This is a genomic window from Flavobacteriales bacterium (genome assembly GCA_016713875.1).
Taxonomy (GTDB): domain Bacteria; phylum Bacteroidota; class Bacteroidia; order Flavobacteriales_F; family PHOS-HE28; genus PHOS-HE28.
This window is the reverse complement of record JADJOI010000002.1, coordinates 115,344-230,686: the sequence shown is the minus strand read 5'-3', so window position 1 is coordinate 230,686 and position 115,343 is coordinate 115,344. Positions and strand designations below refer to the sequence as shown.

Sequence of the window (115,343 nt, the reverse complement as noted above, 5' to 3'; positions counted from 1 at the left end):
ACCGGAGGCAGCAGCCTGCAGGCCGTGCACGCCCTGCGCGACGCGGGCCTGGAGGTGAAGGGCATGGTGAGCATCTTCACCTACGGCTTCGACGTGGCCCGCGCGGCCTTCGAGGAGGCCCGCGTGAAGATGCACGCGCTCACCAACTACAACATCCTGCTGGACCAGGCCCTGCGCGAGGGCTACATCACCGAGAAGGACCTGGCCCCGCTGAACGCGTGGCGCAAGGACCCCGCGAACTGGAACGCCGCCGTGCAGGCCTGAGCCGGCGCGGCGGAACGTGCGGACGGAACGAACCTCATGGGCATGACACGCATCGAGAGCAAACAGGTGACGATCGGCCGCACGCCGGACGAGCTGTACACCTTCCTCCAGGACATGAACAACTTCCAGCAGCTGCTGCCCAAGGACCGCATCAGCGACTGGAAGAGCGACGGCCGGTCGTGCTCCTTCAAGGTGCAGGGCGCGGCCACCATCGGGCTCGAGCTCGCCGGTGGCGAGGCCCCGGGGCTGGTGCGCATGAAGGCCACCGACCGCAGCCCCTTCCCCTTCACGCTGGACGTGCACCTGCAGGCCGCCGACGGCGGCACGCGCGCCTGGCAGGTGTTCGAGGCGGACCTCAACCCCTTCATCAAGATGATGGTGGAGACCCCGCTGCGCAACCTGTTCGACCACATCGCCGACAAGATGGTGGCGCTGCACGGGTGAGGGCCCGCCGGCGACAGTGACCATGGCCTCCCGCCGCGACCGCTCCCGCTACAACGACGCGAAGCCGGCCAAGCTGGACCGCGCCACGCTGCGCAAGGCCCTGCGCCTGTTCCGCTACCTGCGGCCCCACCGCTGGACCTTCGCGGCCGGCCTGCTCTTCCTCATCGGCACCAGCGGCCTCAGCCTGGTGTTCCCGGGGTTGATGGGCAAGCTCATCGACTCCAGCAAGGGCGAGACCTCCTTCAGTGCGCCCCTGTTCGACCTCACCAACACCGACAGCATCTTCCTGCTGCTGCTGCTGGTCTTCGCCGTGCAGGCGGTGCTCGGCTTCTTCCGCATCTACCTCTTCGCGCACGTCACCGAGCACATGCTGGCCGACCTGCGGAGGGACACCTACGCCCACCTGCTGCGCCTGCCCATGGCCTTCTTCGCCAAGCGCCGTGTGGGCGAGCTCAACAGCCGCCTCAGCGCCGATGTGGCCCTGCTGCAGGACACCTTCACCACCACGCTGGCCGAGCTGCTGCGCCAGCTGATCATCATCGCCGCGGGCATCGTGCTCCTGGCCCGCCTGTCGCCCGAGCTCACCCTCACCATGCTCGCCTCGGTGCCCGTCGTCGTGCTGGTGGCCGTCCTCTTCGGCCGCTTCATCGGCCGCCTCAGCCGACAGGTGCAGGACCGCATCGCCGACACCAACGTGATCGTGGACGAGACGCTGCAGGGCATCCAGAGCGTGAAGGCCTTCGCCAACGAGGCGTGGGAGAGCATGCGCTACGGCCGCAGCGTGCTCAGCGCCCGCGCCCTGGCCATGCGCGGCGCCCGCTGGCGCGGGGCGCTCGTCTCCTTCATCATCCTGTGCATGTTCGGCGCCATCATCCTGGTGGTGTGGCGCGGCGTGAACCTGCAGCGCGAGGGCCTGCTCACCAACGGCGAGCTCGTCACCTTCATCATGTACAGCGTGTTCGTGGGCGCCAGCATCGGCGGCATCCCCGAGCATGTGAACACGGTGCTGAAGGCCATCGGCGCCACCGAGCGGCTGATGGACCTGCACGACGAGCCCGGCGAGCCGGTGAGCCTGGAGGCCCGCAAGGAGCGCATCGAGCTGCGCGGCCGCATCGCCTTCGAGGACGTGAGCTTCCACTACGCCACCCGCGCCGACGTGCCCGTGTTGCGCAACGTGTCGTTCGCCGCCGAGCCCGGCCAGCGCATCGCCCTGGTGGGCCCCAGCGGTGCCGGCAAGAGCACCGTGGCCGCGTTGGTGCTGCGCTTCTTCGACCCCGTGCAGGGCACGGTGCGCATCGACGACCGCGACGCGCGCGATTACCCGCTCACGGCCCTGCGCGACCGGATGGCCATCGTGCCGCAGGAGGTGCTGCTCTTCGGCGGCAGCATCCGCGAGAACATCGCCTACGGACGGCCCGACGCCACGGACGCCGAAGTGGAGGCCGCGGCCCGCCGCGCCAACGCGCACGACTTCATCGCCGCCTTCCCCGAGGGCTACGCCACCGTGGTGGGCGAACGCGGCATCCAGCTCAGCGGCGGCCAGCGACAGCGCATCGCCATCGCCCGCGCCGTGCTGAAGGACCCCGCCATCCTCATCCTCGACGAGGCCACCAGCGCGCTCGACAGCGAGAGCGAACGGCTGGTGCAGGAAGCGCTGGAGCAGCTCATGCGTGGCCGCACCAGCCTGGTCATCGCCCACCGCCTCAGCACCATCCGCGATGCCGACCGCATCCTGGTGCTCGACAAGGGCGTCATCGCCGAGAGCGGCACCCACGGCGAGCTGATCGCCGATGCCGACGGGCTATACCACAGCCTCAGCCGGCTGCAGATGGAAAGCTGAAAGAGGAAATAGGAAAGGGCCCCGCCTTCTCGTGGGCCTGTTCAAGCCTTCACATTTCGATCTCCACCACCTTCTTCGTGGCGAAGAACCCCTCGGCGAAGTGCTCGCTCAGCGCGTGCACGCGGTAGCGCTGCGTGATGGGCAGGAGCTCATCGGCCAGGTCCCCGCCCTTGAGGTAGTAGATGCGTCCCGCGCCCCGGGCCACCAGGTGCCTCGTGTCACCGATGAACTCGGGCAGGGTGGTGACCGCGCGGCTGACGATGACGTCGTAGCGCTGCCGGTGCTCGGTGCTGCGCACCTGTTCGGCCGTGCAGTTGGTGAGCCCCAGGCCCTCGATGATGCCCTTCACGGCGGTGATCTTCTTGCCGATGCCGTCGATGCCGTGGAAGACGCTGTCCGGGAAGAGCACCGCCAATGGGATCAGCGGAAAGCCACCGCCCGTGCCCACGTCCACGATGCGCGTGCCCTTCCTGAAGGCCACGACCTTGGCGATGCCGAGCGAATGCAGGATGTGCCGCTCGACCAGGTGCTCGAAGTCCTTCCGGGAGATCAGGTTCACCCGCGCGTTCCACTCGGCATAGAGCGGCCCCATGCGCTCGAAGCGCTCGCGCTGCCGGGCGGTGAGCTCGGGGAAGTACGTGGTGAGCAGGTCGATCATGTGCGCGCATCCCGCTGGGGCGGGACAGGTCGTGCACATGGCACTTAGATGGCCTCCTTGCTGTTGTTCAGCATGTTCATGAGGAACTCGCGGGCGCGGAAGAGCTGGGCCTTGACGGTGCCGAGCGGCAGGTCGAGCTCATCGGCGATCTCCTCGTAGCTGTACTCCTTGTAGTAGCGCAGTTCGATGAGGGTGCGGTAGCGGGGCTTGAGCTTGTCCACCACCTCGCGCATCACGGCGCTCTTCTGGTCGCGGATCACCACGTCGGCCGGGTCGGGGCCGTGGCTGCGGATCTCGATCGTCATCTCATCCCCGTCGTCGGTGCCGATGGGGTTGTCGATGGACAGGGTCTTCTTCTTCTGCTTGCGGATCCAGTCGATGCAGTTGTTCGACGCGATCTTGAACAGCCAGGTGCTGAAGGCGTAGTTGGGCGTGTACTGCTTGAGGCGGTTGAACGCCTTGCCGAACGCCTCGATCGTGAGGTCCTCCGCGTCGTCCTTGTTGTTGATCATCTTCAACAACATGAAGTAGATGGAGTCGCGGTAGCGGCTCATCAGTTCGGCGTAGGCCTTCTGGTCGCCCTTGTCCACGGCGCGGCGCACGAGCAGGTAGTCGTGGCGCGCCTTTTCGGAGAGGTTCTCGTTCACTTCCATCGGCGGGGCTTGATGACCAGGGTGCTGACGTAGATCAGCGGTTCCAAAACTAAGAACAGCCATTCCAGGGGGAGGGCGAAGGTGAGCAGCAGGGGGCCCGCGCCGAGCCGGTGCATGGCCAGCAGGGTGACGGGCAGGAAAGCGCCGACCTTGACGGCCAGGCCGAGGGCCGCCTGGGGCGCGGCGCCCAGGACGAAGAGGGCCGCGCAGGCCGCCCAGAACACGATGCGCGCCAGCGGCAGCAGGGTGAGCAGCACCTGGTGGCCGAAGCGGTAGTAGCGCGCCGTGGTGTAGTGGCGGCGCTTGCGGCGGATCCACGCGACGAGGCCCTCGGTGGCGCGCGTCACCATGAAGGTGCGCGGGTCGGCCACGGCCGTGGTGTTGCGCGCCCGGGCCACCTCGTTGATGAACAGGTCGTCGTCGCCGCTCATCAGGTGGTGGTGGCGCCGCGGCCCCTTGGCGTTGAAGAAGACCTCGTGCGTGTAGCCCAGGTTGCGGCCCACGCCCATGTACGGCAGGCCCGCCTTCGCGAAGGCGATGAACTGCACGGCCTTGGTGATGCCGTCGTAGCGCTCCAGCAGGTTGGTGAGGCCCGGCCGCACCTCGTACGGGCTGTGGCCGATGACGATGTGGCGCCGCTCGCTGAAGCCGCTGGCCATGCAGCTGATCCAGTCGGGGCCCACCGGACGGCAATCCGCGTCGGTGAGCAGGATGTGCGGGTGCTTGGCGGCACGCACGCCCACCCCCACGGCGATCTTCTTGCCGTAGCTGAACTTCTCATCGGCCTGGATGTTCACCACGCGCAGCCGGGGGAAGCGCGGCTTCATCCACTCGAGCACCTCGCCGGTGAGGTCCTGGCTGCGGTCGTTCACCACCACCACCTCGAACTCGCGGTGGTCCTGCTCCATCAGCTCGGGCACGAGCTTCTCCAGCGCCGGCGCCTCGTTGCGGGCGCAGATCACCACGCTCACCGGCAGCTCGCGGTCGGGCACCACCGCCTGGCGGCGGAAGGCGAGCCGGCCGAAGATGAACGCGTGGTAGCACAACAGCACGGCGAGCGCGCCGCCCATCGTGAACACGAGCGTCTGGACCATGGAGAGGATGGCAGCGAAACTACCGGGCCCCGCCGCACCCCTCCTGCCCTTCGCACCCCGGTTATGAACAGGCCTTCGGGGGCAACCCCGGCCCGCCCCGACCGCCCCATCTTTGCGCCGTGCAGTTCGAGCTCCTCCGCACCGATCCGGCCGGCCACGCCCGCGCCGGGGTGCTCCACACCGACCACGGCGCCATCCCCACCCCCGTCTTCATGCCGGTGGGCACCCTCGGCGCCGTCAAGGCCGTCCACCCCCGCGAGCTGCGCCAGGACCTGGACGCGCCGATCATGCTCAGCAACACCTACCACCTGTACCTGCGGCCCGGCACGGAGGTGATCGAGCATGCCGGCGGCCTGCACCGGTTCAACGGCTGGGACCGCCCCATCCTCACCGACAGCGGCGGCTTCCAGGTGCACAGCCTCAGCGACATCCGCAAGATCACCGAGGAGGGGGTGAAGTTCCAGAGCCACATCGACGGCAGCCGACACCTGTTCACCCCCGAGGGCGTGATGGACATCCAGCGCAGCATCGGCGCCGACATCTGCATGGCCTTCGACGAGTGCACCCCCTGGCCCTGCGACCTGAAGTACGCCACCGACAGCATGCACCGCACGCACCGCTGGCTGGCCCGCTGCATCGCCCGCTTCACCGGCACGGAACCGAAGTACGGGTACGAACAGGTGCTCTTCCCCATCGTGCAGGGCAGCACCTTCCCCGAGCTGCGCAAGCAGAGCGCCGAACACGTGGCCGAACAGGGCGCCCCCGGCAACGCCATCGGCGGCCTCAGCGTGGGCGAGCCCGAGGAGGAGATGTACGCCATGGCCGAACTGTGCTGCGGCATCCTGCCGGCCGACCGGCCGCGCTACCTCATGGGCGTGGGCACCCCGTGGAACCTGCTGAAGAACATGGCCCGCGGGGTGGACCTGTTCGACTGCGTGATGCCCACCCGCAACGGACGCAACGGCATGCTCTTCACCCGCCAGGGGGTGCTGCAGATCAAGAACCGGCAATGGGCCGACCACCATGACGCGCTGGACCCCGACGGGCACAGCTGGGTGGACACGGCCTACAGCCGCGCCTTCGTGCGCCACCTCTTCGCCAGCAACGAGATCCTCGGGCAGCAGATCGCCAGCCTGCACAACCTGGGCTTCTACATCACGTTGATGCGCGAGGCGCGGCAGCGCATCCTGGACGGTAGCTTCACCCCCTGGAAGAACGCCCTGCTGCCCGCCCTCAAGCAGCGCCTGTGATGGAGAACGCCCGCCCCCGGCCGACGCGCTGACCGACCGAAGGACCCCATGCTCCGCATCTTCGACCGCTACATCATCCGCCAGTTCCTGGGCACCTTCTTCTTCATCCTGGTGCTCATCATGGCCATCGCCGTGGTGTTCGACATCAGCGAGAAGACGGAGGACTTCGCCAAGATGAGCGCCGGCGTGGGCGAGATCGTGCGGGAGTACTACGTGAACTTCGTGATCTACTACGCCAACTTCTTCAGCGGCCTGCTCATCTTCCTGGCGGTGATCCTGTTCACCAGCCGCCTGGCCCACCGCAGCGAGGTCATCGCCGCCCTCAGCAGCGGCATCAGCTTCCCCCGCCTCATGTGGCCCTACTTCCTGTCGGCCACCTTCCTGATGCTGCTGGCCCTGGCCGCCAACCACCTCGTGCTGCCGGCGGCCAACAAGGAGCGCCTGGCCTTCGAGGAGGAACACATCCGCGTGGCCTTCCAGGTGAAGGGCAAGAACATCCACCGCGAGATCACCCCCGGCACCATCGCCTACGTGGAGAGCTTCAACGCCCAGAAGCGCACCGGCTACCGCTTCAGCCTGGAGCAGTGGACGGACGGCCGCCTCACCCGCAAGCTGATGAGCGAACGCGCCGTGTACGACAGCCTCACCGGCCGCTGGCGCGTGGAGGACTGGACCCTGCAGGACATCGACAGCACCGGCGGCCGCCTGCGCCAGGGCAGCGTGCTGGACACCCTGATCCCCCTGGTGCCCAAGGACCTCGGCCAGCGCAACGAGAACGCCATGAGCATGACCACCGCCGAGCTGGACCGCTTCGTGGCCGAAGAGCGCATGCGCGGCAGCGACACCACCGCCTTCTACCTCATCGAGAAGCACCAGCGCAGCTCCGCCCCCTTCGCCACCTACGTGTTCACCCTCATCGGCGTCAGCATCAGCAGCCGCAAGGTGCGCGGCGGCACCGGCGTGCACCTCGCCCTCGGCGTGCTGCTCGTGCTGCTCTACATCTTCAGCAGCAAGATCACCACCGTGGCCGCCACCAACGCCGGGCTCGACCCGCTGATCGCCGTGTGGCTGCCCAACCTGATCTTCGGCGCAGTGGGCGTGTGGTTGTACCGCACGGCGCCGAAGTAGGCGGTCTGCTGGAGGTTGAGGGCGGGGTATCAGGCTTCAGGCCGGCTGGTGGTGCGGCAGGCCGGAGGCCGCGGGCGGGGCGGTGGGTGTTGGGGGTTATGGCTTTTGGCTCTTGGTCCTTGGTCCTTGGCTGAACCGGTAGGTCCGAGCATATCATTCGTTCAGGCTGAAGTCCACCGTTACCATCGTTGCAACTGCGACCGGTGAGCCTTTGACCGTACCCGGCGACCACTTCGGCATAGCCTTTACCAATCGCAAAGCCTCCGCATCAAATCCTGGATAGCCTGAGGCCAGAACCTTGATGTTCGTTGGGTGTCCATCGCTTCCCACCACGAAACGGACCCTGACCTTCGCGACATGTCCCGCGTTCCTTTCCGTTTGTGGGTATGCTCGGCTGGCCAAATAGGCCTTCAATCCTGAACGGCCTCCGGGGAACTCCGGTGCGACATCCACTTCTTGCTCCGTGTAGACCCTGTACCCGGGCTCCACTTTGACAGTGGCCTGTGTGATCGGTCGGCTCTCGATCGGCGCGATCGTTCGCACGGGATCTTCAGGTGAAACTGGAGCTGAACGCACCACCGGCTGGATCCCGACCAGTTCGTCCATGAACGCGATGCGCCCTGTGGTCGGGTCGCCTTCCTCCTTTGAGATGGTCTTTCTGACCACCAAACGCCATCCTTCGCCGTCCTTGGGCAGTGCCTTGATGGGATATCCATCGATCAGTTCGGATGGGCAGTGGAAGGACCGCTTCATCATTCCGGAGGGACCTTCCACATTGAACCATGCGAAACAACGCCCGGTGCTGCAGTCATAGCTGGTGAACTGGCCGACCAACGTATCCAGTTGGGCCTCCAGGCTGTCGCGCAATGCCCGGAGTGCCTCAGCACGGGACTGGCGGGTGGACTCGATGGAACGTGCGTAGGCATCCAGGGCCACCGCAGTGGCTTGCCGACCCCAAGAAGCTCTGCGGCCATCGAAATGAATGCTGTCCGTGTGGTAGCTGATCGAGATCCGATCGCCCCCGGTCCTGTACACCAGGCTGTCGGGCAGTGCAATGGTCCGATGGTGCAACATGAACTCCGCCCTGAGCTTCCGGTTCGCCAGGTACAGTTCGTGCGTGACGTGGATCGCTCCATAGGGGTCCGCCGTGTACTGCGGTGCAGGCACGGTGAACGTGTCGACGGTATCCACCCCGCGATGATCCCTGAATCCGAATCTGCGGCCCTCGTACGTGTTGAACAGCGATCGGACCTGTTGATGTTCGACGCTGGTGAGCTCATGTCGCCTGCCCGCTTCGATCATCATGCCCGCCAGGGGGTGCAGCGCATAGAGGATGGCCAAAGCGGTCCCGAACACCCAGACCTGCGCGGTCGTCAGCGGGGTGGCCACACGTCCGGTGCGTTCGTTGACCGTGAGGACCAGCCCAGCGCAGACAAGGATGAACAGGAAGATGAGCAGGACGGCTTCACGCTCCAGATAGACCAGGGCCACGGACCGCTCATCCACCAATGCGATGAGGGCCATGAGGCCCCTGAGCAGAAGGATGGCCGAGACACCGACCCAGACCAGGGAGGCCGTGCGCAAGCCCTTGACCAGGCCGTAGGCCAGAAGACCCAGGGCTGGTAATGTGACGAGGTGGCCGTGCAATGGCAGGGCGAGCACCAGGTAGAACAGCAGGCCAAGCAAGGCGCCCTCCCACGTGAACAATCGGGGCTCCGCACCTGCTGCCTCCAAGGGTCGCTGCCCTGCACCGATGGCCACATGCTTCGTGTTGTTGGCGATGGCGAACAGCACCTCCATGGAATCGCCCAGCCAGCGGCTGAACAGGATGATGAGGAATCCGCCGATCGGTGCGGTGATCACCGGCCAGGTCCAGTCGAAGGAAAACAGACCGCTCAGGACATGGAGCAGGGGCACTGCATCGAGCAGGTCCCGTGCCGGCATGAGCACGGGATAGGCCATGAGCCCGAAGAAGCCGACGAGCAGGCCGGACGACTCGCCCATGATCCGGACGAGGTGTGCCACCACCGGACCCACCATATAGACCTTGTGGCCTTGCGTATCCCGCTCGATGTCTTCCTTGCGCATCCACCACAACCGGGCAAGGACCAAGGCGATGAACAGGATGGCCGCCGCCAGGAGGATCGCCGCGCGCACACCTTGCACCGCGATCACGTAGTGCTGTTCGAAGTACAGCCGCACCAGCCCGTACAGACCGACCGAGACCAGCGCCACGGCCCACACGATGCCAGCGATGGCCAGGAGCACGGCGATCACCGCATAGCCCGTGCGCCAGGGACGGCGAAAGAAGTCGCCGCCATCGATCAGGGCGATGATCCGGTCGGTGAGGCGTGTCGTCCAGGACCACATACGGAATGGTCATTGGGGAGCGACGTTCACGATGCGCCGCAGGGTGGTGGAGTACACCAGCTCCCTCCGCGTCTCCGGATCGCTCTGAAAGTGAAACCCGATCGCAGGTTTCTCGAAGAACACGGTCTCGAACTCGGCGATGGACAGGTCATAAAGCAGGTCGCGGCTCGCCCGGGATCCGGAAAGGCGCCAATCGTCCACGGAGATCGGGTTGGGCTGGAATGCACCAGGTGCCAGTGACATGCGCACCCGCAGCATCTCCATCTCCTCACCGGCATTCTTGCCGGCATCCAAAGCACCTTCCAAAGGGACCGGGTATAGCTCCTCCCGATACGTGGCCCCTGTGAGGGTGCTGATCCAGAGTTCATGTTTCAACCCTCCCATGGGGCTGTTGCGGGTCACCACCCTGAAGGTGTCCAGTGCGTTGGATGAGCTGAATACATGCAGCACGGTGTACACGTGCACTGCTCCGAAGTCCGCCGGGCGTTCCGTGATCACCTTGTAGGCCAGCGTCACTTCGTCCGCGGAGGGTGTCGTTGATCCAGCATTATGCGACGATGAACCTGGGTGATCGTGTTGGCCAAGCGGCGCACCAGCCCCATTGTTCTGTGCGCCTCCGCGCGTCAGGTCCCCTTGTTGCGGTACCACTACAGGTTGATCCGGCGGCATTGGTGGCAAGCTCCCTGTCTGCATGGTGCCGCGAATACCTGATGGCATTGTGGTGGATGCGTTCGCGAGGAACCATTGATCCAAACAGGAACGCTGTTCCGCAAGCGCCCTGCGTTCTTCCTCCATCCATACCACCTGCAAAGGACCGGACTTGGTCACCAGCGTCAACTCGTTCGGCATCTGTTCGCGTACGGTCCGCCATTCCTGGTCGGTCAGGTGCATGCCATACCACGTGTTGCCATCCGGGCGCACCTCCGCCTCCACAGGCCGTAGGTCGGAGGCGATCACCATCCGCCGCCCATCGCCCCAGGCCAAGGTAGCGCGCATAGGCTGGGGGGGCGCTTCTGACGCCGGAAGCAACCGTATCCAAAGCCAGCGCTTCCCATCGGCACGCCCTGCCCACTGCACATGGAGGGCGTTCGATCTGGTTTGTGGTGTCAAACCGACCTCTTCCGTTCGCACTTGGGTGACCGTGCCATCTGTCAGCTCCAGGACCACCGCACATCCTGCGTACTGCGCATCCGTCATCGCAGGCGCCTCGGACTTTGGGGTCGGCACCACCGGCGGCATCACCTTTTCCTGGGAAGGGTTAGTCGGTGTGGGAGGTGGGGGCGACCCTTTTGGCGCAACCGGGTTCGTTTGGCCCTGAGGCGGTGCATCCGCCACCGGGATCGCGGTCAGTTCATCGGTGGTTGCGATCGAGTCATGCTCATGTGGTTCGACCTCGTTCCTACCTGGGCTGATCTCGTCCGCAGAACGCGTGCGCTCCTCATATCGACGCTGTCGGATCTCGGTGGAGCTCAGCGGTATTGCCCCTCCCCAGTTCGATGCCGGTGCTCTGCGTACCAACCGGAAGCAAAGGCCGAACCCTATGGTATAAGACCTCCAGTCAGATGAGACCCAATAGGTACTTATCCGTCGACTTTGCTCTGTGCTGCGCGATCCGCGAATGAACAGGCCAAGGCCACCTTTGAATTCGTATCCGAGCTCGGCATGCCCTTCTAGCATCGGGTTATAGCTCCCGTAGAACAGATCACGACTACCGGACTGGAACACATCGCTACCTGAAACGGTCTCATCCATGCGATACTCATAGTTCTCGCCGTTCTCGGCGGTCAACCCAAGCGTCCATCGTGTGCGTTGGATGGCGTATACAGGATATCCGAGCGTTCCTCCGATCCGGACCACCAGCCCGCGGGTGACCCGGAGCTTCAACCCGACCGAGCCTTCGAGGTGGAACACATCGAGCTGCCTGCTGCCTTGGGTGCTATACCATGTCCCGTTGGAAGAGTAGAGCAGATCCTCGAAAGGGGGTGCGGCGGAACCGAACTGGAAGTCCCCGGATAATTGCGCATAGGTCAGCGCTCCGCTCCACACGAAGGACACACGTCTGCTCTTACGAAGTGCCACGTCCAGGAGGAGCCCTGTGCGTGCCAGACCACCCGTCAAGCCGATGGGCGTCTGCCAAAGCTGACCATACAGCAACTCCGCATCGTACTTCGAACGATCCAACTGCACTTCGCGATAACCTCCCTCAACGAAGTACCCGAAATACTGGGCGGTCACAGCTTGCGCACCCCAACCCATGGTGGTCGCTGCGAGTGTGCTCACGATCACATTCCGCATGGTACTCATCACGGATTGGTTACCAATTGCGTGATCCGCACGGAGACACTATCCACCCCGCGTTCTGGATAAGGGGCGTCAATCTGGTCTGCCGCGATGTAGCCGCCGAATCGACCATCCTGGCCTACATATCGTCCATAGGCGTCCTCATATACGAGCACGCCATCCGCATAGTATTCGACATGGAAGGTGACCATGAGAGCGAAGACCGGAGGCACCAGAGCTACCGCCTGAAGGCAACATCCGCTGTCATTCTCAATCCCGAACGCTTCCACCAGCCGGTTGAGCGTTGGGCCATCGTACCCGACCTGAACATGGCAGACACCCTCCCCGCAGATGTCATCGGAAACCGAGCTGAACGCCCTTCGATCCATGTTCATGCACGGCCCCTCCAACCACCCGGCGATCCGGGTCACCATATACGGAACCACAATGGCGGATGCGGAGTCGGACACCGTACCACGCCAGATGCGCGAGCCGGCATCCACGAACCGGCAGCAGCTCCCATCGGGCGAGTTCGCGTCCGGATCGTAGTTGTCGTACTCCATGTCCGTGCAGCCGTACTGGTCCAGCTGTTCATTCTTCTGGCAGGCACCCAGCGTCAGCAGTAAGACGGCGCCAATGGCCCAAGAACTCGCGCTCATTCGAGTGTTCCGCTTGCTCGCTGTGCGGATGTGGTCAAGCTGTTCCATCGGTTCAGGTTCATCGTGTTTCCAACACCCCCACCCGCTCCTGCAGCCGGGCGATCTCGTCCAGCGCTTTCCGGAGCTCGGTGCGCAAGCGCTCCAGCTCCCCCTCGCCGGGTTCATTCGCGGATATCGGGGTTCCGTCCGTGTTCTGTTCGTACACGAGCCGCTCTCCGCTGAGGCGCTCCACCAGCCGCACCACGCGCAACATGTCCACGTTGATGCGCCGGCCCACGCTGCGGTTCTCCGACCAGTAGGACCAGGCCATGGGCTCGGACCTTGGGGCAAGACTGAAATTATGCGGGGAGAACGAGGTGACGTTCCCGGCGCCATCCATAGCACGTAGCTCGTATGTGCCACCGTTCAGTGCTGCGAAGATTAATCCACCGTTCGGTATCGGCGCATTGGGCGCGATGCCTGCCTCGATCGCCAACACCTTGGTGCCACCGCCGAAGGCGCTGCAGCCCACACCCAGGTTGTCGTTGATGCGCACGAAGTCGGTGTCGAAGTCGCCGTAGATGAGCGGTGCCGTGCCGGGACCCATCTGGATGAACAGCTTGTCGGACACCTGCTGGCCGTATCCGGCACCGGTGCCGATCGCCACGTTGCCGGTGCCGGTGTAGTTGTCACCCAAGGCGCCTCCGCCGATGGCGATGTTGTTGCCTCCGGTCTGATGTTCTTCCATGGCGAACGCACCGATGGCGATGTTGCCGTCGCCCTGCACCATATCTCGCAAGGCGTCGGCGCCGATGGCTACATTCCCTTGGGAGCCATCCGCCAATGAGAGGGCCACCGCACCGATGGCCACGTTGTTCCAACCGTTGACCAACGAAGTCAGGGAAGATGCACCCACGGCTACGTTGTAGTAACCGATGGTGTTGGAAAACAAGGAACCTGACCCGAGCGCGGTATTGAAGTATCCTGTGGTGTTCATCTGCAGGCTGAATGCGCCTAACGCACTGTTTTCGAATCCGGACTGCACAGACCTGAGGGAACGGGAGCCCACCCCTGTGTTGTAGTACCCAGAAGTACAATCCACAAGAGACTGATAGCCGATGGCAGTGTTCCAAAGCCCGGTATTCGACGACGGTGTAGGCGAACCACGTAGCGCTTCGTAACCAACGGCCACATTCGAGTTCACGTAACTCGTAGTTTGGTCGTTCGCGAACCGCATCGCCAATGCACCTATGGCAGTAGCATTTGAACCAGCGACATTATTCTGAAGTGCCAGGACACCATGAGCCGTGTTCGAGATGCCGGTGACGTTATAGCGTAGAGCCTGTGCTCCGGCCGCGGTGTTATTGAAACCCCCATCGTTATGTGTTAGTGAAGAGCCGCCAACGGCGGTATTCTGGGTGCCTGTGTTGTTCATATATAGGGCACCGCTTCCGACCGCTGTATTGTTATATCCTGTTGTGTTGCTGTATAAGGAGGACATGCCAACAGCGGTATTTGAACTGCCGGAGGTGTTCTGCGCAAGTGACGAATGACCGATCGCAGTATTATACCAGCTGGTCGTACTTGTGGACATAGCCGATGCTCCAACCACTGTGTTGGCACTACCCGTGGTGTTCTGGATTCCGGCGTGGTAGCCGATAAGAACATTGCCGTTTCCTGATAGGTCATCATTCAAGCCCGCACCCTCACCGATGAACACGCTCTCACCTGTGTTCAGCGTCTCGATCTGTCCTTGTGTGGTGATCCGTACCCTGGGCTGACCATCCGTCCTGATCTCGAGCGGAGTCGCATCGGTCGTTCCGAGAAAATTCGTTCCCATTATCGTCCCCGCATTCCCCGTCAACCCCCACCCCGCACCGCCACCCCCGATCTGCACCCACTGCGCGCCGTCCCAATACCAATATCCCTTCGTGGTGGTGTCGTAGACCGTGAGTCCCTCGTCCGCTGCCCCCAAGCCGGCGATGGCCGTGCGCTCCGCCGTGGTCATCCGAGGCAGCAACACCCCCCGGTCATGGGTGCTGCCATCCACGTCCAGCAACGCATGGGGGTTGGGCGGCGCGCCGGTGTCGTTGATGGCGATGCCCTGGCCGTGGATGCTGCTCACCGGCAGGAGGCCGAGGAGCAGGAACACTGCGCTGGTCCATTGCATCCGTCCACACGCGTTCATGTTCCTAGGATTCACGCCCCGCGCTCGTGTTTCAGTGCGGCAAGCACCTCCTGCACCCTGTCCCTGGCGATGGGCACCGACGTGCCGTTGCTCATCTGCAAGCGGTCGCCGTCGTGGCGGGTGTAGCCGCGCACGTGCGCCGGGTTCACCAGGTGGCTGCGGTGGGTGCGCAGGAAGCCGGGCCCGAGCTCCTTCTCCACATCGCCTAGGGGGCGGGAGACGGTCATGGGCCGGGCCTCGTGCTGCAGGTGCAGCTCGGTGTAGCTGCCCTCGGCATTGGCCGAGATGATCTCCGACAGCCGCACCCGGGTGAAGCCCGTGGCGGTGGGCACCTCCCACCACGCGCGGGGGGCCGCCTGGGGCACATGCCCCTCCTGCACGGCCTGGGCGCGCAGGGCCACCCGTTGCAACGCACGATCGAGGGCCTGCACGTCGATCGGCTTCAGCAGGTAGTCCACGGCGTCGAAGCGGAAGGCGCTCAGCGCATGCTCCGCGTTGGCGGTGGTGACGATGACCCGCGGTGCGGAGGGCCCGAGCTGTTCCAGCACGGAGAAGCCCTGCACCCCATCGCGCAGCCCGATGTCCAGGAAAAGCAGGTCGGGCCGGTGCCGCGTCACCAGCTCCAACGCATCGGCCACCGTGGTCGCGATGCCGAGCACGCGAACTTGCGGATGGCGCAAGGCCAGCAGGTTCTGCAACAGGTCGGCGAGGGGGCGTTCGTCCTCGACGATCACCGCCTTCATGGCCGGTAGTGGATGGGTGCCCATGGTGCCCTGACCGCGCTCCAACCAAGGTATCACTTCCACATCGGCGCGTGGGGACGGGAGGTCCGCTGCGCGTTTCATGGCCGCAAGCTCCACATGCGGATGCGGATGCCCCGCCTCGATCCCATGGATCGTCGGATCGGATCCACGGATCGTCGCCTAGCTGATGCGGATCGTCGGCAGGCGGAGGACCACCCGGGTGCCGCGCTCCACCGGGTCGTATCGATAGCTGCCCGCCCGGCCACAGCGCCGGCTCAACGCCTTGAGGCGGGCCCCGGTGATGCGTGTGCCCCATGAGCCCGGGAAGGCCTGGTCCGGCGGGTTGCGCAGGCCCGGTCCGTTGTCCTCGACGGCCACCACGAGCACACGGCCGTCCAGCGTGAACCGCACATCAATACGGCCGCCATCCGATAGGGCCTTCACCCCATGCTTCACCGCGTTCTCCACCCAGGGCTGCACCAGCATCGGCGGCAGATGCACGGCGTCGGGGTCCAGCGCCCGTTCGATGTGCAGGGCGAATTGGAAGCGCCCGCCGCACAAGGCCTGCTCGATGGCCAGGTAGTTGGCCAGGGCATCCATCTCCTGGCGCAGGGTGATGGCCTCGGCGGCGGAATGGTCCAGGGTGTTGCGGAAGAACCGGTCGTAGCGCACCAGCATGTCGTACGCCCGCTCGCGTTCCTCCTTCAGCACGTAACCGCTCAGGCTGGCCATGGCGTTGCCCACGAAGTGCTGATCGATCCGCAGGCGCAGGGCCGTGGCCTTCTCCCGCTCCATGTGGGCGCGTTGCCGCAACATCAGATAGGCCGCAGTGGCCACCAGCACCACCAGGATCAGCAGGGCCCACAGGCGGTCGTTGGACCGCTGGGCCTCGTGGGCCTCGCGCAAGGCCAGCTCCCGGCGGGCCGACTCCTGTACCAACGAGCGGCGCAGCAACCGCTCGCGGGCGTATGCGTTCACCATGCGCTCGTTCAGCTCCCAGTACTCACCATACGCGTCGTAGGCACCCTTCCAGTCGCCCGCCTCGCGCAAACTGTTCATCACGCAATGCCAGCCGTCCCGTTGCAAGCGCAGGATCCCGTGGCGGATCCCATACTCCAGCATCACCCGGCACTCGGGCAGGGCCAGTTCAGGCTGATGCTCACGGAAGTGCAGCTGCCCCATGTTCTCGTGGATGTGCACCAGCAGGAACGAATCCTGCAGGGCTCGCGCCAACGCCAGTGCAGTATCGTTGTGGGCCCTCGCGCGGTCAAGGTCCTCCATGTTCATCGCGATCAGCGTGGTGTTCGCATGGATGCGCGTCAATTCCAGGCTGTCCCAGGCCTGCCGGGCCAGTGCGCGGGCCGTGTCCATGTACAGCTTCGCCAGGGGCAACGAATCCACTTCGTCATCCTCGGCCATGGCCATCGCACGGCGCCCGTAGCTGGCGGCCAGTCCGGCGCGGTCGTTCAGGGCCCTGTAGATGCGGTCGCAGGTGTCCAGGTGGGCGTACACCGCCTTGGACTGCCGACCGACATACAGTGCATTGGCCAGCCGCATGCGGATGGCGGCCATGGCTTTGCGGTCGTTGCGCCGAGTGGCCCCGTCCAGTGCGGTCTCCAGATGCTCCACTGCGCTCACCAGGTCGCCCATGCGCAGGTACACCTCGCCCTTCACCTGCTCGGCGCGCTCCCGCGCCACCGTGCCAGGCAGCGTGGCCGCGATGGCCAACGCGGTATCGGCGTGTTCCATCGCCGTGTCCAGCTCCGATAGCTCCAGGTATGCACGCGCCAGCCGCTCATGGGCCTGTCCGGCCTCCTCGCCGCGCCCCCAGGTGGCTGCCAGTTGCCTTGCCTCCCGGGCCCAGCGCAAGGCCAGCCGGGGTTCGGTGCGCAGCAGGCTGTCGCTGGTCGCCAGGGCGCGGGCGATGAGCTGCCGGGCTTGCGCAGGGCCCGCCCGGTCCTGCGCCCGGAGCAGGGCCGTGGTCGCGAGCATCAACAGCACGCTCACGCCCCCGATCACCTGCATGGTCGGCCGGGCTTTCCTGGTGCTGGTGAGTCCGTGCATGGGCTTGCTCAATGGGTGGGCCGGTCCTCCGGATGCCACAGGCCGCCGCAGCGGGCCACGCTCTCCTGCACCAAGCTCAAGGTGCCGGGCAGGTCGTTCTTCAGGGCGCTGGTGGTGAAGTGCATCACGCTCCACCCCACGCTTTGCAGGATGTTGCTCCTTCGCTTGTCCTTCTCAACCGCGCTGCGCCGCATATGCACCTCGTCGCCGTCGCACTCCAGACCAAGGGAGCGCTCCTTGCAGAACACGGCGATGTCGATCTTGAACCGGGCCGGGTCCACCACCACCTCGTACTGCCGCTCACTGGGAATGCCCAAGTCCATCAGTCGGTTCCACAGGAGGTTCTCCAGTGGGCTGTCGTTGAACAGGAAGTTGATCTCCGGGGCGGTGAGCAGTTTGGCGAGGGTGGTGGGCGCGAAGAGCAGCCGCCGCGGTTTGCGGCTGTGGATGGGGTTGGGCAGCGGGCGCAGGTCCTCCACGGCCAGCACGAAGTAGTCCTGCTCCGCGCTGCGGTGCTGCGGCTCGTCCAGCAGCTCTTTTCGCTTCCGGATGGTGATGCCCGCCACCTTCGCGTACCAACGGATGGAGTACTTCTCCACCCCGAACTCGCTGGGGAAGTAGAAGGCCAGGTGGGAGATGCGGCCGTCCTTCACCATGGCCGGGGCGTTGCGTACGGGGATGCGGTACCAACTTTGTGTGCGGATCAACTCCCAGTCGCGCCGCGAGGGGACGATGGCGACGAGGGCGGTGTTGATGTCCGGGGCCGTCCGGCCCCTTGTGTAGCGATCCACTTTTCAAGTATACGACGATCCGCGATCGCTCCTTAATTTGCCATGGTGAGCAGTGAGCGCGAACGGCATCGGGCTTTGGCGGCCCGGAAGGAGTTCACCTGTCCATGCGAATGGCGGGTGTTCAGCGCGGAGGAGCTGGCCCTCATCCGGCGCAGGGGCCATTGGTACCGGGGCCTCAGCGAAGGCACATTGACCCCGCTCACCGAGGCCCAACTCACCTTCGTGGCCGCCGTGCACGGCGAGCAGAAACCGGAGGAGCCTCACGCAGCCGCATGGTGGAAGGTCCTGCACCGCTTGAAGCTCGAACAGGAACACGGCCCCGCCATGCACAGTGCGTACCAGATCGACGCGGATACCTTTTTCAACCGGGATATGGTCAAGCACGTACGTCGCACCATGGGCGGCGTGAACCTGCGGGAGAATAAGCGAGGTGATCGTGTGCTGCGATCTGCGGATGGCCATGTTCCGGGCGATCCGTGTGCAGGGGAAGTGGTACGCCGCAATGCGAAGACCTATGCGGCCGTCCGACATCCATGGCACCGGATGCCCCCATCGACCGATGGTTCCGCCCCTGTGAACACATGTGGATAGTGCACCAGGAGATAGTTGTAGAGAGAGCGCGCGATGGAGTGCTCCCCTCGTCGCAGATGCAGCAACGTGCTTGGGCCCTTGGCGAGGATGTTGAGCAACTTCAGGACTTTCCGCTGCTCGGCGTGCAACTGTCTATGGTGATAATGCTGGAACTCGGGCCAGCGCTCGGGTGAATGCCCGAACCACGCGAACAACCTTTTGCGAGCCGTGCAGCGGTTTCGACGCGATGTACGGCCAAAGCCCCATGCTCACGCGGATGTCCACCTGTTGCACTTCGGTATCCGGCACCGTCACGCCCACCACATCCTCGAAGAACTCGGCAAAGTCAATGTCCTCGTTGATCTCGTATTTCCCCTTGACAACCACAACGTGCTGGATACGGTCCAAGGCCATGTTGGTGAGGCTCTCGAACTCCTCGTTGAGCCCGAACACGAACCAACGGTTGTTGTACTGCTTCAGGTAGTAGGGATGGAAGCGGAGCTTGCTTGGCTTGGCCTGCTTGAAGCCCTGATAGCTCACCTCCAACACCTGCTTACCAAGGATTGCTTGGAATAATGTGGTGATGTGCTCACTGCCCTTCAGGTAGGGGTTCTCCTCGAACTCGATGATGCGTTCCGCCCCTTGCCGTAGGCCGAAGCCCGCCTCCAAGCGCGCCACCAACTCGTCCACCCACTCGAACTGCGGCATGCCCTTAAAGCGGCTCAGAGTCAGGAGCGCCTCCTTGAGTTGTTGGGCCTCGTCCTCGTTCAGCGGGCGCTTGTTGATGGAGAAGTCTGGGTCCTCATACCTATACCACACCCGCTTCCCCTCAGTGTGCCGCTCCAAGGGGATGGCCCAACCTTGGTCGCTCTCCATGTACTTGATGTCCTCGAATAGCTGGCGGCGCTTGATGCCCTTGGTTTTGCCCGTGTATTCATACAGCGCTGCGTTCACAGCCTCCAACAGATCCTCCCAGAAGTACTGCTTACCACGCATCCGGAAGCAGCGGTCCAGCGCCTGGTACCGGATGAGGGCGTGTTTGTTGGTGGGCATGGGTGGGGTTGAAATTAGGAACCCACGACCAACAGGAACTATCGGCGGATACCCTGCCAAGGGTCGAGGGCTCCCGACCTCCGCCAACCTCTTTACCTACCTACCCAATAACCTAAAACCCACCCCGCCCGCTCCGGGCGCGGGCCCTGGACCGAGGGCCTGCCGTCGCGCCTCCGGCGGGCGGGCCTCGCTGTACCAAAAGAAACCCGGACCCACATGGAAACCCGTGGGTGCAGGCACGTGGAAAAACGTGGGTGGGGAGGGGCAGGAGCAGGGGCAGGAGCAGGGGCCATGCCTTCGCCAAAGGCTTCGGCAGGCAAAGCAGGGGCAACGCGCTCGCTGCACTACCTTCAGCCCATGCCCTTTGCCACCGGACCCTGGCATGTGCCGCCGCAGCTGCCGGAGCACCCTGCGGACCTGTGCCTGGTGCAGGTGGAGGACCCCTGGCGGCACCGCTGGCACCACGCGCTGCGGTATGCGCGGCACGGCTGGTGGTTCGAGGACGGCACGGCCCTGAGCGGATCGCTGCGGGTGCTGCGCTGGGCCTACATCGCCGATAGCGTGGAGCGGATGAGCGAGGTGCCCTGGACGGGCGAGCTGCCGGCGGAGAGCCGGCTCTTTGTGCACCGGGCCATCACCGACCACGAGAACGTGCGGCTGCTGACGGCCTACATCGGCGATCTGCTGGCGCGGAACCAGTGGCTGCTGGGGGCGGTGGAGCGGGCGCGCGAAGTGCGGGGCGACCCCACCAATGCTCTGCGCGCCGAGGCGCGGCGGCTGAAGGGCCTGCTGAAGCACGAGCAGGATGTGCGGGCCGACCAGGTGGAGTCGTTCAAGCGGCAGCGGCAGAGCAGCGGTGAACGCATCGTGAAGCTCACGGCGGAGGTGGCGGGCCTGCAGCGCGCGCTGCTGCTGATGCGGAAGCAGCTGGAACAGCAGGGGCGGAAGGTGTGACGGCCTCCGGTCCGCCAACGCGAAGCGGCACACACGGCCACCGTGGCGATCTCCCATAGCCGGTCGGGATCAAGCCGAGATCATGTCCCCTCCTGAGCAGCGATCGCTCGCTGCTCCGCACAAGGAGGGGCACGGGGAGGTTTCAATCCGTAGAAGTTCCGGGGGTTCCTGAGTTGCTACCTCCCCCGGCCCCTCCTTGCCCTGCGCGTGGAGCGTTCCACGCGCAGGAGGGGAGTTTATTGCGGCAAGCCCCCTCCTGAGCAGCGACTCTACACTTGGACGCTTGGAAGATGAAGCATCTTCGAAGTGAACAATTCCTCCGAAGGAGGCTGAGCAGGATCACAGGTGAACCAGTCCGCTGCGAAGGTGTGATGACCTATAGCGATTATCGGTACCTGCGGTCCCTCAGGTCTGAGGCTTGGATAGAATGTGAGGCTCACGGCCTACTAGAGTTGTCAAGTTCAGGACCCGATGCTCAGCGCTCCCCCAGAGGATCGTGTGTCACCCAAAATTAAACGAACATGAAACACTGGATCGGGATCGACGTGAGCAAGGCGACACTGGATGTGGCCCTGTTGGATGAACGCGGGACACTGACCGCAGAGATCAAGGTGGAGAACACCACCAGGAGCGTGAAGGCGCTACTGCGCCGATGGACCAAGGAGTACACACTGGTCAAAGGGGAATACCTGGCTTGCCTGGAGCCCACGGGCTACTACGGCCATGCGCTGCTGGAAGTGTTGGTGGAATTGGAGATCCCCACCTGGCTTGCTCATCCCAACGACATCAAGCAGAGCATTGGCATGACCCGGGGGAAGAGCGACCGGGTGGATGCGCTCAGGATCGCCGACTACGCCCGTCGCTTCCAAGACAAGTCACGGTTGTTCACGGCTGACCAGCTGAAAATGAACAAGCTCAAGCAGCTCTTGAGCAAGCGCCAGAACTACGTGATGCGCAAGACCATGCACCAGCGGCAGATCAAGGACATGAACAAGCTCATGGACAAGGGCCTGCGCGGGCCGTTCACCCGGTTCGACAAGGCACAGATCAAAGCGCTGGACAAGGTGATCAAGGAACTGGAAGGCATGATCGAGGACACCATCAACGCGGAGCCCGAATTGAGCAAGCGCTTCGAGCTGCTGAAGTCCGTGGAAGGCGTTGGGCTCATCCTGGGCTCACACCTGCTGGCCCTCACCGACGGCTTCACGCGGTTCACCTCACCGCGACAGCTAGCTTGCCATGCCGGCTGCGCACCCTTCGAGAACAGGTCAGGCACCAGCATCAGAGGGCGCACCCGCGTATCGCACAATGCCAACCATACGCTCAAGGCTCTACTGCATGTCTCGGTGGTCGGCCTCATCCGGTTCCCCGGTGAGTTCCGCGCCTACTACGACCGCAAGGTGGCCGAGGGAAAACACAAGATGCTTGTCTTCAACGCCATGCGCAACAAGCTCATCCACCGTGTCTGTGCCGTGATCCGAAAGGGCGTGCCTTACGAGATACGAACACCCCTTGCACACGTCATAGAATAATCGCTCGCTGCTCCGCACAAGGAGGAGAACGGGGTGGTTTCGATCCGCAGAAGGTCCGGGCGTGCCTGAGCCGCTACCTCCCCCTGCCCCTCCTTGTTCGGCGCGTGGAGTGTTCCACGCGCAGGAGGGGAGTTTATTGCGGCAAGCCCCCTCCACCCCACCCCGCCGCGATCAACGTTCCATCACGGTCCATTCTTCTTCATATTGCGATGATACACATCCATCGTATTATTGCGATCTATTCAACGAACCGATGGGCGTCACCAAGACCGACCTCTTCACCGCACAGCAGAATCAGCTGGCCACCTGGGCCAAGGTGCTGGGCCATCCTGCCCGGATCGCCATCCTGCAGCACCTGCTGAAGCAGAACACCTGCATCTGCGGCAGTCTGGTGGAGGTGCTGGGGCTTGCGCAGGCCACCATCAGCCAGCACCTGCGCGAACTGAAGGACGCCGGCCTCATCACCGGCACCGTGGAGGGCACCAGCGTGTGCTACTGCATCGATCCCAAGGCCTGGGCCAAGGCGGAGGCCGCCTTCGCCAGGCTCTTCGCCGCCTACAAACCCATCGACACCTGCTGCTGACGAGCCCCCTTCGCCACAGTCGTGACGGAACCGATGCGCATCCTCGTCCTCTGCACCGGCAATAGCTGCCGCAGCCAGATCGCACATGGCTATCTGCAGCATTTCACCGGACCACGTGCCGAGGTCTTCAGCGCCGGCGTGGAAACGCACGGCCTGAACCCGCGCGCCATCGCGGTGATGAAGGAGGATGGCGTGGACATCAACCACCACACGAGCAACCACGTGGATGAATACCGCGACATCGTCTTCGACCACGTGATCACCGTGTGCGATAATGCCAGGGAACACTGCCCCTGGTTCCCCACCACCGCGCGGAAGCACCACCGCACCTTCACCGACCCGGCGAAGGTGGAGGGCACGGAGGAGGAGATCATGCATGCGTTCCGCACGGTGCGCGACGAGATCAAGACCTATTGCACGGACTTCATCGCGCGGCACGCATGAGTCGCTACGCCGCCGAGTTGCTGGGCACCTATGCGTTGGTGTTCGCGGGCACCGGCGCCATCGTGGTGAACGAGCAGACAGGTGCGCTGGGTCACTTCGGCGTGGCGGCCACCTTCGGCCTCATCGTGCTGGCCATGATCTATGCGTTCGGGGATATCTCTGGCGCGCACCTGAATCCGGCGGTTACGCTGGGGTTCGTGGTGGCGAAGCGCTTCCCGTTGTCGCAGGTTGCACCATACGTCAGCGCGCAACTTGGTGGTGCGTTCCTCGCCTCGCTCACGCTGCGCTTCCTCTTCCCGGAGAGTGTTACGCTTGGTGCCACGCTACCGGCGGGCAGCGACATGCAGTCGTTCATCCTCGAGCTTCTCCTTACTTACTTCCTCATGCTCGTGATCCTGCAAGTGGCACATGGCTCGAAGGAGACCGGCCTCATGGCGGGCATCGCCATCGGCGCCGTGGTGGGCCTCGAAGCGCTCTTCGCCGGGCCGATCTGCGGTGCGAGCATGAACCCGGCGCGGAGCATCGCGCCTGCGGTGGTCTCTGGAGAACTCAAGTCCTTGTGGTTGTACATCGTGGCACCCGTGCTCGGAGCATTGGCCGCCACGGGCACATGGCACTGGTTACGCAGAACACCAGCCGCATGAACACGATCCGCTTGGGCCTTCGTGCCAACTGGAGGCAATTCACCTTGCTGGTGATCGTGAACGCCTTCGTGGGCGGCATGGTGGGCATCGAACGCACGGTGCTGCCCGTGCTCGCGGAGCTGGAGTTCGGCATCGCCTCGCACGCGGCGGCGCTCAGCTTCATCATGGCCTTCGGCGTCAGCAAGGCGCTGGCCAACTACTTCACCGGCAGGCTCGCCGCGCGCTACGGCCGCAAGGCCTTGCTCGTTACCGGCTGGCTGCTCGCGCTGCCCGTCCCTTTCATGCTGATCTACGCGGATGCGTGGGCCTGGGTGGTGGCAGCGAACATCCTGCTGGGCATCCACCAGGGCTTCGCATGGAGCAGCACCGTGGTGATGAAGATGGACCTCGTGGGCGAGAAGGACCGGGGCCTCGCCATGGGCCTGAACGAGTTCGCCGGGTATATCGCAGTGGGTGCCATGGCCTTCCTCACCGGCTACCTCGCCGCGCACCACGGACCGCGTCCCGTGCCTTTTCAAGTGGGCATCGCATTGGCGGTGATCGGCCTGCTGATGACATTGCTGTGGGTGAAGGACACTACCCACCATGTCGCGGCCGAAGCCGCGAAGAGCGCGCTGCCGAAACTGAAGCGCGTATTCGTGGAGACCAGTCTCACGCACCGCACGCTGGGCCCGGTCACCCAGGCCGGCCTGGTGAACAACCTGAACGACGGCATGCTGTGGGGCCTGCTGCCCGTGTTGCTGCTCAACGAAGGTTTCGGTCCGGAACGCATCGGCCTCATCGCCGCCGTGTACCCCGCCGTGTGGGGCCTCGGCCAGCTCTTCACCGGCAAGCTCGCCGACCATGTGAACCGCCGCTCGCTGCTCATCATCGGAATGGTGCTGCAAGGCGTGGCGATCCTCGGGCTGCCCTTCGTGCATGCACAAGCGGCGTACATCGCGCTCAGCGCGGCGCTCGGTCTGGGCACCGCGCTGGTCTACCCCACCTTCCTCGCCGTGCTGGCCGCGCATACGCATCCTCAACAACGCAGCGAGGCTGTGGGCGTGTTCCGCCTGTGGCGCGACCTGGGCTATGCCATCGGCGCGCTGCTCACCGGCCTCATCGCCGACCGCTTCGGCATCACGGCTTCGATCCTCGCCGTCGGGGGCGTTACGGTACTGAGCGGGATCGTGGTGTGGCTGCGCATGCCCAGCGAGCGCAAGTGCCTGGAGCCGGAGGACCTGAAGCCCATGTTGGGTCGCAGCGATGTGCGCGTGGTGGATGTGCGCAGCGCGGAGGAATACGCGACCGGTCACCTGCCCGAGGCGGTGAACATCCCGCTTACCGAACTGCTGGAACGCGCGCGCACTTGGTCGCCGAAGGAGCGGATCGTCACCGTGTGCGCGAAAGGCGGCGGGCGAAGCGCGCAGGCCGCGCAGGTGCTCCGCGACCTGGGCTTCGAACGGACGTGGTGGCTGTGCGGGGGGACGGTGGGGTGGCGGTGAACGGTGTCGCGATGGAACCAGTGATACTGACATCACCCAGCCTCTTCTAGGCGTGGAACAGGGTATTCCGGACCGCGTGGGGGGCATCACACGGTCCAACAATGGAGCATTGAATACGGACGCATGGCCACGAACGGCGCGACATTCTCTGCCGAGCTGTGACGGTGCACCGGATACCGCCACATCCATACCGGCCACCCACGCTTGACCAATATCAGCGGGCCTCCATGCTTCCGCCGCAGCGACAGCCATTTCAAGCAAGTGGTCCGCATTAGCGTCCGTGGCCAGGAAATGGAGCACCGCATCTCCTTGCTCTTGTTCGTCATGCGACCCCTTGCCATGACTGACGGAAGTCAGGCCACTTGCTCAGCGAACCACTCATATTACACGCCACACACGCAGCATCCCCGATGCGCTTCCGCATCGCCCGGAGGCGGCACGATCATCTTGCGATGAAGGTCCAAGTTCTCCTACTCGCCGGGATCCTGACCCGGTCGTTCTGTTCCGCCCAGGCCTACAACCCGTTGGCGATTCCACCTTTGGTCACGGCAGACACCTTCCACTTGGTGGTTGCGCCCAGCACCATGGAGTTCTATCCGGGCATTACCACCCAGACGTATGGGATCAACGCGCCTTACCTGGGGGCCACGCTCGAGCTTCAGCATGGCGATACGGCACGTTTCCGTGTGTACAACCAACTTCCCGATGTCACCACGATGCACTGGAACGGCATGGAAGTCCCGCCGGTCTTCGATGGCAGCCCACCCCTGCAGATCGCCCCAGGCGGGACCTGGGACGTGAAATACAAAGTGATCGACAAGGCCAGCGTTTACCTGTACCACCCGCACACGGACATGCTCATCGGTCAGCAGGTGGGGAAAGGCGCTGCGGGCCTGATCATCGTGCGGGACCCCGAGGAAGCCGCGCTTGACCTTCCAAGGACCTATGGGGTGGATGATATTCCCTTGGCCGTCCAAGACAAACGATTCAGTAGCAGTGGTCAGTTCGTACAGGCACCTCTCGGGGACAGCATCCTGGTGAACGGGACCCCGCATGCGTTCGTCGAATGCCCGGCACAGGTGGTCAGGCTGCGCCTGCTGAACGCATCGACAGCACGCTACTACGACTTCGGATTCGACGACGGCACCACGTTCCACGTCATCGCGGCGGAGAACGGCCTGTTGGCCGCGCCAGTGCCGATGACGCGGCTGATGTTGGGCAGCGGGGAGCGCGTGGAGCTTCTGCTGGACCTGTCCGGCATGGAGGGTGATAGCCTGGACCTGATGAGCTATGGAAGCCAGCTTCCTCTTTCGGTCCCCGGCAGCAGCAACATCCTCTGGGAGAGCAGCGCCCTGAGCGGGATCGATTTCCAGGTGCTGCGCATCCGGGTGACCGCACCAACGGCCGATCCGGTCACCACGATGCCCGTCACGCTCGCCAACGTGCAACCCTACCCGGAGAGTTCAGCGATCCGCACTCGGGTCAAGGTGATAGACGGCATGGGCATGGTCGGGATGGGCATGTTCACCGTCAACGGGACCGAGTGGGACATGAACGTCATCAACGACACCGTGATGCTCGGCACCACCGAGATCTGGGAATACATCAACCACTCGAACATGGCGCATCCCATGACGATGCACGGTGGGACCTTCTATGTGCTCGATCGCAATGGATCGCCTCCAGAACCATGGGAAATGGGCCCCCGGTCCGTGGTGAACGTGGACGTCGACGATACTGTGCGGGTGATCATGCGCTTCGCGAACTATACCACCGACGGCTGGCCGCTGATGTACCATTGCCACAACCTGGCGCACATCAATATGATGATGTGGCAATTCATCGTGGTGGACCAGAACGTTCAGGTCGCCGAAGCCGGAGGGACCGACGGGGTGCTGTTCCCCAATCCGACCGGATCCATCGTGCGTTACGCCACCTCGTTCCCGGTGAAGACCATCGAACTGCACGACGCGCTCGGCAGGCTCCTTCAGCGGTGGGAGACGAGTGGCTGCTCCACCGGAGAGCTCGACATCCGGGCATTCCCAAGCGGACGCTATCACCTTGATCTCCGCAATGGTGCCCAGGTGTTGAGGAGAGCGATCATCAAGCAGTAACGGATGCAGGTTCCGTGGTCGCGCCCGCATGATGAGCATGCGCCAGGACTTGGCAAGGTGCGCGCGGCAAGTCGATGGTGCGTTCCTCCCGCACTCGGTTCGATATCGCTCGTGATCCCGATGCAGGCCCTGATCGCGCGCCGTATGCGGAACGGCTGACCTTGTCTGCGGGACCGAGCCAAGCCCATCACGTGATGGTCGGACAGCCGTATTCGTGCATGCCATACCGACCTTGACAATAGTGGGCGGCGCCCGCATCACGGCCTCTTCAACACCAATAACCGGCGGGAGCACCCAGGCCGCGCAGGTGTTGCGCGACATGGGTTACGGACGGACGTGGTGGCTGTGCGGTGGGACGGTGGGGTGGCGGTGAAGGAGATCACCGAACGACGAAGTGCAACAGCCCTGCCGCGGCACCATACACTGCTCAAGAATTCGCTGCGAAGGACATACCGGTCCAACGCCGTAATTTGGTGGCATGGGACTCGTGAACGGCCATCTCTTCCTGAAGAACCCGCGCCTGCCGGACCTTGAGCCGGTGCCCGTAAGTGCCTTGGTGGATACCGGGGCCGTACACCTCTGCATCCCCGAGCATGTTCAGATACAGCTGAAGCTTGAAGTCATTGACCAAAAGGAGGTGACCTTGGCGGATGGCAGCCGGAAACTGGTGCCCTATGTGGGCCCTATTGAGATCCGCTTCAAGAACAGGACGGGGTTCGCAGGCGCATTGGTCCTCGGTGATCAGGTACTGATGGGTGCCATTCCCATGGAAGACATGGATCTGGTGGTGATCCCCAAGACCCGCACCATCGATGTGAATCCGGACAGCCCCAACGTGGCCTCGAGCGTGGCCATGGGCGTGCGGCCATCGAATCGATCTTGATCCTACGGGGCTTTGTCCCTGTGGCCTCTTGGAGGCGACCCACTTCATCCAAGCATCATCACAACGCGACCGCCGAAGGAGCGCATCATCACCGTGTGCGCGAAAGGCGGCGGAAGAAGCGCGCAGGCCGCGCAGGTGTTGCGCGACATGGGTTTTGGCCGGACGTGGTGGTTGTGCGGGGGGACGGTGGGGTGGCGGTGAGGGCTGTACAGAGCACGGTGGGGATCGGCACCTCACTCAAGATCCATATCTCGTAGTAGGGCGCAGATCGTGACCTTGAAGGCGCTCGAATTGGATGTCGCAGGTTGCGACATCCAATTCTACATTCGACGCATGAGCAAGGCACTGGTGCGCATTCCCGATGAGGTCGTAGAACGGAAGGTCCATGTGGTGCGTGGCCAAAAGGTGATGATGGACCGCGACCTGGCCGCGCTCTATCAGGTTGATACCCGCCGCCTCAAGGAACAGGTGCGCAGGAACATCGACCGCTTTCCCGCCGATTTCATGTTCGAGATGACCGACGACGAACTGGCATTGCACATAAATTGAGTCACACTCTTGGCGACACGAACTCTCCAGAAAATGACACCAAATTCCGTACTTGGCAACGAACCCGATAGCGTGCAGCGGCTTCTCTCCGAACAACCGAATCGTTGGGAGTACCTACTGGCTTCCGAACTTCTTAAAGTCCGCTTGTCAGGTGCGAACGCGACTTACAATGAGCTAAGAGAGCGAAGTGCTTCCATTGAGAAGGTTCAGTGGGACCTTGATTCCTTCCTTGCTTGGGTAGAATCGAGCACTCAAACGTTTGAGCCGATGGTTGGGCGAGTTGAGACACTTCTCGGCGTTGACGTTCAAAAGGCGCTTGGTCCCCCAGGCGTCGATGCGGACCTCTTCGAGTTACGCGCAGTTGCTGAACGGGTCAGGCTACTGTGTCAAGAGTTGCTCTCTTGGGAAGCGGAGGCCATTGCAATTCAACCACCGGTCGATTTCGAAGGTGCCGTGGAGATCCTCCAAGGATGGCCAAAGGTCTTCTTGGATACCATCAACGAGTTCGTCAGCAAATGGGAGTACGGCTTCAGTCAGCCGCCGAATGCCGAAGGGAAACTCGCTGTCTCCATCAATCTTACGATCAACCCTCCACCTCGCTCCGGAGAACTTCGCGAGATGATCAGGAGGCAGGAAGAGCGTATCAAGCTCCGGTTGAGCAGTCTTGAAGCGCTTGCCATAGAACCACGCAAATCAAAAGGCACTGGCGAGTTGCACAATCGGCTCGGACATGACGTGGTGGTTGAACGGCTCACTGCTTTGACCTTCACCGCTATCGACTTTGAAACAGCCAACGAGCAGCGGAATAGTATCTGCGCCATCGGGGTCGTGCAAGTGCAGAATGGCACCATCACAAAGACGTGGAAGCAGTTCGTACAACCACCAGAGCTTCGAGTCTCCGAAATCAACCAATCAGTTCATCGTATCCGATATGATGATTTGCTGAACGCCCCAACCTTTCCAGAGATCTGGGATGATTTCAAGGAGATGATCGAGAACTGTGTTGTCACAGCGCATAATGCAGAGTTCGACATGAACGTGCTCAAACAGACCTTGGACCACTATGGCCTCGAAGAGCCCAACATCCGGTCACTATGCACGCTAAAGCTGTCTCAGGTCGCCTTCCCCCAACTCGATGATTACCGCCTTGCCGATGTGACCAAGTACTTAGGGCTGGAATTCAGGCACCACTCCTGCGATGAGGATGCCCGCGTTTGCGCGGAGATTGCCATCCAGGCTATTCCTCGCGTGTCATTGAAGAAGCTTGACTTGGATGATGCCGACTTGACACGCAGTTTGTTCAAATCCCCTTCGAAGACAAAGATCAGCGGCTTCTCTGAGGCATTCTCGGACAAGCGCATTGACAGTGGTCTTTTGAAGCCGCAACTCGAAGGCGCTGATCCGAACCATCTATTCTACGGAAGGCGCTTGGTGTTCACTGGAGATCTTCGCGCGATGCAACGCAGCGAGGCTGCCGAACTGGTTCGAGCACTGGGAGCGGACATCAACACAAGCATCAGCAAGAAAACGCAGATCGTCGTGATTGGCGATGGTGCCGGTCCATCGAAGCTCAGGAAGATTAAAGAGCTACAAGATCAAGGTATCGATATCCGCATCATCTACGAGGAGGAGTTCTTGCAGATCCTCGGTTAACCTCCTGTCTTAGGCGCGAGTATTAGGCCGTGCGTTGGCCTCGTGCGCTTTGGGTCAATCCACTCGTACCAGCAGTTCTCCCCTTCGGCCGCGATCTCCGACCATGCGCCAGCCATGCCTTCGGAAGGTAAACGCGTAAGCGATCGCACGGGAAGGCCCGGACCCCTGCCGCGTTACGGGGCCGGGATGTACTGAGCGTTCGTACTTTTCCACGGCATGAAGTACGACCTCGCCGGCGAACAAGGTGAAGTGCTGCCCAACCTGTTGGGGTTGACCACCGCGCAGGAGATAGCTGAAGCCGAGTTCGAGGGCTTCACCGAGGCGGAGATCATCCTCTCGGAAGAATTGGAGATCGAGACGCGGTTCGATGTCGCGTACATCCAGCGGATCCACGATCTGGCGCTCGGGCGCCTCTACGCGTTCGCGGGCAAATGGCGCGACGTGAACCTGTCCAAAGGCGGTTTCACGTTCGCCGCCGCGCGCTTTCTGCCAGAAACCATGGGCACGCTACAACGAGAAGTACTCGCCAAACTGGACGGCGGCAACGATCTGGACACCCTGATCCGCGACATCGCTACCGTGCATGCGGAATTGCTCTTCATCCATCCGTTCCGTGAGGGCAATGGACGAACCGCGCGCATCCTTTCCAACCTCATGTGCAGACGATCAGGCTTCGGAACCTTGCGATGGGAGCTGATCGGCAAGGGTGAATTCGAAGCCTACGTGGCGGCGGTGCAGCGCGCGGCCCTGAAGGACTACGCTGGGATGGAGCGGATCATCCGCGTTGTTTGGCCAGCCTGATCTCGATCTTCTTCAGCAGCGCAGCGGCCACTTGCTCGGAGATGTGCAGGCCCTCGATGCGGAACGAAGCCAACATGGACCGCAGGATCTCCTGACGGGTGGGTTTGTTGGGCTTCGTGCTGGTTGCCATGCTTCAAAGATAGTTGGTGCGCGATGCGGCGATCCCCTTGAGCACGCCTTTCGAGCGCTTGCGCGCATCAACAAGCGAGATCACATCTCCCTTCTTGATCGCCTCTTCAGAGAGGACCGCCATCTCCATCATGCGCCGACGCATGGCTTCTTCCTTCGAGTCATCGCGCAGCAGTATGTCGATCGTCCTCAAAACGGTCGGGTCCTCTTCGCGTTGGATGCGCTTCACCAGTTTGTTCCTCAGTACGGTGGTGGTCATGTCCGGTCGACTTTGGTGCAAGTTAAGCCCACACATGCCATCAGTCCTCCCCTCCGGATCGATCCCGTTCCTTTGAGCTGATGCACAACGCGCGTCCACCTTTCTCGCTCGGCCAGATCACCGCGTACTTCCTGAAGCTCGGTTCCATCGGTTTCGGTGGACCCGTGGCGCTGGTGAACTACATGCACCGCGACCTGGTGGAGCAGCGCAAGTGGATCAGCGAAGAGGACTACAAGGAAGGCCTCGCGCTGGCGCAGCTGATGCCGGGCCCACTGGCCGCGCAGCTCTGCATCTACCTCGGCTACGTGCATCATCGCATCCTGGGCGCCACGCTGGCGGGCGTGGCCTTCATCCTGCCCTCCTTCCTCATGGTAGTGGCCATCGGCTGGGCCTACGTACACTATGGTGGACTTCCATGGATGCAGGCCGTGTTCTACGGCGTGGGCGCGGCGGTCATCGGTATCATCGCCATCAGCGCGTTCAAGCTCACGCAGAAGAGCGTGGGCAAACTGGAACCGAAGAGCATGCGGGCGAATTGGCCCTTGTGGGCGCTCTTCATCATCGGAGCCGCCGTAACGGTGATCACGCAGCGCGAGGAAGTGCTGCTCTTCGTGGGCGCTGGCGTGCTGTACATGCTGCTGAAAGCACCGCCGCAATGGATGCGCGGAACGAGCGCGCCGGCGATCCTGCTGGCCACCACCGGCGCGGCAGCGGCCGAAGGCAGCGTGCTCTGGCGCATCGCGCTCTTCTTCGGTGAGGCGGGTGCCTTCGTCTTCGGCAGCGGCCTGGCCATCGTGCCCTTCCTGCACAGCGCCGTCACCGAGCAAGGGTGGCTCACCGAGCAGCAGTTCATCGATGCGGTGGCCGTGGCCATGATCACGCCCGGCCCGGTGGTGATCGCCGTGGGCTTCATCGGCTACCTGGTGGCGGGTTTCCCCGGCGCCTGCGTGGCCGCCGCCGCGACCTTCCTTCCGTGCTATCTGCTCACGATCCTTCCCGCGCCATACGTCAAGCGCTTCACGAAGAACGCGAGCGTGAAGGCCTTCGTCGATGGCATCACCTCGGCGGTGGTGGGTGCGCTCGTAGGCGCCGTGGTGGTGATCGCCCTGCGCTCCATCGGCGACATCCCGCAGGTGCTCATCGCCGTTGCCGCGCTCGGTGCCTTGCTCTATTGGAAGAAGCTGAAGGAGCCGGCCGTGATCGCCGTGGCAGCGGGGCTGGGGCTGTTGCTGAAGGCCACGGGATAGAGCGCATCTCAAAAATGCCCTTCGGGCTCCGCGAGGGTCTTTCGCGCCCATGCGTCGTTGTCGAAGCCCTCACAGAGTACCCGACTATGCTCGGGTTCGACGCCTCGCCTGAACGCGAAATCCCGCTCGCTCGCTACCAAAAGCAATTTCAGATGCGCTCTGATCAACGCAGCACCTCCACGGAGAGATCGTCGAACCAGGTGCGCGCATCGGCCTTGGTCCAAAGTCCCACATGACCGGGCATGGAGAAGGTCGCGTCATCGGTCTCGATCAGCGTTCGACCGTCAATGGCGCATTCGATCCGATCGCCTTTCATGCGCACTTCGAGGGTCCACCACGAGCCTGCCACGACCGAAACACCCACGCTTGCCAGTTGCTCACGATCGCCCTTCACCACGCGGTACAGACGAAGGTTGTCCTCCAGGGGATTGAAACGCGCGATGTAGTAATTGTCGGCGTCGAGCATGCGCCAGATCACGCCACCGCCCTGATCCTCCTCTCCATCGATCGCTTTGACGCGCACCGATAATACGACGTCCGATGCGCTGATGCTGTCGTGCGTGAGCAGGTTGAAGTGCATGCCCCGGTTCCGGGCGCGTTGGGCCACCACTTGGTTGTTCCCATCGCGTTCGACAGCCCAATCGTCAACACCTGCTTTACCGGTGTGGCGCATGCTGAAACCACGGACCGGCCCACCAACCGCCATGTCCTCGAAGGTGAAGCGATACGAGGCGAGCGGAGCAAGGTCAGGTACAGGCAGACCGGGCGCTTCCGGAATGTCAGTCACCCTGCCGGCGTCCGGACCGCAACCCAATACAAGCCATGCTGCGCATAAGATGGGAAAGGTGAGCGGGGGCATCGTGACACTGACTTAACGCAAAAGTAATGTCGCGCTCGCCGACGACCTTTGTCTCGACATCTTCGATCATGCGTTCAGTGGCTTCGTGCCTTGTCTGCCTGTTCCTCCTGATCCGCTCGGCCACTGCGCAGGAGGTGCGTGGCTTGTTGCGCTCTGCGGATGGCCCCGTGGAGTTCGCCAGCGTGGTACTGTTCGGCCTGGACAGTATCCGTTCGCCGGCCGGTTCCGCGTTGACCGACAGCCTCGGCGCTTTCACCATCCGCACAGCGGCGAGAGGCGTTCACCTGCTCGAGATACGCTGCCTGGGCCATGGACCGTACCGCGACACGCTCGTGCTCCGAACGGGGATCAACGATCTGGGGATCATCGAACTGCTCACCGACACCACCGCCTTGAACGAAGCCGAAGTGACCGCCATGCGGAAACTCCTGCGCAGGTCGGAGGAAGGCATCGTGATGGAGGCCTCCGACAACCTCACCCAGGTGGGCGGCAGCGCGGCCGACCTGCTGCGCAACATGCCCGGCGTGCAGGTGGACCCCGAGGGTGGCATCACGGTACGGGGCCGTGCGCCGCAAGTGCGTATCGATGGTCGCATCTCCGCGCTCAGCGGCATGGACCGCGTGGCGGACCTGGAGCGAATTCCGGCAAGCAGCGTGCAACGCATCGAGATCATCACCGATCCCTCGGCCCGGTACGATGCCGACTCCGACGGCGGCATCATCAACATCACGTTGAAACGTGGCGCGGGCCGCGGCACCTCGGGTGCGGTCGGCCTCGGCATCGGCCAGGGCGCCAACCTGCGCTTGAACGGATCGGCGTTGATCGAGCACGGGGGAAGCCGGTGGAAAATGGGGGCGGGAGCAGACGCCTGGTACACCATCCGCACCCGCGAGGTGAACGGTGACCGCACCCAATACGACGTGCCCGAAGCCTACTACCTCACGCAACGTCGCTCCGATGACCGGTTGGTGACCAGCCAGCTCGCCCGCGCGCATGCCGATCGCGATCTTGGAGCGAAGGGTCGGCTGGGCTTCGGCCTGATCTGGAACGGAACGGGGCAGGACAACGAGGAAACCGTGCGCAACACCTACCGCGACGCCGACAGCCTGGTCACCCGTAGCAACGAGCGCTTCAGCAACGAGGTCCGTCGCTTCAATACCGTGGAGTTCACCGCCGACCGCCAACGGCCGGGACGCACCGCCGGTCGCAATACGTTGATCGCGTTCAGCACAGCGTTCGCCGATGATCAGGAACGCACCGACATCCGCAGCACGGAAACGGACGCGACCGGCATGGCCCTGGGCTCACCGGTACTTGAACGCACCCGCAACCTGCAGCGCAGCAACCTGAGCAGCCTCGCGATCGACCACACCCGGCCGTTGAAGGACGGACTGCGGCTGGTCACTGGTTATAAAGGCATGTTGCGCTTGCTGGAGGCGGATATCACGACCGAGACCGAGGCGAACGGTACCTTCTCGGAAGTTCCAGGACGCGTTGACCTGTTCACCTTCACCGAACATATCCATGCCTTGTACACACAGTTCGACGGCGGCCGCGGACCGGATACAGCCGCACGTTGGAACTGGCAGATCGGTCTTCGGATGGAACAGGTATGGAACACAACGACCAGTGAACTGCTGCAAACCAACAGAGGCAACGACTACTTCAACCTGTTCCCTTCCGCGAAGATCAAGCGCACCCATGGTGATGCCAGCACCAGCGCCCTCAGCTACGGTCGTCGCATCAACCGGCCCGGGCTTGGGCAGTTGAACCCGTTTATCGACATCACCGATTCGCTGAACCAATACGGGGGCAATCCCGCGCTGGTGCCCGAACTCGTGGACGCGATCGAACTGGCGCATGATCGATCCGTGCGCAAAGGCGACCTGGGGCTTCGCGCCTTCTACCGACGCGCGCGCAACAGCATCCAGACCTTCACGGTTCTGGACAGCAACGGTGTTGCCTTCAGCAGGCCGGAGAATTTCGGCGCGATGCACACGGCGGGCGGCGAATTGCTGCTCGCTTTTCCGGTCACTAGGTTCTGCAACGTGAACCTCAGCGCATCGCTTTACCAGCAATGGCTCGATGATCCGCTGCTGGAGAACGAATTGCTGGCATGGTACGGTAAGGCCATCGTTGCGATCGTTCCGTGGAAGTCGGCCAAGTTGCAGGTGGCAGCGAACTACACCGCGCCGGTGCTGCTTCCGCAAGGAAAGGTGGAAGCCGTGTACTTCGTGGATGCCGGTTTCACGCAATCATTCGCTAATGGGCGCGGGCGCATCGGGATCACCGGCCAGGACCTCTTCCGCACCATGGTCACACGCCGCCAGCTGAGCAGCGAGGACTTCACCTTCACGCGTTCCTTCCGAGTGGACTCGCGCGCAGTGCTCTTCAGTCTCGGCTGGACCTTCGGCGGCGAATTCAAGGAACAGGTGATGGAGAACCGGTTCAAGAATGATTGAACTTCGCCATCCAGTACCGATCAACATGGAACGCAAGGACTTCCTCCGCGCCGGAGCGCTCTTCACGGGCGCCGCGCTCTTCACCCGCGACGTGCATGCCGCACAGGACATCCAGGGCATGGGCCTGGACAAGCTCGTTGATGCTGAAGGCAACTTCGTGCAGGCCGCGCTCCCTTACGCCGAGGATGCCTTGGAGCCACACATGGATGCCGAGACGCTGCACCTGCACCACGCTTTCCATCATGGCGGCGCAGTAAAGGGCGCGAACAACGACCTCGCCAAGCTGAACGCGGCCATGGACGCCAACGACCAGCCGGGCATGACGTATTGGAGTCGCAAGCTCAGCCACCATCTGAGTTCGCATGTATTGCACAGCATCTTTTGGACGAACCTCACGGCGAAGCCTTCAACGCCGAATGGCGAGCTGCTCGCGCGCATCGAGAAGGACTTCGGCACGCTGGATCGGCTCTGGGCCGCACTGGCCGCCACCAGCAAGGACATCGATGGCAACGGCTGGGGCGTGCTCGGCTACCATCCGTACACGGATAAGCTGCTGCTGATGCCCGTGGAGAACCATGAGCGCATCACGCAATGGGGCGCTCTCCCCTTGTTGGTGATCGACGTGTGGGAGCACGCCTACTACCTCAAGTTCCGCAACCGCCGCACGGAGTTCGTGGACAACATGCGCGCGCTGGTGAACTGGGACAATGTGGCCGCGCGGCTGGATGCGGCGGTGAAGGCGGTGCGGTGAGGGTTACGGCCAGCACAAGGTTTTGGACAAGACCGAGCTACTGATATCCCAAACTCGCACTCACCCCCAGCCCGAACCACGGCTTGCCCTGGTAGATCCACTTATCGGTATGGTTACCTACCGCTTGATCCATACCCACGGTCAACATGATGCCCAGGTTGTTCCGAGCGAGAACGAAACCACCCCCGAGCATGATCGCCGGGCTGTTCTGCACCACGGTGCTCGTCTTCAACTCGGCGACCGTGAGACCGATGAACGGCGCAGCGGTGATGGAGTAGTTCGTGATGGCGCGGTGCGTTACCAGACCGTAGCCGCGGGTGTGCCCATAGAACAATGCGATGGAAGGGTCTTTGACCAATGAAGGCGCTAGCGAAAGCGTGGCAGGTCGTAAGCGTAGTGGTATGGTCATCGATCCGAAGTGCCAACCACGGAACCCGATCCTCAGCGCCTTGGACCAAGGGTCGACCACGGGCAGACCGATCCGTTGATCGATGGTGAGCCCGGCCTTCAGTTCATTGCCGCATACCTTCCATGTGGGACCGAACGGCTCTCCGTTCACATCGGCCGAGCGTATTTTGAAGTACGTGGTATCTGAACGGAGGGTCTAGGCGAAACTGGAGCGGTTCTGCGCGTGGCAGGTCAGCCCGATCGTGGAAAGCAGCGTGAAGAGAACGACGCGGAAGAAAGAGGCGCTCATTCAGCTTCGGTATCGCGATCAAAGTGTCCAACCGTTCTGGAGGAACAAGGGCACGTACTCCTTCGGGATGAAGAGCCGATCCTCCACGTTGGCGACGGTGTAGTATTTCTCCGGTCGGAGGATCGTGTTACCGTTGCCCGGACCGAGGTCGATAACGAAACGGTCCGGTCCGCTCGATCCGCTGCGGGCCAGGAAGCGCAACTCGTAGGGCAGAAGGATCAAGGGATCGGCGTTGTCGAAGATGCCGGACCTGTTCGTGCGCGCATTGGCCACGGCCTTGCGCGCGGCGCGCAACCGTGCTGCGCCCGCTATCGCCGCCCAGAAGCCAGCAGGTTGCACCTGGGCTGAAGCGAACGGGCTGCCGGCAAGGAAGGGTTGTATGTTGGGATAAATGAAGTAGGGTGCTACAACGCCTGCCACAAGCAACAGTTCATTGTAGCTCAGCTTCCGTTGTTCCGGGGTCCAGTTGTCCTTATCGGCATGAAGGTAACAGAGCAGCCTTCCGTAGCCATCCATGAACTCGTTGCCGAACGAGGTGAAGAACGCGAAGCTTTCCTTGGTACGGCCGCTAGCCGCGATGTCCGCTTCGATCAATTCCTCGGTCTTGCGTTGTGCCGCCATCGCGTGCTTGTGGTGGTTCGCGGCCACCATGGCGCCGCCGGCCATGCGGCCCTCCAGATGGTTCTGCAAGTCAGGCGTTAGCGTGATGTCGGTCTTCCAGGCCCCGCTCGTGAAGAATGCGTCCCACTTGGGGTTGTCGATCTTCACGTAGTTGCCGGTCGGCCGCAGGTTGAATCCCATCTCAGCCGCGTCGATGCCCAGGAAACGGCTGGAGATGTTGTCCGGTGTGCTCAACAGGACCGTATCGCCATCGGATACGATCTGCTTCACCGATCCCGCTCCGGCGCCGTACTTGCCGAACATGAAGCGGCCCATCTTCAGGGTACCGCTGGTCCAAAGTGCTTTTGCCATGGTATGGGGGGTAGGGTTGATCAGTTCATCTTGTCCACGGTGCGCAGCGTGACCGCAGCGATCGTAAGGGTGGGATTGGCGGTGGCCCCGGTGGGGAATACGCTGGAGCCCACCACCCACAGGTTCGGGTGGTCGTGGCTGCGACCATCGGGGTCCACGACCGATGTGGTGCGATCGGATCCCATGCGCGTGGTGCCCATGATATGGCCCGCTGTACGGAACTCGAGGATCGGGTCCTGCGGTTTGATCTCGGTACAGCCAAGCTTCTGAAGGATGGTGCGCAGGGTTTGTTGGGCATGGATGAAACCGGCACGCGAGTAGTCGTCCAGCGAATTGGTGATGCGCGGCACGGGGATGCCCAACGGATCCTTGCGATCGCCGAGGGTCACCTTGTTGTGTTCATACGGCAGCTGCTCGCCACTGAAGCTGAAGCGCAATTGCCGCCAAATGCGGTCCGTGAACTTCGAGCGCATCTCCGCGCCGATGATCCCCTTGTCCACCAGATCGCCAAGGCTCTTGGACGGTTCCTCGGTGCGGCCCCAGCCATCGTTGCCGAAGGTGATGTTATAGGCCATGCGCTTGCTGCGGAAAGTCCCGTCACAGAAGGCCGGTATGCTCGCTGTGCCTTGCGGGCCTCGGAACGGGAAGATGTGCTCAGGCATCAGGCCCACCATTTCGTTGTTCAAGTGGTCCATCAGATTCAGGCCCACCTTTTTGCTGCTGTTGGCCAGCCCGCTGAAGAGCAGCAAGCGGCCGTTCTCTATGGCATGCATGGCGAGCACCACGTTCCTCCCCTTCACCCGCTTTTTCTCCATGCTGCCGCTTTTCCAGTCGATGTACACGACCTGTCCGATCAGTTGCGTGGCCCCATCAAGTTCGAGGCTGTGTACGGCGCGATGCGTCCAGAATTCGACGCCTTTCCTTTTTGCGGCCCTCACATGCACCGAAGCATCGTACTTGGCGCCGATCGGGCAGATCGGGATGCAATTGCCGTTTCCTTCGCAGGCGGGCCGCTTCACCTGGGCGCCGTTGTTATCGTACGCCTGGCTGTTGCGCGCTTGGGGCGTTGGCAATACATGGATCGGCACGCCGTCCACGGTGAAATCATACCCCAGTCTTTCCCGCACGCGCAGATCGCTATAGCTATGTACGATCGCCGGCATGGGGAAGGCAGCCGAACGGAAGGCCCCGTGGTAGTGCTCACTCCACGCATCCCCGTCGCAGGCCACGCCCAGCTCCCTTTCGGCCATCGTGTAATAAGGCTCCAATATGTCATAGCCGAAAGGCCAATCCACCGCCCTGCCGTACTGCGACCTCATCAGGAAATCGTTGGGCACGAGACGCGGGCAGTTCCCGCGCCAGGTCCAGGTGGAGCCGCCCACGAGGCGCTGGTAGGTCGCCTTCCAGAATTCGCGGTCGTTGTCCGGCGCTTGTTTCAACTCGTAGTACCGCTCCAGGTCGGCCTTCGAGCCTCCGTCCGGGCTGGGGATCGTGGCGTTGCTTCCCAGTTTCGTATACGGCGAAAGCGTTGAACGCGTGGGCGATAAGGCCCATTCCTTCATCAGCTCCTTGCGCAAGGCGATGTCTCCACTATTGTCCGCGGCATTGGACAACTGGGTGAATAAGGGCTCCGTGGCCCAAGGCGCATCTGCAGCTTCGATCACCAACACTTTGGGGTTGCCGGGCTTTTGCGCCAGCTTGTAAGCGGCCAAAGCGCCGGACACACCGGAGCCGATGATGATGTAGTCATACACGGTTTCAGCAGGCATGGCTCAAGGGAGTTAAAGTTTCATGCTCCAGTATCCGTAGGGCTTGTCCGAAAAGCCACGCACAGGTGCTTTGATGTTCACGTACATCAGCGCTTTCCTGTAGTGCTCCACATCCGTAGGTGGATCGACCGGTGCGGGCTGACCGGTAGCAGGCGGCTTCTTCTCGAATTGCGAGGTGTACCATACGTTCACGATCTCCTTGATCAGATGTGTGAAACTCACGGCGTGCGGTCCCTGCATCAGTTCCCGCTTGATCTCGCACACGGGATCCACGCCGGGCAGGTCGCCAAAGGCTACGAGCAGTGCATCGAATTCAGTAGTGTAGACCGCCTGCATCCGTTGGAGATAGGAGGCGGACAGGGCCGGGTCCAGGTCGTCGTGACCGGTGACAGCTTTGGACAAAGCGAGAAAGCGCTGCTGGGGTGTGGTGATGGGCATGGTTCACGGGTATTGATGGCAATGCCAAACGTACTTGGGCCGGGGCCCCCGAAAATACCCACTTCTGGGTGTTTTTGGTGCTGTGTTAACAAAAAAGCACGGGCCTCGTTGACCCAGCCGATCCGCTTTGAAGCACGGTTGCCCTGGGTACCGAACACGGCCATGGTACTGTGGTAATGGATGATCCTCAGATCCGACCTTCGGGTTCTCCCGCGCTGCCGAGCCCGACCGGCTCTGGGCAGCGCTGGCCGCCACCAGCAAGGACATCGATGGCAACGGCTGGGGCGTGCTCGGCTACCATCCGTACACGGACAAGCTGTTGCTGATGCCCGTGGAGAACCACGAGCGCATCACGCAATGGGGCGCTCTCCCACTGTTGGGCGATCGACGTGTGGGAGCGCGCCTATTACCTCAAGTTCCGCAACCGCCGCACGGAATTCGTGGACAACATGCGCGCGCTGGTGGACTGGGACAACGTGGCCGCGCGGCTGGATGCGGCGGTGAAAGCGGTGCGGTGAGGTTGGGCGGGATGTCGCCGAGATCGGCCTGATGACCGAGGCCAGAAGATCTCGCTGGTGCAGGTTGTGAGCTATGCCAAGCGGGGACCCGAGTACAACGACCTCGTTCTCCCGGAGCAGCTGATGCGCGTCCATTACGACAGTGCACCGCTTAGCGCGCAGGCGGAGAAGCGCATACGAGGAAACTACTGCTCGATCAGTGAGTTCGGACCGAACGACGGGATCACGTTGCTCATTCGTTTCCCTCTCCGTGGTGGTCCGCTTTGCGGAAGGCGCAGAAGAGGAAATTCTGGACCGTGTCGAAGGGCGTCACATGGTCCACTTTGAAACACTTGATGCGGGCGCACAGGTGTTGAAGGCGTTCCACCACTTCCGCCTCGCTATAGCGGTGCACCGGAATGCCACTGCATTTCTCCGGACCATTCTCGCTGAAGGTGCCGAGTATCAAAAGGCCTCCAGGTTTCAGCGAATGTGACAGCCTTTCCAAGTAGCGATCCACATCGGCATCCGTGGTCAGGAAATGGAACACCGCGCGGTCGTGCCACACATCGAACGGCGCGGATGCATCAAAGCGGGTGGCATCCCCTTCGATCCACTGCACCGATGCGGCAGCCGCACCCAGGCGTTGCTGCGCCTTGAACAGTGCCGTGCCGCTGATGTCGAGTACGGTGACATCCCTGTACCCGCGCTCCAGCAGGTGGTCCACCAGCAGGCTGTCACCGCCACCCACATCAATGATGCGCGCATCCAGCGCAACATGGCGCTCGGCAATGAGATCCGAGGACACCTTGGGCATTGCCTGGAACCAGCTCAACTCCTGCGGATCCTTCTTCGCGTAGATGGCCTCCCAATGCTGTTTCGGGTCGAAGGTGTTGGGGTGCATGGTGCGATGTGCTTTGTGCAGTGAAGTTACTGAGCCGGTGGTGAAGATCCGGTTTCATGCGGCATATCGAACATCGGGGTGACCGAAGTAGCTTTTGATGTGCTTGGGCTTCTTGGACACGCTTCGGTAATGGGCCAAGATGTTCTCAACGAGTTGCTCCTCGGTGCGCGGCGGCGGAGCGCTGGTCACGTTCTTCTTCAGGTCGGCATTGGCCACCTCCACGGGGTTGAGTTCGGGTGAGTAGCCCGGCATGAAGAACAGTTCGATGCGCTCCTTGTGCTTTCCAGCCATGGGCGCAGGACTTTGGCATGATGCACCGGCAGGTTGTCCAGGATGAGGAACACCTTGCGCTTTGCCCCTTTGATCAAACGTGCGAGGAAATCCTGGAAGATCTCCGCATCAAGGGCGCCCTTGAAGACCATCCACCGCATCTGGCCGCGATTGGTGATGGTGGAGATGATCGAACGGCCGAAGCGCTTGTTCAGCACACGCACCACCGGCGTCTTGCCACGCTTGGCGAAGCTCCGTCCACGCACATCATCATTGCGCAGGCCGGTCTCATCCCCCCAATGGATGTCCGCGCCCTCCAATTCGGCCCTGCGCTTGATCGCCGGATAGACCTCTTCACGCCACTTGCGCACCAGTTCGGGCCGCTGTTCTGCTGCGCGGCGCATCGGCTTCTGTGCGCTGAAGCCCCAACGGCTCAAGTAGTCGGTCATCGTGCGTTCGGGCAGCACTACGCCGAAGCGTTCTTTGATCAACAGCGCGATGGCCTTGCGTGACCACAGCGCATAGGGCAACTTCAATTGATCGGGCATCTTGTCAGCGATCAGCCGAAGTGTCTGCTTCTGCTGCTCTTGCGTCAGGATCATGCCGCTGCCTTGCGGCCGCCCGCTGCGGCATACCTCAACGGCTCTCCATCCCCGCGCTGATAGCGTTGCCAAGCATCATTGGCCGCCGTCAGCCCAAGGCTGCACAGCGCGGAAGACTCTTTCAGCCCGCAACCTTGCAAGCGGCAGCGCACCGCCTGCCGCAATCGTTCGTTCAGCGCCTCATCGCTGAGGCTTCGCGCATCTGTTCGCTTCATGTCAAGCTCGATCCACAGATCGTGCCGATCGACCGCTTCTTTGTCACCGTCTCAGTAATGGGGTATGCAGCAGACATGGGTGCGAAGTGGCGCGATGGTACCGAGCGCAACTGACCGCATCGATCGGGATCGCCCGGATCCTGAAGCCTACTGTTCCTCCGCCAGAAGGCATGAACGGTGAACGCGTGCACGACCACGCGCTGGACACCCACACCAAGATCACCGCAGAGAGCCACGCACACAGACCTGCGCTGGTGCTGCTCCGTATCCCGGTCATGCCCCGGGACGAACCTTCGGATGGAGGCCGTTAGTGAACCGCGAAAGTGTCAATGTGACCATCGTCACCAAGACAGTTAGTTAGTGTTCACTTACTTTGTGGCGTCACAACCGATCACGCCATGAACGGACAACGCAACATCGCCATCGGCTTCCTCACCATGGGGGCCTTCATGCTCTACGGCTTCCTGCTCATCTACCTGCGCGACTTCGCCCCCGACAAGCAGGCCTGGGTGGACAGCTACAGCGTGGGCAGGCACTTCGAGGCCCGGCTCGCGCACGTGCACGGCAACCTCTTCGCCTTCCTCAACGTGGTGATGGGCTACCTGCTGCTCCACTTCGGCGACCGCCTGCGCTGGTCAACCCTCACCTCCTGGCTCGGGCTCATCGGCCTGCTGATGCCCGCCGGCATCCTGGCCGAAGTGTACCTCGGGGCGCCCCCGGTGTTCGTCCTCATCGGCGCGCTGGCCATGACCGCCGGGGTCTTCCTGCTCGGCACCGCCTTCTTCAACCTCAAACCTTCCCATGGACATTAAGCCCCGCCAACTGGAGATCATCGAGGCCGCCGGACAACTGGTGACCGAGGATGGCTTCGCGGCCCTCACCACCAAGCGCCTGGCCGAGCGCATGCACTTCACCGAAGCGGCCCTCTACCGCCACTTCGCCAGCAAGGAGGAGATCCTGGTGACCATGCTGCATCACCTCGCCTCGAATATCGACGAACGCCTTGCCGCCGTGGCCGAGGCCCACCCGGAACCCGTGGAGCGGGTGCGCGCCATGTTCGACAGCCAGTTCACCTACTTCCAAAAGAACCCCCAATACCTCATGGCCATTTTCGCCACGGGGGTGCTGGAGGCCTCGCACGGCATCGATGCCGGTATTGAACGCATCATGGTGGTGAAGCGGCGCCATCTGCTCAACGCCATCAAGGACGGGCAACGGTCCGGCACCTTCACTACGGACCACTCGACCGAGACGCTCACCCACATCGTCATGGGCACCTTCCGCCTGCACATGCTGCAATGGCGCATGAGCGGACGCTCCTTCGATGTGCGCAAAAAGGGCAGGGCCCTCATCGGTGCCGCCCTGGACCTCATTACCCGCTGAACCGCCATGGAACCCGGCAAGCTCACGCGAATCGTACTCGGCCTGGTGATCATCGCCTTCGGTGCGCTCACGCTGTTCCTGAGCGCTTCCGTACTGCTGGACCTCTTCGGCATCCGCGAGCGCGAGTCGCCCTACGTGACCGGCGTGGTGGTCGCCAACCTGATCGCTTCCCTGCTCTACCTGACTGCCGGTACCGGCCTGCTGATGAAGCACCGCTGGCCGCCCCAGCTGCTCGCGACGGCCGTTGCGGTGCTGCTCGTGGGCGCCGTGTTCCTCGCACAGCACATCGCAGCGGGTGGTGCCTACCGCACGGCCACCATCGGCGCGCTCCCCTTCCGCACGCTGCTCACTTCCGCCTTCTACCTCCTTGCGCGCCGGGCCTTGCGCGCACCCGTTCAACCTTCCACACACCTGCACCCATGAACCGCTTTCTCCTTCCCCTCTTGCTCGTTGCCATTGCCACGCTGAACAGCAGCTGTGGCGAGCACACCCACGATGCGGCCACCCACGACGACCACACCACCGCTGCAGCGGACAGCACCCCGGCCACGGAACACGATGCCCTATCCCCCGTGACGCTCGATAATGGCCAGCGCTGGAAGGCCAACCCCGAGACCACCACAGGCATCGCCAACATGGTGGGCATCCTCGGCACCTACGACCCCGCCAGCGGCGACCCTACGGTCCTGAAGGACACGCTGGAAGCGGAGTTCGGGCTCATCTTCGAGCGGTGCACCATGGAGGGTGAAGCGCACAACCAGCTGCACAATTACCTGCTGCCCATCCACCACCAACTGCGCGACTTCGCGGCCACCGAGGCACAGCGCAGCGCCCTGGGCGAGCAGTTGGCCGCTTACGGCAACTACTTCGAGTGATGCGCCGACCTGCCCTACCAGCTACTACCCGCCTCCTTCTTCGGCGGACCGGAAGGCGTGTACCGCGAGGTCCAGTTCGGCACACCGGACAACATCGCGCTGAACGTGCAGGCCCAACTGCCGCTGGTGGATGTGGGCAGCTGGGAGGCCATCCATGTGGCGCGCGAGGCTGAGCGAATGGCCGGCATGCAGCGCGAACGGAGCCGCGAGGACGTGGTGCTGGAACTGAGCAACGCCTACTACAACGCCCAGGTACTGGAGGCGCGACGCACCTTCCTGGACAGTAACCTGCTGAACACCGAGGCCATGCTGCGCAACGTGGAACTGCTCCATGCCCAGTTGCTGGCGCGCGGCAGCGATGTGGACCGCCTGCGCCTGCAGCGCGATCAGCTGCGCACCCAACGGGAACGCGTGGTGGCGCAACACGAACAGGTGCTGGACCTGCTGCGCCTGATGATGGGACTGCCGCCCGATGTCCCCCTGGCCACCGAGCCTGCATCCGCCCCCATGCAACAGATACCGGCCACACCGAAGGCCACCGCCAGCCTGCGGATCGCCGAGCACGGCGTTCTGCTGCGCCAAGCGGAGATCCGTCTGTTGAAGCGCTCCCGCCTGCCTTCGCTCCACGGCTATGGCCTGTATGGCAACACGGGCTTCGGCCCCATCGGCAGCGAGGGCCGCTACGACCTCTATCCGGTGAGCTACTTCGGGGCCACCCTGCAGGTGCCGCTGTTCAACGGCACGGTGATCACGCAAAAAGTGCGGCAGAAGGAACTGGAACTGGAGCGGTCCACCCTGCTGCGCGATGCGGCGGCCGACCGTGAAGGCCTTGAGCAACGACGGGCCACCCGGGATGAGGCCCTTGCGCTGCGAACGCTCACCGATGCGGAGGCCCAGTTGGCACTCGCCGAACGCATCCGCCGCAGCACTGTGCTGCAACATATCGAGGGTCTCGCCACCCTCACTGACCTGGTGCTGGCCGACCAGGCCGTGCGCGAAGGCCAACAGCTGTACATCGATGCCTTGGTGCAACTGCGCAAGGCCCAACTGGAACTGGCGCGCCTCAACGGCACGCTGCTGAACGAACGCCCATGAAACACTGGATGCTCTGGACCGGGTTGGCCGCCTTGCTGGCCCTCACCGTGGTGAAGCTGGTGATGAACAAACGCACCGTGGAGGAGCGCGTGTACCGCCACGACAAGAACGCCCCCGTGCATGTGACCGTGGAAGCCGCGCTGCTGGGTGGGACGGGACTGGGGCCGCGCTATGGCGGAACGGTGGTGCCCCTGCGCGAAGGCCGCGTGATGGCCGAGGTACCCGGACGCGTGTTGCGCGTGGCCGTGCGCGAAGGCCAACAGGTGCGCCAGGGCGACCTCATCGCACAGCTCGATGGCGAACTGTTGCGCCTGCAGCAGGAGTCCGCACAGGTGCAGGTGGCGGCATTGGAGAAGGACCAGGCCCGCTACCGGGTGCTCGCCGCCGCCGATGCCGTGCAGGGCATCCAACTGGAACGGACCGAACAGGCACTCCAGACCGCCCGCATCCAACTGGCCAACATCACCGAACAATTGGGCCGCACCACCATCCGCGCGCCATTCGATGGCGAGGTGACCCAACTGCTGGCGGAGGAAGGCACCGTGGTGGGGCCCTCCATGCCCGTGGCCATGCTCAGTGACCCGCGCGAGCTGGAGGTGCTGCTGCAGGTGAGCGAAGTGGATGTGACGCGCTTCCAGCAGGGGCAGGCCGTGCAGGTGACGCTGGGCGACCTGACCGATCCGGTGAAGGGCACCGTGCTCAGCATCGGCCGCCGCGGCGATGTGGCCAACCGCTTCCCCGTACGCATTGAACTGGACGCCGACCCACGCATCGTGGCCGGTCTATCCGCCAACGTGGTGCTGCCCATCAACACCGCTGCCGACCAGGTGACCATTCCGGCCCGCGCGCTGCTGGGCTCCACCATCGCACCGGAGGTGTACGTGGTGCGCGATAGCGTGGCGCGGCGCACCCCCATCGTCACTGCCTCGGCAGATAACAGCAGGCTGGCCGTGATGCAGGGCCTGAAGGCCGGCGACCTGGTGGTGACCAGTGGGGCCGTGAGCCTGCGCGATGGCGCCCGTGTCACCTACCGTTGAACCAGGCCCATCCCCAACGGCCATGAACCTCACCCGTATCGCCATCGAGCGGCCCTCGCTCATCATCGTGCTCTTCGGCGTGCTCTTCCTCGGCGGCATCGTGGCCTACCGCGGGCTGGGCGTGGAGATGATGCCCGACTTCAGCCAGCCCGTCATCACCATCCGCACCATGTACCCCGGCGCCGCGCCGGAGGAGGTGGCCAACAGCGTGACACGTCCCGTGGAGGACGCCCTCAGCGCGCTGGAACGGGTCGACTTCATCAGCAGCCGCTCCCTGGCCAACGCCTCCATCGTCATCGTCAACTTCAAGTACGGCGCCGATCTGGACCTGGCCATGCAGGATGCCCAGCGCCGCATCGACAACATCCGGCAGGACCTGCCCGAGGGCCTGCAGCCGCCGGTGATGTCCAAGGTCTCGCCCAACGACCTTCCCATCATGAGCCTCAGCGCGCTCAGCGACCGGCCCGCACCGGAGTTCCACCAGCACTTAGTGGACCACCTGTTGCCCCGCATCCAGCAGCTGAAGGGCGTGGCGGAGATCACCCTGCTGGGCGGTGAGCAGCGCGAGGTGCAGGTGAAGGTGGACCAGGAACGCCTGCTCCAGCACCGCGTGTCACTGCCACAGGTGACCGAGGCCATCCTGCGCGCCGGCCGCGAGGTGCCCGCAGGCCCCGTGCGCACCGATGACGGCCAATTGACCGTGAAGCTGGCCGGCAAGCTGCATACCGTGCAGGACGTGGAAGAGGTGGTGGTGTCCATGCCCGCGCCCGGCTCCGTGGTGCGCGTAAAGGATGTGGCGCATGTGGTGGACGGCGTGGCCGACCCCACCTCCGTGAGCCGCTACAACGGTCGCGAGGGCATCGGACTGCTCATCAAGAAACAGGGCGATGCGAACGCCGTGGACATGAGCGCCGCTGTGCGCGCCGAACTGGCGCGCATCGAAGCCGAAGAGGCCGCGCAGCGCACCCGCTTCATCATCGCCTCGGACAGTACCGACACCACCCTGGAGGCCGTGAACGCCGTGCTCTTCGACCTCGGCCTGGCCATCGTGCTCGTCAGCATCGTCATGCTCCTCTTCCTCCGCAGCCTGCGCAATTCGCTCATCGTGCTGGTGGCCATCCCCGCGTCGCTCGTCAGCGCCTTCGTGGCCATGGGCCTCTTCGGCTACACGCTGAACCTGATGACCCTGCTGGCCATGTCGCTCATCATCGGCATCCTGGTGGACGACAGTATCGTGATCCTGGAGAACATCCAACGCTACCTGGACAAAGGCACGGACAAGCGCGAAGCGGCCCTCACCGGCCGCGCTGAGATCGGCTTCTCGGCCCTGTCCATCACCTTGGTGGACGTGGTGGTCTTCCTCCCCATCATCTTCGTGCAGGTCTTCGTGGCCGACCTGCTCAAGCAGTTCAGCGTGGTGGTGGTGGTCTCCACGCTCATGAGCCTCTTCGTCAGCTTCACGCTCACCCCCTGGCTCGCCTCCCGCATCGGCCAGCGCGAGGACCTGCAGCCCACCACCGCTTGGGCCCGCGCACTGCTCCGCTTCGAGCATGCGCTGGACCGGCTCAACGAGTGGTATGCCCGGCAGTTGCGCTGGGTGCTGGCCCACCGCGCCGCCTTCCTCGGCATCGTGCTGCTGCTCTTCGCCGCCACCGGCGCGGTGCTCAAGCAGGGTATCATGACCAAGGAGCTCATCGCCACCGGCGACCAAGGCATGTTCCGACTCATCCTGGAGTACGACAAGCAGGTGCCCCTGCAGGAGAACAACTTGCGCACCCGCGACCTGGAGACCCACCTGCTGCAACGGCCCGAGGTGGCCAACGTGTTCAGCAACGTGGGCGGCCCCAGCACCGGCATAGGCAGCATGGGCGTGGGCGCCGAGTACCGCTCTGAGCTCACCATCGACCTGGTGCCCAAGGAGGCCCGCAACGGACAAAGCACCGAAGCCACCATGATCGCCCTGCGCGCCGACCTGCTGCACCACTTCCCCGGCGTGGACATCACAATGGCCACCATCGGCCTGGTGCCCCGCAGCGCGCCGGTGGAGATCACCCTGAGCGGCGCGGACCGCGACGAAGTGATGCGCACGGCACAGGTGCTGAAGGACACCCTGGTCGGCATTCCCGGCGCCAACAACGTGCGCCTGAGCATCGAGAGCGGCGCGCCCGAACTGCAGGTACACCTGGACCGCGACCGCATGGCACGCCTGGGCCTTAGCACCGCCGCCGTGGGTGCCACCCTGCGTAACGCCCTCGCCGGCAACGACGATGCTCGGTTGTACGAGGCGGGCACCGAGTACCCCATCCGCATCCGCGTGGACGACATCCAGCGGCGCGATGCGCAGGACATGGAACGGCTGCTCTTCACCAACGCGGCCGGCATGCCCGTGCGCCTGGCTCAGTTCGCCACCGTGGAACGCCACGAGCCGCCCGCCCTGGTGGAACGCATGGACCGCATGAGCGCCGTGACCCTCACCGCCGATGCCCTGGGCCGCGGTTCGGGCAGCGTGGCCGATGATGTGGTGGCCTACCTGGGCAACAACCCCCTGCCCGCTGGCGTGCGTCTCACCTGGGGCAGCGACGTGAAGCGGCAGAACGACAGCTTCGGCGCACTGGGCGGCGCGCTGCTCATCTCCTTCATCCTCGTCTACTTGGTGATGGTGGCCCTCTACGACAGCTTCCTCTACCCCTTCGTGGTGCTCTTCAGCATCCCGGTGGCCGTGATCGGTGCCTTCCTCGCGCTCAACCTCAGCCTCTCCTCGCTCAGCCTCTTCACGCTGCTGGGCCTCATCATGCTGCTGGGTCTGGTGGCCAAGAACGCGATCCTCATCGTGGACCGCACCAACCAACTGAAGGCCGAGGGCCTGCACTATGTGGAGGCCTTGGTGGAGGCCGGTCGCACCCGCCTGCGCCCCATCCTCATGACCACCATCGCCATGGTCTTCGGCATGCTGCCCATCGCCCTGGCCACCGGCACCGGCAGCGAATGGAAGAACGGCCTGGCCTGGGTGATCATCGGCGGCCTCACCAGTTCCATGCTGCTCACCGTGTACCTGGTGCCGGTGATGTACCACCTGCTGGAAGGCGCCAAGGAGCGCGTGGTCGGCTGGTGGGGGCGCCGGGCCCGGACCATGGTCCAACCCGTTGGTGCCGCCGTTCCGGGCGCCACCGCTGAATGAGCCGTTCAGGACCGGTGCTCCTGCTGAACATCACAGGCCACCCCTCCACGACCTGCTCCAGCGCGCGCAGCTGGTCACCGAAGGAGCGCATCATCACGGTGTGTGCGAAGGGAGGTGGGCGCAGTGCCCAGGCCGCACATGTGTTGCGCGACATGGGTTTCGGGCGGACATGGTGGTGGTGTGGGGGGATCGGACCATCGGAAAAGCTGGCGTCGATCGCGGCCTGCGGGCCTTCGAAGTGCTAGGCCAGGGTACCCACAGAGCAGAACAACAGGATGAAGGAAAGCAGATTGCGGCGCATGGGATCGGTTTTCCGTGAAGGAACCCAAGGGGACCGGATCATCCTGCCAACACGGATGAGCCCTCCGACTGCTGAGCCTCATTCAGCTCCGCTTCCGTCGCATTGACCAACGGCGCTTCCCGTGACAGGCCGTGGCCGCTGCACCGCTCCGCGTTGGAGCAGGCATGTTACTTCGCATCAACAACTCCCCGCACCATGAAGAAGTTCCTCGTCACCTACATCGCCCCGGCCGAGGAGGCCATGAAGATGATGGCCAGCGCCACGCCCGAACAGAAGGAGGCCGGCATGAAGCCCTGGATGGATTGGATGGCGAAGTGCGGATCGGCACTCCTTGACGGTGGCGCGCCGCTGATGCCCGGACATGCCATCGATCCAAAGGGCAACTGGAGCGGCAGCAAGCGCGACATCACAGGCTACTCCATCCTGCAAGCCGAGAACATCGATGCGGCGAAGAAGCTGGTGGAAGGCCACCCGCACCTGATGTGGCTGCCCACCTGCTCCGTGGAAGTCTCGGAGATGATACCCATGAAGTGAGCCGCATTGACAGCTCTCTTCTTTGAGCGATCCAGAGTGTCTGGTCTCATGCTTTGCTTTGCCAGTGATCGGCACGATGCATACACCCATTTCATCTCCCCGCAGTGATCACGAATGGGACCAGTGCATCCGACTGCTGAAGCGTGTGTACGTGGGCGACGGATACTCGAACGCCGAACGCGCCGAGGTCTTCATGCAACGCGGATCCTTTGAGGCAGGTGGAGAAATGTTGCTGGCACGCGACACCACAGGAAAGGTGGTGGGTGCGGTGCTCTATCTCAATCCCAACGGCCCACTTGGCCAGGTCGCCAAAGAAGGCGAGGCGGAATTCCGAGTGCTCGCCGTTGCGCCCGAGGCCCGCGGGCAAGGGATCGGCGAGGCCCTGGTGAATGCGTGCGTGCAACGGGCGCGCGCGGTCGGGGCACCCGCTGTGGCCCTGTGGTCACAGCCCACCATGCCGGCGGCGCATCGCCTGTATGAACGTCTGGGCTTCGACCGCGTACCGGAGCGCGACGAGGATGATCAGCGGGGGTTCAGACGTTGGGTCTTCCGGAAGGTCCTGTGAACCTCGTGAGCTGCGCAGATCGCAGGTGGGTTCATCGATCCGGAAGGCCGCGGGCAACAGTGGACCGAGCATGCGCTCATCCGACGGCTTGAAGTCGGCGTGCTCCAAGATCCGGCCCTGTGGTCCGAGGCCTTGATGAAGTCGGGCGCCTGGTCGAAGGTCCGGTGCGCGTTTTCCTTGTTGCGACCGGGAAAGACCCGGTGCACGGTCACAGAACGATCACCTGTCCGTGGCGGAAGCGCTATTCGCGGACCAACGCCGTGCGCCACCCGGCCGCACCCTGCACCAACGGCAAGTGAAGGAAGTACACACCCGCCACCAGGTCCGACAGGTCCAGGCGAAGCTCGACGCCGGTCACCGCACCGGTCATCACCTGCCGGCCCCAGGCATCACGCACGGTGTACCGCGCGCTCGTCACCGCCTGCGGAAGCCCGATCACGCACTCGCCGCTCGTCGGGTTCGGCGCAGCGAAGAGGTCCTCTTCCGACACCTCATGCATGCCCACCTCACCCGTCAGCACCAGCCACACGCTGTCCAGCACGACCTGCTGCGCGCCGATGCCACCGGCCACCACGAAGCGGCCGCCGCCGATGTCGCCCACCCCGCGCAGGTCCATCACGGCCGTGGGCGCTGTGCCGACCATGGTGTGGACGGTGCCGTCCCACTGAAGCACCGGCAGCACGGGGGCCACCACCCCACTGCCGTTGTAGGCCACCGCATCGTAGTTGTAGCTCACCGCCGAGCCGCCGATCCAGTTGGCCCTGGCACCGGTCACCACCGCGCCCGACCGGTAGCGTGGTCCCTGGCCGCCGGTCACCGCCGGTTGCCAGGTGATGGTGAGCGGGTCCAGGGGATCGATGAGGCCGATGCGCACCCGGTCCTGCGCCGGAAAACTGCCGCCCATGGCCGCGCCCCCGTGATAGATCAGGGTGTCGCCGATGATCACACCGCTCGCCCCGAAGGCCTTGAACAGGTTGGTGTTGGGCACGGGTGTGGCCGCCGCCCACGCATCATGCGCTGGATCGTACACCTGCACCTGCGCCGCGTTGGCCGAGTTGCTCCAGCCGGTGACCACATAAATGAGGCTGTCGCGCCACACGGCCTGCACATGATCGTCGATGGGCACGGGCACCGGGGCACCGTCCGCCATCCAGGTGCCGGTGCTCAGGTCGAGCCGGTGCACCCGGTCGCTGCTGCGCTCGTACGGCGCACCAGGGAACACGTGGTAACCGCCGATGACATAGGCCGTGTCGCCCACCACGCTGGCCGCGGCGGCGATCTTGCCCAGCGTGTCCGGGATGTCCGGCAGCGCGCTCCAGGCATCGGCATCCACGTCGTACCGGAACGCGTGGCGGTGGATGTCGGCCTCGCTGAGCCCCGTGGTGATGCCGCCGAAGACGTACACCTGCCAGGACCCGTTCACCGCCGCGGCGCACACGGCATGGTTCGCCGTCGGCAGGGGCAGCGGGGCCACCGCGGTCCACGTCCATTGCGCGGTGGCGACGGTCGGCAGCACCATCAGCAGCAGGCGGAGCGGGTCCATGGGTGCGAAGATCGCGCTGCGGTCGCCCGCACGCTAGCGCTCCGGCGCCAGGCGCAGCACCCGCTCCTGCTTCACCGGCGGTGACCAGGTGAGGCCGAACCGCTCCGCATACCGCTCCAGCGGTTCCAGGCCCACGGCGGCGCGGCGCTCGTTGACGTGCTCCTCATCCGCGATGGGCCGCATGAACGGCCTTCCATCGGTCCACCCGATCTGGGAGCCATAGAGCTGCGGCCGGCCGTGGTTCACCGCCACGCGGTCCTCCAGCATCGCCAGCTCGTGCGGCCGCGCGAGGCCCTGCTCCACCGCCAGCCGCATCTCCTCCAGGTAGCGCGCCTGCACGTCGGGCCGCGCATCGGCATGCTGCAGCACCAGGAACAGCGCCTGGTTCGCGGTGCGGCCGACCTCCGCCTCGCCCAGCCAACCGGCGCTGTCGAGGATGGCCGTGACCCGCGCCAGGTTCACCGAGTCCTGATGCATCATGTGCGCGATCACGCTGTCCTTCTGCGCGCCCGGCGCGTAGCCGTGGACGTTCTGCCGGTCGCGCTGGTCCAGCGTGTGGATGCGCTCCAGCTCGGCCCGCAGCCGGGCCAGCGCGTCCTGCGCCGGAGCGGATGCAGCGGGGAGAAGCAGCAACAGGATCAGGGAGCGATGGAGACGCATGGTGCGGTGAGGCGGTCGTTCCGGCCGCAAGATCCGGACCATGGTCCGGTGGGAGCCCCCTTGGGCGATCGCCGAACGCGCACCCATCAACGCGCCCACTCCGCCCAGCTGGTCGCCGTCTCCTGCAGGCGCGCGGCGATGAGGGTGGCGTCGGCCGGCAGCTGCGGGGCCAGCTCCTCCACGATGGCCAGCAGGATGTTCTCGCACGTGGGCTGCCAGGGCGTGAGGATCACCCGGCCGAAGAGCGGGTTGGCGGCATCCACCGTGCCCCGCTCCTGCTCGTGCAGGAAGAGCGCGTGATCGTACCGGTCCACGACGGGCTTCACCAGGCGCTTGAGGTCCGCGAAATCGATGACCATGCCGTCCTTGGGGTGGCCGGGCGCGTGGGCGGGTGTGCCGGCGATGGTGACGTCGAGCACGTAGCTGTGGCCGTGGATGTGGGCGCACTGCCCATCGTGGCAGCGCAGGGCGTGGGCCATCTCGAAGGTGAAGCGCTTGGTGACGCGTACGGTGCGGGCGAAGGGCATGGGGATGTGGCGCGATGGGGACGCCGCGAAGGTCGGCACCCGGCGCGAACCGCCTTTCTTCGTGGTCGCATGCGTCCCGCGCTCCTTGTCCTCGCCGTGTGCTTCGGCCTGCCCGCCCTGGCCCAGCGCGTCACCAGCCCCCATGCCAACCTGTGGCTGTCGCACTGGGGCGACCAGCGGTTAGCCGCGCGGTGGAGCGTGTACACCGAGGGCCACCTGCGCCGGGCGGGGCTGGGCGAACATGCGCAACAGCTGCTGCTGCGTCCGGCCGTCAACTTCCACCTGAACGATCCGGTGCTGCTGACCCTGGGCTACAGCTACTACGAGAATCACCCCTACGGTGCCCACCCCATCCGCTTCGCGAACCACGAGCACCACGTGTACCAGCAGGTGCAGCTCACGCAACCGATCGGCCGCGTGGGCGTGCAGCACCGCTTCCGCATGGAGGAACGCTTCATCGCACGGATCGTGCCTTCGGCGGACGATCCCGATGCAGGTGTTCTCGACCGGTATGTGTACCAGAGCCGCTTCCGCTACCGCCTATGGGTGACCGTGCCGCTGAACAGGCCCAAGGTGGAACCCGGCGCATTCACCGCGAACGTGTACGACGAGGTGTTCCTGCGCTTCGGCGACAGCGAGCGGCTCGACCTCGTCCAACAGAACCGGATCTCCCTGCTGCTTGGCTACCAGGTGAACAGGCCGGTAAGCGTGTTGCTGGGCTACCTGTACCAGACGGTCCAGCGACCCGGTGCCGCGGCGGGCGCCGACCTCATCGAACTCAATAGCACGATGCACGTGGCATTGGTGTGCAACATGGACCTGCGGAGGTCGAAAGGGGACGCACGCTGACGGTCCCCTTCCGCGCTCCGCCCGTCACCGGGATGAGTGCTGAACAGGACAAGCGCAGAGGCAGGATGGACCTGACCGCCAGTGGCGCGGCTACGAACGATGCGCCCAAACCTCCGCCATCGCTTCGTTGTACTCGCGTTCCAGTTGCAGCAACCGGTCGGTGCTCTCCTGTAGCAGCATCAGCTCCATCTGGTACTCCAGCGTGGTCATCTGTCCTGCCGCGAAGCTCCGTTCCAGCAGATGGATACTGCTTGCGCCGCTGAGGCGCCGAGCGAAGTCGGCATATGAGGCGCCCAGGGCCTTTGCGCGGTCGTACATGTGCCGTGCCTCGTACAGGTGTTCCATGCGATGTTCCTCCACGCTGCTCGCATGCGCGCTGGTCCACTGCTTCTGCTGCTTCACCTTATTGCGATTGCTCCACAGGGGCAGGCTCATACCCGCATGCACGCCGTGGTAAGTGGCGCCCAGGATCCCCTGGTAGCGATAACCCACCTCGAAGCCAGGCAACCCGCTCGCCTGGTATGCGCGCGTCTGCTGCTCGCTGGCTTGCACCTCGTTCTGCAGAAGCTTCAGCGCGGGGTCGGCAGCCTCCATTTCCGCTTCGTATACGTGGAAATCGGGCAGCACGGCATGCGATGGATACACTGTGTCCGTGAACGCGATCCCGACACCCGCGTTCAGTTCAGCGAGATGCTGGAGCAGTGCGGTCCGCTCCATCTCCGCGAGCCGCACCTCAGTATCGATGGACGCCTCGAGCAGTTCGGCCTTGTTGAGGTCGAGGATCGTGGCGGCCTCACGATCGAAACGCTGGCGCACGCCATCGCGGAAGCGTTTCGCCGCAGCATGGCGCTGTTCCAGCAGAACCCCGCGCTTGTTGGCATGCACCAGCGCGATGCACGTGCGCTTCGCATCCAGCAGAACTTCGCGCCGCACGGCCACGGCCAGAAGATCGCTTTGGCTGGCGCGCAGTTCAGCGACTTTCCGCTTGGCGCCGTAGGCCGTGGGGAACTCGAAGCCCTGGGCGATGGTGAGGTCGCTCTGGTTGCCTGCGGTGGCGACCGGAGAACCGTTCATGTAGTCGAAGTCCACCGTGGGATCCGGAAGGGAGAGCCCTGTGCGCGCCTGCGTGCGTTGCGCATCGGTGACTTGCGCTGAGGTTCGCAAGCGCAGGTTGTTCGCACGGATGGCCTCCAGCACAGCAGGAAGGGTGCTCTGTTGCGCCATTGCGCCCAGTGCTGCGAGCGTGAGCAGGGAGGTGAATGATCGTTTCATCGTTGTGTGGATCGGCCCTTCACCATGCGGTACACGGCGGGGATGATGAACATGTTGAGGAATGTGCTGCTGAGCAGCCCGCCGAGGATCACCTTGGCCATGGGGCTTTGGATCTCGTTGCCGGGATCGTCACTGGCCAGGGCAAGTGGGATCAGGGCAAGTGCGGCGGTTAGCGCGGTCATGAGGATCGGTGTGAGGCGATCCACACTGCCATGGATCACGGCCTTCTCCACGGTCTCGCCTTCCGCCTCCAGCTGGCCGTAATGGCTCACCAGCAGGATGCCGTTGCGCGTGGCCACGCCGAAGAGCGTGATGAAACCGATGATGGCCGGGATGCTCAACGTACCGCCTGAGAGCCAAACGGCCACAACACCGCCGATGAGGGCCAGCGGGAGGTTGATGAGGATGATGCCCGCGAGCTTCGCCTCCTGGAATTCCTGATAGAGCAGCAGGAAAATGACGCCCAACGCGATGAGGCTCGCGATCAGCAGGATGCGGCTGGCGGCCGCCTCGCTCTCGAACTGCCCGCCATATTCGATGTGGTAACCCGGCTGCAGTTGCACCTTGTCGCCGATGCGCTGCTGGATCTCCTCCACCACCCCGCGCAGGTCGCGGCCGGCCACGTTGGCACTGATGACGATGCGCCGCTGCACGTTCTCGCGGTTGATGGTGCTCGGTCCGCTCACGCTGCGCACATCCGCTACGGCGCTCAATGGCACGGCACCATTGCGTGCGTCGATGGGCACGTCGCGCAAGGCGTCGATGCTGTTGCGCGCTTCGGGCTTGTACCGAAGCACGAGGTCGAAACGACGTTCGCCCTCGAAGACCTCGCCCACCTTCTCACCGGCGATGGCCACATCCACGAAGTCGGTGAACGCCCCGGTGGTGATCCCATAGCGGGCGAGCATGCCGCGCCGTGCGTCGATGCGCACCTGGGGGATGTCGACCTGCTGTTCCACGGAGAGGTCCACCAATCCCGGGGTGCCCTCGATGGCTCCCTTGATGCGGTTGGCCTGTGCGAACAGGTCACCGAGGTCCGGGCCGAAGAGCTTGATGGCGATGTTGGCGCGTGTTCCGCTGAGCATGTGGTCCAGCCGGTGAGCGATGGGTTGGCCGATGGTGATGTTCACACCGCTCACACCGGCAAGCTTCTCTCGCACATCGGCCATGAACTCCTCCCGGTCACGATCCGCCAAGATGAAGGGAACTTCAAGCTCGCTCGCGTTGGAGCCTTGCGCATGCTCGTCGCGCTCGGCGCGGCCCGTGCGCCGGGTCACGCCCTGCACTTCGGAGATGGTGAGCAACTCCCGTTCAACGCGCTCCACGATGGCGTTGCTCTGGTCGATGGGGATGCCGGGCAGGCTCACGGCACTGATGACCAGCGAGCCTTCGTTGAATTCCGGCAGGAAACTGCGGCCCAGAGTGGCGAAGAGCGCCATGCTCGCCACAAAGAGCGCAACGGTGCCAATGAGCATGGCGCGTCGCAGGCCCATCATGCGCTCGAGCGCGCGGGCGTACCAAGCCTTCAGCTTGCGCACGAGCCAGCTGCCTTCGCTCTGGCGCTGCAACTGCTGCTCGTTCGTGAGTAAAAGGGAGCACAGCACGGGCGTCACCGTGATCGCGACGACCAGCGAGGCGAAGAGCGCCACGATGAACGATACGCCCAACGGCGTGAGCATGCGCCCTTCCATGCCGCTGAGGAAGAAGAGTGGAACAAAGGCCGCGATAATGATGAGCGTGGCGTTCAGGATGCTCGCGCGGATCTCCGTGCTCGCGTCGTAGATCACGGTGAGCGCGGGTCTGCGCTGGTCCGCGGGCAGCTTCACGTTCTCGCGCAGGCGTTTCAACACGTTGTCCACGTCGATGATGGCATCGTCGACCAATGCGCCGATGGCGATGGCCATGCCGCCGAGGCTCATGGTGTTGATGGTGAAGCCCAGCCACTCGAGCGCCAGGATGCTCACGAGCAACGACAGCGGAATGGCCAGCAGGCTGATGATCGTGCTCCGGATGTTCATGAGGAACACGAGCAGGACGACCACGACGAAGATGGAGCCTTCCACCAGGGAGCGTTGCACATTGTTGATGCTGGCCTCGATGAAGTCGCTCTGGCGGAAGATGTGCGTATGCAATCGCACGCCATCCGGTAAACCCGCACGCAGCTGTTCCAGCGTCCGGTCCAATCGCTCCGTGAGTTCCAGTGTGTTGGTGCTGGGTTGTTTGCTGATGGTGAGTACCACGGCCGGCTTGGTGTCCAGTGCGGCATCTCCGATCCGATCACTGCTTCCCAGGCGCACTTCTGCCACGTCGGCGATGCGCACAGGCTCCTGCTCATGGTCGGCGATCACCACGTTACCGAGCTCTTCCACGTCATCGGTCCGGGCCATGCCGCGCACGATGTACTCCTGACCGTTCTGCACGAGGTATGATCCCGCCGCGTTGGCATTGCTGCTTTCGCAGGCTTTCACCAGTTGCTCCAGTGTCACATCGTAGCGCTGCATGCGCAAGGGATCGGCGAGCACCTGGTATTGCTTGTTCAGCCCGCCGATCACCATCACGTTCGCAACGCCGGCCACGCTCTGCAAGCGGGGGCGTAGTTGCCATTCAGCCAGCGTTCGCAGGTCCATCCTCTCCTTCTCGGTTCCGGTGGCCGAACTGTCCATGGTGAGCGCCACCAGCATGATCTCGCCCATGATGCTGGCCTGCGGGGCCAGGATGGGTTCGCTCACCCCGCCCGGCAGCAGACCGGTCACGGTGCCTAGCTTCTCGGTAACAGTCTGGCGCGCCTGCAGGATGGGCGTGCCCCACTCGAACTCCACCCAGATGAGGCTGAAGCCCGTGGCACTGCTGCTGCGCACCCGCCGTACACCGGCCGCTCCGTTCACGGCGCTCTCGATGGGGAAGGTCACGAGGCGTTCCACTTCCTCCGGCGCCATGCCGTGACTTTCGGTCATCACCACCACGGTGGGGGCGGTGAGGTCGGGGAACACATCCACGTCCATGCGGCCGGCCGTGATGCCTCCCCAGACCAGTAACAAGGTCGCCAAGGCGAGCACTACCGGTCGGTTGTGCAGCGCGTAGCGGATGATCGCGTTCAGCATGATCGTTCAGTTGAGTTGTTCACCACAGAGGCACGGAGGACACAGAGAAGAAGAAACCAATGCGTTCCTCTGTGCTCTCTGTGTCTTTGTGGTGAATGGGTTCAGTGTTCGTGACCATGCGCCGGCATGGCGCCGCTCGCGGTGGCCAGTTTCACATCCAGTGCCCCGATGCTCACCACGCGCTCACCGGGTCGCAGTCCGCTGCGCACTTCGGCCCGCAGGCCGTCGTTGCCACCGAGCGTGAGCATGCGCTTGTCCATGGTCTCGCCGGCGCTCTGCACGTAGCAATAGTTGCGGCCTTCCTGTTCGAGCAGCGCGCTCAACGGGATCGTCAGCGCATCAACTTTCTTCGGTGAGAGCAACCACACGTCCACCATGGCTCCGGGTAGCAATCCGGGGACTCCGTTCACCTCCAACCGCACGGGAACGTACAGGCCGTCCGCCGCGCGGCCCACGCTCTGCACGCGACCATTCAGTTCCTCCAGCGTGCGTACCTCACCGTTCGGCAGGCGGATCCGTGCATCCTCTACCGAGCCCAGGTCGGCGAACGATCGCAGCGGCACATCGGCATGGATGCTCAGGCGCTCGTTGGTGGCGATGCGTGCCAGTACATCTCCCGGCTGCACGAACTGGCCTTCCTTCACATGCAGTGAACGCACATAGCCGTTGATGCCCGCGCTCACGTTCTGTGCGCTGCCGCTTTGCTGAAGCATCACCTCCGCATTCGCGTACACGTTGCGGACGCGCAGCACTTCTTCCTGCGTCACCAGCTTGTCCTTGTAAAGCGCTTCGGTGCGTTCCAGGTCGGCCTTCGCGCGTTCGAATTCGTTCCGGGCTTGTTGCATCGCGGTGCCACTGCCGCCGATCACGCCCTGGCTGCTCAACGTGAAGAGCGTGCGACCCTTGGTCACTGCCATGCCTTCCAGCGGTGCATCACCGAAAAGATGCACGACACCTGCACTTCGTGCCGTGATCACTTCCTCGCCCGCGATCGCGGGTTCCACTTCGGCGCCCACGCGCACGGCCATGGCGAAGGGTGACTTGTCGACCCGTGCCAGCGCGAAGGGGATCTTCCACGCCTGCTCCTTCAAGTAGGTGATGTCGCCTGGCGGATCCTCCGGCTGCTCGGCGTGCTGGGCCTCGTGTTCATTCGAATACACTCTCAAGCCACCGATGGTAAGTGTATCGTGTAGGTTGCCCACGTTCACGATGAAGGTGAGCGAGCAGCTGCCCTCCTGTGCTGGTGTCACGGCCATGCGGAAGATGCCGGGGCTGGACGGTGCATCGGCGGTGATCACTTGCGGTGCACCGATGCCCTTCATGGCGACCGATGCCGAGCCCTGCGTCAAGGGCACATGGACCGATCGCAGATGCGTGAAATGCGCAGCGAAGCGGCTCTCCTGCCCAACAACGAGCGGCTTGAATTCCACGAACAGCTCAATGCTGTCGGAATACAGGGTGTAGGCCAGCGGCTCGAGCTCAACGTGATGGTCCGCACCCGCGGCATGGTCGTGGCCATGTTCGCCTTGATCGGGGTGCGGATGATCGTGGCAGGCATGCAGCAATGCGGCCACGAGAACGAACGGAATGGACTTTCGCATGAGGAAGGAACTGGTTGAACGAGTGGAACTGCAGCGTGCCATGCACGATGCCAGCGCATCACACGGATGCGATCAACGGCTCAGGGCCGCGGGTTCAAGCCCGTTTGGGAGGGTTCCACTTGGAACCGGTGTAGGCGACGAGCACATCGTCGTCCTCGGATGGCGCAAGCGTGCGCTCCAACGTGGGAACGGAAAGGTGAATGCATGGATGATCCGCAGCAATGCACACGATCGTCATCGCGCCGCATACTTCACCGGCATGCCCTTGGAACGGGTTGTGGTCATCCGATCCATCCTCATGCCCATGGTCAGACCCTTCGTGATCATGATGACCGAGGTCGCTGTGATGTTCAAGCAGGTGGAACACGACGCGAGGCACACGGGCCCACTCATGCATATCCATGGCGCTCCATGCATAGAACACAAGAGCGGTGAGGAAGACGACCCTGCGCATCTCCTGCAAAGGTAGGCGCAAGGCACCGTACGGGACGAACCATCATCATACAGGTAAGAACGGCGAAGCCCCGGCCGATCGTCCGGGGCCTCAGCCTCCCTTCCTGAACGCTCAGAGCAGCGTCGTCGGGCACACGTACGCGGTGACCTTCACGCCGGTCTTCTTGATGCCGTTGAAGCCGGTCTCCACGTCCACGAAGTTGTCCCAGCCGCGTGCTTTCAGGATGCTGGCGGCGATCATGCTGCGGTAGCCTCCGGCACAGTGCACGATGAAAGGGGTGTCCTTCGGGAATTCAGCCAGATGTTCGTTGATGCGGTTCAGTGGCACGTTGATCGCGCCCTCCACATGCTCGCTGTCGTACTCGCTCTTCTTGCGCACGTCGAGCACCAGCGGCTTGGTGGCGCAGCGCAGTGCGAACTCCTCCGCGGAAATGCGCGCCACCGTATCCACGTCTTTGCCGGCTTTCTTCCACGCCTCGAAGCCGCCATCGAGGTATCCGATGGTGTGGTCGTAGCCCACGCGACTGAGCCGGATGATGCTCTCCTCCTCCTTGCCGGGCTCGGTCACCAGCAGGATGGCCTGCTGGATGTCGGTGATCATCTCGCCCACCCACATGGCGAAGTTGCTGTCCAGGCCGATGTTGATGCTGTTGGGGATGAAGCCTTGGGCGAAGACGGCCGCGGGTCGCGTGTCCAGCACCAGCGGACGTTCCTCATTGGCCACCAGTTCGAAGGCCGCCACGTCCAGCGCGCGCTTGCCGCGCTCCATCACGCTGTCCAGGCTCTCGTAGCCCTGGATGTTCATCAGCACGTTCTTCGGGAAGTAGCCCGGAGGCGGCGTGAGGCCGGTGAGCAGGGCCTTCTTGAACTCCTCCTTGGTGAGCTTCGGGTCCAGCGCGTAGTTGCTGCGCTTCTGGTTGCCGAGCGTGTCGGTGGTCTCCTTGCTCATCATCTTGCCGCAGGCGCTACCGGCGCCATGGTTGGGGTACACGATAAGGTCATCGCTCAAGGGCATGATCTTGTTGCGCAGCGAGTCGTAGAGGTGGCCGGCGAGCTTGTCCTCCGTGAGGTCGGCGATCACGTGCTGGGCGAGGTCCGGCCGGCCCACATCGCCGATGAAGAGCGTGTCGCCGGTGATGATGCCGTGCTCCTTCCCGTGCTCGTCGATCACCAGGTAGGTGGTGCTCTCCATGGTGTGGCCCGGCGTGTGGATCACCTTCACCTTCGCCTTGCCGATGGTGAACACTTCGCCGTCAGTGGCCACATGGGCCAGGAACCCGGGCTTGGCCGTGGGGCCGTACACGATGGTGGCGCCGGTCTTCTTCGCCAGGTCCAAGTGGCCGCTCACGAAGTCGGCATGGAAGTGCGTCTCGAAGACGTATGTGACCTTCGCCTTGTCGGCCGTAGCGCGGTCGATGTAGGGTTGCACTTCGCGCAGCGGATCGAAGATCGCCGCCTCGCCGTTGCTCTCCAGGTAGTACGCCGCATGGGCGATGCACCCGGTGTAGATCTGCTTGATGGTCATGGTGCGGGTTCGTTGGGCCGACCCTGCCGGGTCGGTGATGCAAAGCTCAGGTCGTGCCGCGACAGGCTCCAGTGACCATGGTCACCCTTAGGGCTCAGCGGGCGCCTTTCCCCACCCCGCCCTGTCGGCGGTACACCAGGTGGTAGATCAGGGCCACCAGACCGCCACCGCCCACCACGTTGCCCAGGGTCACCGGCAGCAAGTTCGCCGCCATGCCCGCCAAGGTGGGACCCACGCCAGGCAGTGCGCACAGGAAGCCCATCGGCAGCAGGCAGAAGTTGGCCACACTGTTCTCGAACCCGGCGACCACGAACGCCGTGATGGGGAAGACGATGGCCACCGCCTTGTCCACCACGGAACGTCCCGCGAAGGTCATCCACACCGCCAGGCAGACCAGGGCGTTGCACAGCATGCCGCTAATGAAGGCCTGCAGGAAGGGCATCGCGCACTTGGCCGTGGCGACGCGCACGTAGGCCTCGGCCACCGCACCACCGTTCATCGCGGGATGGCCCGAGGCGTGCACCAGCAACGCCAGGCCGATGGCCCCCACGGCGTTCGCCACGAGCACCACCGCCCAGTTGCGGAGCAGCTCGCGGGTGTTGATGGCCCCATCGGCCCAGGCCATCACCAGCAGGTTGTTTCCGGTGAACAGCTCGGCGCCCGCCACCACCACGAGCAGCAGGCCCAGGCTGAACACCAGTCCGCCCAGCACCCGCGAGGCCGCAAAGCCCAGCGACGCATCGGCCATCACCAGCGTGAAGAACATGGCCCCCAGGCCGATGAAGGCGCCGGCCAGCACGCCCAGGACGAACAGGGGACCCAACGGCAACCGGGATTTGGCCACACCCACCTCCTCCACGCGGGTGGCGATCTCCCGCGGGGAGAACGCGTCCGTGCCGAATAGCCCTGGCCTGTCCATCGTCGCTGGCACGAAGTTCGGCACCGGCGACGGAGATGCTGCGGCAAAGCGCTTCTTTCGCCCCATGCTCAACGACCGCCTGCTGCGTCATGTGATGGACCTCAGCCTGGCCGATGCCGAACTGCCGCCGGGCGTGGGCGTGCTCGATCCCTTCCACGGCCCGCACGGGGCGGAGGTGCGCCGCATCGTCACCGCCTTCCACCGGACGTATTTCAGTGACGACCGGCCGCGCACGCTCATGCTCGGCATCAATCCGGGACGCTTGGGCGCCGGCAGCACGGGCCTCTCCTTCACCGACACCAAACGTTGTGAGAGCGACCTCGGCATCCCTGTGCGCGGCCTGCGCACCCACGAGCCCAGCAGCGACTTCTTCTACCGCATGGTGCGCGCGGCAGGCGGTGCGGCGGCGTTCTACGGCCGGGTGTATGTGCACGCCATTTGTCCGCTCGGCTTCGTGAAGGACGGCCCGAACGGATCGGCCGTCAACCTCAACTACTACGACGACAAAGCCCTTGAGGCCGCCGTCACCCCCTTCGTGGAGCGCTGGCTGCGCACCCTAATGAGCTGCGGCATGCGCACGGACACCGTGCTCTGCATCGGCACCGGCAAGAACGCCGCCTACTTCGGCAGGCTGAACGAACGCCTCCGCTTGTTCGACCGCATCATCGCCCTGGAGCATCCCCGCTACGTGATGCAGTACAAGGCACGCAGCATCGAGGTGTACATCGACAAGTACCTGCGGGCGCTGGAGGAGGTGGGCTGACCCCTTCCTGCGGATGACCAGAGCCAGGGGATCGCTCCAGTTCCGATCTTCGGGACCCCAGGCACACCCCATGACCGTCACCCGCCTCTTCGACGTACCCGAGCACCAGCTGCTGCGCTTCCCCAAGGACAAGGCCATCGCCACCAAGGAGAACGGCCAATGGCGGGGCTACAGCACCCAGGAGCTGATCGACACCGCCGAACGCATCGCCCTCGGGCTGATGGCCCTGGGCGTGAAGCCCGGTGACACGGTGGCCATCGCCAGCGGCAACCGCAGCGAATGGTGCCTGGTGGACCAGGCCGTGCTGCGCATCGGCGCCATCGGCGTGCCCATCTACCCCACCAGCAGCGCCGAGGACTATGCGTATGTACTGATGCACAGCGGCAGCCGCGTCTGCTTCAGCGCCAACGCCGAGATCCACGGCAAGGCCGAAGCGGCCCGCGCCACCGCGCCCACCCTGGAGCACCTCTTCACCTTCGACCGCGTGGACGGCGCCCGCCATTGGTCCGCGGTGCCCGCCCTGGCCCGCGAGGCCGACCGCCCCACGCTGCAGGCGTACAAGGACCGCGTCAAGGCCGATGACCTGGCCACCATCATCTACACCAGCGGCACCACGGGCCGGCCCAAAGGCGTGATGCTCACGCACCACAACATCCTGAGCAACGCCATCGCCAGCACCACCCGATTCCCGGTGGACCACCAGGCGCGCGCCATCAGCTTCCTGCCCCTCTCGCACATCTACGAGCGGATGCTGATGTACCTGTACATGTACACCGGCGTCAGCATCCACTTCCAGGAATCGCTGGACGACCTGGGCGACCGCATCCGCGAGGTGGCCCCCGATGTCTTCACCGCCGTGCCGCGCCTGCTGGAGAAGATCTACGACAAGATCGTGGCCAAGGGCGAGACCCTCACCGGCATCAAGCGCAGGCTCTTCTTCTGGGCCCTGGACCTGGGCCACCGCTACGAGGTGCACGGCCGCGGACCTTGGTACGACCTGCAGCTGGCCCTGGCGCGCAAGCTCATCTTCAGCAAGTGGCAGGCCGCCCTGGGCGGCAAGGTGCGCGTGGTGGCCAGTGGCAGCGCCGCCCTGCAGCCGCGCCTGGCCCGCGTGTTCAACGCCGCCGGCATCGCCGTCATGGAAGGCTACGGCCTCACCGAGAGCAGCCCCGTGGTGAGCGTGAACGACCTGCGCAACGACGGCCTGCGCTTCGGTACCGTGGGCCGGCCCATCACCGGGGTGCATGTGCGCATCGCCGGCGACGGCGAGATCCTCGTGCAGGGCCCCAACATCATGCAGGGCTACTACAAGGAACCGGCGCTCACCGCCGAGGCCATCGACGCCGAAGGCTGGCTCCATACCGGCGACATCGGCGAGATCACCAAGGAGGGCTTCCTGCGCATCACCGACCGCAAGAAGGAGATCTTCAAGACCAGCGGCGGCAAGTACGTGGCCCCCCAGGTGATGGAGAACAAGCTGAAGGCCTCGCGCTTCGTGGAGCAGGTGATGGTGATCGGCGAGGGCCGCAAGTTCCCCGCCGCCCTCGTCGTGCCCAACTTCGGCTTCCTGCAGGACTACTGCGCATTGAAGGGCATCCCCTACGGCGACCGGAGCAGCGTGGTGCGCGAACCCCGCATCCACGACCGCATCATGGCCGAGGTGGAGAAGGCCAATCAGGGCCTGGGCCAGTGGTAGCAGGTGAAGAAGATCGCCTTGCTCACCGCCGAATGGACCATCGACGGCGGCGAACTGACCCCCACCCTGAAGCTGCGCCGCAAGCCCATCCTGGCCAAGTACACCCGGGAGGTGGAGGACCTTTACGCCGGGGGCTGATCGCCGGTCCTTCACGATCGCTTAACATCGCGCCATGCGCGCCGTACTCCCCATCCTGCTGGCCTCCCTCACCCTGCTGCCCGCCTGCTCCAAGGAGCCCGGCGAGGGCGGCAAGGCCCTCATCCGTGGACAGGTCTACGCGGTCGACTACAACGACAACACCGGCCAGCCCACGGGCGACGAGTATTTCATCCCCGAATACCGCGTGTACATCCGCTACGGCGACGACACGTTCTACGACGACGACACCCGCACCGGACCCTCCGGCGAGTATGAGTTCCGCTGGCTGAGGCCGGGCAGCTACACCATTTTCACGTACAGCGAGTGCCCCGAGGACTGTGAGAGCGGCGTGGAACTGGTGTCCCGTTCCGTGGAGATCGGCGGCAACCGCGACGCGGTGGACGTGCCCCTCATCACCGTGCAGGTCTGGTGATGCGCTACCTGCGCCGGTCCTGCACCCTGCTCCTGCTGCTGCTCGCCCTCAAGGCCGCGGCGCAGGAGCGGTCGCCCCTGCGCCCGCGCCTGTTGAGCGAGGCCTGGGGCTCCATCGGTATGCAGTTCAGGCCCTTCCGCAACAGCGCCCGGGTGAAGGAACCGGACTTCAACAAGCGCTTCCGCATGGGCGCCGAAGTGGGCTACCGAAGCGACGAGAACCTCAGCGGTGGCCGGCAGGTGTACCTGGACCTCGGCGCCCGCTACAAGTTCCACGACCTGTTGCGTGTGAGCCTCGAGCACCGCTTCAGCTTCCGCGGGGCCACTGGCGAGAACGGCCAGCGCAGCTCCCTGCAGGTGCAGTCCTCCAGGGAGCTCGGGCGCTTCACCGCGGATCACCGCTTCCGATATCAGCACGAATACCTGGACCCGGGCGATGTGCGCGACCAGCTGCGGAACCGCATCGGCCTCCTGTACGACATTCGCAAGTGGAAGCTGGACCCCGAGGTGTCCGTGGAATTCTTCACCTGGGCCGGCAACCTCGGCTGGCGCTACATCGGCACCCGCTACTCCATCGGCACCACCTGGAGACCGGGCAAGAAACACGATATCGGTATCGCCGTGCTTCACGACCGCGAGCGTTACGTTTACGCCCCGTCCTACCGCTTCATCTACGCCCTCAGCTACACCCTTGGCCTCAACTGAACCCGATCCGGACCGCGGCCGGCCCCTGCTCATCCGGCTCGCCCTCTTCGCGAGCATCTTCCTGATCGCGGTGGTGGCCGGCTACTTTCTGCTCCGTGGCGACGACCACCTGCCCGTCTTCCACCCGGCCCAGCTCGACCCCCGCTTGGTGGATCCGGCCGTCCGCCGCGCCGAGGGCGAGCACCACATCAGCGACTTCGCGCTCGTGGACCAGTCGGCCGATACCGTGCGGCTGGCCGATCTCGAGGGCCGCATCCTGGTGGCCGATTTCTTCTTCACCACCTGCACCACCATCTGCCCCAAGATGAGCACGCAGATGGCCCGCGTGCAGGAAGCCTTCCGCGAGGAGCCCCGTGTCGTCCTGCTCAGCCATTCGGTGACCCCGGAGATGGACAGCGTGCCCGTGCTCGCCGAGTATGCCGCACGCCACGGCGCCCTCAATGACCGCTGGCACTTCCTCACCGGCGACCGACGGCAGATCTATGTGCTCGCCCGCCGCAGCTACTTCGCGGCCCTGGACCAGGGCGATGGCGGTCCGGACGACTTCGTACACACCGAGAACTTCGTGCTGGTGGACCCGCAGCACCGCATCCGCGGCTTTTACGACGGCACCAGCACGGCCGATGTGGACCGCCTGATCGCCGACCTGCGGAAACTGCTGAAGGAAACGCCCTGACCGGCGCGGTCGACCGGCCTACCTTTGCCGCCGCTCGACGAGACCCCCATGCGCAAGTGGCTCGACCGTTACTATGGCAGGCTTCGCACCATCAAGGCGAACTACGTGCTGCTGAACCTGCTGAACTACCGACGGCTGGGCCACGCGCGCCGCATGTTCCGCCAGTACGGTGTGGTGCGCAGCCCCCTGCTGCCGGTCTCGAGCGGTGACATGCCCAAGACCCCGGGCGAGACGCCCTGGCTCGACCGCCCCGACGCCCGGGAACGGCTGCTGACCGACGCCCGCGTGCAGGCGCTGCCCGAGGCCCTGCGCCAGGGCTTGCTCGACTGGCCCGAGAAGGGCTACCTCGTCCTGCGCGGCGTGTTCGGCCCCGACGAGGTCGAGCGGGTCAACACCGAACTTCAGCAGCTGATCGATACCGGCGCGGTCGACTTCAACTTCACCGGCCGCAAGGTGATGTTCGCCTTCCGGAAGAGCCCGGCCATCAAGGCCATGGCCTCCGACCGCCGCATCCTCGACGTGCTCGACCTGCTGCTGGGCCGGCGCATGCATGTGTTCCAGACGATCAACTTCCAGACCGGCAGTGAACAGGCCGCGCACTCGGACAGCATCCACATGACCACCTACCCGCTGGGCTACCTGGCCGCGGCCTGGGTGGCCCTGGAGCCCATCACCGCGGACAACGGGCCCCTGATGTACTTCCCCGGCAGCCACAAGCTGCCCTATCTGCTGAACGACGGCTTCGACCATGGCGGCGGGCGCTTCACCATCGGCGAGGACGCCTACGCCCACTACGAGGAGGCCGTGCAACGCAGCATCGATGAGGGCCGCTTCACCATGCACGAGTTCCACGCGCAGCCGGGCGATGTGCTCATCTGGCACGCGAACCTGCTGCACGGCGGCAAGAAGATGGCCACCCCCAACGCCAGCCGGAAGAGCATGGCCGTGCACTACTTCGCCGAGGACGTGCTCTGCTACCACGAGCTCACCCAGCGCGTGGCCATGATCGACCAGGACCACTGAGCCGAAGGCCGAACCCATGAACGTCCTCTCGGTCGAGAAGCTCGGCAAGCGCTACGGTCCCCGCCAGCTCTTCGAGAACGTGAGCTTCGGCCTGGAGAAGGGCCAGAAGACCGCGATCGTGGCACGCAACGGCACGGGCAAGAGCACCCTGCTGAAGTGCATCGCGGGCGTGGAGAAGCCCGACAGCGGGATCGTCACCTTCAACAAGGGCATCCGCACCGGCTACCTCGATCAGAACGTGGTGATGACCAGCGCGCGCAGCGTGGTGGACGAGATGTTGGACCGCGACGACCCCGTGAGCGCCGCGATCAAGGCCTACGAGCATGCCCTCGCCCAGCATGCCGACGGCCGCGCCCTGCAGCAGGCCATCGACCGCATGGAGGAGCTGAAGGCCTGGGACCATGAGGCCCGCGTGAAGGCCCTCGCCCACCGCTTCGGCCTGCGCGACCTCGAACAGGCGGTGAACACCTTGAGCGGCGGTCAGCAGAAGCGCCTGGCCATGGCCAAGGTGCTCATCGACATGCCCGACGTGCTCATCCTCGACGAGCCCACCAACCACCTCGACCTCACCATGATCGAGCAGCTGGAAGAGGAGCTCAACAAGCCCGGCATCACCCTGCTGCTGGTGACGCACGACCGCTACTTCCTGGACAACGTGTGCGACGAGATCCTGGAGATGGAGTTCGGCACCTTCACACGCTACAAGGGCAACTACACCTGGTACCTGGAGAAGAAGGCCCTGGCCGATGAGGTCCGCGAGGCCACCCAGCAGCACCTGCGGGGCCTGATGAAACGCGAGCTCGAATGGGTGCGCAAGATGCCCCGCGCCCGCGGCACCAAGAGCAAGAGCCGGCTGGACAAGTTCGAGGACATCAAGGCCGCCGCCACACGACGCTTCGACCGCGACGAGGTGAAGCTCGAGGTGAAGACGGACCGCCTCGGCGGCAAGGTCATCGAGGCCCGCAACCTCACCAAGGCGTTCGGATCGCCGGAGAAGCCGGAGTCCTACCGGCCCATCGTGTCCCACTTCAGCTACTCCCTGAAGCGCGGCGACCGCATCGGCATCGTGGGACCCAACGGGATCGGCAAGAGCACCTTCATCGAACTGCTGGTGGGCCGCATGCGTCCCGACCAGGGCACGGTGAGCATCGGTGACACGGTCGTCCTCGGCACCTTCGGGCAGCTGATGCCGCCCTTCAAGGAGGACCAGCGCATCATCGAGGCCGTGCGCGACATCGCGGAGGTGATCCCCCTCAACAAGGGCCGCACCCTGAGCGCCTCCCAGCTCCTGGAGCGCTTCCTCTTCGACAAAGAGCAGCAGTACCAGCGCATCGACACGCTCAGCGGCGGAGAGCGCCGGCGCCTCTACCTGTGCACGGTGCTGATGAAGAACCCGAACGTCCTCATTCTCGACGAGCCCACCAACGACCTCGACATCCCCACGCTGAACGCCCTGGAGGACTTCCTGCTGGACCTCGACGCGTGCCAGCTGATCGTGAGCCACGACCGCTTCTTCATGGACAAGCTCTGCACCAAGCTGCTGGTGTTCAAAGGTGACGGCGTGATCACCGAGTGGGTGGGCAGCTACACGGAGCTGCGCGAGGCCGAACGGGAGGCCCGGGCGAACGAGGAGAAGGGCAAGGCGGAGCGGAACAAGCGGAAGGAGCAGGATGAGGAAGCCGCGAAACCGGTCATCCCCACCGGGACGAAGAAGCTCACCTACGCCGAACGCCTCGAACTGCAGCGGATCGACAAGGAGATGCCCAGGCTCGAGGCCCGCAAGGCGGAGCTGCTGGCCCTCATGGCCGCCGGAGGCACGGACCACCATGCGATGATGGCGCACAGCATCGAACTGGAGAAGGCCATCAAGGACCTGGACCGCATGGCGGACCGATGGCTCGAGCTTTCGGAACGCGCCGGGTGACCCGGCTCAGAACTTGGCACAGGGCACCACGCGGCGCTTGGCGATGGACTTCTTCCTCCGCCGGTCGGCGAGCTCGTACCCGAGGGTGATCTCGTGCGCCCCACCGGTGCGGCCGGCGAGGCGGGACAGCGTGAGGTCGTAGCTGTAGCCCACCCTCAGGTCCTTCACCATGAAGCCCAGGAGGACGGCCAGCGCATCGGTATTGCCGTAGCCCGGCGCATACGACTTGAACACCGGGATGCCCCTGTACCACAACCCTGCGAAGAAGGGCTCCCGTTCGTAGTAGGCACCGATGTCCAGCTGGTCGTAGCGGCCCTGCGCGCGATAGTTGAACGCCAGCACCACATGCTCGGCGTGCTGCTTGATCACGCGCCCCAGGAGGCGCATGCGGTACCCGCCGTGCAGGCTGAACTTGCGCGGCACGGTGCTTTCGTTCAGCAGCAGCGACTGGTTCGGCTCATTGAGGTGGTGCATCGAGGCGCCGAGCCACAGCTTGGGGGTGAAGAACAGGATCCCCGCGCCGATGTCGCCGTAGCGGATGCTCCTGCCGTCGGCGTACTCCTGCGTGGGCACCGCCCCGCCCCGGGCCAGCTGGTCGCCGAAGGTGAGCTTGCTGAGGTCCACGGCATGGTTCACGAAGCCGAACTGCATCGCGGGCCGGATGAACACCTTGCGCTTGAGCTCGATCTCATACGCGTACTGCGCGGCGACGCTGGTGTAGCGCAGCGCGCCGGTCCCCGCCCGGTCATGCGTCATCAGCAGGCCCACGCCGCTGTTGAGGTTCTGCATATAGTGGTCCCACGCGGCGTTGTAGCTCACGAAGGCCCCTGGGATGCTCGGCCACTGATCGCGCCAGGCCAGCCCGAACCGGCTCTGCAGGCCGGTGCCCGCGAAGGCCGGGCTCACGTAAGTGGGCATGGCGTAGAACTGGGTGAACTGCGGGTCCTGCGCATGCGCACAGGCCGCGGTACCCATCAACAGGGCCAGCAGCGTGGATCGCTTACCGCTCATTCCGGGTCATGCCTTCCACCTGTTCCAGGGGCAGCAGCTGGGTCTCCTTGCTGATCTCGCGGCCGTGGTCCGGCGCGGTGGCCGTCAGCACCTCCTCCACCGCGGCATGGCCCTCGGCCTCGGTGCGCAGGTGGTAGCGAGCGCCCGGCTTCAGCACCATCAGGTAGCGGCCCGTGGCGGCGTTGGTGTTGTACACCCCCACGATCTCCTCGCGCCCCTCGTCCTCCACGACGATCCGCGCACGCAACGGCTCGTCGCGCGGGTCGGCCACGATGCCGCGTACGATGAAGAACTCCAGCTGGCTCGAGGGGAAGACCACCTGGTAGATGTCCTGTGCACCCAGGCCGCCGGGGCGTTCGGAGGAGAAATAGCCCGTGGTGCCGTCCTCGCTCAGGCAGAAGTAGATGTCGTCGTTCACGGTGTTCAGCGGGTAGCCCATGTTCTCCGGATCGCCCCAGCTGCACTGGTCGTGGTCGAGCATCACGCTCTTGAAGATGTCGTAGCCGCCCATGGTGCCATGGCCGTTCGAGCTGAAGAAGAGGGTGGTGCCGTCACTGTGCAGGAAAGGCGCATCCTCATCGAACGGCGTGTTGATCGTGGGCCCCAGGTTCAAGGGCAGGCTCCACTCGCCGTTGGGCAGGCGCCGGATCCGGTACAGGTCACGCCCGCCGAAGCCTCCGGGCCGGTCGCTCGTGAAGTAGATCTCCTCCCCATCGGGGCTCAGCGTGGCACTGCGTTCGTGGTGCTCGCTGTTGATGCGCTCGGTCATCAGTTCGGGCATGTTCCACAGGGCCACCGATCGCTTGCTCTCGAACAGGTCGCCGCTCACCAGGCCCTGCCCCGTTCGGTAGATGATCATGCTGGTGCCGTCGGCGGAAAGGCCCACCGTGGCGTCCTGCAGGGCCGTGTTCAACGGCACGCCCGCGTTCACCGCGTTCGACCACACCTCGTCCAAACGCCGCGCCATGTAGATGTCCTCGAACCACTGTCCGTTCGGGTCCTTCAGGCCTCCGGTGGTGCCCTCGCGGCGCGAGGTGAAGTACATCGTGTTCCCATCCGCCGTCACCAGCGGGCAGTAGTCGTGCGCCGGTGAATTGATCAGCGCACCGAGGTTCCGGACGGTCAGGTCCACCGGCGTGCGCACCAGCGCCTTCGCATTGCGGCAGATGGCCATCGAGCGGTCCACCTCCGCATCGGCCACCAGCCGGTGTTTGGTGGCCTTGTACCGGTTCAGGAGGTCGATGGCCTCATCGAAGCGCTCCTGGCGGTGACGGGCCAGGCCCAGGTGGTACAGAGCCTCAGGATGACCGTTCCGGAGCGCACGCTCGAACAAGGGTGCGGCCTTGTGCCGTGCACCGGGGATCTGCGCATAGCACAGACCCAGTTCGTGCGCCACCTCGGCGAACGTGGTGTCCACGTTCTCCAGCCGTCGATAGATCTTGGCCGCCTCTACATGGTCCTCCACCGCCAGCAGCATCTTGGCCTCGTCCAGCATGCGGTTGTGCACGCGGGTGTAGTTGGCCTGGCCCCAGGCGGCCACGGGCGCGATCAGCATCAACAGGAACGGGAACGGGTAGCGGTGGCTCATGCGGTTCAGATTCATCGGATCAAGGTCACATCTCCTTTCAAGGTCTCCTCCCGGCCGTCACTGAAGCGGGCCCGGGCCTTCCAGGCGTACACGTCCTGCTTCGCAGGCTGGCCGCGGTAGAAGCCGTCCCAGCCCTGCTTCACATCGAACGTCTCGAAGACCAGCTCACCCCAGCGGTTGAAGACCTGGAGGTGGTAGTCCTCCACGCCCTCCTGCACGGGGAAGAAGAAATCGTTGCTCATCGAGTTCGGGTCGTACAGGCCATCCGTGGGCCCGTCGCTGTTCGGGGTGAACGCGTTCGGGAAGGCGATCTCGCCGGAAGCGATGCCGGTCACCGCATCGGCCACCACGAAGGTGTCCGGGCAGTTCCAGGCGTTGTTGGCGATCAGGCTCACGGTGTAGCTGCCCGGGTCGGTGTACGTGTGCACGGGGTTCAGCAGCGCGCTCGTGGTGCCGTCCCCGAAGTCCCATGCATAACTGTCCGCATTGCCGCTCAGGTTGTAGCAGTACACCGGCTGCCCGGGCACCACCACCTCCTCTGGCTGCAGCACGAAGTAGGCCGTGGCGCTCGGATGCACCACGATGGAATCGATGTGCACCGCCGTGTTCACCGTGCCGCCCGGCCCGTACGCCGTTAGCATCACGGTGTAGGTGCCCGGCAGGGTGTAGGTATACACGGGATCGTCGGCCGTGCTCGAACCACCGTCCCCGAAGTTCCACAGATAGCCCTCCCCGAGGAGCGAGGTGTTCGTGAACTGCACGGTGAGCGGCGCACAGCCCTCCCCCGAACCGATGAAGGCGGCCGTGGGATAGGGTGGCTCGATGGTCACCACCTGCGTCGCCGTATCGCTGCACACGTTGTCCGTCACCACCAGCATGATGGTGAACTGGCCCCAGGTGCCATAGGTGTACGATCCGGGCTGCACACCGCTCAGCGTGCCGCCATCGCCCATGCTCCAGTCGTGGGTCCAGGGCCCCGGTCCGGTGTTGTTGATCAGGCTCACCGTGGAGGCCGGGAACTGCTGGATGAAGGGCGTGGCCTGGAACTGCGCGGTGGGTGAAGGATGCACCACCACGTTCATCTGCTCGGTATCCGTGCATCCCCAGGCCGAAGTGGCCGTCAGCGTCACCGTCCAGGTCTGGTTCGCGGGTGTGCCGTTCACGTACGTATGTGTGGGGGCGTTGCCCACGAGCGTGACGCCGTCGCCCATGTCCCACAGGTAGCTCGAGGCCCCCGTGCTCATGTTCACTGGCGTATAGGCCAGCGGCGAACACCCGTCGGCGGGGGCTGTGAACGCGGCCGTGATCGCCGGATACACCTGGATCACCGCCTGCGCCGTGTCCATGCAACCGTGTACGCTCGTGCCCACCTGGGTGATGGTGAAGGACACCGGCACGCTGTCGGCATGGGCATAGGTGTGCGCCACGTTGCCCGGAGCTCCGCTCTGCTGGGTGCCGTCACCCCAGGTCCAGATGATCGTCGTCGCCCCGATCGACAGGTCCTGCGCGCTCAGTGGGAATGGCTGGCAACCGGCCAGCGCGCTCGGCACGAACTGGGCGATCGGCGCTGGATGCACCAACACGTCCACCTGGGCCGTATCGCTGCATCCGTAAGAGGAGGTGGCCACGAGCGTGGGGGTGAACACCACATCGGCGAGGCCTTGGTTGAGGTAGGTGTGCGCCGGGCTCGGTTGCGAGCTGGCCCCACCGTCCCCGAAGGTCCAGAAGTGGCTCGTGGCACCGATGGAGAGGTTCGCGAGGTCCGGATCGAAGGGCGCACAGCCCACCGTGTCGGCCGTGAACTGGGCGATCACCGCCGGGTACACCTGCACCTGGCCTGTGGCCGTGGCGCTGCATCCATGCACGTTCGCGGCCGTCAGCCCGATGGTGAACGTCTGCGGCGCGGTCAGGAAGTTGGACCAGGTGTGCCCATGCACCGCGGCCGACGTGTCCGAGGTACCGCCGTCGCCGTAGCTCCAGTTGAACGCGACCGCCCCCTGGCTCGTGTTCGTGAGCTGTGCGGTGAGCGGGTGGCAACCCTGCAGCAGATCGGTGGTGAAGGCCGCCGTGGGCATGGGGAACACGGTCACCTGGTCATAGGTGGTGTCCACGCAGCCGAAGGCGTTCGCCCCGATCATTGTCACCGGGTAGGTCACCACGGCTCCCGTGATGTTGAGGTAGGTGTGCGTGGGCGAGGGACCCGTGCCCGTGGCACCGTCACCGAAATCCCACTGGTGGCTCACCGCCCCGACGATCGTGGGGAAGGTGACCGTGAGCGGGGAGCAGCCGCTGTCCGGCTGGGTGGCGAAGGTGAACTGCGGCATCGGGTACACCAGCAGCGTCGTCCTCGCCGTGTCCACGCAGCCCGCGGCCGAGGTGGCGATCAGTTGCACGGTGTTCGTCTGCAGGAGCAAGGTGTTGTTCACGTACTGATGCGCCGGGGACACGGCGGTGCTCGTACCGCCATCACCGAAGTCCCAGGCGTAGGAACCGGCCCCCGTGCTGGTGTTGGTGAACTGCACATCGAGCGGAGCGCAACCGGGAAGGGCGTTGTGGGTGAACCCGGCCACCACGGGCGGGGCCACGGTGATGAGCGCCGTGGCCGTGTCCGAGCAGCCGAACAATGTGCTCGCGATCAGCATCACGGTGTCCACCACATCGGTGGGGCCTGCGTTCTGAAAGATGTGCGACGGCGCGGTGGCCGTGCTGGTGGTGCCATCGCCGAAGTCCCAGGCGTAGCTCACCGCCCCGGAGCTCGTGTTGGTGAACTGCACGTCCAGCGGCGAACAACCGATGCTGGGCACCGGCAGGAAGGCCGCCGTGGGCAGGGCTTCCACCAGCACGTTCTGCACCCCGGTGCCGCCGCAATAGGGCGTGGTCACGGTCAGGGTCACGGTATGGCCCCCGTTGCCGGCATAGAGATGCGTGGGATCCTCCAGCGTGGAGGTGGCGCCATCGCCGAAGTCCCAGGCCCACTGCACCACCGGGTTGCCTGGCTCGGTCACCGTCTGGTCCGAGAACTGGGCGGCCACACCCTCGCACACGTTCTGCGCGCCGATCTGCACCACTGGCGGGGCATACACGTGGATATCGTGCGTATGCGTGTCCTGACAGCCGTCGGAGTTCGTCACCGTCAGCGTCACCGTGTAGGTGCCCGGTGTGCCATAGAAGTGCGGTGTCGGCTCGAAGGCGGCGATGATCGTGCCGTCCCCCAGGTCCCACAGATGGCTCACCGCGTTCACCGAGGTGTTGGTGAAGGTCACCGTGAGCGAGTCGCAGGCCGCGTCCTGGTCCACGGTGAAGTCCGCCGTGGGGCTGGGCAGCACCACGACGGTCACTGAAGCGGTATCGGCGCAACCCGCGGTGGCGCCCTGGATGCTGGCGGCGTAGGAGACCACGAAGGTGCCCGGTGTGCCATAGGTGTGCGACTGATCACCTGCGCCGGTCCACTGGAAGCCGGCTCCCGTGCCGAAGTCCCACTCGAAGAAGTTCGCGCCGCCACCGGTCGTCTGATCGAAGGCGATCGTGCCTCCGGCGCACACGGTGTCCGGCGTGGCGCTGAGCGAGACGTTCGGCGGCGGCACGATCGTGATCTGCACGTACGCCGTGTCGATGCCGCAGTAGTTGCTGTCCAGCAGCATCACCTCGTACGTGCCGATGCCCGGATATTGGATGGTGCGCGGAAAGGTGGGTGGCCAGGGGGCCCAGTTGATGATGGAATCGTGGCCCTGCCCCCAGTAGTCACCGAAGTTCCAGTACTCGAAGCGCTGGTAGATGTTGCCCTGCTGAAGGCAGTTTCGGTCGGTGACGTTGAGGAAGGTGACCGTCCGGTCGGGCCAGCACAGCAGCGTGGCGCTCGGAGCGATCTGCGCACTGTCGATGTCCCACACCCGGATCGGGTTGAAGGTGGCCACGCTCGGTCCACCTTGCAGCGTGTTGCAGGTGTTCTCCGCATATAGACGCACCGTGGTCTCGCAGCTCACCGTGCCCGGCATGTAGGTGTGCGTCACCGTCTGCCCGAGGTTGGTGTGGTCGTACACCAGCTGGGTGCTCGCGTCGCCGAAATCCCAGGTGAACACCGTGTTCGGCGATACGTTGGTGCTGGAGTTGATGAAGTCCACCGCCTGCGGGGCGCAGACCTGGGTGAGGCCGCCCACAGGGATCTGGATGGAGGCGCTCGTGCTCTCCTCCATGATCACGGTGCCGGTGACCACGCAGCCGCTGACCAGTTCGGTGAAGGTCACGGTGTACTCGGCCACGGCCGGGGCGTAGACGTGCGTCACCGTGCCCGGGGCGATCAGCGAGCCGCCCACATGCAGCGGGCTGCCATCGCCCCAGTTGATCGTGAAGCCGCCGACGATGTTCTGCGGGGAGGCGATCACCAGCGTGAACGGACCACCGGAACAGCTGTACCACTCGGCGGTATCGCTCGGGTTGCCCCAATAGTCGTAGAGCTGCGGGCATTGCGCCTGCCCCCGGCCCGCCAGGGACAGGGCCGCCAGCAGGCCGGCCACGCGCACGAAGCTCATCGGGGTCCGCATCATTCCGCCCCTTCCTACGGCATCCCTGGCGCGAAGGATACCGGCGAACCCTGGCCTTCGACCGGCGTACAACGGCCATCGACCACTTCCCTTCCCCCATGGAACGATTCGACCTATGCGTCATCGGTGGTGGGCCCGCCGGCTATGCGGCCGCCATGCGCGCCATCGATCTTGGCCTGCGCACCCTGCTGGTGGAGAAGGACCGCATCGGTGGCACCGGCATCTACAACGGCGCGCTGATGTCCAAGACGCTGTGGGAGATCGCCCAACGTGTGGCCAGCACCAACGCCATGGTCCGCACCCGCGGCATCCCGCCCTTTCAACCGTCGTGGTCGGGCATCACCCGCTCGGTGAACGAGGCCGTCTTCGAACGCAAATACCTCTATGCATGCCACATGCAGCTGCTGGAAAGTCAAGGCCGCCTGTTCCAGCACGCCCGTGGCAACGCGTCCTTCATCGGACCGCATCTCGTGGCCATCGACCTGGCCGGCCAGCGCCGGGTGATCGAGGCGGACCATGTGGTGATCGCCACAGGCTCCAAGCCCCGTTCACTTCCGGGCCTGGCGGCCGATGAACGACGCATCCTCACCAGCGATGGCATCTTCCAGCTCGATGAGCTTCCGGAGAGCATCGTCATCGTCGGCGCAGGCGTCATCGGCTGCGAGTTCGCCACCATCCTCAGCCACCTGGGCCGCACCCGCGTGCACCTCATCGACCGCGCCGAGCGCATCCTGCCCTTCGAGGACGCCGACATCAGTGAGCTGGTGGCCGGCAACCTGGAACGCAACGGTGTGGTGATCCACCGCTCCGCCAAGCTCGAACGCCTGGAAGCCATGCCCCACGGGGTGGAGTACGACCTGAGCTACGCGAACGGCGGCACCGAGCGCGTCACCGTGGAGAAGGCCCTGTTGTCCGTGGGACGTACGCCCAACCTTCACGGCCTTGGTCTTGAACAGGCCGGGCTCACCGTGGACCCGCGCACCGGAGCCCTGGCCGTGGACGGCATCCGCACCGCACAGGACCACATCCTGGTGGTGGGCGATGCGACGGGCAGCAACATGCTGGTGAACCTCGGTGAGCTGGAAGGCCGTCATGCCGCCGAGCTCATCGCCGGCCGGCAACCCAAACCCATCAGCTATGGGCAGGTCAGCAGCATCATGTTCCTCGATCCGGAAGTGGCCGGGGTGGGGCTGAACGAACAGGAGTGCCGCCGCCAGGGCATCGCGCACCGCGTGGCCCGGATCGATTATAGCTGCCTGGCCCGTGCCATCGCCATGCGGCGCACCCAGGGCTTCTTCAAGGTGATCGTCACCGACGATGAGCACATGCATATCCTGGGCATGCGCGCCGTGGGCGAGCATGCCTCCAGCGCCATCGAGGCGGTGGCCCTGCTGATGCATATGGGCCAGGGCATCCAGCACCTGGCCGAACTCGTCCATCCGCACCCCAGCATCACCGAGGGGGTGCAGGAATGCGCCCGCATCCTGATGGGCACCAGCATCTTCAAGCCGGAAGTGTTCGGCGACCGCATGCTGAGCCGCACGTGGCGCCCATCCTCGGCGGTGGAACAGGCGGCCTGATCAGGGCGTGCCGGGGTCCTGAAAGCGCGGATCGTTCACGAAGTCGTGGTCCGTGAGCGCGTTCAGGAAGGCCACCAACGCCGCCTTGTCCGACGCAGGCAGCTGCAGACCGCCCTGCGTATGCTTCATGAAGGGGCTGATGGTCTCCGACGGGATGCCGCCCGAGTTGTAGTGCCCGATCACCTCCTCCAGGGTCTGGAAGCGGCCGTCGTGCATGTAGGGCCCCGAGAGCGCCACGTTGCGCAGGGTGGGCACCTTGAACTTGGCCCGGTCCAACGGATCGGCGGTGACCTCATACCGCCCCAGGTCCGTGAAGATGGAATCCAGTCCGTTGTTCTCGAACTGGCCGTTCGTGAACAGGCCACCCACCTGCGTATGGCAGTGGAAGCAGTCGGCGCCCCATTGGCCGCCCTGGCCCGCCGCGGGATCACCACCTTCGAGCTGCGTAAGGATGAAGCCGCGCTGCTCCTGCTGGGTGAAGACCGCCTCGCCTCGCGCCACCTTGTCCACCTTGGAGTTGGCGCTGATCATGGTGCGCAGGAATTGCGCGATCGCCTTCGCCACCAGCGTGCTGTCGATGACCTCGGTGTTGAACGCCTCGATGAACAAGGCCCTGTACGCGCTGTCCGCCTGCAGCTTCGCCACCGCGTTCGGCCAGATCTCGTGCATCTCCACCGGGTCGATCACGGGCATCAGGATCTGCTCCTCCAGCGTGGCCTTGCGACCATCCCAGAAAAAGCTCGTCTCCCAGCCTAGGTTCATCAGGGCCATGCTGTTGCGCCGGCCCTCGATGCCATCGATGCCCAGGCTGAAGGCGTTCGGACCGTCGCTGAAGGCCGTGGCGGGCGCATGGCAGCTCGAGCAACTCTGCGTGTTGTCCCCGCTCAGGCGCTCCTCATAGAACAGGTAGCGTCCCAGTTCCACCCCTTTCACCGTGATCGGGTTGTCCGCCGGGATCAGCATCGGCGGGAAGTTCGCGGGTGTCACCAGTGGGTAGGGCGTTGGGTCATAGACAGGCCCGTTGCTGCCGCCACCCCCACCTCCCGAGGGCGGGTCCGGGCCGGGCTTGCGGCAACTGGCGATGGCCATCACGCCGAAGGCGATGGCTGCGAGGATGCGGGTGCGGGTTCCGATCATGGCACTTGGTCCAGGCTGCGTTCGTCCGTCAAGGCATGCAGGAAGGCCAGAAGGTCGGCACGCTCTTGCGCGGAAAGCGTGAACGGGGTCATCAGCGGGTCCTTGTTGGGGTGCGACAGGCCACCGCTCGCGAAGTGGTCCACCACTTCCTCCAGCGTGGCCATGGCCCCGTCATGCATGTACGGCGCCGTGAGGGCGATGTTGCGCAGGGTGGGCACCTTGAACTTGCCTTCGTCCGCGGGATCGAGGGAGATCCGCGCCCGCCCAGGGTCCGCGTAGGTGCTGTACTGGCCCACGTTGCGGTAACTGTGGTCGCTGAGGTCGAATCCCCCATGGCAATCCGTGCAGCCCGCCACCGGTCCGGAGAACAGCTCCCAGCCCCGCACCTCGCTGTCGGTGAGCGCCGTGGTCTCGCCCTGGTACAGGTAGCGGTCGAAGCGGGACCAGCCGCTGATGAGCGTACGCTCGTAGTTGGCGATGGCCCGGGTGATCACGTACGGGTCCAGCGGACGACCATAGGCCTGCTGGCTCAGACTGCGATAAGGTTCCACCTCGCGCAGGTCATCGGCCGCCGTGATGATGCTGTGGTCCATCTCCAGGTCGTCGTGGATGGGCGCCAGCACCTGCAGTTCCAAGGTGGGCACCCCACCATCGCGGAAGAGCGCCGGATGGTAGGCCACATTGGCCAGCGTAGGCGAATTCCGCAGTCCAGGCTGCTGAGACACCCCGAGGCTGAGCGCCACCGTATCGCTGAAGGCCCGGTCCGTGAAATGACAACCGGCGCAGCTCAAGGTGCCCGTTCGGGAGAGGTGGGGCTCGAAGAAGAGCTGCTTGCCCAGTTCCACGCTGGCCCTGGATAGCGGATTGTCGGCCGGCACCGGAGGAGCAGGCATCCAAGCAGGCAGGTCCAGCATGAAGGGCTCGGCCGCGCCGTCCTGCTGCATCAATTCATCTTTCCCGCAGCCCGTCAGCGCCATCACCAGCACCGCTATGCCCACCCGTCCCTTCACTCCACCACGATGCTGTTGACCACGTTGTCCGTGAAGCGCATGGCGAGCGTCAGGTTGTCCCCGTGGGCCTGATGGTCCACGGCCAGGTCGATCACGACCCCGTTGTCATGGAAGAACCGGTCCACCTCAAAGCGAAGGACCAGCTCGGTGGTGTCGCCCCCCACCACGGTGAATGGCGCGGCGAAGTCCAGGTCGCGCACCCGGTAGCAGGGCTCCATGCCCGTATGGATGGAGAACAGGCTCATCGGTGCACCGGTGCTGTTCGGATCGGTGTCGTACCGGCCATCGAACATCACGAAGCGATAGCCGGTGGCCCAGGTCCAATAGGTGCCGTTGCTCACGCTCAGGGGGTGACCCACCGGATAGAGCACGGGGTCGGAGGTGTTCAGGTCCTGCGGCACGCCCAAGCCCAGGTGCAGGCCGCTGTAACTGCCGGCCTCGGCGGTGTACACCTCGCTGTCCCCTCCATTGAGGGCGTCGAACAATGCGATGTCCGTCAGCGCGGATGCGCCGCCCGGTCCGGTCAAGCGCAGTTCGGCGAGGTACAGCTTCAGCACCTCCACCTGGGTGCGGTAGTTGCTCACGTTCAGGTTCACCTGCCCGGCCTGAAGCGGCTGCCCCTGCCAGGTGGCCTCCACCTTCAGGCGAACGTGGCCTTCGGGGCCATCCACATTATAAGGCTTGTGGCAGCCGGCCAGCAGGGCGGCCGGGACGGTCAGCAGCGCGGTCGTGCGGAAGATGGGGAGCATGGGCGTTCGGGTGTGGTGAATGGATGCCTTCGGGCAGCGGTCCGTTGCCTGGCGCTCAAATGTATGACGGTACCGGGCTGCGGAGGGTGAGCTTGGTCACGTTCAGGGATCCCTACCTGGAACGGCTGGCCGGGTGGTGCGGTTCGTGGGAAGGCGTTGACCATCACTTTGGTCAGGTCGTCTTCCATCTTGTTCTATTCATCCATGGTCCTCCTTCCAATTTGACCACTGCTCCGTGGCCCTTCAACACCCCGGCCTTCTACCTTCGAACCCCATGTTCCAGGTGCTGCACAGCTCCGCCGGTTCGGGCAAGACCCACGCCTTGGTGAAGCGCTACCTGGTGCTGGCCCTGCGGCCTGACCGGCCCACGGCCTACCGCGGGATCCTGGCGCTGACCTTCACCAACAAGGCCGCCGGCGAGATGAAGGAGCGGGTGCTGCACTACCTGCGGTCGCTGACCGACCGCACGCACGACGACGCCCGGATCGCCGACCTGCTGGACGCCCTGCGGGGCGCGCACGGTCTTGCACCCGATGCCGCGGCCGCACACGCCCACACCGTGCTGCGCCACATGCTGCACCACTGGTCCGACCTCTCGATCACCACCATCGACGCCTTCGTGCGCCGCCTGGTGCGCCCCTTCGCGCGCGACCTTCAACTGGACCACGAGCTGCGCATGACCACCGACCAGCAGTGGTACCGCGACCGTGCGGTGGACCTGCTGCTGCAGGCTGCCGGCCGCGACCCCGCCCTCACCGAGGTGTTGGTGGCCGCGTGCAGCCGTCTGGTGGAGGACGAGGCGCGGTGGAACCCGGCCGCCCCCTTTTCCGAGCTGGTGAAGATGCTCGACGACGAGGAGAGCGTACGCCACCTGGAGCAGCTCGCCGCCGTGAGCGCCGGAACGCTGCTGCTCACCGATGCGGCGCTGCGCTCCGCGATCCGCGACTTCCGCCAGGAGGCCCGCACCCTGGGCCGCACCGCCCTGGACGCCCTGGCCGCCGCCCAGCTGGAGGCTGCGGACCTGGCGAACACCACGAAGGGATTCCATTCCGTTCTAACGAAGCTGGCCGACTTCAAGGACGACCCGCTCGAGGTGGGCACCAACGCGGGGAAGCCACTGGCCACGGGCGTGTGGTGGAGCGGCAAGGCCTCCGCCTCGGCACGCGAAGCCCTGCAACGCCTGGCCCCGGAGCTTGAGCAGGTCCTTACGACCGTGCAGCGCTGGCAGGAGGAAGGCCGCTTCACCGACCACTGGCTGCGGCTCCTCATCCGCCGCGACCTGATGGCGATGGGCGCCATGAGCGCCCTGTCCGATGCGCTGCGCAGCGCCAAGGACGAGGATGGTGTCACCTTCTTCCAAGACCTCACCCGCGCGGTGGAACGCGTGGTGCGCGAAGAGCCCGTGCCCTTCCTGTACGAACGCCTCGGCCAGCGTTTCCAGCACTTCCTCATCGATGAGTTCCAGGACACCTCGGTGATGCAGTGGCACGCGCTGCTGCCGCTGGCGGAGAACGCCCTGGCCAACGGTGGGTCGGTGCTGCTGGTGGGCGATGCCAAGCAGGCGATCTATCGCTGGCGCAATGGTGAGGTCCGCCAGTTCAAGGCCCTGCCCGCCCTGCACGGGCGCGACCAGCTTTCCGACGGTACGCGTCGCGAAGCCTTCCTGATGGCCTCCGCCGTCCCGATCGAACCGCTGCGCGACAACCACCGCTCGTCGGCCACCATCGTGGGGTTCAACAACGCCTTGTTCGACCGGTTGCACGCGCTGATGCCCGAGGCCCTGCGCCCCATCTACGATGAACAGGCGCAGACCGCGCGCAAGCCTGCCGGCGGGCTCGTGCGCCTGGAGGCAGTGCCGGTCACGAAGGAAGAGCAGGAGGAGATGCCATGGATCGAAGCCTGGTTGCTGCACGGCGTGGCCGGATGCCTGGAGGACGGTCACCGCGCCGGAGACATCGCCGTGCTGGTGCGCACCGGTGCGCAGGGTTCGCAAGTGGCCCGCGCGCTAAGCCGTGCCGGGCACGCGGTGATCAGCCCCGACGGTCTGCGCCTGAAGGGTGACGCGGCCGTGGACCTCGTGCTGTCGCTGCTGCGGCTGGATCGGCGGGCGGACGACCACACGGCGTTGCAAGCCCTGGCCGCGGCCGTGGCGGCCGGCGTGCTGCCGATGGATCGCATCAACCCTCCGGAGGACGCACCGCCCGGCACCGCGCTCCAGCGCCTGAACGCCTGCCTTCCCCCGAATAAACGCCCCCCCGCCACCCTCCTGGACCGCGTGCTGGGCCATGTGGAACGGTGCGGCCTCGACCCCGCGACCGATGCCTTCCTCAACGCGCTGCTGGACGCCGTGCGCGAACACCAGCAGGCCCATGGTCACGACCCGTCCGGATTCCTGGACCACTGGGAACGGGGCTATTCGGAACGATCCATCACAGCCCCCGCCGGGCTGAACGCCATCCAGGTGATGACCATCCACAAGGCCAAGGGCCTGCAGTTCCCCGTGGTCTTCGTACCCTTCACCAGGATGTCCGGCAGCGGCAACAAGGGCACGAGCGTGTGGACCCCGCCCGGTGATGTGGCACCCGAACTCCCCACCGCACGCCTCACCTTCAAGGGACGCAAGGCCCCCGGGATCCCCGCCGTCGAGAACGAGCTGGCCATGCAGGACCTGGACGCGCTCGATCTACTTTATGTGGCCTTCACCCGGCCGGAACAGCGTCTGTACGCCGCCGTTCCCCAGCAACACGGCGACGCGATCACCAAAGCCCTGTTGGTCCATCTGGTGACGTTGGGCGGCACGCTGGAGACGGGGCTCACCATCGGGGAGCGGACCGCTGCGAGGGCATCTTCAGCACAGCAGGTCAACGATCCGGTGCTGCGCTCCCTGCCTCCCGGTGGTGGCGTGCAGCTGCTGGTGCGCGACACCCTGCGCGATGACGCGCCCATCGGGGCGGATGCACGGCGTATCACCGGCCAAACCTTGCACGATCTGCTGTCGCGGGTGCGGACGGCGGCGGACCTCGACGCGGCATTGACCACCGCCGTGGCCTGCGGCGACCTGCGTCCGGAGGACCGTGATGAATGGCGGCCCCGGCTCTCGGCCCTGTTCGACCGGTCGGACCTCGCACCGTGGTTCGGACCGGGGCTCGATGTGCTCACCGAAACGCCCTTGATCCTGAGCGACGGGCGCAGTGCGCGCCCCGACCGTCTGGTGCGCGCCGCCGCCGGCTGGGGCGTGCTCGACATCAAGACCGGTCATCCGCACGCCGCCCACGCCGAACAGGTGCGCGGGTACATGAACGTGCTGCGCAGCGTCACCGGATCACCCGTGCACGGCGCGTTGCTCTACCTCGCCTCCGGAACCCTCGAACCCATCGCATGAGCACCGCGGTCACCTGGCGGACCCTCCCCTTCAACGCGCTCGACGTGGACACCCTGTACGCGCTGCTGCGCCTGCGCACCGACGTGTTCGTGGTGGAGCAGAACTGTCCCTATCCCGAACTGGACGACCGCGATCGGAGCGCCCTGCATGTGATCGGCCGCGATGCATCGGACCGGGTGGTGGCCTACGCGCGCATCCTTCCGCCTGGCGAGGACGGTCTGCCGGCGGTGGGCCGCGTGGTGGTGGACAGCGCACAACGCGGCACCGGCCTCGGGCACGCGCTGATGCGCGAAGTGCTCACCGTGCTCCAGCGCACCTACGGCAGGATCGACAGCCGCATGTCCGCGCAGGCCCACCTGGAGGGCTTCTATGCCGCCCACGGGTACGCGCGGCACGGCGAGGTCTTCGACCTGGACGGCATTCCGCACATCGCCATGCGCCTCAGCGCACCAGCGTGATCGAACCGACGAACTCGTAGCGCTCGGGGCCGTGCTCGGCCAGCCACGCCTTGTAGGTGTACACCCCGATCGGCAGCCCGGCGCCATCCCAACCCGCCTTGGGGTCCTGCGTGTGGAAGAGGCGCGTGCCCCATCGGTCGAAGATGGCCAGATCGTACTCGCGCGCCCCGATCACCACCGGCAGCCACTGGTCGTTCAGGCCATCGCCGTCCGGTGTGAACGCGTTCGGTGCGTGGAACAGCGACCCGGTGACGATCACGCGGATGCTCGTGGTGTCCCTGCAGCCCAGTCCGCTCGTCACCACCTGCACCACCTCGAACGTGCCCGCTTCCTGGAACACGTACGTGAAGGTGGGCGTGGTGAAGGTGCTTCCTTCCACCGTGTACAGCCAGCTGTCGGCATCCACCGAGGCGTCGTTGATCGTCACGTCGGGGTTCAGCACATCCACCACCGGAGTGCTGGTGTACAGGCCTGCGGTCGGCGGCACCCATACCTGAACGGCTGCGGGGCGCAGGAGGCTCACCGTGTCGATGCACCCGCTGTCCGTCATCACCGTGAGCCGCACATCGTACTGGCCCTCCACGGTGTACGTATGCACCGGCAGGCTGTCCGTGCTCGTGGTGCCGTCGCCCAGGTCCCACGCGTAGCTCATGGGCGTCCAGGCGGTGCTCTGGTTGTTGAACCGCACCTCCAGGGGCAGGCAGCCCATCGTGTCCGTGGTGAATAGCGGGACCGGCGGTGGGAACACCTCCACGGTGTCCGTGTAGCTGTCCGTGCAGCCGTGGTCCGATAACGTGACCGTGATAACCTGATCGCCCGGTTGCACGAAGGTGGCTCCGATGGTCGGTCCGCTCATCTGCTGCGGTGCCCCACCGGGCCCGAGGTCCCACAACACGCTCGCTTGTGCGGTGAAGTTGCCCGTGACGGTCAGCGGCACCGCGCCTGCGCCCAGGCATTGGATGGGCGGCGGTGTGAAGGCCGGTTGAAGCGGTGGATAGATCTCGAACGAAGCGTAGGAGGTGTCGCCACAGGGCCATCCGGGGTTCACGATCAGCATCACGCTGTACACGCCCGTATCGCCGTACGTGTAGGTGGGTGCGAACTGGCTGCTGGTATCGGTGCTGCTGTTCGGATCGCCGAAGTCCCAGAAATAGCTGCTGCCGCCGATGCTCTGGTTCACCATGTTCACCTGGTAGCCGTCGCAAAAGACCTGCTGCTGCTGGATGGAGCTGAGGATCGTGACCACACAGGGCACCGCGTCGAAGCGGAAGTCCCGCCGCACCTCGCTGAGCAATACGCCCCCGCGGTACTCCTTCACGCACACCCCCACCACGTAGCTGCCCACCTGGCTGGGCGTCACGGTGAGCTGGCCCGTGACCGGATCGACGGCCAGCGGCGGGTTCGCGTCCATCTGGTAGGCCTGCGAATAGCCCAGCGCCCAGAGCACCGGCGTATACGGCGGCCCCGCAGGCGGCGAGGGCAGCGGGTTGAACGGATCACCCCCGGTGAACGGGGTGCACAGCTCGTACACCAGCAGATCGCCGTCGGGGTCCGTGGCCGAATGGTCGAAGGTCATGTTCTGTCCCACGCACAGCGCGATCGGCGGATACGCGTTGAACACCGGGCTGGAGTTGGCCCCGGTCTGGTTGGCGTTGGGCACGGCCACCGTGCAGGTGAGCCCCTCGTCGCCCGGGTTGGCCACATTGAGGATGCTCGGCGTGCGGCAGCAGCGCTGATAGCTCACCACGTAACCGCCCGGGATGGGCGGCAGATCGAGCACGATGCTGTACTCCGCCTGCTCCACGCAGATGGTGGGCGGCGCCGTGAGGCAGGGGTTGTTCAACACCACGGGCACCGGCGTGGAGCCCGGGAACGGGATGAACTCCGAGAACAGGTAGGTCCCCGACCCATCGAAGATGCCCAGCTCGGCCTGCGCGTCGAAACCGGTCCCGTTGACGTTGTTGGGCCCGCAGTCGCGGTACAGCTGCAGGGTGAACAGGTAGCTGTCGCCCCCCTGATTCACGTAGTAGAGCTCGCCACCGATGATGTGCGTGGCCAGGGCCGGAGCGGCCCTGCACAGGATCCCGAACAGCACCAGGGTGCGCATCATCTGTGGGAATGACGACAAGGTAAGCCCCCGGGTTGTTCGGACGGACCGATCGAACGAGGAACGGGTTCAGCCGGCGGACCGGGCGGCCACCGCCTCGTACTCCTTCACGGACACCGGCAAGTAGGCCCCGTCCGACCCGCACAGCATGTCCATCACCCGCACCCGCTCGGGATAGGCCCGGGCCTCCACCGTGTGCCGAAGGACCTTGCTGCCGATGAGCTGCAGCTCCTCGAAACGGTCCGCCGCATCGATGCGGTAGTAGTTCGTGCCGTGGGCCGAACGCCGGTACTGGGGAAAGTCGCTGTGCATGCCCGGGGCGCCGTTCGCGCCGCTAATTTGCACGCCCCGATGGCATTCCTGCGCCTCCTGGCCGAGCGGCTTCTGCACGATCATGGCACGGACCTGGCGCGCGTGGCCGTGGTGCTGCCCAGCCGGCGCGCGGGGCTTCACCTCCAGCGGCACCTGGCGCACGCGCATGGAGCCCCGCTCTGGAGCCCCGACCTGCTCACGCCCGACGGCTTCCTGGAACGCTTGTCCGGCCTGCGCGAACAGCCCGTCCACCTCACCCTGCTCGATATGCACGCAGTGCATCGCCACCTGAAGGGCGCCGCAGCGGACGACCTCCACACCTTCCTGGGTTGGGCCCCCACGGCCCTGCACGACATGAACGAGGTGGACGAGCACTTGCTGGACCGGGAGGTCGCTTACCGTGACCTGCGGCACATCGAGGAGATCGACGCCTGGAGCTTCAGGGGGGGCGCATTGAGCGAAGGCCAGCAGCGCCTGGCACACCACTGGGCGCACCATGCCGGGCTGCACCAGGGCCTGGAGGAACGGCTGTTGCCCGCCGGTACGGGCACCCGCGGCCTCATCGCCCGCGCGGCGGCGTCACGCATCACCGATGGAACCCACCCCCTGCCGTGGACGCGGGTATGGTGCGCCGGACTCAACGCGCTCTCTCCCGCGATGCATCGCGTCCTGGACGCGCTCCGGCACCGTGGCATCGCCCGCTTCGCCTGGGATGCCGACAGCCATTACCTGAACGACCCGCTGCAGGAGGCCGGTCGTGCCCTGCGCAGTGCCATCGGGCGCCACGGTCCCGGTGAACTGCCCGTCAGCACCCGGATCGGGAATGACCCACCCTCGGCGCACACCATCGCCCTGCCCAACACGATGGCCATGGTCCATGCCGCCGTCGAACAGGTGATCGAGCTGAGCGAGGAGGAACGGGCGCGCACCTGCGTGCTGCTGGCCGACCCGCACACCCTGCTGCCCTTCCTCAGCCTTCTTCCGGCCTCCTGCGCTCCGGTGAACGTGACCATGGGCCTTCCGCTGACCCAGCTGCCCCTGCACGGCCTCTTCGTCCAACATGCTCGCCTGCACAGCGGTAGCGATGGACGCTCGGTGCGCACCCGCGAACTCTCGGCCCTTCTGGACCATCCGGCCTGGGCGGATGCACGGCCCATCACCGAGCTGCGCGAGCGAACGGCGAACGAGCGCCGTGCCCACCTTCCGATCGCTGCCTTGTTCCAGGAGGGTGACGATGCCGTCCTTCTGGCGCTTCATCGCGCGCTATCGGCCGAAGGCACGGCCGCCCGCACGGCCCTAGTGGAAGCGGTGGTGCTGGCGAACCCCGACCCCTTCGTGCAGGAGCAGGCCCAACGCATCGGACAGGTGCTCGGCCAGGCCGCCACCGCCCTGGCCGGGAGCGGCCATCAGCCCGGAGAGGCGGGCGCGCTCGGCCTGGAGGAACGCCTGCTGCGGCAGGCCCGCGTGGACCTGCGCGGCGAGCCGATGGCCGGCCTTCAGGTGATGGGCATGCTGGAATCGCGGGCCACGGATCATGACCGGGTGATCGTCGTGGGGGCCAACGAGGGCAGCCTGCCTCCGGCCGAGCCCCCGCAAAGCTTCATCCCCGGTGAACTGCGTCACGCGCTCGGGCTTCCCCTCCGCGCCGACACCGACACCGTGGTGGCGCACACCTTCATGCGGCTGCTGCATCACGCCCGGGAGATCACCCTGCTGCACGTCTCGGGCGGCGATGTGGAGCAGGAGCGCAGCCGCTTCATCCTTCAGCTCGAGCACGAGCTTCCCGGTGTCCTGCGCCGGTCCAGCCTGCGTCCGTCCATGCCGCGACGCCCCGACGCGCGCCTGCACGTGACGATGACGCCCGAGCTGCGGCATCGCTTCCAACGCAAGGCCGAGCGTGGATTCAGCCCGACAGCGCTCAGCGACCTGCTCACCTGCCCGCTCAACTTCGTCTTCCGCCATGGGTGGAGTGTCGAGGAGGAGCAACCTCCCTCAGCCGCGCTGGAGGACCATGAACTGGGCACCCTGGTGCACGCCGTGTTCGAGTCCCTCTATGGCCCGTTCGTAGGGGGCATCATCCAGCCCGACGCCCTATCCGCCGGTCTTCCGGCGGCCTTGCGCGTGCTCGAAGACCGGATGCCGGAAGGGCTCCATGCCGAGGAAGGCCCCGTGCTGCTTCAGTTGGGAATGGCCCGGCAGGCGATCGAGCGAGCGGTGCGTCACGAGGTGGCGCGCCTGCGCAGTGGCACCGCCGTCACGCTTCTGGGCCTGGAGACACCTCTGTCCGCCGAGCTGCCCGAGGTCGCCCATGGCCAGCGGCATCTGGTGCGCCTGCACGGCCGCGTGGACCGTATCGACCGGCGCGATGGCCATGTGCATCTCGTGGACCTGAAGACCGGTCGCGTGGCCCCGCGCGATCTCGAGCTCACCCTGCCTGGTCCGTTGAAGGCCGACCACGGCAAGGCCGTGCAGTTGCTGACCTATGCCTGGCTGTGGCTCCGCAACGACCCGGAATGCCCGGCGGTGACCGCCGAGCTGCGTCCGCTGCGCAGCACCGAGGCCGTCAAAGGCCTGCCGCTGATCCTGAACGACCGAACGATCGTGCGTCGGCAGGACCTGTCGCTGATCGAGGAGGCGTTGGGATCGCTCATCCAAGACCTGTTCGATCCCGGAGCGGTGTTCGCCCATCGCCAGAAGAGCGCCTATTGCACCATCTGCCGCAGCTGAGCCCGGAACGAACAAAGGGTGCCGCAGCACCCTTTGTCCATGCCGTCAGGGGACCGGTCAGCGGTAGACGATCTTGTGCACGTCGGTAGTGCCTTTGCGCGTGATCTTCAGGTAGTAGATGCCGTTGCTGGAGGTGCGCAGGTCCATCTCCTTGCGATAGGTACCCTCGAAGCCGCGCAGCAGGTCGGTGAACACGCTTTGACCCAAGGTGTTCACCACCTCCACCTGGATGTCGGACGGTGTGGCCACCAGGAAGGAGAAGACGAACTGCCCATCGTTCGGGTTCGGCAGGATGGTCACCGCGCCGTCCAGCTCGCTCGCGTTGATCGACTTCTGATAGATGGTGCCAGTGCGATCGAGGCCGCCCAGGGACAGGTAGTAGTCCGCATTGTTGAGCGTTTCACCCGTCCAGCTGTCGTTCATCAGTTCCACGGCGGCCTCACCGGTGAAGGGGATGCTGAGCAGGGTGTACTCCCGGCCACCTTCCCAGTTGACCCCGGTGTTGCGGATGGCTTCGAAACCGAAGCCCGCATACACTTGGTAATTGAACGAGCCGCTTTCGCGAACACCGCCCGAAGGGGCGATCGGGATGTACGTCCGCGGACCCTCCGGCTGGGTCGCGTCGCCCAACTGAACGTTGGCACTGCGGTCCCAACGCAAGGTGAAGACCAGCGAACTGAAGATGCCGTCGAAATCCGCCGTGGGGCGGACGCGGACCTCCAGCTGGCCGTTGTTGGCGAACAGGCCGATATCGACCGGGCTCTGGGCCTGGACCATGGCGGCGGCCCCCAGCATCAAGGCCAGGCCGGTGGAACGAAGGGTAGTGGTGCTCATGCGCTTGCGTGTTCTGGAGTTGATCTGTTCCAGTGACCGGAACTGTGTCGGTCCCAAGGACGAGACGAAAGTAAGGCGAAGGGGATGCCTTGCGCAAGCGCACCCCACGAAAGGACGCGTGGATCACGCCGACCGGTCACGATCAGCCGATGAAACCACATGAACGCACCCCTGGAAAACCGAACAGGGGCCCGGTGTGGGCCCCTGCGCGGTAAACCTGCAAGGAATAGGATGGAACCAACGTCAGGGGTGGAAGATGTTCCCACTGACACCAACAAGACGTAGGTCGGTCCGGAGGGTTGCCTCCCTTCGTGATCAGAACATGAATTTGTACCCCACCCCGCGGTGGCTGAGGAAATGCACCGGGTTGCGCGGGTCGGGCTCGAACAGCTTGCGGAAGGCCACGATGAAGTTGTCGATGGTGCGGGTGGTCGGGAAGACATCGTAGCCCCAGACCTTGTGGAGGATCTCTTCGCGGGAGACCACCTCGCCGGCATGCTCGATCAGCAGCCGCAGGAGCATGACCTCGCGCTGGGAGAGGGTGCGCGAGCCGCCCACACCGCGCGCTTCGAAGGCCACCAGGTCCACCTCATTGGGCCCGAAACGGATCTTGTCCGGCACGGCGGCGGTTGGACGTTCGTCCGATCGCGCCACCAACTTGGCCACGCGCAACATCAGCTCCTCCAGGTCGAAGGGTTTGCCCAAATGGTCGTCGCCTGTCCGCAGACCGCGCACGCGGTCGGCGGTAGCCGTGCGCGCCGTCAGGAAGAGCACCGGCGTCCGGTCGCCCCCCAGCCGGGCTTTTTCGCACACGGTGAACCCGTCCATCCCAGGCAACATCACGTCCAATACCGCCGCATCGAACCGGGCGCCGCGCAACCGCTCCAAGGCCTCCGGGCCCGTGGCCGCGGTGGTCACATGGTAGCCTTCCAGTTCGAGGTTCAGGCGTAGCGTATGGCGCAGGCCCTCTTCATCCTCGACGAGGAGCACGCGGGGCTTGGTGGCCTTTTGCATGGGGTACAAAGTTCGGCACGGGTACCTTTGGCCCATGCGCTTCACCCCGGCACACGCGGAACAGGCGGACCGCTTCCGCGCCGGCACGCTCTCCGAACACCTCGACATCCGGTTCGGGGTCGATCCGGACGGTCACCTCACGGCCTCCATGCCGGTGGACGCCCGCACCGTGCAGCCCATGGGCCTGCTCCATGGCGGGGCCACCGCGGCCCTGGCCGAAACACTGGGCAGCGTGGCCTCGGCCCTACTGGTGCTGCCCGAGGGCCGGCAAGTGGTGGGCATCGAGTTGAACGCCAACCACCTGAAAGGGGTCCGCGACGGCCGGGTGACCGCCACAGCCGAGGCACTGCATCTGGGCCGCACCACCCACGTGTGGGAGATCCGCGTGCGCAACGCCGCCAGCGAGCTCTGTGCGGTGTGCAGACTGACCAACGTGGTGTTGCCCGGCGCCCCGATACCGCCCACCGCATGAGCACCACCAGCCCCCTTCATCAGGCCCTCAGCCTCTGCCTTGATCGGCGGATCACCTTCGCCGCGTTCCGCGTCCCCGGCGGCCCGGTGACCCTTTGGGCCCAGCGCAACCCCGAACTGGAACCCATCGACCCCGCCTACCTCGGTCGCCTCAACGAGGCCTTCCTGGTGGCTCCCTTCACTTACGAACCGCAGGCCACCCACTTCGTGCGCAACGATGTGGAACTGACGTTCGGCGAACTTCCCGTGTCGCTGGAACCCCTTCATGGCTGTGAGGGGGCCCCTCCGATCACGCGCACCCGGCCCCATGATGCCGATCGGCCGGGGTATGAGGACCTCGTCCGGAGCGCCAAGACCGCCATCGCCGAGGGCACGCTCGACAAGGTGGTGGCCTCGAGGACGGTGACGATGCCCCTGGACCGCTCCGAGCTGGCTACGCTCTTCGAGGATGCGCTGGACCGGATGCCCCATGCGTTCGTGGCCCTACTGAACACCCCGGAGCACGGCACCTGGCTCGGTGCGTCGCCCGAGCGGTTGCTGACGGCCGAGGACGAGCTGGTGCGCCTGGACGCCCTCGCGGGCACACGGCCCCGGTCGGACGCGCCGGCCCTCGCCGAGGAATGGAGCCCCAAGGAGCGCCGCGAACAGGCGCTCGTCACCCGGGAGATCGTGGGCCAGCTGATCGAGCTCGGACTGCCGCGCATCACCCTGCACGGTCCGCGGCCGGTGGAGGCCGGTGGGGTGAGCCACCTGCGCACGGAGGTGGAGGCCGACCTCGGGAACCGTTCGCTCGACGAAGTGCTGGTGGCCGTGCATCCCACACCGGCCGTGTGCGGCACACCGCGGCCGGCGGCGAACGCCTTCATCGCCGGCCACGAAGGTCCCGAGCGCGGCCTCTACACCGGTTTCTGGGGACCATGGAACGCCGACGGCCGCACGGAGATCTTCGTGAACATCCGGTGCATGGAAGCCTTCGACGACGCGGTGGCCCTGCACGTGGGCGCCGGGGTCACCGACGGGTCCGACCCGGAGGCGGAATGGCGGGAGACGGAGGCCAAGGCAGCGGCGTGGACCGCCGCGATCCGGTCGCTGCACAGCGCCCGGGTATCTTCACCGGCCCGATGACCTCCGACCACTTCGCCGCGGCCGAGCTCGCCCGGCTCTGTGCCGCCAAGGGTGTCCGACACGCCGTCATCAGCCCCGGCTCGCGCAGTGCCCCGTTGGTCATCGCCTTCCACCGGCACCCCGACATCACCTGCCTGCAGGTGATCGATGAACGCAGCGCGGGCTTCTTCGCACTGGGCATGGCGCAGCAGCTGCGCGCGCCCGTGGCTCTCATCTGCACCAGCGGAAGCGCGGTGCTCAACTACGGTCCGGCGATCGCCGAAGCCTTCTACCAGCGTGTGCCATTGCTCGTCATCACCGCAGATCGTCCCGAGGAATGGGTGGACCAGGGCGAAGGACAAGCCATCCGCCAGCAAGGCGTGCTCGCTCTGCACATGAAGCGCAGTGTGCAGCTGCCGCGCAACCCGACGGACGACCTCGGGCGCTGGCATTGTGGTCGCCTGATCAACGAGGCCATCGATGCCACATTGCTTCCCGTGCCGGGACCGGTGCATGTGAACGTGCCCTTCGCCGAACCGCTCTACGGCCAGGCTGAAGCTCAAGAGGCGACGCAAGGCCGCCTTATCGCTCCGATCATGACGGAGCCCTTCATCCTGCCCGAGTATTCGCGCTGGCTCATCGGGCAGCTCGGCGCCTGCCTCAAGGTCATGGTTCTTGCCGGTCAGGGCCGGTGGAGTCAGGGGCTCAAGACCCAGCTGCAACGCCTGGCAACGCTACCGCAGGTAACGGTGCACACCGAGGCCACGAGCAACCTGGACGACCCCGCCTTCATCACCTGCATCGACCGGGCGATCGAGGGCGTGGGCGCGGCGAACGAGAACGACCTGAGGCCCGACCTGCTGATCACCTTCGGTGGCGCGGTGGTAAGCAAGCGCATCAAGTCGCTGCTCCGCACATGGCGTCCGCTGCAGCACTGGAACGTCGATGCCGGACAGCGACACTATGACACGTACCAGAGCCTCACGCACGACATCGCTGTGAGCCCCGAGATCTTCTTCGCGCAGATCACCGAGCCCGTTGTAGCGTCAACCCACCGGGTGGACAGCTTCTACGGCGAGGCCTGGCGCATGGTGGACGAGCGCACGCGCGGCCTGCACAACCACCTCGTGAGCGAAGCGCCCTTCTGCGACCTCGCCGTCTTCAACACGCTGAACGACCGGATCCCCGGCGACAGCGATGTGCACGTGGCCAGCAGCACGCCCGCGCGCTATGTGCAGCTCTTCGACCGGGTGCGGGGCCTTCGCTGGTTCAGCAACCGCGGCACCAGCGGCATCGACGGCTGCACCAGCACGGCCGTGGGCGCGGCTTTCGCAACGCAGAAGCTCACCACGCTCATCACGGGCGACACCGCGTTCTGTTACGACAGCAATGCGTTCTGGAACAACCACCTTTCCCCGTTGTTGAAGGTGATCGTGGTGGACAACGGCGGCGGCAACATCTTCCGCTACATCGACGGGCCCGACAGGGACCCCGAGCTGCTCAAGTGGTTCGAAGCGCCGTATGTACGCAGCATCGAGAAGCTGGTGACGAGCTACGACCTGCCGTATTACCACGCCAATGACCAGGCTTCCTTGGAAGCCGGTCTCGACAAGCTGTACGCGGAGCACGACAGGCCTGCCGTGCTCCACATCACCACGGACGCGCTTATTTCACCGAAGGTGTTGCGCGACTACTTCACCCAACTCCGCACCTCATGACCGTTGCGCATTCGTTGCGTCCGTCGCGTCGTTGCGGTCCGATCGCATTCGCATGAGCAGGAACTGGACCCCCATCAAGCAATACACGGACATCACCTTCGAGTTCTTCGAAGGCATCGCCAAGATCACGATCAACAGGCCGGAGGTGTACAACGCCTTCCGCCCGGACACGAACAAGGAGATGATCGACGCGATGGATATCGCGCGCGAGGATCCGAACATCGGCGTGGTGGTGCTCACCGGTTCGGGCGACAAGGCCTTCTGCAGCGGCGGTGATCAGAACGTGAAAGGCCGCGGCGGCTATATCGGCACCGATGGCATCCCGCGCCTGAACGTGCTCGACCTGCACAAGCGCATCCGCGAGCTGCCCAAGCCTGTGGTGGCCATGGTGAACGGCTATGCCATCGGCGGCGGCCACGTGCTGCACGTGGTGTGCGACCTCACCATTGCCGCGGACCATGCGCGTTTCGGGCAGACCGGTCCCAAGGTGGGGAGCTTCGATGCGGGCTTCGGCAGCAACTACCTGGCGCGGCACGTGGGGCAGAAGAAGGCCCGCGAGATCTGGTTCCTCTGCCTGCAGTATTCGGCGCAGGAGGCCTTCGACATGGGCATGGTGAACAAGGTGGTTCCGCTCGCCGAACTGGAGGACACGACCGTGGAGTGGTGCAAGATCATGATGCAACGTAGTCCACTTGCCCTGCGCATGATCAAGCGCGGCCTGAACGCCGAGTTGGACGGCCAGCGCGGCCTGATGGAGTTCGCCGGCGACGCCACACTCATGTACTACCTGATGGACGAGGCGCAGGAAGGGCGTAATGCGTTCCTGGAGAAGAGGGCGCCGGACTTCCAGAAGTTCCCGAAGTTCCCGTGAGCGATCACGGCAACTGCGCCTGCCGCACATTGTTCGGTGTGGTACCGCCGATGTTCACGAGGACGGGATCGCGGTCGTTGTTGGCGCCGGTGTACTTCACCGTACCGTCCATGTTCACATCCTGGCTGCGATATCCAGTGATCGTATTGTTCGGCGTTGTGCCGCCGATGGCCACGAGAATAGGGTCACGGTCGTTCGCAACGCCTGTGTATTTCAATTGTCCGTCGTGGTTCACATCCCCGCTCCACAGGCACCACTTTGTCCCCAGTTGCACGGTGGCATCCGCTCCGTAGGCCGCGCCCGCAGCAGCGATGAAATCAACCGTGTGCGATGCGCCGTCGGCGGTCATGGCGATAGGCGCGGCGGTGGCCACGGGCAGGTGATTGCGATGGCGTAGAACCACGTAGTAGTTCCCGGGTATTATGCTGATCCAGAACGGAAACGTGCCGGACAGGTCAGCGATGGTGCCCCCTCGGCGAAGCAGCATTGGAACGGATAAAATGGACTGCTGCGGCGCGGCCGATGGATGGAACTCCACGAGCACCCAGTCCACCACGTTAGTGAGGAACGGAAAGCCTTGGCTGTTGAGCAGGGCAGGGTCGATGGTGGCACCAGCATTCTGGCCGAGATCGTAGCCCAACGCGCTGTATGGTTCGGTGGTGGGAATTAGACCTGCCGCGCGCAGGTTGTCGTTCATGTTCCCACCGGCAGTGGGTGTGCAGCCCTGAAGCGCGGCGCGCAGTGTCAGGTTCACGTTGATCGGTGGTTGTGGATCCACATGCACCACGGTTCTGAACGGAGGGCCCCATGACAGGTCCCATCCCTGCGCGCGCACATGCAGCACATGGGGTCCAGGCAGCAGCGTTCCCGTTGGCACCGTGGCGTTCACCGGCTCGAATGCGCTGTTGAAGCCGCCATCGAGGGCGAGCATGGCTGTTCCGTTTCCCGCACCGGGATCGGCGTCCCAGAAGTACTCCGCTTGCATCACGCTTACCTGGCGCAGGTTCAATACATCCACCACCGTGCTGAACACCGGACCCCATGATCCATCAGCTCCCTTCACGCGTACGCCGAGCTTATGCAGCCCGACTCCTGGACTTGTCGCACCGGCGCTCAGTTGCTCGAAGGCACTGTTGAAGTTGCCATCGAAAGCGAGCATGGCTGTGCCGTTTCCAGCACCGGGATCCACGTCCCAGAAGTATTCTGCCTGCATCACCTTCACTTCTCGCAGGGCCACTACATCCACCACCGTGCTGAACACCGGACCCCAAACGCCGTCCGATCCCTTTGCACGCACGCCGAGCTTATGCAGCCCGGCACCAGGACTTGTCGCACCGGCGCTCAGTTGCTCGAAAGCACTGTTGAAGTTGCCATCGAAAGCGAGCATGGCCGTTCCGTTTCCCGTACCGGGATCCGCGTCCCAGAAGTATTCTGCTTGCACCACTTTCACTTCGCGCATGGCCACCACGTCCACCACGGTGCTGAACACCGGGCCCCAAGCGCCGTCGGAGCCCTTTACACGCACACCGAGCCTGTGCAACCCGACGCTCGGCGCCGCACTCGACGCCATGATCTGCTCGAACGCACTGTTGAAGTTGCCGTCCAGCGCTGACATGGGTGTTGCGTTCCCTGCTCCTGGGTCAGTATCCCAGAAGTACTCAGCTTGCACAAGCGCGGGTTGTGCCTGGCAAATTGTCGTCAAGAGCATCGCCGCAACGGCGAGGATCACGGTGCGCGGGTCCATTTCCCTTAGCGTTGGTTGCCGGTTGCCGAAATGGTAAGGGTCGCGTTACCGGCGGTGGTACGCGGCGCGTGCACCACGCCGATGCGCGCCGCCGTGGAGGGTCCTTGGAAATTGGAGATGGCCCATGAGCCGCCCGTGCAGCCAGCGTCATTGCGTGTCAGGTCGAGGTCGAGGAATGCCGTTGACGGATCGCCAGCATCAATGGCCATGGAACCGGTGGTCGGGGAACCCGTTACTGGATCCATCCCGCCAAGTGAAGGACTCACCACATTGTATAGCTGCGGGAAATTGAGCGCGTTCCCAATGAAGGGGAGCGTTCCCACAATGTGGTTGTTGTGCAGCAAGCACGTGAAGGCGGGCTCGAACATGGATACGGAGTCCTCCAGCCAAGGCACTTGACCACCACCCGGTACGCGCAAGCTCCAGCTGGATATGATACAATCCACCAAGGTGACCTGCAGATACACCTCCTTGGGTTTCTTCTTCTTCACAGCGGGCTTGGCATTGGGCGAAGCGCTACCGTGGATGAAGTTGTTCGCCAGTGTATAGGGTGCATCGGTTTCCAAGGTGACCACATTCGGAAGGAAGCTGGCGCTGAGACCGGACCCGATGATGTTCCCCACGACGTAACGATGCAACAGCGTTCCTGCGGGCGATGATCCCGAGGTGAGCGATAACACGGATGCACCAGCTGCCATGTGAGCGGCCTCGCCGTTGATCCTGCAACCCGTCACCGTTCCTCGGGCGAATGACAACGATCCGTGGATCGTGCAATCGAACATGTTCAGGTACGCGCTGCCGCCGACCAATTCCACGGCGGTGAACGAGCACCCGCTGATGTGGAGCGTGATCGGAATGGAACTCACGTTCAGGACGGGATCATACACCAGCGTACCCTGAACATCAGCTCCGGTGAGCGTTACTTGGATCGGGTTGATGGCAAGAATGAGGATACCCCCGGCAACCGTGAATGTGGATATGGGGCTCAGTGCGTGGATCTCGACGGAACGGTCCACGGTGAATGCCGGGTACACCCCCGGTTGCACAAGGATGCGGTCACCGTTGGCCGCGGCAGCGATGGCTGAACCGATGTTCGGGTGGATGCTCCCCGTGCCGCCCATGGCCACGTGCAGGTCAACGGCGGAAAGGGCCAATGGCAGCATGGCCACTGAAAGGAACAACATAGAAGCTCGTAGCATGGTCGTGGGCTTAGCGATCGAATCCATCGGCCGTAATGGGCACGCTCAACGCCGCTTGTGTCCGACGCGGCGCGTTCACGATACCCACGATGGCTGTGGTGGGCAAGGGATCATCGAAGTTGTCGCGGCTGAAACTGCCGCCGTAGCATCCGGCATCGTTGCGAGAGAGGTCCAGGTCGGTGAATTCCACACCAGGGTCTCCGGCGTTGATCGCCGGGGAACCTGCGGTGGGAGCGCCATTCGCGAGCTGAACACTTGACAAGGTGGTCGTGAGGATATTGTAGCCTTCCGTGGTGTTCGATCCTGGAAGAACCCAAATAGGGTCGACCAAGCCCGGTCCAACGAAGAGGTTGTTGCGGATGTCCAATGAGAATGTGGGATCCGTCTCTTCCACCTTGATGAGATAGATGCCGGTGAGGTTGGGGCACAGGAACGTGTTGTTGCGAATGGTACAGGTGACCGTGGTAGATGTCAACTGGTTGAGGATGATCAGTGGGAACGCGTTTGATGTAGGCATATTGAGGCGGAGCAGGTTGTTCTCGCATACGAACGGGGCATCGGCCCAGATGGCGATGGGCGAGAAGGATGTGCTTGTCATCGCGCTTCCCACATCGTTTCCAATGACGCGATTGACTATGGGCGGCTGGAAATCACCGGAGACATAGATCCCAAGGGCGCCAGGCTTGCCGGTGACCACACAGCCGATCACATCACCCCGATCGATCATCACATTACCGAATATGCTATCCTTCTCAAGGACGGTACGGCCTTGTCCGTTCAGGACCTCGATATCGGCGGTCCTGCATCCAGCCAAGGTGAACACGCTGCCCGCACCGGCCGAACTGGTTGCGCTGACCAAGCCTTGTGCGTTCATTCCGATGATCGTGATGCGCGTGTTGGCCGAGGTCGAGCTGAAACCCACTGTTCCTGAGACCGTGAATCGCTCACTCCCGGAATTGCTCGCCAATTCCAACGATTTATTGATGCTGAGGCTCTCGTTGTAAACGGCCGGAGCGATGATGATCCGATCATTCGGGGCTGCCGCCGCGATGGCCGCGTTGATGGTCGGATAGACCGTTCCGCTCCCGCCCGGGGCCACAAGCAGGTTCGCGGCGTTCGCAGCATTGGGTATGAACAACAAGGAGAACAGTGCGAGGCGCATGGATGGTCCGTATTGGTGCCGCAAACCTTGCCCATGCCGGATGGTCGCGCCATACCACCTCGGTGGTACCTGCGGCCTACCGGGGGCATCCACCACCAAGGTGGTATGGTTAACCCCTGGGGCAACACGCCACTTTTGGCCTGTCGAACGCAAACCCCATCCACGCACCATGAACCCCATCGCCATCCTCGCCTTCCTCACCGGCATCGGAACAAGCACACCGCCGGCGCCCAAGCCGACCGAGAAGGACCAGACCCACCAGCAGGAGAAACCCACCCATTCCGGCAAGGACCAAGGCCAAGCCAAGCGTGGCGGGTGGGACCGTAACTGAACAAATTCAACCACAAGCACCATGAACCCCATCGCCATCCTCGCCTTCCTCACCGGTATCGGAACGAGCACACCGCCGGCGCCCAAGCCGACAGAGAAGGACCAGACCCACCAGCAGGAGAAACCCACCCATTCCGGCAAGGACCAAGGCCAAGCCAAGCGTGGCGGCTGGGATCACAACTGAGATACGCAAGACCGAGCATCATGAACCCCATCGCCATCCTCGCTTTCCTCACCGGAATGGGCACGGCCACACCGCCCCAACCGAAACCTGCGGAGAAAGAGCCGACCACGGAACAGAGCAGCAAACCCGCTGACCCGGGCAAGGGCGGTGGACAAACCAAGCGGATGGGGGGCGGCTGGGACCTCAACTGAACAAATTCAACCACAAGCACCATGAACCCGATCGCAGTACTTGCCTTTCTGATGGGCATCAACACCGCGGATCCGGCTCCGAGGCAGGATCCCCGACCAAGCAAGGAGCAAAGCATGGAGGCCTCAAAAGGGGAACCGCAAAGCCAGAAGCCAAGACCAGGTGGCAAGAAGCGCTTCGGCGGGACAGGAGGCTGGGACTACAATTGAGCTGACCGTTCTATGCGGATCAGTGCCTCTCGAGTAACATCGCGACATGTCCGCACACATCCGATTCAAACGGCACGTTCGCTTTCTGCAGCAGGAAGGCTTGGTGCGGGCGTTGCGCACACTGGATGAGGGAGTGGACCTGCCCGGGGGTGTGGTCTTCGAGGTCACCCTCCGAGCCATCGGCCTGGGAAGGCCGGAGCAGGATGTGCGAATGGACCTTGCTGCGGCCTTCGGTGAACCTGCTTTGGCCGATGCGGTGCTTGAGCGCCTTTTCGTCACCGGATTGATCGAACGCTACGATCCGGACGACGGCACGTACGCTCGCTTCGACCGCCAACTCTTGCTCTTCGATGCGTTCCAGCCTACGCGTGAGCATTCCGAGAACATCGCCCGGCAGCAGCGCCTCGCCCAGGCGCATATGCTCATCCTCGGTCTCGGCGGGATCGGCAACCAGGTGGCGTTGTCGCTCGCGGCGGCCGGTGTCGGCGCGCTCACGTTGGTGGATGCCGATGTGGTGGAGGAGAGCAACCTGCACCGGCAGATCCTCTTCGCGGCTTCCGATGCCGGTCGACCGAAAGTGGATGCCGCTGCGGATGGACTTCGCCGTGTTGCGCCTGAGTGTTCGGTGCGGACGAGGCAGTTCATGGTGCGTTCAGCCGACGATTGGCGCTCGCTCATCGCTGCAATGCCCGATGTGCGCTACGTGATGATCAGCGCGGACCGGCCCGTGCAGCTCGTGAACTGGATCAGCGATGAGCGAAAGCGTTCCAACTACCATTTCACGAAGTGCGGGTACATGAACACGCAAGGGCTCATCGGTCCGTTGCTCGGTCCGGATACCAAGGGCTATGAGGAACTCTTCGACTCTTGGGGACCGGTGATCGATGCACAATCCGAAGCGATCAAGCGCTTCAACGAAGGAGCCGCCGCGCCCACGATGGCGGCCAGCAATGCCATCATGGCCAACATCGCGGCGTTGGACCTCATCAAGCACATCACCGGCATCGGGCCCATCGCGACCTTGGAACAGCGGCTGCTGCTCGACCTTCGCACATACACCGTTCAACCTGGTTGAGATGAGATCACATGGGCTGGGTCCGTTCCTTGCGCTGCTCGTGGCGATCAGTGCCGGGGAGGGCCATGCGCACGAAGATCGTTTGGACAGCCTGCGCGCCGCATTCCACGCGGCCACCGCTGATACGCTTCGCGCGAAGGCCGCGAGTGATCTGGCCGAAGCCTACTTGGGCATTGGCGAGCTGGACAGCGCCCTTTCCCACATCCGTATTGGCATGCGAGCGTTGGAAGGAGAGGGACGATCGGAGCCCTCGAAGCAACGCTGGCTCATGCAGCTGCACAAGCTGAAAGGCATCGCCCACAACAACCAGGCTCGGTATGATTCAGCCCTGCTCGCGTTCCAGCGCATGCACACGTATGCGGAGCGTTTGAGGCTCGTGCCGGAGATGGGAGCCGCACTGACCTATCAGGGTTACCAGTTCCGTGAAATGGTCGACAATGACAATGCATTGGCCATGACGCGCAAGGCCATCGGGATCTTGAAGAGCTTGCCCACAGGGCCTGACATGGCCAATGCCTTCCACGCCATGGGTATGATCCACTTGGACCTGGGCAGCACCGACAGCGCGTTGTACTGGTCGCAGAAGGCGGCAGCTCTGTATTCCGCGCTGGGCAAGCACCATCACCTGCTCAACTCATATGTGAACATGGGCGAATGCCTGAATACTGCCGGGCGTTGGGAAGAGGCGGATTCGGTATGGATGCTGGCAGCGCAACTTCCGGAAGGCCTTGAGGATCCCATGGCCTACATGCACTTCGCGGGGGGCCAGGCTCGTATGCTGCTTCGGCAGGGCCGCGTGACGGAAGCGATCCAGATGCTCGACAGTGCCATCATCCTGAGCAAGGAGATGGACCAGAAGCACAGCGAGCACTACCTGCTCTTCATCCGCTCCATGGCCCATGCGAACCAGAGCGCGTGGAACGCGGCCATGATCGACATGATGGCCAGCCTTGATGCCCACGCCACTGACATGGACTACGACAAGATCCGGTCCACCGAGGCGATCCGCCAGCATGCCGAACGTGAAAAGGAACAAGCCCTCGCCCAAGCAGAGCTGTCGGCGCAACGCATGCAGAAGTGGGGCGCTTTGGTCGTGGGTGCGCTTGCCGCACTGTTGGCGCTCGTCTGGTACCGTTCCTTCAAGGCGAAGAGCAGGGCGGCGGATGAACTGCGCCGGAAGAACGAGGAGATCCAGCGCACCCAGGCGCGGCTTGTGGCCAGCGAGAAGCAGCGCGAGGCCGAACAGGTGCGTACGCGCATCGCCCGCGACATCCACGACGAGATCGGGGCCACGCTCACCAAGATCCGCCTGCTCAGCGACGTGGCCGCGACCAATACGCCGGAGCAATTGCCCGACACGCAACGCTCGCTCCAGCGCATCGGCGCGCATGTGCGGCATGTGAGCGGGGCCATGAGCGACATCGTATGGGCCGTGGATCCCGCGCGCGACACGCACCAGGGCATGCTCGATCACGTGCGCGAGCTCAGCCGCCGCCTTCTGGGCGACAACGGCATCACCTTCGACCTCGATCTATCCTGCACATCGGGCGCCACGGTGATGGAACCCGACCTGCGCCGCGATCTGCATCTGCTCATCAACGAGGCGTACAACAACATCCTCAAGTATGCGGAAGCCAGGCATGTCAAGGTGAGCCTGCTCCTGAACGCGCGGGATTTCAAGCTCAGCATCCAGGACGATGGTATCGGCTTCGAACCGGGCGAGCAGCGCGGAACAGGGAACGGGGTGCGCAACATGCGTGAACGAGCCATGCGCCACGCCGGTGGCTTCGAGATCACATCATCGCACGGACAGGGAACGCGCGTGGAAGCGCACGGCAGCTTGCATTGAGCAATTCGAACAGAATGACCTGTGCACCCCGATCATTGGGCATCGACGTTCGCCTGCGAGCGCACGCGCTCGCCCTCCTGCTTCTCCCCGCCAGGCTGTGCTGTGCACAGGAGATGGATATCGACAGCCTGCGCCTCGCCCTGCACACCGCAACGGACGACACGAGTTATGCCAGGGCCAGCTACTACCTGGCGCGCAACCACTACTTCCTGGGGGAAATGGACAGTGTGCGCAGGTATGGCGAACTCGGCACCGAGCGCTGCCTGCGGGGAGGCGATCCCGACGCGCGGAAGGAGTTCTGGTTGGCCCAGCTCTGGCGTATACGCGGCATGGGTTGGTACTCGGCCTCCCGGTTCGATTCGGCCATCGTCGCCTTCCAGAACATGTACCGCTACGCGGAGAAGCGGCGGATCGCCAAGGACATGGGCGCGGCCTTGTCCTACCAGGGCTTCGCGCTGCGCGAGATAGACGACCAGCCGGGTGCGTTGAACATGGTGTGGCGGGCGATCGCCGTGCTGGACACGTTGCCGCCTGGGCCGGACATCGCCAACGCGTACCACGAGCTGGGCGCTCTTCACAGTGACCTGGGCCGCACCGACAGCGCGCTCCATTGGTACGGGAAGGCTTCAGAGCTGTACACAGCGCAGGGGAACGACCATCACCTGGTGAATGCGCTGATCAATATGGGTGAGGCGCTGCACAAGGCGGGCCGGTGGGCGGAAGCGGACTCGGTTCAACGCGCAACGCACGAACTCCTTCCTGCTCTTTCCGATCCCATGATCTACAACCGGTGGGTGGCCGGTGAAGCGCGCATGCTCATCGGCCAAGGGCAGCACCAGGAAGCCACCCATCTGCTGGACAGTGCCCTTGGCTTGGCGAAGCAGATGGAGGACCACAACGCGCAGCTGCACCTGTTGCAGTTGCGGTCGTTGGCCCGCGTCCAGGCGGGCCGGATCAGCGATGCCTATCTGGATCAGCAGGCCGCCATCGCTGCGCACGCCGAGGACATGGGCCTTGAGAAGATCCGTGCAACAGAGAAGGCACAGAGCGACTTCGAGCATGAGAAGACCATTGCCCTGGGACGCGCCGACTACGCGCGGCAGCGACTGCAGAAATGGGGCGCGGTCATCATCGGGGGCCTCGCGCTGCTGCTGGCCTTCGTCTGGTACCGTTCCTTCAAGGTGAAGAGCCGCTTAGCCGAAGCATTGCGGGTGAAGAACGAAGAGATCCAGTGCACCCAGGCGCAGCTTGTGGCCAGCGAGAAGCGGCGCGAGGCGGAACAGGTGCGCACGCGCATCGCCCGCGACATCCACGACGAGATCGGGGCCACGCTCACCAAGATCCGTCTGCTCAGCGACGTGGCCGCGACCAATACGCCGGAGCAATTGCCCGACACGCAACGCTCGCTCCAGCGCATCGGCGCGCATGTGCGGCATGTGAGCGGGGCCATGAGCGACATCGTATGGGCCGTGGATCCCGCGCGCGACACGCACCAGGGCATGCTCGATCACGTGCGCGAGCTCAGCCGCCGCCTTCTGGGCGACAACGGCATCACCTTCGACCTCGACCTGTCCTGTACCGTTGGGATCGCCGTGATGGAGCCGGATCTGCGGCGCGACCTGCACCTGCTCATCAATGAAGCCTACAACAACATCCTCAAATACGCCAAAGCGAAGCATGTGCGCACCCGGTTGAAGCTGAACAGCTACCTGTTCGAGCTGGACATCGAGGACGATGGCATCGGATTCGACCCGAGCCTGGTGCATGGCGCGGGTAACGGACTGCGCAACATGCGAGAACGCGCGGCCAGGTACGAAGGCAAGTTGCGGATCAGCAGCGAACCTGGCAAGGGTACGCGCATCACAGGTGAGGGCCGCTTCTGACCACGGCGCTCGCTATCTTGGTCGCATGTCGGCATCCGAGCGCGTCCGTGTGATCATCGTCGAGGACGATGCGGAGATCCGCGAGCTCACGCGATTGATCCTGCAGAAGGAGCCGGACCTCTTCGTAGCGAAGAGCTACGCGAATGGCGAGGACTTCCTGAAGGAGTGGCCGGCTGTGGAAGCGGACGTGGTGCTCATGGACATAGGCATGCCTGGCAGGAATGGGATCGAGTGCGTGGCCGAGGCCAAACCCAAGCGGGCCGCCACCCTGTTCATGATCACCACGGTGTTCGAGAATCCGGCCTACATCTTCCAAGCGTTGTGCGCCGGTGCGAGTGGTTACCTGCTGAAGAACACCGGCGCGAAGCAACTGGTAGAGGCCATCCACCAACTGATTGAAGGCGGATCACCCATGAGCCCGGCCATCGCCCGACTGGTCGTGGACTCGTTCCAATCACAGACCCGCGCACGCATCGCCGATCACGACCTCACTCCCCGCGAACGCGAACTGGTCGACGGCCTCGCCCAAGGTCTCATGTACAAGGAGATCGCCGAGCGCTTGGGTTGCACCACCGGCACCATCAAGGTGCATGTGCGCAACATCTACGAAAAGCTGCAGGTGAACAGCCGGCACGAGGCGGTGAAGAAGGTCTATCCGGGAGGTGCCTGATGTGCCCTGAGTCGTTCCTTCGCGGCGTATGAAGCACTGGCTCTCCGCCTTCCGCCTGCGCACACTCCCCTTGGCGGTGAGCAGCATCATCGTGGGGAGCGCGCTGGCCTACTTCTCGGAGAATTGGCGATACAGCGGGCCATCATCCTTCAGGCCGATCGTGCTGCTGCTCGCACTCGTCACAGCTGTGCTCCTCCAGATCCTCAGCAACCTCGCCAACGACCTGGGTGACCACCAGCACGGTACGGACAACGCCGATCGCGTGGGTCCGCAGCGCGCGGTGCAGAGCGGTGTGATCACACCGGTACAGATGAAACGTGCCATGCTCCTGTGCGGAACGTTCGCTTTCCTGAGCGGTTGCGCGCTGATCACGGTGGCGCTCGGCTTCACACTGACGACCTTGCTCTTCCTGCTCCTCGGTCTTGCGGCCATCGGAGCAGCTGTGAAATACACCTTCGGCAGCAACCCGTATGGCTACGCCGGGCTCGGTGACATCAGCGTCTTCCTCTTTTTCGGCATTGTCGGCGTGTGCGGCACCTTCTACCTGCACACGAGAACGCTCGAATGGCCGGTGTTGCTGCCCGCTGTCGCCTTCGGTCTGCTCAGCACCGCAGTGCTCAACGTGAACAACATGCGCGACATCCATAATGATGCGGCAAGCGGCAAGCGCACGCTGGTGGTGCGCATGGGCAGCTCCAAGGCCAAGTTCTACCACACCTCCCTCATCACCGCAGCGATCATCTTCTTGGTAGTTTTCATCCTGCTCTTCGATGGCAGCTGGTTGGTGGATGGATCCCGAATGCTCTGGATATCGCTGCTTGCTGTTCCTGCCTTCCTCATCCACCTCAAGCGCGTGTGGACCACCGCCGAACCCCGCGACCTCGACCCCCAGCTCAAGGTGTTGGCGATAGGCACCTTCCTCACGGCGCTGCTGTTCTCTCTGGGCCTTATCCTTGCGTGATGCTGCGCGCCCGCTGGACCGAACGCACCCTGGAGCCCCGCTTCGAACTGGGCACCAGCAAGGGACCCATCACCACGCGCACCGTGTGGTACCTCATCGCCTGGCACGCCGACCGTCCGGAGGTGATGGGCATCGGCGAGGCCGCGCTTTTCCCCGGGCACAGCAAGGAGTTCCCCGCCGACGTGCGCACCAAGCTGTTGGAGCTGTGCATGGACACGAGCGACTGGGACCGGCGGCTGAACGATGACCTCGTGGACGTGCCCAGCGTGCGCTTCGCCGTGGAGCAGTGCCTGAAAGACCTGGAGGCCGGCGGCACCAAGACGCTCTTCCCCTCCGAGTTCACCCTCGGCCGGCAGGCGATCCCCATCAACGGCCTCGTGTGGATGGGCGACAAGGCCACCATGAAGCAGCGCATCCGCGAGCAGCTCGACGGCGGCCGCACCACGGTGAAGATGAAGATCGGCGCCATCGGCATCGACGACGAGCTCGAGCTGCTGAAGGCGGTGCGGAAGGAGTACGCGCCCTCCGACATCACCCTGCGCGTGGACGCGAACGGCGCCTTCACCGCGATGCAGGCCCCGGAGGTGCTGAAGCGGCTGGCCGATCTGCACGTGCACAGCATCGAGCAGCCCGTGCCGCCCGGTCAGTACGAGGTGATGGCCGAACTCTGTGCGGACACGCCCATCCCCATCGCGCTGGACGAGGACCTCATCGGGCAGAACACGCACGACAGCAAGGTGGACCTGCTCGACCACATCCGCCCGCAGTACATCGTGATCAAGCCGAGCCTGGTGGGCGGCTGGGCGGCCACGCAGGCGTGGATCGACCTGGCCAAGGCCCGCGGCATCGGCTGGTGGATCACTTCGGCGCTGGAGAGCAGCATCGGCCTCAATGCCATCGCCCAGTACACGGCCACCCTGCACGTGACGATGGCCCAGGGCCTCGGCACCGGCAGGGTCTACGCCAACAACATCCCCTCGCCCCTGTTCGCCGAACACGGTGAGCTGCGCTACAGGCCCGAGGCGGAGTGGGACCTCAGCGCGCTGATGTGAACCCCTTCACCCACCTCACGGTCGATGGCGTCACCCTGGAGGGCGACGCCCTGCTGCGCTGGGCCGACACCCTGGTGGACCGGCACGGCGACGATCCGGAGGGGGCGCTGGCGCTGCGCAGCACGGTGCATGAGCTGCTGCGCGGCGAAGGGCTGCAGGCCACCACCAGCGGCACCACGGGCCCGCCCAAGCGCATCACCGTGCCGGTGGAGGACCTGGTGGCCAGCGCCCGGCTCACGGGTCGCGCGTTCGGCCTGAACGTCGGCGACCGCGTGCTGCATTGCCTGCCCGGCGCCTTCGTGGCCGGGAAGATGATGCTGGTGCGGGCCTTCGTGCTGGGGCTCGACCTGCACGTCATCGGCGCGCGGGGCAGCGTGCTGGCCAAGCTCGATCCACGGGACCGGTTCCGTTTCGCGGCCATGGTGCCGCTGCAGCTTGCACGCGCATTGGAGGAGGACCGGGCCCGGGTGGAGGCCCAGATCCACACGGTGCTGCTGGGCGGCGGGCCCGTGAGCGAAGCGCTGGAGCAACACGTGGCCGACCTGCGGACGGACGTGGTCCTGGGCTATGGAAGCACCGAGACCGTGACGCATGTGGCGCTGCGCCACCTCAACGGAGCGCAAGCATCGCCGGTGTTCACCGCTGTGGGCGACTGCCACTTCGCGCGCGACCCGCGCGGCTGCCTGGTGATCTACACCCCGCACCTGAGCACCTTCCAGCAGGTGACCAACGACCTGGTGGAGCGGGTGGACGACACGCACTTCCGCTGGCTGGGGCGCCACGACCACGTGATCCTGAGCGGTGGGCGAAAGGTGCATCCCGAACAGCTGGAGGCCCGCACGGCCACGGTGATCCCCGAGCCGCACTTCTTCAGCGGTACACCGGACGCGCTGCTCGGGCAGGCCGTGGTGCTGACGATCGAGACGGATCGCCCGCAGCAGGAGGTGGTACCTGCGGTGATGGCCCGGCTGCTCCCTGTCCTCCATCCGCACGAGATGCCGCGCCACATCCGGACCCTGCCGCGCCTGGAGCGCACCGTCAGCGGAAAGATCAGGCGTTGAGCCCCTCCTCACCGGCCTCCTCCTCCTCCAGGGGACGTGCCCCGGTGTACGTACGCCACTTGGCGAGCACGGCCTCCATGTCGGCCGGCAGCGGGCTCTCGAACCGCATGCGCACCCCGGTGGCGGGATGATCGAACTCCAGCGTACGGGCATGCAACGCCTGCCGCGGCAGCAGGGCGAAGCAATTCTCCACGAACTGCCGGTACTTGGTGAAGGTGGTGCCCTTCAGCACACGGTCACCGCCGTAAGCCGCATCGTTGAACAGCGGGTGCCCGGCCCATTGCATGTGGACGCGGATCTGGTGCGTGCGGCCGGTCTCCAGCTTGCACTCCACCAGGGTCACGTAGCGGAAGCGCTCGATCACACGCCATCGCGTCACCGCCGACCTGCCCTGCTCCCCCTCGGGGAAGACATACTGCACGGTGCGGTCCTTGGGGCTGCGGCCGATGTGCGCATCGACGACGCCCTCGTCCTCCGCGAAGTCGCCCCACACCAGGGCCTGGTAGCGGCGATCGCTGGTGCGCTCGAAGAACTGCCGGGCCAGGTGCGTGAGCGCCTCCTCATTCTTGCCCACCACCATCACGCCGCTGGTGTCCTTGTCCAGCCGGTGCACCAGACCGGGCCGGGGGATCTCCGCACCGGGCACCGCCGGCAGCCGCCCGAAGTGGAACAGCAGCGCGTTCACCAGGGTGCCCGTCCAGTTGCCATGGCCCGGATGCACCACGAGCCCCGGGGGCTTGTCGATCACCACCACGTGCTCGTCCTCGTGGAGGATCCGCAGCGGGATGTCCTCGGGCAGCAGCTCCACCTCGCGCTGGGGATAGGGCAGCACGATGCTGATCACGTCCCCGGGCTTCACCTTCTGGCTGGGCTTGGCCGCCCGGTCGTTGACGCGCACATTGCCGGCGCGCGCGGCCACCTGGATGCGGTTGCGCGAGGTGTTGGCCAAGCGGTCGAAGAGGAACTTGTCCAGCCGCACCAGTGTCTGGCCCGGATCGCATACGATGCGGTGGTGCTCGTAGAGCTCCTGCTCCTCACCGCCTTCGGGCTCCAGCGCGTCAGGCTCCGCCATCACCGCTGCAGCATCAGTCGCGCATGGCCGAGCATCGCACCCTCTGCATCCACCAGGCGCACCACGTACGACCCCGGTGCCGCGCCATCCAGCGCGATGGGCGCGTCCGGCGCGTAGGGGGCCTGCAGCACCAGCCGACCGGTGGCGTCCCACAGCTCCACACGCCCGTTCGTCACGCCCTCCATGCGCACCCACAGCGCATCGGTGGCCGGGTTGGGCCACAGGCCGATCGCCTTCTCCGGCTCCGGGGGCATGCTGGTGAAGGGGTCCACATCGGCCACCAGCACCGGGCGGATCATGAGCGAACCCTGCTGGGTGGTGTTGGTGAACGAGCCCGTGGTGTTGTAGAAGATCCGACTCTGGTTGTTCGTGTTCTTGTCGAAGCCCACGTTCATGAAGGTGGCGGTGGTCTGCACGAAGCCGACATAGAACGTGTTCGGCACCCAGATCGTGGAGTCCAGCGGATACTCCACGAACTTATTGAGGCCGTGTGGCCGGTAGTCCGGATCGCTGAAGCTGAAGTTCTGGTGGATGATCGTCTCCGGGTTGAGCGAGCTCCACACCGTGAGGAGGAAACCGGCGTTGTCCGGGTTGGCCGGGAAGAAGATGGGATCGAAGTACATGCGCACGGCCCGCAGCGAATCGGCCTGCTGCATGTCGAACCGCACCGCCACCTTGCCGCCCGGCGCGTTGGTGAGGCCGTAGCCCGCCTCGGCACTGCCATCGTCCAGGGCGTAATAGTTGCTCAGCTCCTGCACGAAGCGCATCGTGTCGTTGTAGCGGTTGATGTCGGGCGTGACGTCGATGGCGAAGGTGTTGCGCCAGAACGCCGCCCCGGTGCTGAGCAAAGGGTCGTAGGCGAAGGGCGCCACCGCGTGCGTACTGGTGTAGGTGCTGCCGGCGTTGTTGATGATGTTGCTTCCCGCGCCGAAGGTGGCCACCGGCGCTCCACCGTCCAGCCCAGAGCTCGCCTCCCACGTAATGAAGCGGTCCTGGTCCGCCAGGTTCTTCTGCAGCAGGTCCACCGAAGGCGCCATGAAGGCCGCGGGGGTGTTGCTGAAATGCGTGAAGGGCACCGACGTGTAGGTGTTCAGCAGGGTGTTGCCCGGGTACACCCACGCCACGTCCACCAGCAGCGTGTCGTCGTAGGCGCGCTGACGGGCCAGCCGCACGTAGTCGATGTGCCAATGGTCCAGCGCCCCGCTGCGGGTGCCGTAGTTGAGGAAGCGGAAGCGGAAGTCGGGCTTCAGGAAGCGGAAGTCCGTGATGGGCAGCATCACCTGCTCGAAGGGGGCCAGCGCCGTGTAGGGCGTGCTCCAGCGGCGGATCCACTCGTCATCGTCCGGGGCATAGAACTCCAGCACCAGGCTGTCCTGCGTCTGCACCTCGGTGTCGCCGCTACGCCCCTGTGGCTGGTAGAAGAAGCTGAGGTAGATGGAATCGCCAGGCGGGTAGGCCATGTTGATCGGCACCGTGGTGAGGTGGTCGTTGATGCCGTATGCCGTGGGCGAATTGGTGACATAGGGAAGTCCCGTGCGGTCCACCCCGTCGAAGGTGGCCACACCGATGGTGGG

General features: G+C 64.5%; 101 protein-coding genes and 1 pseudogene (2 of these 102 cut by a window edge). 57 read left to right on the top strand and 45 right to left on the bottom strand.

The genetic code is table 11. The annotated features are described in order from the left end of the window. The 3 genes in view from IPJ87_01150 to IPJ87_01140 are tightly spaced (at most 42 nt apart) and all read left to right on the top strand, a layout consistent with a single transcriptional unit that may run on beyond the window. Positions 1–264, top strand: partial view of an orotate phosphoribosyltransferase gene (locus tag IPJ87_01150; GenBank protein MBK7940483.1) — the 3' portion only. It extends 390 nt beyond the left edge of the window; the window shows 264 of its 654 coding nt (coding positions 391–654); its start codon lies beyond the left edge, outside the window; it ends in the stop codon at positions 262–264. Positions 265–306: 42 nt separating this feature from the next. Beyond that, positions 307–708, top strand: coding sequence for a hypothetical protein (locus tag IPJ87_01145; GenBank protein ID MBK7940482.1), 402 nt, complete (start codon positions 307–309; stop codon positions 706–708). A 22-nt stretch (positions 709–730) separates the two neighbouring features. After that, positions 731–2,548, top strand: a complete 1,818-nt coding sequence (locus IPJ87_01140; protein ID MBK7940481.1) for an ATP-binding cassette domain-containing protein — start codon at positions 731–733, stop codon at positions 2,546–2,548. A 49-nt stretch (positions 2,549–2,597) separates the two neighbouring features. Here the strand turns inward: IPJ87_01140 and rsmG are convergent, their stop codons facing one another. Genes rsmG through IPJ87_01125 form a run of 3 tightly spaced genes read right to left on the bottom strand, consistent with a single transcriptional unit; the run spans position 2,598 to position 4,953 of the window. After that, positions 2,598–3,203 (bottom strand): 16S rRNA (guanine(527)-N(7))-methyltransferase RsmG, encoded by a 606-nt coding sequence (gene rsmG / locus IPJ87_01135; GenBank protein MBK7940480.1) that lies wholly within the window; start codon positions 3,201–3,203, stop codon positions 2,598–2,600. Positions 3,204–3,250: 47 nt separating this feature from the next. After that, the gene (locus IPJ87_01130; GenBank protein ID MBK7940479.1) at positions 3,251–3,859 is read right to left on the bottom strand and encodes a sigma-70 family RNA polymerase sigma factor; all 609 of its coding nucleotides are present in this window, start codon (positions 3,857–3,859) and stop codon (positions 3,251–3,253) included. Beyond that, the gene (locus IPJ87_01125) at positions 3,850–4,953 is read right to left on the bottom strand and encodes a glycosyltransferase (protein MBK7940478.1); all 1,104 of its coding nucleotides are present in this window, start codon (positions 4,951–4,953) and stop codon (positions 3,850–3,852) included. The genes IPJ87_01130 and IPJ87_01125 overlap by 10 nt, the downstream gene beginning before the upstream one ends. Positions 4,954–5,072: 119 nt before the next feature. Between IPJ87_01125 and tgt the strand changes: the two genes are divergently transcribed. Beyond that, positions 5,073–6,203, top strand: a complete 1,131-nt coding sequence (gene tgt, locus IPJ87_01120) for a tRNA guanosine(34) transglycosylase Tgt (GenBank protein MBK7940477.1) — start codon at positions 5,073–5,075, stop codon at positions 6,201–6,203. 48 nt (positions 6,204–6,251) lie between these two features. Then, complete coding sequence (locus IPJ87_01115; GenBank protein ID MBK7940476.1) at positions 6,252–7,331, top strand: LptF/LptG family permease; 1,080 nt, start codon at positions 6,252–6,254, stop codon at positions 7,329–7,331. Between the two features lie 153 nt (positions 7,332–7,484). Here IPJ87_01115 and IPJ87_01110 read toward each other — a convergent pair whose 3' ends face one another. From IPJ87_01110 to IPJ87_01080, 7 genes are all read right to left on the bottom strand, one after another. Next, a complete protein-coding gene (locus IPJ87_01110) occupies positions 7,485–9,701 on the bottom strand; it encodes an energy transducer TonB (protein ID MBK7940475.1) in 2,217 nt (738 codons plus the stop codon). A gap of 9 nt (positions 9,702–9,710) precedes the next feature. Beyond that, positions 9,711–11,996 (bottom strand): hypothetical protein, encoded by a 2,286-nt coding sequence (locus IPJ87_01105; protein ID MBK7940474.1) that lies wholly within the window; start codon positions 11,994–11,996, stop codon positions 9,711–9,713. Between the two features lie 8 nt (positions 11,997–12,004). Further along, positions 12,005–12,688, bottom strand: a complete 684-nt coding sequence (locus IPJ87_01100) for a hypothetical protein (protein MBK7940473.1) — start codon at positions 12,686–12,688, stop codon at positions 12,005–12,007. 10 nt (positions 12,689–12,698) lie between these two features. Further along, positions 12,699–14,789 carry a hypothetical protein gene (locus tag IPJ87_01095; protein MBK7940472.1) on the bottom strand — a complete coding sequence of 697 codons (2,091 nt, stop codon included), beginning with the start codon at positions 14,787–14,789 and terminating at the stop codon, positions 12,699–12,701. Between the two features lie 29 nt (positions 14,790–14,818). Further along, positions 14,819–15,652: a response regulator transcription factor gene (locus IPJ87_01090; protein MBK7940471.1), complete on the bottom strand. Its 834-nt coding sequence runs from the start codon at positions 15,650–15,652 to the stop codon at positions 14,819–14,821. A gap of 78 nt (positions 15,653–15,730) precedes the next feature. After that, positions 15,731–17,614, bottom strand: a complete 1,884-nt coding sequence (locus IPJ87_01085) for a histidine kinase (protein ID MBK7940470.1) — start codon at positions 17,612–17,614, stop codon at positions 15,731–15,733. 8 nt (positions 17,615–17,622) lie between these two features. Next, on the bottom strand, positions 17,623–18,405 hold the full coding sequence (locus IPJ87_01080; protein ID MBK7940469.1) for a DUF559 domain-containing protein: 783 nt from the start codon (positions 18,403–18,405) through the stop codon (positions 17,623–17,625). A gap of 42 nt (positions 18,406–18,447) precedes the next feature. On the opposite strand from IPJ87_01080, the gene maoP reads away from it, so the two are divergent. Continuing rightward, positions 18,448–18,996, top strand: coding sequence for a DUF413 domain-containing protein (gene maoP, locus IPJ87_01075; protein ID MBK7940468.1), 549 nt, complete (start codon positions 18,448–18,450; stop codon positions 18,994–18,996). 132 nt (positions 18,997–19,128) lie between these two features. Here the strand turns inward: maoP and IPJ87_01070 are convergent, their stop codons facing one another. Further along, on the bottom strand, positions 19,129–20,028 hold the full coding sequence (locus IPJ87_01070; protein ID MBK7940467.1) for a WYL domain-containing protein: 900 nt from the start codon (positions 20,026–20,028) through the stop codon (positions 19,129–19,131). 357 nt (positions 20,029–20,385) lie between these two features. Between IPJ87_01070 and IPJ87_01065 the strand changes: the two genes are divergently transcribed. The 11 genes from IPJ87_01065 (at position 20,386) to IPJ87_01015 (ending at position 31,669) form a co-directional block, all read left to right on the top strand. Continuing rightward, entirely contained in the window at positions 20,386–20,982 is a 597-nt protein-coding gene (locus IPJ87_01065) for a hypothetical protein (GenBank protein ID MBK7940466.1), read from the top strand. 521 nt (positions 20,983–21,503) lie between these two features. Then, positions 21,504–22,514: an IS110 family transposase gene (locus IPJ87_01060; protein MBK7940465.1), complete on the top strand. Its 1,011-nt coding sequence runs from the start codon at positions 21,504–21,506 to the stop codon at positions 22,512–22,514. 253 nt (positions 22,515–22,767) lie between these two features. Next, positions 22,768–23,097 (top strand): winged helix-turn-helix transcriptional regulator, encoded by a 330-nt coding sequence (locus tag IPJ87_01055; protein ID MBK7940464.1) that lies wholly within the window; start codon positions 22,768–22,770, stop codon positions 23,095–23,097. A gap of 33 nt (positions 23,098–23,130) precedes the next feature. Then, the gene (locus IPJ87_01050) at positions 23,131–23,541 is read left to right on the top strand and encodes an arsenate reductase ArsC (protein ID MBK7940463.1); all 411 of its coding nucleotides are present in this window, start codon (positions 23,131–23,133) and stop codon (positions 23,539–23,541) included. Continuing rightward, positions 23,538–24,185 carry an aquaporin gene (locus IPJ87_01045; protein ID MBK7940462.1) on the top strand — a complete coding sequence of 216 codons (648 nt, stop codon included), beginning with the start codon at positions 23,538–23,540 and terminating at the stop codon, positions 24,183–24,185. The genes IPJ87_01050 and IPJ87_01045 overlap by 4 nt, the downstream gene beginning before the upstream one ends. Further along, positions 24,182–25,669 (top strand): MFS transporter, encoded by a 1,488-nt coding sequence (locus IPJ87_01040; protein ID MBK7940461.1) that lies wholly within the window; start codon positions 24,182–24,184, stop codon positions 25,667–25,669. The genes IPJ87_01045 and IPJ87_01040 overlap by 4 nt, the downstream gene beginning before the upstream one ends. A gap of 566 nt (positions 25,670–26,235) precedes the next feature. After that, entirely contained in the window at positions 26,236–27,783 is a 1,548-nt protein-coding gene (locus IPJ87_01035) for a multicopper oxidase domain-containing protein (protein MBK7940460.1), read from the top strand. Positions 27,784–28,261: 478 nt separating this feature from the next. After that, positions 28,262–28,666 carry a clan AA aspartic protease gene (locus IPJ87_01030; protein ID MBK7940459.1) on the top strand — a complete coding sequence of 135 codons (405 nt, stop codon included), beginning with the start codon at positions 28,262–28,264 and terminating at the stop codon, positions 28,664–28,666. A gap of 333 nt (positions 28,667–28,999) precedes the next feature. Beyond that, positions 29,000–29,215, top strand: a complete 216-nt coding sequence (locus tag IPJ87_01025; protein MBK7940458.1) for an ORF6N domain-containing protein — start codon at positions 29,000–29,002, stop codon at positions 29,213–29,215. A 33-nt stretch (positions 29,216–29,248) separates the two neighbouring features. Beyond that, complete coding sequence (locus IPJ87_01020; protein MBK7940457.1) at positions 29,249–30,868, top strand: 3'-5' exoribonuclease; 1,620 nt, start codon at positions 29,249–29,251, stop codon at positions 30,866–30,868. Positions 30,869–31,084: 216 nt separating this feature from the next. Then, positions 31,085–31,669, top strand: a complete 585-nt coding sequence (locus IPJ87_01015) for a Fic family protein (GenBank protein MBK7940456.1) — start codon at positions 31,085–31,087, stop codon at positions 31,667–31,669. Here the strand turns inward: IPJ87_01015 and IPJ87_01010 are convergent. Further along, positions 31,644–31,799 (bottom strand): hypothetical protein, encoded by a 156-nt coding sequence (locus IPJ87_01010; protein ID MBK7940455.1) that lies wholly within the window; start codon positions 31,797–31,799, stop codon positions 31,644–31,646. The two genes, IPJ87_01015 and IPJ87_01010, sit on opposite strands and share 26 nt — an antisense overlap. 3 nt (positions 31,800–31,802) lie before the next feature. Then, entirely contained in the window at positions 31,803–32,057 is a 255-nt protein-coding gene (locus IPJ87_01005; GenBank protein MBK7940454.1) for a hypothetical protein, read from the bottom strand. 80 nt (positions 32,058–32,137) lie between these two features. On the opposite strand from IPJ87_01005, the gene IPJ87_01000 reads away from it, so the two are divergent. Next, positions 32,138–33,304, top strand: coding sequence for a chromate transporter (locus tag IPJ87_01000; protein ID MBK7940453.1), 1,167 nt, complete (start codon positions 32,138–32,140; stop codon positions 33,302–33,304). A gap of 163 nt (positions 33,305–33,467) precedes the next feature. On the opposite strand, the gene IPJ87_00995 is transcribed toward IPJ87_01000, so the two are convergent. Further along, the gene (locus IPJ87_00995; GenBank protein ID MBK7940452.1) at positions 33,468–34,163 is read right to left on the bottom strand and encodes a hypothetical protein; all 696 of its coding nucleotides are present in this window, start codon (positions 34,161–34,163) and stop codon (positions 33,468–33,470) included. A gap of 68 nt (positions 34,164–34,231) precedes the next feature. On the opposite strand from IPJ87_00995, the gene IPJ87_00990 reads away from it, so the two are divergent. After that, positions 34,232–36,625: a TonB-dependent receptor gene (locus IPJ87_00990; protein ID MBK7940451.1), complete on the top strand. Its 2,394-nt coding sequence runs from the start codon at positions 34,232–34,234 to the stop codon at positions 36,623–36,625. A 25-nt stretch (positions 36,626–36,650) separates the two neighbouring features. After that, positions 36,651–37,376, top strand: a complete 726-nt coding sequence (locus IPJ87_00985; protein MBK7940450.1) for a superoxide dismutase — start codon at positions 36,651–36,653, stop codon at positions 37,374–37,376. Between the two features lie 37 nt (positions 37,377–37,413). Here the strand turns inward: IPJ87_00985 and IPJ87_00980 are convergent, their stop codons facing one another. The 4 genes from IPJ87_00980 to IPJ87_00965 all read right to left on the bottom strand — a co-directional run bounded on the left by IPJ87_00980 (position 37,414) and on the right by IPJ87_00965 (position 41,252). Then, the gene (locus tag IPJ87_00980; GenBank protein MBK7940449.1) at positions 37,414–37,935 is read right to left on the bottom strand and encodes a hypothetical protein; all 522 of its coding nucleotides are present in this window, start codon (positions 37,933–37,935) and stop codon (positions 37,414–37,416) included. 156 nt (positions 37,936–38,091) lie between these two features. Then, positions 38,092–39,045 (bottom strand): hypothetical protein, encoded by a 954-nt coding sequence (locus tag IPJ87_00975; protein MBK7940448.1) that lies wholly within the window; start codon positions 39,043–39,045, stop codon positions 38,092–38,094. A 20-nt stretch (positions 39,046–39,065) separates the two neighbouring features. Beyond that, a complete protein-coding gene (locus IPJ87_00970; GenBank protein ID MBK7940447.1) occupies positions 39,066–40,814 on the bottom strand; it encodes a GMC family oxidoreductase in 1,749 nt (582 codons plus the stop codon). Between the two features lie 12 nt (positions 40,815–40,826). After that, positions 40,827–41,252 carry a hypothetical protein gene (locus tag IPJ87_00965; GenBank protein ID MBK7940446.1) on the bottom strand — a complete coding sequence of 142 codons (426 nt, stop codon included), beginning with the start codon at positions 41,250–41,252 and terminating at the stop codon, positions 40,827–40,829. A gap of 389 nt (positions 41,253–41,641) precedes the next feature. On the opposite strand from IPJ87_00965, the gene IPJ87_00960 reads away from it, so the two are divergent. Further along, entirely contained in the window at positions 41,642–41,770 is a 129-nt protein-coding gene (locus tag IPJ87_00960; GenBank protein MBK7940445.1) for a hypothetical protein, read from the top strand. Between the two features lie 232 nt (positions 41,771–42,002). Here the strand turns inward: IPJ87_00960 and IPJ87_00955 are convergent, their stop codons facing one another. The 3 genes from IPJ87_00955 to IPJ87_00945 are packed head-to-tail and all read right to left on the bottom strand — an operon-like array spanning position 42,003 to position 43,525. After that, entirely contained in the window at positions 42,003–42,653 is a 651-nt protein-coding gene (locus tag IPJ87_00955; protein MBK7940444.1) for a class I SAM-dependent methyltransferase, read from the bottom strand. 54 nt (positions 42,654–42,707) lie between these two features. Further along, positions 42,708–42,875, bottom strand: a complete 168-nt coding sequence (locus IPJ87_00950; GenBank protein MBK7940443.1) for a hypothetical protein — start codon at positions 42,873–42,875, stop codon at positions 42,708–42,710. Continuing rightward, a complete protein-coding gene (locus IPJ87_00945; protein MBK7940442.1) occupies positions 42,851–43,525 on the bottom strand; it encodes an IS630 family transposase in 675 nt (224 codons plus the stop codon). The genes IPJ87_00950 and IPJ87_00945 overlap by 25 nt, the downstream gene beginning before the upstream one ends. A 65-nt stretch (positions 43,526–43,590) precedes the next feature. On the opposite strand from IPJ87_00945, the gene IPJ87_00940 reads away from it, so the two are divergent. The 10 genes from IPJ87_00940 (at position 43,591) to IPJ87_00895 (ending at position 52,708) form a co-directional block, all read left to right on the top strand. Further along, positions 43,591–43,854: a hypothetical protein gene (locus tag IPJ87_00940; protein ID MBK7940441.1), complete on the top strand. Its 264-nt coding sequence runs from the start codon at positions 43,591–43,593 to the stop codon at positions 43,852–43,854. 284 nt (positions 43,855–44,138) lie between these two features. Continuing rightward, on the top strand, positions 44,139–44,552 hold the full coding sequence (locus IPJ87_00935; protein MBK7940440.1) for a hypothetical protein: 414 nt from the start codon (positions 44,139–44,141) through the stop codon (positions 44,550–44,552). Continuing rightward, the gene (locus tag IPJ87_00930; protein MBK7940439.1) at positions 44,542–45,123 is read left to right on the top strand and encodes a TetR/AcrR family transcriptional regulator; all 582 of its coding nucleotides are present in this window, start codon (positions 44,542–44,544) and stop codon (positions 45,121–45,123) included. Before IPJ87_00935 ends, IPJ87_00930 begins: the two co-directional genes overlap by 11 nt. Positions 45,124–45,129: 6 nt before the next feature. Beyond that, a complete protein-coding gene (locus tag IPJ87_00925; protein MBK7940438.1) occupies positions 45,130–45,546 on the top strand; it encodes a hypothetical protein in 417 nt (138 codons plus the stop codon). After that, positions 45,543–45,998, top strand: coding sequence for a hypothetical protein (locus tag IPJ87_00920; protein MBK7940437.1), 456 nt, complete (start codon positions 45,543–45,545; stop codon positions 45,996–45,998). The genes IPJ87_00925 and IPJ87_00920 overlap by 4 nt, the downstream gene beginning before the upstream one ends. 57 nt (positions 45,999–46,055) lie before the next feature. Continuing rightward, the gene (locus IPJ87_00915) at positions 46,056–47,093 is read left to right on the top strand and encodes a TolC family protein (GenBank protein ID MBK7940436.1); all 1,038 of its coding nucleotides are present in this window, start codon (positions 46,056–46,058) and stop codon (positions 47,091–47,093) included. Next, positions 47,090–48,130: an efflux RND transporter periplasmic adaptor subunit gene (locus IPJ87_00910; protein ID MBK7940435.1), complete on the top strand. Its 1,041-nt coding sequence runs from the start codon at positions 47,090–47,092 to the stop codon at positions 48,128–48,130. Before IPJ87_00915 ends, IPJ87_00910 begins: the two co-directional genes overlap by 4 nt. A 22-nt stretch (positions 48,131–48,152) precedes the next feature. Beyond that, positions 48,153–51,308, top strand: coding sequence for an efflux RND transporter permease subunit (locus tag IPJ87_00905; GenBank protein ID MBK7940434.1), 3,156 nt, complete (start codon positions 48,153–48,155; stop codon positions 51,306–51,308). Between the two features lie 496 nt (positions 51,309–51,804). Then, positions 51,805–52,143, top strand: coding sequence for a hypothetical protein (locus tag IPJ87_00900; GenBank protein ID MBK7940433.1), 339 nt, complete (start codon positions 51,805–51,807; stop codon positions 52,141–52,143). Positions 52,144–52,219: 76 nt separating this feature from the next. Continuing rightward, positions 52,220–52,708, top strand: coding sequence for a GNAT family N-acetyltransferase (locus tag IPJ87_00895; GenBank protein MBK7940432.1), 489 nt, complete (start codon positions 52,220–52,222; stop codon positions 52,706–52,708). Positions 52,709–52,949: 241 nt separating this feature from the next. Here IPJ87_00895 and IPJ87_00890 read toward each other — a convergent pair whose 3' ends face one another. From IPJ87_00890 to IPJ87_00880, 3 genes are all read right to left on the bottom strand, one after another. After that, complete coding sequence (locus IPJ87_00890; protein ID MBK7940431.1) at positions 52,950–54,251, bottom strand: hypothetical protein; 1,302 nt, start codon at positions 54,249–54,251, stop codon at positions 52,950–52,952. 33 nt (positions 54,252–54,284) lie between these two features. Further along, positions 54,285–54,911, bottom strand: coding sequence for a hypothetical protein (locus tag IPJ87_00885; protein MBK7940430.1), 627 nt, complete (start codon positions 54,909–54,911; stop codon positions 54,285–54,287). Between the two features lie 86 nt (positions 54,912–54,997). Beyond that, positions 54,998–55,438, bottom strand: a complete 441-nt coding sequence (locus tag IPJ87_00880) for a 6-carboxytetrahydropterin synthase (protein MBK7940429.1) — start codon at positions 55,436–55,438, stop codon at positions 54,998–55,000. Positions 55,439–55,507: 69 nt separating this feature from the next. Here IPJ87_00880 and IPJ87_00875 point away from each other — a divergent pair, with 69 nt between their 5' ends. Beyond that, a complete protein-coding gene (locus IPJ87_00875) occupies positions 55,508–56,287 on the top strand; it encodes a DUF2490 domain-containing protein (GenBank protein ID MBK7940428.1) in 780 nt (259 codons plus the stop codon). A 90-nt stretch (positions 56,288–56,377) separates the two neighbouring features. On the opposite strand, the gene IPJ87_00870 is transcribed toward IPJ87_00875, so the two are convergent. The 6 genes from IPJ87_00870 to IPJ87_00845 all read right to left on the bottom strand — a co-directional run bounded on the left by IPJ87_00870 (position 56,378) and on the right by IPJ87_00845 (position 65,158). After that, entirely contained in the window at positions 56,378–57,559 is a 1,182-nt protein-coding gene (locus tag IPJ87_00870) for a TolC family protein (protein ID MBK7940427.1), read from the bottom strand. Next, entirely contained in the window at positions 57,556–60,660 is a 3,105-nt protein-coding gene (locus tag IPJ87_00865; GenBank protein MBK7940426.1) for an efflux RND transporter permease subunit, read from the bottom strand. The genes IPJ87_00870 and IPJ87_00865 overlap by 4 nt, the downstream gene beginning before the upstream one ends. 101 nt (positions 60,661–60,761) lie before the next feature. Next, positions 60,762–62,261: an efflux RND transporter periplasmic adaptor subunit gene (locus IPJ87_00860; protein ID MBK7940425.1), complete on the bottom strand. Its 1,500-nt coding sequence runs from the start codon at positions 62,259–62,261 to the stop codon at positions 60,762–60,764. Between the two features lie 94 nt (positions 62,262–62,355). After that, positions 62,356–62,628, bottom strand: a complete 273-nt coding sequence (locus IPJ87_00855; GenBank protein MBK7940424.1) for a hypothetical protein — start codon at positions 62,626–62,628, stop codon at positions 62,356–62,358. 198 nt (positions 62,629–62,826) lie between these two features. Beyond that, positions 62,827–64,239, bottom strand: a complete 1,413-nt coding sequence (locus tag IPJ87_00850; GenBank protein MBK7940423.1) for an MBL fold metallo-hydrolase — start codon at positions 64,237–64,239, stop codon at positions 62,827–62,829. Between the two features lie 94 nt (positions 64,240–64,333). Then, positions 64,334–65,158: a formate/nitrite transporter family protein gene (locus tag IPJ87_00845; protein MBK7940422.1), complete on the bottom strand. Its 825-nt coding sequence runs from the start codon at positions 65,156–65,158 to the stop codon at positions 64,334–64,336. A 64-nt stretch (positions 65,159–65,222) separates the two neighbouring features. Between IPJ87_00845 and IPJ87_00840 the strand changes: the two genes are divergently transcribed. The 7 genes and pseudogenes from IPJ87_00840 (at position 65,223) to IPJ87_00810 (ending at position 72,515) form a co-directional block, all read left to right on the top strand. Further along, the gene (locus IPJ87_00840) at positions 65,223–65,921 is read left to right on the top strand and encodes a DUF4918 family protein (GenBank protein ID MBK7940421.1); all 699 of its coding nucleotides are present in this window, start codon (positions 65,223–65,225) and stop codon (positions 65,919–65,921) included. A gap of 70 nt (positions 65,922–65,991) precedes the next feature. After that, positions 65,992–67,755 (top strand): annotated as a pseudogene (locus tag IPJ87_00835) (long-chain fatty acid--CoA ligase). Between the two features lie 34 nt (positions 67,756–67,789). Beyond that, positions 67,790–68,188, top strand: a complete 399-nt coding sequence (locus tag IPJ87_00830) for a carboxypeptidase regulatory-like domain-containing protein (GenBank protein ID MBK7940420.1) — start codon at positions 67,790–67,792, stop codon at positions 68,186–68,188. Continuing rightward, positions 68,188–68,892, top strand: coding sequence for a DUF2490 domain-containing protein (locus tag IPJ87_00825; GenBank protein ID MBK7940419.1), 705 nt, complete (start codon positions 68,188–68,190; stop codon positions 68,890–68,892). Before IPJ87_00830 ends, IPJ87_00825 begins: the two co-directional genes overlap by 1 nt. Before the next feature lie 25 nt (positions 68,893–68,917). Next, positions 68,918–69,568, top strand: coding sequence for an SCO family protein (locus IPJ87_00820; protein ID MBK7940418.1), 651 nt, complete (start codon positions 68,918–68,920; stop codon positions 69,566–69,568). A 48-nt stretch (positions 69,569–69,616) separates the two neighbouring features. Then, entirely contained in the window at positions 69,617–70,591 is a 975-nt protein-coding gene (locus tag IPJ87_00815; GenBank protein ID MBK7940417.1) for a phytanoyl-CoA dioxygenase family protein, read from the top strand. Positions 70,592–70,607: 16 nt separating this feature from the next. Further along, a complete protein-coding gene (locus tag IPJ87_00810) occupies positions 70,608–72,515 on the top strand; it encodes an ABC-F family ATP-binding cassette domain-containing protein (GenBank protein ID MBK7940416.1) in 1,908 nt (635 codons plus the stop codon). 6 nt (positions 72,516–72,521) lie between these two features. On the opposite strand, the gene IPJ87_00805 is transcribed toward IPJ87_00810, so the two are convergent. From IPJ87_00805 to IPJ87_00795, 3 genes are read right to left on the bottom strand one after another with little or no spacing between them, the layout of a single operon-like run. Then, positions 72,522–73,526, bottom strand: a complete 1,005-nt coding sequence (locus tag IPJ87_00805) for a type IX secretion system membrane protein PorP/SprF (GenBank protein MBK7940415.1) — start codon at positions 73,524–73,526, stop codon at positions 72,522–72,524. Continuing rightward, entirely contained in the window at positions 73,516–75,114 is a 1,599-nt protein-coding gene (locus IPJ87_00800) for a PD40 domain-containing protein (protein ID MBK7940414.1), read from the bottom strand. Before IPJ87_00800 ends, IPJ87_00805 begins: the two co-directional genes overlap by 11 nt. Before the next feature lie 11 nt (positions 75,115–75,125). After that, complete coding sequence (locus tag IPJ87_00795; GenBank protein ID MBK7940413.1) at positions 75,126–79,643, bottom strand: PKD domain-containing protein; 4,518 nt, start codon at positions 79,641–79,643, stop codon at positions 75,126–75,128. Between the two features lie 110 nt (positions 79,644–79,753). Here IPJ87_00795 and IPJ87_00790 point away from each other — a divergent pair, with 110 nt between their 5' ends. Beyond that, positions 79,754–81,235 (top strand): NAD(P)/FAD-dependent oxidoreductase, encoded by a 1,482-nt coding sequence (locus IPJ87_00790; GenBank protein ID MBK7940412.1) that lies wholly within the window; start codon positions 79,754–79,756, stop codon positions 81,233–81,235. On the opposite strand, the gene IPJ87_00785 is transcribed toward IPJ87_00790, so the two are convergent. Genes IPJ87_00785 through IPJ87_00775 form a run of 3 tightly spaced genes read right to left on the bottom strand, consistent with a single transcriptional unit; the run spans position 81,236 to position 84,131 of the window. Beyond that, complete coding sequence (locus IPJ87_00785; protein ID MBK7940411.1) at positions 81,236–82,372, bottom strand: cytochrome-c peroxidase; 1,137 nt, start codon at positions 82,370–82,372, stop codon at positions 81,236–81,238. Further along, on the bottom strand, positions 82,369–83,382 hold the full coding sequence (locus IPJ87_00780; GenBank protein MBK7940410.1) for a c-type cytochrome: 1,014 nt from the start codon (positions 83,380–83,382) through the stop codon (positions 82,369–82,371). The genes IPJ87_00785 and IPJ87_00780 overlap by 4 nt, the downstream gene beginning before the upstream one ends. After that, the gene (locus IPJ87_00775) at positions 83,379–84,131 is read right to left on the bottom strand and encodes a hypothetical protein (GenBank protein ID MBK7940409.1); all 753 of its coding nucleotides are present in this window, start codon (positions 84,129–84,131) and stop codon (positions 83,379–83,381) included. The genes IPJ87_00780 and IPJ87_00775 overlap by 4 nt, the downstream gene beginning before the upstream one ends. 274 nt (positions 84,132–84,405) lie before the next feature. Here IPJ87_00775 and IPJ87_00770 point away from each other — a divergent pair, with 274 nt between their 5' ends. Together IPJ87_00770 and IPJ87_00765 are read left to right on the top strand one after the other, a co-directional pair. Then, complete coding sequence (locus tag IPJ87_00770; protein ID MBK7940408.1) at positions 84,406–87,513, top strand: UvrD-helicase domain-containing protein; 3,108 nt, start codon at positions 84,406–84,408, stop codon at positions 87,511–87,513. Beyond that, the gene (locus IPJ87_00765) at positions 87,510–87,971 is read left to right on the top strand and encodes a GNAT family N-acetyltransferase (GenBank protein MBK7940407.1); all 462 of its coding nucleotides are present in this window, start codon (positions 87,510–87,512) and stop codon (positions 87,969–87,971) included. The genes IPJ87_00770 and IPJ87_00765 overlap by 4 nt, the downstream gene beginning before the upstream one ends. Here the strand turns inward: IPJ87_00765 and IPJ87_00760 are convergent. Both IPJ87_00760 and IPJ87_00755 read right to left on the bottom strand, forming a co-directional pair. Further along, on the bottom strand, positions 87,955–90,081 hold the full coding sequence (locus IPJ87_00760) for a PKD domain-containing protein (protein MBK7940406.1): 2,127 nt from the start codon (positions 90,079–90,081) through the stop codon (positions 87,955–87,957). The two genes, IPJ87_00765 and IPJ87_00760, sit on opposite strands and share 17 nt — an antisense overlap. Positions 90,082–90,147: 66 nt before the next feature. Then, positions 90,148–90,468, bottom strand: coding sequence for a hypothetical protein (locus IPJ87_00755; GenBank protein ID MBK7940405.1), 321 nt, complete (start codon positions 90,466–90,468; stop codon positions 90,148–90,150). On the opposite strand from IPJ87_00755, the gene IPJ87_00750 reads away from it, so the two are divergent. Further along, complete coding sequence (locus IPJ87_00750) at positions 90,430–93,117, top strand: PD-(D/E)XK nuclease family protein (GenBank protein ID MBK7940404.1); 2,688 nt, start codon at positions 90,430–90,432, stop codon at positions 93,115–93,117. The genes IPJ87_00755 and IPJ87_00750 overlap by 39 nt on opposite strands. A 57-nt stretch (positions 93,118–93,174) precedes the next feature. Here IPJ87_00750 and IPJ87_00745 read toward each other — a convergent pair whose 3' ends face one another. Both IPJ87_00745 and IPJ87_00740 read right to left on the bottom strand, forming a co-directional pair. After that, a complete protein-coding gene (locus IPJ87_00745; GenBank protein MBK7940403.1) occupies positions 93,175–93,951 on the bottom strand; it encodes a T9SS type A sorting domain-containing protein in 777 nt (258 codons plus the stop codon). A gap of 315 nt (positions 93,952–94,266) precedes the next feature. Further along, on the bottom strand, positions 94,267–94,965 hold the full coding sequence (locus IPJ87_00740; GenBank protein ID MBK7940402.1) for a response regulator transcription factor: 699 nt from the start codon (positions 94,963–94,965) through the stop codon (positions 94,267–94,269). 34 nt (positions 94,966–94,999) lie between these two features. On the opposite strand from IPJ87_00740, the gene IPJ87_00735 reads away from it, so the two are divergent. From IPJ87_00735 to menB, 4 genes are read left to right on the top strand one after another with little or no spacing between them, the layout of a single operon-like run. After that, positions 95,000–95,437 carry a hotdog fold thioesterase gene (locus IPJ87_00735; protein MBK7940401.1) on the top strand — a complete coding sequence of 146 codons (438 nt, stop codon included), beginning with the start codon at positions 95,000–95,002 and terminating at the stop codon, positions 95,435–95,437. Then, on the top strand, positions 95,434–96,561 hold the full coding sequence (locus tag IPJ87_00730) for a chorismate-binding protein (protein MBK7940400.1): 1,128 nt from the start codon (positions 95,434–95,436) through the stop codon (positions 96,559–96,561). The genes IPJ87_00735 and IPJ87_00730 overlap by 4 nt, the downstream gene beginning before the upstream one ends. Next, positions 96,558–98,258: a 2-succinyl-5-enolpyruvyl-6-hydroxy-3-cyclohexene-1-carboxylic-acid synthase gene (gene menD / locus IPJ87_00725; GenBank protein MBK7940399.1), complete on the top strand. Its 1,701-nt coding sequence runs from the start codon at positions 96,558–96,560 to the stop codon at positions 98,256–98,258. Before IPJ87_00730 ends, menD begins: the two co-directional genes overlap by 4 nt. 52 nt (positions 98,259–98,310) lie before the next feature. Then, positions 98,311–99,129, top strand: coding sequence for a 1,4-dihydroxy-2-naphthoyl-CoA synthase (gene menB, locus IPJ87_00720; protein ID MBK7940398.1), 819 nt, complete (start codon positions 98,311–98,313; stop codon positions 99,127–99,129). 4 nt (positions 99,130–99,133) lie between these two features. Here menB and IPJ87_00715 read toward each other — a convergent pair whose 3' ends face one another. The 3 genes from IPJ87_00715 to IPJ87_00705 form a co-directional block, all read right to left on the bottom strand. After that, positions 99,134–100,744, bottom strand: a complete 1,611-nt coding sequence (locus IPJ87_00715; GenBank protein ID MBK7940397.1) for a hypothetical protein — start codon at positions 100,742–100,744, stop codon at positions 99,134–99,136. Positions 100,745–100,878: 134 nt separating this feature from the next. Further along, positions 100,879–101,889 (bottom strand): hypothetical protein, encoded by a 1,011-nt coding sequence (locus IPJ87_00710; GenBank protein MBK7940396.1) that lies wholly within the window; start codon positions 101,887–101,889, stop codon positions 100,879–100,881. Between the two features lie 193 nt (positions 101,890–102,082). Beyond that, on the bottom strand, positions 102,083–103,234 hold the full coding sequence (locus IPJ87_00705; protein MBK7940395.1) for a hypothetical protein: 1,152 nt from the start codon (positions 103,232–103,234) through the stop codon (positions 102,083–102,085). 169 nt (positions 103,235–103,403) lie between these two features. On the opposite strand from IPJ87_00705, the gene IPJ87_00700 reads away from it, so the two are divergent. The 10 genes from IPJ87_00700 to IPJ87_00655 all read left to right on the top strand — a co-directional run bounded on the left by IPJ87_00700 (position 103,404) and on the right by IPJ87_00655 (position 112,697). Next, on the top strand, positions 103,404–103,565 hold the full coding sequence (locus IPJ87_00700; GenBank protein MBK7940394.1) for a hypothetical protein: 162 nt from the start codon (positions 103,404–103,406) through the stop codon (positions 103,563–103,565). A gap of 21 nt (positions 103,566–103,586) precedes the next feature. After that, positions 103,587–103,748 (top strand): hypothetical protein, encoded by a 162-nt coding sequence (locus IPJ87_00695; GenBank protein MBK7940393.1) that lies wholly within the window; start codon positions 103,587–103,589, stop codon positions 103,746–103,748. Positions 103,749–103,768: 20 nt separating this feature from the next. Further along, entirely contained in the window at positions 103,769–103,939 is a 171-nt protein-coding gene (locus IPJ87_00690; protein MBK7940392.1) for a hypothetical protein, read from the top strand. Positions 103,940–104,192: 253 nt separating this feature from the next. After that, positions 104,193–105,221, top strand: a complete 1,029-nt coding sequence (locus tag IPJ87_00685) for a ThiF family adenylyltransferase (GenBank protein ID MBK7940391.1) — start codon at positions 104,193–104,195, stop codon at positions 105,219–105,221. A gap of 1 nt (position 105,222) precedes the next feature. Further along, the gene (locus IPJ87_00680) at positions 105,223–107,070 is read left to right on the top strand and encodes a tetratricopeptide repeat protein (GenBank protein ID MBK7940390.1); all 1,848 of its coding nucleotides are present in this window, start codon (positions 105,223–105,225) and stop codon (positions 107,068–107,070) included. A gap of 113 nt (positions 107,071–107,183) precedes the next feature. Further along, complete coding sequence (locus IPJ87_00675; GenBank protein MBK7940389.1) at positions 107,184–108,953, top strand: tetratricopeptide repeat protein; 1,770 nt, start codon at positions 107,184–107,186, stop codon at positions 108,951–108,953. A 25-nt stretch (positions 108,954–108,978) separates the two neighbouring features. Then, on the top strand, positions 108,979–109,623 hold the full coding sequence (locus tag IPJ87_00670) for a response regulator transcription factor (protein ID MBK7940388.1): 645 nt from the start codon (positions 108,979–108,981) through the stop codon (positions 109,621–109,623). Between the two features lie 28 nt (positions 109,624–109,651). After that, positions 109,652–110,584 carry a 1,4-dihydroxy-2-naphthoate polyprenyltransferase gene (locus IPJ87_00665; protein MBK7940387.1) on the top strand — a complete coding sequence of 311 codons (933 nt, stop codon included), beginning with the start codon at positions 109,652–109,654 and terminating at the stop codon, positions 110,582–110,584. Then, a complete protein-coding gene (locus IPJ87_00660; protein ID MBK7940386.1) occupies positions 110,584–111,636 on the top strand; it encodes an o-succinylbenzoate synthase in 1,053 nt (350 codons plus the stop codon). The genes IPJ87_00665 and IPJ87_00660 overlap by 1 nt, the downstream gene beginning before the upstream one ends. Then, the gene (locus tag IPJ87_00655) at positions 111,633–112,697 is read left to right on the top strand and encodes an AMP-binding protein (GenBank protein MBK7940385.1); all 1,065 of its coding nucleotides are present in this window, start codon (positions 111,633–111,635) and stop codon (positions 112,695–112,697) included. Before IPJ87_00660 ends, IPJ87_00655 begins: the two co-directional genes overlap by 4 nt. Here IPJ87_00655 and IPJ87_00650 read toward each other — a convergent pair. Both IPJ87_00650 and IPJ87_00645 read right to left on the bottom strand, forming a co-directional pair. Beyond that, entirely contained in the window at positions 112,687–113,769 is a 1,083-nt protein-coding gene (locus tag IPJ87_00650) for an RluA family pseudouridine synthase (protein MBK7940384.1), read from the bottom strand. The genes IPJ87_00655 and IPJ87_00650 overlap by 11 nt on opposite strands. Continuing rightward, positions 113,769–115,343, bottom strand: the 3' portion of a protein-coding gene (locus IPJ87_00645) for a T9SS type A sorting domain-containing protein (protein ID MBK7940383.1). Its footprint extends 663 nt past the window's final position; 1,575 of the gene's 2,238 nt are visible here — the last part of the coding sequence; the start codon falls outside the window, past its right edge; it ends in the stop codon at positions 113,769–113,771. Before IPJ87_00645 ends, IPJ87_00650 begins: the two co-directional genes overlap by 1 nt.

Coding starts and splice junctions, on each gene's coding strand:
- IPJ87_01115 (MBK7940476.1), top strand. CDS start 6,252: ATGCTCCGCATCTTCGACCGCTACATCATCCGCCAGTTCCTGGGCACC.
- IPJ87_00670 (MBK7940388.1), top strand. CDS start 108,979: ATGTCGGCATCCGAGCGCGTCCGTGTGATCATCGTCGAGGACGATGCG.
- IPJ87_00970 (MBK7940447.1), bottom strand. CDS start 40,814: ATGCCTGCTGAAACCGTGTATGACTACATCATCATCGGCTCCGGTGTG.
- menD (MBK7940399.1), top strand. CDS start 96,558: ATGACCTCCGACCACTTCGCCGCGGCCGAGCTCGCCCGGCTCTGTGCC.
- IPJ87_00860 (MBK7940425.1), bottom strand. CDS start 62,261: ATGCGAAAGTCCATTCCGTTCGTTCTCGTGGCCGCATTGCTGCATGCC.
- IPJ87_01065 (MBK7940466.1), top strand. CDS start 20,386: ATGCCCTTTGCCACCGGACCCTGGCATGTGCCGCCGCAGCTGCCGGAG.
- IPJ87_01000 (MBK7940453.1), top strand. CDS start 32,138: ATGCACAACGCGCGTCCACCTTTCTCGCTCGGCCAGATCACCGCGTAC.
- IPJ87_01005 (MBK7940454.1), bottom strand. CDS start 32,057: ATGACCACCACCGTACTGAGGAACAAACTGGTGAAGCGCATCCAACGC.
- IPJ87_00885 (MBK7940430.1), bottom strand. CDS start 54,911: ATGCGTCTCCATCGCTCCCTGATCCTGTTGCTGCTTCTCCCCGCTGCA.
- IPJ87_00995 (MBK7940452.1), bottom strand. CDS start 34,163: ATGCCCCCGCTCACCTTTCCCATCTTATGCGCAGCATGGCTTGTATTG.
- IPJ87_01015 (MBK7940456.1), top strand. CDS start 31,085: ATGAAGTACGACCTCGCCGGCGAACAAGGTGAAGTGCTGCCCAACCTG.
- IPJ87_00730 (MBK7940400.1), top strand. CDS start 95,434: ATGAGCACCACCAGCCCCCTTCATCAGGCCCTCAGCCTCTGCCTTGAT.
- IPJ87_00785 (MBK7940411.1), bottom strand. CDS start 82,372: ATGATCGGAACCCGCACCCGCATCCTCGCAGCCATCGCCTTCGGCGTG.
- IPJ87_01060 (MBK7940465.1), top strand. CDS start 21,504: ATGAAACACTGGATCGGGATCGACGTGAGCAAGGCGACACTGGATGTG.
- IPJ87_00715 (MBK7940397.1), bottom strand. CDS start 100,744: ATGTCAGCGCTGGACGGCAACTTCAACAGTGCGTTCGAGCAGATCATG.
- IPJ87_00830 (MBK7940420.1), top strand. CDS start 67,790: ATGCGCGCCGTACTCCCCATCCTGCTGGCCTCCCTCACCCTGCTGCCC.
- IPJ87_01045 (MBK7940462.1), top strand. CDS start 23,538: ATGAGTCGCTACGCCGCCGAGTTGCTGGGCACCTATGCGTTGGTGTTC.
- IPJ87_00895 (MBK7940432.1), top strand. CDS start 52,220: ATGCATACACCCATTTCATCTCCCCGCAGTGATCACGAATGGGACCAG.
- IPJ87_00990 (MBK7940451.1), top strand. CDS start 34,232: ATGCGTTCAGTGGCTTCGTGCCTTGTCTGCCTGTTCCTCCTGATCCGC.
- IPJ87_00770 (MBK7940408.1), top strand. CDS start 84,406: ATGTTCCAGGTGCTGCACAGCTCCGCCGGTTCGGGCAAGACCCACGCC.
- IPJ87_00965 (MBK7940446.1), bottom strand. CDS start 41,252: ATGCCCATCACCACACCCCAGCAGCGCTTTCTCGCTTTGTCCAAAGCT.
- IPJ87_00740 (MBK7940402.1), bottom strand. CDS start 94,965: ATGCAAAAGGCCACCAAGCCCCGCGTGCTCCTCGTCGAGGATGAAGAG.
- IPJ87_00910 (MBK7940435.1), top strand. CDS start 47,090: ATGAAACACTGGATGCTCTGGACCGGGTTGGCCGCCTTGCTGGCCCTC.
- IPJ87_01095 (MBK7940472.1), bottom strand. CDS start 14,789: ATGCAATGGACCAGCGCAGTGTTCCTGCTCCTCGGCCTCCTGCCGGTG.
- IPJ87_00685 (MBK7940391.1), top strand. CDS start 104,193: ATGTCCGCACACATCCGATTCAAACGGCACGTTCGCTTTCTGCAGCAG.
- IPJ87_01040 (MBK7940461.1), top strand. CDS start 24,182: ATGAACACGATCCGCTTGGGCCTTCGTGCCAACTGGAGGCAATTCACC.
- IPJ87_00865 (MBK7940426.1), bottom strand. CDS start 60,660: ATGCTGAACGCGATCATCCGCTACGCGCTGCACAACCGACCGGTAGTG.
- IPJ87_01050 (MBK7940463.1), top strand. CDS start 23,131: ATGCGCATCCTCGTCCTCTGCACCGGCAATAGCTGCCGCAGCCAGATC.
- IPJ87_00750 (MBK7940404.1), top strand. CDS start 90,430: ATGGCATTCCTGCGCCTCCTGGCCGAGCGGCTTCTGCACGATCATGGC.
- maoP (MBK7940468.1), top strand. CDS start 18,448: ATGGTGAGCAGTGAGCGCGAACGGCATCGGGCTTTGGCGGCCCGGAAG.
- IPJ87_01025 (MBK7940458.1), top strand. CDS start 29,000: ATGAGCAAGGCACTGGTGCGCATTCCCGATGAGGTCGTAGAACGGAAG.
- IPJ87_00775 (MBK7940409.1), bottom strand. CDS start 84,131: ATGCTCCCCATCTTCCGCACGACCGCGCTGCTGACCGTCCCGGCCGCC.
- IPJ87_00815 (MBK7940417.1), top strand. CDS start 69,617: ATGCGCAAGTGGCTCGACCGTTACTATGGCAGGCTTCGCACCATCAAG.
- IPJ87_00845 (MBK7940422.1), bottom strand. CDS start 65,158: ATGGACAGGCCAGGGCTATTCGGCACGGACGCGTTCTCCCCGCGGGAG.
- IPJ87_00870 (MBK7940427.1), bottom strand. CDS start 57,559: ATGAAACGATCATTCACCTCCCTGCTCACGCTCGCAGCACTGGGCGCA.
- IPJ87_01090 (MBK7940471.1), bottom strand. CDS start 15,652: ATGAAACGCGCAGCGGACCTCCCGTCCCCACGCGCCGATGTGGAAGTG.
- IPJ87_00890 (MBK7940431.1), bottom strand. CDS start 54,251: ATGGACCCGCTCCGCCTGCTGCTGATGGTGCTGCCGACCGTCGCCACC.
- IPJ87_01130 (MBK7940479.1), bottom strand. CDS start 3,859: ATGGAAGTGAACGAGAACCTCTCCGAAAAGGCGCGCCACGACTACCTG.
- IPJ87_00840 (MBK7940421.1), top strand. CDS start 65,223: ATGCTCAACGACCGCCTGCTGCGTCATGTGATGGACCTCAGCCTGGCC.
- IPJ87_00955 (MBK7940444.1), bottom strand. CDS start 42,653: ATGCACCCCAACACCTTCGACCCGAAACAGCATTGGGAGGCCATCTAC.
- IPJ87_00665 (MBK7940387.1), top strand. CDS start 109,652: ATGAAGCACTGGCTCTCCGCCTTCCGCCTGCGCACACTCCCCTTGGCG.
- IPJ87_00690 (MBK7940392.1), top strand. CDS start 103,769: ATGAACCCCATCGCCATCCTCGCTTTCCTCACCGGAATGGGCACGGCC.
- IPJ87_00975 (MBK7940448.1), bottom strand. CDS start 39,045: ATGGCAAAAGCACTTTGGACCAGCGGTACCCTGAAGATGGGCCGCTTC.
- IPJ87_00880 (MBK7940429.1), bottom strand. CDS start 55,438: ATGCCCTTCGCCCGCACCGTACGCGTCACCAAGCGCTTCACCTTCGAG.
- menB (MBK7940398.1), top strand. CDS start 98,311: ATGAGCAGGAACTGGACCCCCATCAAGCAATACACGGACATCACCTTC.
- IPJ87_00935 (MBK7940440.1), top strand. CDS start 44,139: ATGAACGGACAACGCAACATCGCCATCGGCTTCCTCACCATGGGGGCC.
- IPJ87_00825 (MBK7940419.1), top strand. CDS start 68,188: ATGCGCTACCTGCGCCGGTCCTGCACCCTGCTCCTGCTGCTGCTCGCC.
- IPJ87_01125 (MBK7940478.1), bottom strand. CDS start 4,953: ATGGTCCAGACGCTCGTGTTCACGATGGGCGGCGCGCTCGCCGTGCTG.
- IPJ87_00745 (MBK7940403.1), bottom strand. CDS start 93,951: ATGAGCACCACTACCCTTCGTTCCACCGGCCTGGCCTTGATGCTGGGG.
- IPJ87_01140 (MBK7940481.1), top strand. CDS start 731: ATGGCCTCCCGCCGCGACCGCTCCCGCTACAACGACGCGAAGCCGGCC.
- IPJ87_00795 (MBK7940413.1), bottom strand. CDS start 79,643: ATGAGCTTCGTGCGCGTGGCCGGCCTGCTGGCGGCCCTGTCCCTGGCG.
- IPJ87_01105 (MBK7940474.1), bottom strand. CDS start 11,996: ATGCGGAATGTGATCGTGAGCACACTCGCAGCGACCACCATGGGTTGG.
- IPJ87_00850 (MBK7940423.1), bottom strand. CDS start 64,239: ATGACCATCAAGCAGATCTACACCGGGTGCATCGCCCATGCGGCGTAC.
- IPJ87_01055 (MBK7940464.1), top strand. CDS start 22,768: ATGGGCGTCACCAAGACCGACCTCTTCACCGCACAGCAGAATCAGCTG.
- IPJ87_00920 (MBK7940437.1), top strand. CDS start 45,543: ATGAACCGCTTTCTCCTTCCCCTCTTGCTCGTTGCCATTGCCACGCTG.
- IPJ87_01110 (MBK7940475.1), bottom strand. CDS start 9,701: ATGTGGTCCTGGACGACACGCCTCACCGACCGGATCATCGCCCTGATC.
- IPJ87_00660 (MBK7940386.1), top strand. CDS start 110,584: ATGCTGCGCGCCCGCTGGACCGAACGCACCCTGGAGCCCCGCTTCGAA.
- IPJ87_00680 (MBK7940390.1), top strand. CDS start 105,223: ATGAGATCACATGGGCTGGGTCCGTTCCTTGCGCTGCTCGTGGCGATC.
- IPJ87_00695 (MBK7940393.1), top strand. CDS start 103,587: ATGAACCCCATCGCCATCCTCGCCTTCCTCACCGGTATCGGAACGAGC.
- IPJ87_01100 (MBK7940473.1), bottom strand. CDS start 12,688: ATGGAACAGCTTGACCACATCCGCACAGCGAGCAAGCGGAACACTCGA.
- IPJ87_00765 (MBK7940407.1), top strand. CDS start 87,510: ATGAGCACCGCGGTCACCTGGCGGACCCTCCCCTTCAACGCGCTCGAC.
- IPJ87_00700 (MBK7940394.1), top strand. CDS start 103,404: ATGAACCCCATCGCCATCCTCGCCTTCCTCACCGGCATCGGAACAAGC.
- IPJ87_00875 (MBK7940428.1), top strand. CDS start 55,508: ATGCGTCCCGCGCTCCTTGTCCTCGCCGTGTGCTTCGGCCTGCCCGCC.
- IPJ87_00705 (MBK7940395.1), bottom strand. CDS start 103,234: ATGCGCCTCGCACTGTTCTCCTTGTTGTTCATACCCAATGCTGCGAAC.
- IPJ87_00945 (MBK7940442.1), bottom strand. CDS start 43,525: ATGATCCTGACGCAAGAGCAGCAGAAGCAGACACTTCGGCTGATCGCT.
- IPJ87_01145 (MBK7940482.1), top strand. CDS start 307: ATGACACGCATCGAGAGCAAACAGGTGACGATCGGCCGCACGCCGGAC.
- IPJ87_00760 (MBK7940406.1), bottom strand. CDS start 90,081: ATGATGCGCACCCTGGTGCTGTTCGGGATCCTGTGCAGGGCCGCTCCG.
- IPJ87_00810 (MBK7940416.1), top strand. CDS start 70,608: ATGAACGTCCTCTCGGTCGAGAAGCTCGGCAAGCGCTACGGTCCCCGC.
- IPJ87_00735 (MBK7940401.1), top strand. CDS start 95,000: ATGCGCTTCACCCCGGCACACGCGGAACAGGCGGACCGCTTCCGCGCC.
- IPJ87_00905 (MBK7940434.1), top strand. CDS start 48,153: ATGAACCTCACCCGTATCGCCATCGAGCGGCCCTCGCTCATCATCGTG.
- IPJ87_00790 (MBK7940412.1), top strand. CDS start 79,754: ATGGAACGATTCGACCTATGCGTCATCGGTGGTGGGCCCGCCGGCTAT.
- IPJ87_01020 (MBK7940457.1), top strand. CDS start 29,249: ATGACACCAAATTCCGTACTTGGCAACGAACCCGATAGCGTGCAGCGG.
- IPJ87_00675 (MBK7940389.1), top strand. CDS start 107,184: ATGGATATCGACAGCCTGCGCCTCGCCCTGCACACCGCAACGGACGAC.
- IPJ87_00930 (MBK7940439.1), top strand. CDS start 44,542: ATGGACATTAAGCCCCGCCAACTGGAGATCATCGAGGCCGCCGGACAA.
- IPJ87_00985 (MBK7940450.1), top strand. CDS start 36,651: ATGGAACGCAAGGACTTCCTCCGCGCCGGAGCGCTCTTCACGGGCGCC.
- IPJ87_00650 (MBK7940384.1), bottom strand. CDS start 113,769: ATGGCGGAGCCTGACGCGCTGGAGCCCGAAGGCGGTGAGGAGCAGGAG.
- IPJ87_00900 (MBK7940433.1), top strand. CDS start 51,805: ATGAAGAAGTTCCTCGTCACCTACATCGCCCCGGCCGAGGAGGCCATG.
- IPJ87_01070 (MBK7940467.1), bottom strand. CDS start 20,028: ATGCCCACCAACAAACACGCCCTCATCCGGTACCAGGCGCTGGACCGC.
- IPJ87_01085 (MBK7940470.1), bottom strand. CDS start 17,614: ATGCACGGACTCACCAGCACCAGGAAAGCCCGGCCGACCATGCAGGTG.
- IPJ87_01010 (MBK7940455.1), bottom strand. CDS start 31,799: ATGGCAACCAGCACGAAGCCCAACAAACCCACCCGTCAGGAGATCCTG.
- IPJ87_01030 (MBK7940459.1), top strand. CDS start 28,262: ATGGGACTCGTGAACGGCCATCTCTTCCTGAAGAACCCGCGCCTGCCG.
- IPJ87_00800 (MBK7940414.1), bottom strand. CDS start 75,114: ATGAGCCACCGCTACCCGTTCCCGTTCCTGTTGATGCTGATCGCGCCC.
- IPJ87_00925 (MBK7940438.1), top strand. CDS start 45,130: ATGGAACCCGGCAAGCTCACGCGAATCGTACTCGGCCTGGTGATCATC.
- IPJ87_00805 (MBK7940415.1), bottom strand. CDS start 73,526: ATGAGCGGTAAGCGATCCACGCTGCTGGCCCTGTTGATGGGTACCGCG.